At 53.4% G+C, this 115343-nt stretch carries 96 protein-coding genes, 23 pseudogenes and 1 riboswitch (1 of these 120 running past the window's edge); of the genes and pseudogenes, 64 read left to right on the forward strand and 55 right to left on the reverse strand.

The features are described 5' to 3' along the window. From DO97_RS05155 to DO97_RS05175, 7 genes and pseudogenes are all read right to left on the reverse strand, one after another. Positions 1-473 (reverse strand): annotated as a pseudogene (locus tag DO97_RS05155) (IS5 family transposase); the annotation flags it as partial. A 63-nt stretch (positions 474-536) separates the two neighbouring features. Further along, complete coding sequence (locus DO97_RS24590) at positions 537-932, reverse strand: hypothetical protein (protein ID WP_052128421.1); 396 nt, start codon at positions 930-932, stop codon at positions 537-539. Further along, a complete protein-coding gene (locus tag DO97_RS05160; RefSeq protein ID WP_193365054.1) occupies positions 919-2538 on the reverse strand; it encodes an NACHT domain-containing protein in 1620 nt (539 codons plus the stop codon). Before DO97_RS05160 ends, DO97_RS24590 begins: the two co-directional genes overlap by 14 nt. 115 nt (positions 2539-2653) lie before the next feature. Then, positions 2654-2833, reverse strand: a complete 180-nt coding sequence (locus tag DO97_RS23730) for a hypothetical protein (RefSeq protein ID WP_156120451.1) — start codon at positions 2831-2833, stop codon at positions 2654-2656. A 399-nt stretch (positions 2834-3232) separates the two neighbouring features. Further along, entirely contained in the window at positions 3233-3841 is a 609-nt protein-coding gene (locus DO97_RS05165; protein WP_036531550.1) for a Uma2 family endonuclease, read from the reverse strand. 304 nt (positions 3842-4145) lie between these two features. Next, positions 4146-4709 (reverse strand): Uma2 family endonuclease, encoded by a 564-nt coding sequence (locus tag DO97_RS05170; RefSeq protein WP_036531551.1) that lies wholly within the window; start codon positions 4707-4709, stop codon positions 4146-4148. A gap of 46 nt (positions 4710-4755) precedes the next feature. Continuing rightward, positions 4756-5181, reverse strand: coding sequence for a DUF1824 family protein (locus DO97_RS05175; RefSeq protein ID WP_036531553.1), 426 nt, complete (start codon positions 5179-5181; stop codon positions 4756-4758). A 160-nt stretch (positions 5182-5341) separates the two neighbouring features. On the opposite strand from DO97_RS05175, the pseudogene DO97_RS30775 reads away from it, so the two are divergent. From DO97_RS30775 to DO97_RS24920, 3 genes and pseudogenes are all read left to right on the forward strand, one after another. Continuing rightward, positions 5342-6647: pseudogene (locus tag DO97_RS30775) on the forward strand (PAS domain-containing protein); the annotation flags it as partial. A gap of 153 nt (positions 6648-6800) precedes the next feature. Further along, a pseudogene (locus DO97_RS30780) lies at positions 6801-8021 on the forward strand (PAS domain S-box protein); the annotation flags it as partial. After that, positions 8002-10557 carry a bifunctional diguanylate cyclase/phosphodiesterase gene (locus DO97_RS24920; protein WP_204368490.1) on the forward strand — a complete coding sequence of 852 codons (2556 nt, stop codon included), beginning with the start codon at positions 8002-8004 and terminating at the stop codon, positions 10555-10557. The pseudogene DO97_RS30780 and the gene DO97_RS24920, both read left to right, overlap by 20 nt. Positions 10558-10578: 21 nt before the next feature. Here the strand turns inward: DO97_RS24920 and uvrC are convergent, their stop codons facing one another. After that, positions 10579-12528 carry an excinuclease ABC subunit UvrC gene (uvrC, locus tag DO97_RS05195; protein ID WP_204368491.1) on the reverse strand — a complete coding sequence of 650 codons (1950 nt, stop codon included), beginning with the start codon at positions 12526-12528 and terminating at the stop codon, positions 10579-10581. Positions 12529-12624: 96 nt separating this feature from the next. Here uvrC and lgt point away from each other — a divergent pair, with 96 nt between their 5' ends. Continuing rightward, positions 12625-13479 carry a prolipoprotein diacylglyceryl transferase gene (gene lgt / locus DO97_RS05200; RefSeq protein WP_036531558.1) on the forward strand — a complete coding sequence of 285 codons (855 nt, stop codon included), beginning with the start codon at positions 12625-12627 and terminating at the stop codon, positions 13477-13479. A gap of 62 nt (positions 13480-13541) precedes the next feature. After that, complete coding sequence (cobM, locus tag DO97_RS05205) at positions 13542-14312, forward strand: precorrin-4 C(11)-methyltransferase (RefSeq protein WP_036531560.1); 771 nt, start codon at positions 13542-13544, stop codon at positions 14310-14312. Positions 14313-14434: 122 nt separating this feature from the next. Here cobM and DO97_RS05210 read toward each other — a convergent pair whose 3' ends face one another. Beyond that, positions 14435-14938: a pentapeptide repeat-containing protein gene (locus DO97_RS05210; RefSeq protein WP_036531562.1), complete on the reverse strand. Its 504-nt coding sequence runs from the start codon at positions 14936-14938 to the stop codon at positions 14435-14437. A gap of 347 nt (positions 14939-15285) precedes the next feature. Here DO97_RS05210 and DO97_RS05215 point away from each other — a divergent pair, with 347 nt between their 5' ends. From DO97_RS05215 to DO97_RS27385, 9 genes and pseudogenes are all read left to right on the forward strand, one after another. Further along, positions 15286-15582 (forward strand): hypothetical protein, encoded by a 297-nt coding sequence (locus tag DO97_RS05215; RefSeq protein ID WP_156120452.1) that lies wholly within the window; start codon positions 15286-15288, stop codon positions 15580-15582. 126 nt (positions 15583-15708) lie between these two features. Further along, positions 15709-16812, forward strand: coding sequence for an AI-2E family transporter (locus DO97_RS05220; RefSeq protein WP_036531565.1), 1104 nt, complete (start codon positions 15709-15711; stop codon positions 16810-16812). Between the two features lie 46 nt (positions 16813-16858). After that, positions 16859-17932: an RIP metalloprotease RseP gene (gene rseP / locus DO97_RS05225; RefSeq protein ID WP_036531566.1), complete on the forward strand. Its 1074-nt coding sequence runs from the start codon at positions 16859-16861 to the stop codon at positions 17930-17932. Beyond that, positions 17929-18651, forward strand: coding sequence for an endonuclease III (nth, locus tag DO97_RS05230; RefSeq protein ID WP_036531568.1), 723 nt, complete (start codon positions 17929-17931; stop codon positions 18649-18651). The genes rseP and nth overlap by 4 nt, the downstream gene beginning before the upstream one ends. A 16-nt stretch (positions 18652-18667) precedes the next feature. After that, entirely contained in the window at positions 18668-19132 is a 465-nt protein-coding gene (locus DO97_RS05235; protein WP_036531570.1) for an SH3 domain-containing protein, read from the forward strand. A 14-nt stretch (positions 19133-19146) separates the two neighbouring features. Then, positions 19147-19563, forward strand: coding sequence for a hypothetical protein (locus DO97_RS05240; RefSeq protein WP_162182947.1), 417 nt, complete (start codon positions 19147-19149; stop codon positions 19561-19563). A 56-nt stretch (positions 19564-19619) separates the two neighbouring features. Further along, positions 19620-20358, forward strand: a pseudogene (locus DO97_RS30065) (amino acid ABC transporter ATP-binding protein). A 72-nt stretch (positions 20359-20430) separates the two neighbouring features. Next, a complete protein-coding gene (locus DO97_RS30070; protein ID WP_420805856.1) occupies positions 20431-20799 on the forward strand; it encodes a hypothetical protein in 369 nt (122 codons plus the stop codon). After that, positions 20729-21853 carry a cyclic nucleotide-binding domain-containing protein gene (locus DO97_RS27385; RefSeq protein WP_275574943.1) on the forward strand — a complete coding sequence of 375 codons (1125 nt, stop codon included), beginning with the start codon at positions 20729-20731 and terminating at the stop codon, positions 21851-21853. Before DO97_RS30070 ends, DO97_RS27385 begins: the two co-directional genes overlap by 71 nt. Here DO97_RS27385 and DO97_RS05255 read toward each other — a convergent pair. From DO97_RS05255 to DO97_RS05270, 4 genes and pseudogenes are all read right to left on the reverse strand, one after another. After that, positions 21850-22788, reverse strand: a complete 939-nt coding sequence (locus DO97_RS05255; protein ID WP_036531573.1) for a LysR family transcriptional regulator — start codon at positions 22786-22788, stop codon at positions 21850-21852. The genes DO97_RS27385 and DO97_RS05255 overlap by 4 nt on opposite strands. Before the next feature lie 106 nt (positions 22789-22894). Further along, complete coding sequence (locus DO97_RS05260) at positions 22895-24019, reverse strand: CO2 hydration protein (RefSeq protein WP_338038322.1); 1125 nt, start codon at positions 24017-24019, stop codon at positions 22895-22897. A 5-nt stretch (positions 24020-24024) separates the two neighbouring features. Then, positions 24025-25551 (reverse strand): annotated as a pseudogene (locus DO97_RS05265) (NADH-quinone oxidoreductase subunit M). Between the two features lie 15 nt (positions 25552-25566). After that, a pseudogene (locus tag DO97_RS05270) lies at positions 25567-27406 on the reverse strand (NAD(P)H-quinone oxidoreductase subunit F). 688 nt (positions 27407-28094) lie between these two features. Here DO97_RS05270 and DO97_RS05275 point away from each other — a divergent pair. From DO97_RS05275 to DO97_RS30075, 6 genes and pseudogenes are all read left to right on the forward strand, one after another. Then, a complete protein-coding gene (locus DO97_RS05275) occupies positions 28095-28406 on the forward strand; it encodes a carbon dioxide-concentrating mechanism protein CcmK (RefSeq protein WP_036531576.1) in 312 nt (103 codons plus the stop codon). Between the two features lie 97 nt (positions 28407-28503). Further along, positions 28504-28847: pseudogene (locus DO97_RS05280) on the forward strand (carbon dioxide-concentrating mechanism protein CcmK). Between the two features lie 6 nt (positions 28848-28853). Continuing rightward, positions 28854-29156, forward strand: a complete 303-nt coding sequence (locus DO97_RS05285; protein WP_036531578.1) for a beta-carboxysome shell vertex protein CcmL — start codon at positions 28854-28856, stop codon at positions 29154-29156. A gap of 78 nt (positions 29157-29234) precedes the next feature. After that, positions 29235-30896, forward strand: coding sequence for a beta-carboxysome scaffolding protein CcmM (locus tag DO97_RS05290; protein ID WP_036531579.1), 1662 nt, complete (start codon positions 29235-29237; stop codon positions 30894-30896). A gap of 19 nt (positions 30897-30915) precedes the next feature. Further along, complete coding sequence (locus DO97_RS05295) at positions 30916-31596, forward strand: beta-carboxysome scaffolding protein CcmN (RefSeq protein ID WP_239651481.1); 681 nt, start codon at positions 30916-30918, stop codon at positions 31594-31596. A gap of 150 nt (positions 31597-31746) precedes the next feature. Further along, positions 31747-32493, forward strand: a complete 747-nt coding sequence (locus tag DO97_RS30075) for a beta-carboxysome assembly protein CcmO (RefSeq protein ID WP_036531581.1) — start codon at positions 31747-31749, stop codon at positions 32491-32493. A gap of 24 nt (positions 32494-32517) precedes the next feature. On the opposite strand, the gene DO97_RS05305 is transcribed toward DO97_RS30075, so the two are convergent. Continuing rightward, on the reverse strand, positions 32518-33312 hold the full coding sequence (locus tag DO97_RS05305) for an LmeA family phospholipid-binding protein (protein ID WP_036531582.1): 795 nt from the start codon (positions 33310-33312) through the stop codon (positions 32518-32520). Between the two features lie 194 nt (positions 33313-33506). On the opposite strand from DO97_RS05305, the gene DO97_RS05310 reads away from it, so the two are divergent. After that, positions 33507-34697: a glycosyltransferase gene (locus DO97_RS05310; protein ID WP_036531672.1), complete on the forward strand. Its 1191-nt coding sequence runs from the start codon at positions 33507-33509 to the stop codon at positions 34695-34697. A gap of 63 nt (positions 34698-34760) precedes the next feature. Beyond that, positions 34761-35901, forward strand: a pseudogene (gene cbiD / locus DO97_RS05315) (cobalt-precorrin-5B (C(1))-methyltransferase CbiD). A gap of 26 nt (positions 35902-35927) precedes the next feature. Here the strand turns inward: cbiD and DO97_RS05320 are convergent. Continuing rightward, positions 35928-36602, reverse strand: a complete 675-nt coding sequence (locus tag DO97_RS05320; protein WP_036531584.1) for a GvpL/GvpF family gas vesicle protein — start codon at positions 36600-36602, stop codon at positions 35928-35930. A gap of 421 nt (positions 36603-37023) precedes the next feature. Here DO97_RS05320 and DO97_RS05325 point away from each other — a divergent pair, with 421 nt between their 5' ends. Then, positions 37024-38058 carry an Rpn family recombination-promoting nuclease/putative transposase gene (locus DO97_RS05325; protein ID WP_156120454.1) on the forward strand — a complete coding sequence of 345 codons (1035 nt, stop codon included), beginning with the start codon at positions 37024-37026 and terminating at the stop codon, positions 38056-38058. 226 nt (positions 38059-38284) lie between these two features. On the opposite strand, the pseudogene rpe reads toward DO97_RS05325, so the two are convergent. Then, positions 38285-38993 (reverse strand): annotated as a pseudogene (gene rpe / locus DO97_RS05330) (ribulose-phosphate 3-epimerase). 121 nt (positions 38994-39114) lie between these two features. Here rpe and DO97_RS25950 point away from each other — a divergent pair. Continuing rightward, positions 39115-40086, forward strand: a complete 972-nt coding sequence (locus DO97_RS25950) for a S8 family serine peptidase (RefSeq protein ID WP_239651483.1) — start codon at positions 39115-39117, stop codon at positions 40084-40086. Further along, positions 40067-40738: a hypothetical protein gene (locus DO97_RS25955; RefSeq protein WP_239651484.1), complete on the forward strand. Its 672-nt coding sequence runs from the start codon at positions 40067-40069 to the stop codon at positions 40736-40738. Before DO97_RS25950 ends, DO97_RS25955 begins: the two co-directional genes overlap by 20 nt. 38 nt (positions 40739-40776) lie before the next feature. Here DO97_RS25955 and DO97_RS22965 read toward each other — a convergent pair whose 3' ends face one another. Genes DO97_RS22965 through DO97_RS05350 form a run of 3 tightly spaced genes read right to left on the reverse strand, consistent with a single transcriptional unit; the run spans position 40777 to position 43992 of the window. Beyond that, on the reverse strand, positions 40777-40971 hold the full coding sequence (locus DO97_RS22965; protein WP_036531585.1) for an FAD-dependent oxidoreductase: 195 nt from the start codon (positions 40969-40971) through the stop codon (positions 40777-40779). Then, positions 40943-42052 (reverse strand): flavin monoamine oxidase family protein, encoded by a 1110-nt coding sequence (locus DO97_RS05345; RefSeq protein WP_036531587.1) that lies wholly within the window; start codon positions 42050-42052, stop codon positions 40943-40945. Before DO97_RS05345 ends, DO97_RS22965 begins: the two co-directional genes overlap by 29 nt. 14 nt (positions 42053-42066) lie before the next feature. After that, positions 42067-43992, reverse strand: a complete 1926-nt coding sequence (locus tag DO97_RS05350; protein WP_036531589.1) for a primary-amine oxidase — start codon at positions 43990-43992, stop codon at positions 42067-42069. Positions 43993-44175: 183 nt separating this feature from the next. Here DO97_RS05350 and DO97_RS05355 point away from each other — a divergent pair, with 183 nt between their 5' ends. The 3 genes from DO97_RS05355 (at position 44176) to DO97_RS05365 (ending at position 47296) form a co-directional block, all read left to right on the forward strand. Next, a complete protein-coding gene (locus DO97_RS05355) occupies positions 44176-44748 on the forward strand; it encodes a GNAT family N-acetyltransferase (RefSeq protein WP_036531675.1) in 573 nt (190 codons plus the stop codon). A 94-nt stretch (positions 44749-44842) separates the two neighbouring features. Further along, positions 44843-45796 (forward strand): asparaginase, encoded by a 954-nt coding sequence (locus DO97_RS05360; protein WP_036531590.1) that lies wholly within the window; start codon positions 44843-44845, stop codon positions 45794-45796. A gap of 189 nt (positions 45797-45985) precedes the next feature. Further along, complete coding sequence (locus DO97_RS05365) at positions 45986-47296, forward strand: DEAD/DEAH box helicase (protein WP_052128427.1); 1311 nt, start codon at positions 45986-45988, stop codon at positions 47294-47296. Between the two features lie 24 nt (positions 47297-47320). On the opposite strand, the gene gcvT is transcribed toward DO97_RS05365, so the two are convergent. From gcvT to DO97_RS05380, 5 genes are all read right to left on the reverse strand, one after another. Then, positions 47321-48436, reverse strand: coding sequence for a glycine cleavage system aminomethyltransferase GcvT (gene gcvT, locus DO97_RS05370; RefSeq protein ID WP_036531591.1), 1116 nt, complete (start codon positions 48434-48436; stop codon positions 47321-47323). Between the two features lie 87 nt (positions 48437-48523). After that, a complete protein-coding gene (locus tag DO97_RS28660) occupies positions 48524-48742 on the reverse strand; it encodes a hypothetical protein (protein ID WP_338038327.1) in 219 nt (72 codons plus the stop codon). Continuing rightward, positions 48732-49232, reverse strand: coding sequence for an AIR synthase-related protein (locus DO97_RS28665; RefSeq protein WP_338038328.1), 501 nt, complete (start codon positions 49230-49232; stop codon positions 48732-48734). Before DO97_RS28665 ends, DO97_RS28660 begins: the two co-directional genes overlap by 11 nt. Before the next feature lie 7 nt (positions 49233-49239). After that, positions 49240-50901 carry a phosphoribosylformylglycinamidine synthase subunit PurL gene (purL, locus tag DO97_RS05375; RefSeq protein ID WP_338038329.1) on the reverse strand — a complete coding sequence of 554 codons (1662 nt, stop codon included), beginning with the start codon at positions 50899-50901 and terminating at the stop codon, positions 49240-49242. 246 nt (positions 50902-51147) lie between these two features. Then, a complete protein-coding gene (locus tag DO97_RS05380; protein WP_036531592.1) occupies positions 51148-51594 on the reverse strand; it encodes a VOC family protein in 447 nt (148 codons plus the stop codon). A gap of 40 nt (positions 51595-51634) precedes the next feature. Here DO97_RS05380 and DO97_RS05385 point away from each other — a divergent pair, with 40 nt between their 5' ends. Continuing rightward, positions 51635-52417 (forward strand): TIGR00297 family protein, encoded by a 783-nt coding sequence (locus DO97_RS05385; RefSeq protein ID WP_156120455.1) that lies wholly within the window; start codon positions 51635-51637, stop codon positions 52415-52417. A 32-nt stretch (positions 52418-52449) separates the two neighbouring features. On the opposite strand, the gene DO97_RS05390 is transcribed toward DO97_RS05385, so the two are convergent. The 4 genes from DO97_RS05390 to DO97_RS05405 form a co-directional block, all read right to left on the reverse strand. Then, positions 52450-52644, reverse strand: coding sequence for a hypothetical protein (locus tag DO97_RS05390; protein ID WP_036531682.1), 195 nt, complete (start codon positions 52642-52644; stop codon positions 52450-52452). 8 nt (positions 52645-52652) lie between these two features. Continuing rightward, positions 52653-53225, reverse strand: coding sequence for a peptide deformylase (gene def / locus DO97_RS05395; RefSeq protein ID WP_036531595.1), 573 nt, complete (start codon positions 53223-53225; stop codon positions 52653-52655). A 185-nt stretch (positions 53226-53410) separates the two neighbouring features. Next, entirely contained in the window at positions 53411-53617 is a 207-nt protein-coding gene (locus tag DO97_RS30080) for an STAS-like domain-containing protein (RefSeq protein ID WP_081980634.1), read from the reverse strand. Between the two features lie 53 nt (positions 53618-53670). Continuing rightward, a complete protein-coding gene (locus DO97_RS05405) occupies positions 53671-54240 on the reverse strand; it encodes a MarR family winged helix-turn-helix transcriptional regulator (RefSeq protein ID WP_239651485.1) in 570 nt (189 codons plus the stop codon). Between the two features lie 136 nt (positions 54241-54376). Between DO97_RS05405 and DO97_RS05410 the strand changes: the two genes are divergently transcribed. Both DO97_RS05410 and DO97_RS30785 read left to right on the forward strand, forming a co-directional pair. Beyond that, positions 54377-55699 (forward strand): efflux RND transporter periplasmic adaptor subunit, encoded by a 1323-nt coding sequence (locus tag DO97_RS05410; RefSeq protein WP_204368493.1) that lies wholly within the window; start codon positions 54377-54379, stop codon positions 55697-55699. 34 nt (positions 55700-55733) lie between these two features. Next, positions 55734-58893: pseudogene (locus DO97_RS30785) on the forward strand (efflux RND transporter permease subunit). Between the two features lie 13 nt (positions 58894-58906). Here DO97_RS30785 and DO97_RS05425 read toward each other — a convergent pair. After that, positions 58907-59281, reverse strand: a complete 375-nt coding sequence (locus DO97_RS05425) for a c-type cytochrome (RefSeq protein ID WP_036531598.1) — start codon at positions 59279-59281, stop codon at positions 58907-58909. 168 nt (positions 59282-59449) lie between these two features. Here DO97_RS05425 and petG point away from each other — a divergent pair, with 168 nt between their 5' ends. Further along, on the forward strand, positions 59450-59563 hold the full coding sequence (gene petG, locus DO97_RS05430) for a cytochrome b6-f complex subunit V (protein ID WP_036531692.1): 114 nt from the start codon (positions 59450-59452) through the stop codon (positions 59561-59563). A gap of 28 nt (positions 59564-59591) precedes the next feature. Here petG and rsmD read toward each other — a convergent pair whose 3' ends face one another. Further along, the gene (gene rsmD / locus DO97_RS05435) at positions 59592-60146 is read right to left on the reverse strand and encodes a 16S rRNA (guanine(966)-N(2))-methyltransferase RsmD (RefSeq protein ID WP_036531600.1); all 555 of its coding nucleotides are present in this window, start codon (positions 60144-60146) and stop codon (positions 59592-59594) included. A gap of 15 nt (positions 60147-60161) precedes the next feature. Continuing rightward, on the reverse strand, positions 60162-60809 hold the full coding sequence (gene hisH, locus DO97_RS05440) for an imidazole glycerol phosphate synthase subunit HisH (RefSeq protein ID WP_036531601.1): 648 nt from the start codon (positions 60807-60809) through the stop codon (positions 60162-60164). Positions 60810-60973: 164 nt separating this feature from the next. Here hisH and DO97_RS05445 point away from each other — a divergent pair, with 164 nt between their 5' ends. The 8 genes and pseudogenes from DO97_RS05445 to DO97_RS05480 all read left to right on the forward strand — a co-directional run bounded on the left by DO97_RS05445 (position 60974) and on the right by DO97_RS05480 (position 69373). Continuing rightward, positions 60974-61504, forward strand: coding sequence for a pyroglutamyl-peptidase I family protein (locus DO97_RS05445; protein ID WP_036531603.1), 531 nt, complete (start codon positions 60974-60976; stop codon positions 61502-61504). Between the two features lie 292 nt (positions 61505-61796). After that, positions 61797-63207, forward strand: a pseudogene (locus DO97_RS30790) (DUF3370 domain-containing protein). 7 nt (positions 63208-63214) lie between these two features. Next, positions 63215-64570 carry a DUF3370 domain-containing protein gene (locus tag DO97_RS05455; RefSeq protein WP_036531693.1) on the forward strand — a complete coding sequence of 452 codons (1356 nt, stop codon included), beginning with the start codon at positions 63215-63217 and terminating at the stop codon, positions 64568-64570. Positions 64571-64779: 209 nt separating this feature from the next. After that, positions 64780-65103 (forward strand): DUF1825 family protein, encoded by a 324-nt coding sequence (locus DO97_RS05460; RefSeq protein ID WP_036531604.1) that lies wholly within the window; start codon positions 64780-64782, stop codon positions 65101-65103. A 471-nt stretch (positions 65104-65574) separates the two neighbouring features. Continuing rightward, positions 65575-66027, forward strand: coding sequence for a hypothetical protein (locus DO97_RS05465; RefSeq protein WP_036531606.1), 453 nt, complete (start codon positions 65575-65577; stop codon positions 66025-66027). 225 nt (positions 66028-66252) lie between these two features. Next, positions 66253-67174, forward strand: a pseudogene (gene argF, locus DO97_RS05470) (ornithine carbamoyltransferase). A gap of 96 nt (positions 67175-67270) precedes the next feature. Beyond that, a complete protein-coding gene (gene lexA, locus DO97_RS05475) occupies positions 67271-67885 on the forward strand; it encodes a transcriptional repressor LexA (RefSeq protein WP_036531608.1) in 615 nt (204 codons plus the stop codon). Between the two features lie 260 nt (positions 67886-68145). Further along, positions 68146-69373 (forward strand): annotated as a pseudogene (locus DO97_RS05480) (AmpG family muropeptide MFS transporter). Positions 69374-69452: 79 nt separating this feature from the next. On the opposite strand, the gene dapF reads toward DO97_RS05480, so the two are convergent. Continuing rightward, a complete protein-coding gene (gene dapF, locus DO97_RS05485) occupies positions 69453-70298 on the reverse strand; it encodes a diaminopimelate epimerase (RefSeq protein ID WP_036531609.1) in 846 nt (281 codons plus the stop codon). 189 nt (positions 70299-70487) lie between these two features. Here dapF and DO97_RS05490 point away from each other — a divergent pair, with 189 nt between their 5' ends. Then, positions 70488-70709 (forward strand): Hfq-related RNA-binding protein, encoded by a 222-nt coding sequence (locus DO97_RS05490; RefSeq protein ID WP_036531611.1) that lies wholly within the window; start codon positions 70488-70490, stop codon positions 70707-70709. Positions 70710-70735: 26 nt separating this feature from the next. Here the strand turns inward: DO97_RS05490 and DO97_RS05495 are convergent, their stop codons facing one another. From DO97_RS05495 to DO97_RS22000, 5 genes are all read right to left on the reverse strand, one after another. After that, the gene (locus tag DO97_RS05495; protein WP_036531613.1) at positions 70736-70969 is read right to left on the reverse strand and encodes a hypothetical protein; all 234 of its coding nucleotides are present in this window, start codon (positions 70967-70969) and stop codon (positions 70736-70738) included. A 214-nt stretch (positions 70970-71183) separates the two neighbouring features. Further along, positions 71184-74720, reverse strand: a complete 3537-nt coding sequence (locus DO97_RS05500) for an AAA-like domain-containing protein (RefSeq protein ID WP_052128430.1) — start codon at positions 74718-74720, stop codon at positions 71184-71186. Between the two features lie 9 nt (positions 74721-74729). Next, a complete protein-coding gene (locus tag DO97_RS25960; RefSeq protein WP_239651487.1) occupies positions 74730-75830 on the reverse strand; it encodes an AAA-like domain-containing protein in 1101 nt (366 codons plus the stop codon). After that, complete coding sequence (locus tag DO97_RS25965; protein WP_239651488.1) at positions 75764-76459, reverse strand: toll/interleukin-1 receptor domain-containing protein; 696 nt, start codon at positions 76457-76459, stop codon at positions 75764-75766. The genes DO97_RS25960 and DO97_RS25965 overlap by 67 nt, the downstream gene beginning before the upstream one ends. Beyond that, positions 76365-77378 carry a serine/threonine-protein kinase gene (locus DO97_RS22000; protein ID WP_072016368.1) on the reverse strand — a complete coding sequence of 338 codons (1014 nt, stop codon included), beginning with the start codon at positions 77376-77378 and terminating at the stop codon, positions 76365-76367. The genes DO97_RS25965 and DO97_RS22000 overlap by 95 nt, the downstream gene beginning before the upstream one ends. Before the next feature lie 327 nt (positions 77379-77705). Here DO97_RS22000 and yqeK point away from each other — a divergent pair, with 327 nt between their 5' ends. From yqeK to DO97_RS05525, 3 genes and pseudogenes are all read left to right on the forward strand, one after another. Next, the gene (gene yqeK / locus DO97_RS05515) at positions 77706-78299 is read left to right on the forward strand and encodes a bis(5'-nucleosyl)-tetraphosphatase (symmetrical) YqeK (RefSeq protein ID WP_239651489.1); all 594 of its coding nucleotides are present in this window, start codon (positions 77706-77708) and stop codon (positions 78297-78299) included. Further along, positions 78296-78721 (forward strand): ribosome silencing factor, encoded by a 426-nt coding sequence (gene rsfS, locus DO97_RS05520; protein ID WP_036531615.1) that lies wholly within the window; start codon positions 78296-78298, stop codon positions 78719-78721. The genes yqeK and rsfS overlap by 4 nt, the downstream gene beginning before the upstream one ends. A gap of 5 nt (positions 78722-78726) precedes the next feature. Beyond that, positions 78727-79168, forward strand: a pseudogene (locus DO97_RS05525) (CGLD27 family protein); the annotation flags it as partial. 2 nt (positions 79169-79170) lie between these two features. Here DO97_RS05525 and DO97_RS27415 read toward each other — a convergent pair. Next, positions 79171-79302: a hypothetical protein gene (locus DO97_RS27415; protein WP_275574948.1), complete on the reverse strand. Its 132-nt coding sequence runs from the start codon at positions 79300-79302 to the stop codon at positions 79171-79173. A 120-nt stretch (positions 79303-79422) separates the two neighbouring features. Here DO97_RS27415 and dnaK (DO97_RS05530) point away from each other — a divergent pair, with 120 nt between their 5' ends. The 10 genes and pseudogenes from dnaK (DO97_RS05530) (at position 79423) to DO97_RS30795 (ending at position 87977) form a co-directional block, all read left to right on the forward strand. Beyond that, complete coding sequence (gene dnaK, locus DO97_RS05530) at positions 79423-81495, forward strand: molecular chaperone DnaK (RefSeq protein ID WP_036531617.1); 2073 nt, start codon at positions 79423-79425, stop codon at positions 81493-81495. An 82-nt stretch (positions 81496-81577) separates the two neighbouring features. Then, a pseudogene (locus tag DO97_RS05535) lies at positions 81578-82595 on the forward strand (DnaJ C-terminal domain-containing protein). A gap of 79 nt (positions 82596-82674) precedes the next feature. Continuing rightward, entirely contained in the window at positions 82675-83220 is a 546-nt protein-coding gene (locus DO97_RS05540) for a DUF2808 domain-containing protein (RefSeq protein ID WP_036531619.1), read from the forward strand. A gap of 73 nt (positions 83221-83293) precedes the next feature. Further along, a complete protein-coding gene (rpmH, locus tag DO97_RS22005; protein WP_072016370.1) occupies positions 83294-83434 on the forward strand; it encodes a 50S ribosomal protein L34 in 141 nt (46 codons plus the stop codon). Positions 83435-83445: 11 nt separating this feature from the next. Next, positions 83446-83848, forward strand: a pseudogene (gene rnpA / locus DO97_RS05545) (ribonuclease P protein component). Continuing rightward, the gene (locus tag DO97_RS05550; protein WP_036531620.1) at positions 83820-84212 is read left to right on the forward strand and encodes a PH domain-containing protein; all 393 of its coding nucleotides are present in this window, start codon (positions 83820-83822) and stop codon (positions 84210-84212) included. Before rnpA ends, DO97_RS05550 begins: the two are co-directional and overlap by 29 nt. Positions 84213-84279: 67 nt before the next feature. Then, positions 84280-85416: a membrane protein insertase YidC gene (gene yidC, locus DO97_RS05555; RefSeq protein ID WP_036531622.1), complete on the forward strand. Its 1137-nt coding sequence runs from the start codon at positions 84280-84282 to the stop codon at positions 85414-85416. Between the two features lie 9 nt (positions 85417-85425). Next, positions 85426-85926, forward strand: coding sequence for a Jag family protein (locus tag DO97_RS05560; RefSeq protein ID WP_036531623.1), 501 nt, complete (start codon positions 85426-85428; stop codon positions 85924-85926). A 5-nt stretch (positions 85927-85931) separates the two neighbouring features. Then, positions 85932-86441, forward strand: a complete 510-nt coding sequence (locus tag DO97_RS05565) for a YceD family protein (RefSeq protein ID WP_036531625.1) — start codon at positions 85932-85934, stop codon at positions 86439-86441. 23 nt (positions 86442-86464) lie between these two features. After that, positions 86465-87977 (forward strand): annotated as a pseudogene (locus DO97_RS30795) (AAA family ATPase). 126 nt (positions 87978-88103) lie between these two features. Here the strand turns inward: DO97_RS30795 and DO97_RS05575 are convergent. Then, positions 88104-88514, reverse strand: a complete 411-nt coding sequence (locus tag DO97_RS05575; protein WP_193365057.1) for a 4a-hydroxytetrahydrobiopterin dehydratase — start codon at positions 88512-88514, stop codon at positions 88104-88106. 554 nt (positions 88515-89068) lie between these two features. Between DO97_RS05575 and msrP the strand changes: the two genes are divergently transcribed. Together msrP and DO97_RS05585 are read left to right on the forward strand one after the other, a co-directional pair. Beyond that, positions 89069-90028, forward strand: coding sequence for a protein-methionine-sulfoxide reductase catalytic subunit MsrP (gene msrP, locus DO97_RS05580; RefSeq protein WP_239651492.1), 960 nt, complete (start codon positions 89069-89071; stop codon positions 90026-90028). 108 nt (positions 90029-90136) lie between these two features. Next, a pseudogene (locus DO97_RS05585) lies at positions 90137-91271 on the forward strand (histidinol-phosphate transaminase). Positions 91272-91278: 7 nt separating this feature from the next. On the opposite strand, the gene DO97_RS05590 reads toward DO97_RS05585, so the two are convergent. The 8 genes and pseudogenes from DO97_RS05590 to DO97_RS23740 form a co-directional block, all read right to left on the reverse strand. Next, on the reverse strand, positions 91279-91854 hold the full coding sequence (locus tag DO97_RS05590; protein WP_193365058.1) for a hypothetical protein: 576 nt from the start codon (positions 91852-91854) through the stop codon (positions 91279-91281). A 288-nt stretch (positions 91855-92142) separates the two neighbouring features. After that, the gene (locus DO97_RS05595) at positions 92143-92799 is read right to left on the reverse strand and encodes a GNAT family N-acetyltransferase (protein ID WP_052128431.1); all 657 of its coding nucleotides are present in this window, start codon (positions 92797-92799) and stop codon (positions 92143-92145) included. Beyond that, complete coding sequence (gene rsgA / locus DO97_RS05600) at positions 92799-93893, reverse strand: small ribosomal subunit biogenesis GTPase RsgA (RefSeq protein ID WP_052128432.1); 1095 nt, start codon at positions 93891-93893, stop codon at positions 92799-92801. The genes DO97_RS05595 and rsgA overlap by 1 nt, the downstream gene beginning before the upstream one ends. A 6-nt stretch (positions 93894-93899) precedes the next feature. Further along, a pseudogene (locus tag DO97_RS30800) lies at positions 93900-94166 on the reverse strand (sulfurtransferase TusA family protein). Next, positions 94163-95294 (reverse strand): annotated as a pseudogene (gene dnaJ, locus DO97_RS05610) (molecular chaperone DnaJ). Before dnaJ ends, DO97_RS30800 begins: the two co-directional pseudogenes overlap by 4 nt. 122 nt (positions 95295-95416) lie before the next feature. Further along, positions 95417-97342 carry a molecular chaperone DnaK gene (dnaK, locus tag DO97_RS05615; RefSeq protein WP_036531628.1) on the reverse strand — a complete coding sequence of 642 codons (1926 nt, stop codon included), beginning with the start codon at positions 97340-97342 and terminating at the stop codon, positions 95417-95419. Between the two features lie 294 nt (positions 97343-97636). Beyond that, on the reverse strand, positions 97637-98347 hold the full coding sequence (grpE, locus tag DO97_RS05620; protein ID WP_036531630.1) for a nucleotide exchange factor GrpE: 711 nt from the start codon (positions 98345-98347) through the stop codon (positions 97637-97639). Between the two features lie 306 nt (positions 98348-98653). After that, positions 98654-98797, reverse strand: a complete 144-nt coding sequence (locus DO97_RS23740; RefSeq protein WP_156120456.1) for a hypothetical protein — start codon at positions 98795-98797, stop codon at positions 98654-98656. Positions 98798-99052: 255 nt separating this feature from the next. Between DO97_RS23740 and DO97_RS05625 the strand changes: the two genes are divergently transcribed. From DO97_RS05625 to DO97_RS05640, 4 genes are all read left to right on the forward strand, one after another. Continuing rightward, positions 99053-101092, forward strand: coding sequence for a GspE/PulE family protein (locus DO97_RS05625; protein WP_036531631.1), 2040 nt, complete (start codon positions 99053-99055; stop codon positions 101090-101092). Positions 101093-101154: 62 nt separating this feature from the next. Beyond that, entirely contained in the window at positions 101155-102276 is a 1122-nt protein-coding gene (locus DO97_RS05630) for a type IV pilus twitching motility protein PilT (protein WP_036531633.1), read from the forward strand. A gap of 122 nt (positions 102277-102398) precedes the next feature. Beyond that, positions 102399-103628: a type II secretion system F family protein gene (locus DO97_RS05635; RefSeq protein ID WP_036531635.1), complete on the forward strand. Its 1230-nt coding sequence runs from the start codon at positions 102399-102401 to the stop codon at positions 103626-103628. 20 nt (positions 103629-103648) lie between these two features. After that, positions 103649-104242 carry a hypothetical protein gene (locus DO97_RS05640; RefSeq protein WP_036531637.1) on the forward strand — a complete coding sequence of 198 codons (594 nt, stop codon included), beginning with the start codon at positions 103649-103651 and terminating at the stop codon, positions 104240-104242. 21 nt (positions 104243-104263) lie between these two features. On the opposite strand, the pseudogene bioU reads toward DO97_RS05640, so the two are convergent. Continuing rightward, a pseudogene (gene bioU / locus DO97_RS30805) lies at positions 104264-105311 on the reverse strand ((S)-8-amino-7-oxononanoate synthase BioU). A 374-nt stretch (positions 105312-105685) separates the two neighbouring features. Between bioU and DO97_RS05650 the strand changes: the two are divergent. The 3 genes and pseudogenes from DO97_RS05650 to DO97_RS05660 all read left to right on the forward strand — a co-directional run. Then, positions 105686-105895 (forward strand): DUF2997 domain-containing protein, encoded by a 210-nt coding sequence (locus DO97_RS05650; protein ID WP_036531638.1) that lies wholly within the window; start codon positions 105686-105688, stop codon positions 105893-105895. A gap of 47 nt (positions 105896-105942) precedes the next feature. Further along, positions 105943-106330, forward strand: a pseudogene (locus DO97_RS30810) (DUF1257 domain-containing protein). Then, a pseudogene (locus DO97_RS05660) lies at positions 106330-106783 on the forward strand (ferredoxin); the annotation flags it as partial. The pseudogenes DO97_RS30810 and DO97_RS05660, both read left to right, overlap by 1 nt. Positions 106784-106859: 76 nt before the next feature. Here DO97_RS05660 and aroA read toward each other — a convergent pair. Beyond that, complete coding sequence (aroA, locus tag DO97_RS05665) at positions 106860-108203, reverse strand: 3-phosphoshikimate 1-carboxyvinyltransferase (RefSeq protein WP_036531645.1); 1344 nt, start codon at positions 108201-108203, stop codon at positions 106860-106862. A gap of 131 nt (positions 108204-108334) precedes the next feature. On the opposite strand from aroA, the gene DO97_RS05670 reads away from it, so the two are divergent. Next, entirely contained in the window at positions 108335-108817 is a 483-nt protein-coding gene (locus DO97_RS05670) for a hypothetical protein (RefSeq protein ID WP_036531647.1), read from the forward strand. A gap of 29 nt (positions 108818-108846) precedes the next feature. Here DO97_RS05670 and DO97_RS24325 read toward each other — a convergent pair whose 3' ends face one another. The 6 genes from DO97_RS24325 to DO97_RS05700 all read right to left on the reverse strand — a co-directional run. Then, positions 108847-109659 (reverse strand): glycosyltransferase, encoded by an 813-nt coding sequence (locus tag DO97_RS24325; protein WP_162182948.1) that lies wholly within the window; start codon positions 109657-109659, stop codon positions 108847-108849. A gap of 813 nt (positions 109660-110472) precedes the next feature. Beyond that, positions 110473-111774 carry an O-antigen ligase family protein gene (locus tag DO97_RS05680; protein ID WP_036531651.1) on the reverse strand — a complete coding sequence of 434 codons (1302 nt, stop codon included), beginning with the start codon at positions 111772-111774 and terminating at the stop codon, positions 110473-110475. Between the two features lie 101 nt (positions 111775-111875). Then, complete coding sequence (locus DO97_RS05685; protein ID WP_204368494.1) at positions 111876-112421, reverse strand: class I SAM-dependent methyltransferase; 546 nt, start codon at positions 112419-112421, stop codon at positions 111876-111878. Positions 112422-112770: 349 nt separating this feature from the next. Continuing rightward, a complete protein-coding gene (locus tag DO97_RS05690; RefSeq protein WP_156120459.1) occupies positions 112771-113358 on the reverse strand; it encodes a universal stress protein in 588 nt (195 codons plus the stop codon). A gap of 232 nt (positions 113359-113590) precedes the next feature. Beyond that, positions 113591-113728, reverse strand: a riboswitch (cyclic di-AMP (ydaO/yuaA leader). A gap of 119 nt (positions 113729-113847) precedes the next feature. After that, positions 113848-114702, reverse strand: a complete 855-nt coding sequence (locus tag DO97_RS05695; protein WP_036531653.1) for an aldose epimerase family protein — start codon at positions 114700-114702, stop codon at positions 113848-113850. Beyond that, positions 114695-115343, reverse strand: partial view of an AAA family ATPase gene (locus DO97_RS05700; RefSeq protein WP_081980637.1) — the 3' portion only. 407 nt of this gene lie beyond the right edge of the window; only the last 649 of its 1056 coding nucleotides appear in the window; its start codon lies beyond the right edge, outside the window — the gene reads right to left on this strand; its stop codon occupies positions 114695-114697. The genes DO97_RS05695 and DO97_RS05700 overlap by 8 nt, the downstream gene beginning before the upstream one ends.

The raw sequence follows: 115343 nt of genomic DNA on the forward strand, positions 1-115343 counted from the left end.
CCCCCTCTCGTTCGGGTACACTCGCGGCAGTCACCAAGACCCGCAACAGCAATCCCAGGGTATCGACCGTCATAAACCGTTTTCGACCTTTAATTTGTTTGCCCGCATCGTAGCCCACCGATTGGCTCACTCCAGCGGCACTTTTGACACTTTGACTGTCGATAATCGCTTCCGACGGGCTGCGATGACGCTCCTGTTCAATTCGGGTACACTCTCGCAATCGGTCGTGCATCCGCACCCAGGTTCCATCTTTGCGCCACTGACGAAAGTAGGTGTATACGGTTTGCCATGCCGGAAAATCCCCTGGCAACCCTCGCCATCGCACTCCCTCCACCAAAACATAGAAAACTGGCGTTCAGAACATCCCACATATCGACGCTACGAGGACGACCACCGAATTTCGGCTCGGGTATCAAGTCGTTGAGTAGTTCAAATTGGGCTTGAGACAAATTACTGGGGTAAGCTTTACTCATGACGCTCTCTCAGTGCTGTGTACGACATATTCGCAGCTTACACTGAGTGAGCTTTTTTACTCACTAAACGACTTTTAAAACACCCTCTAAGCGTATCTCATCTAAAACAAACTTAAACAGATACTCATCCATTGCCGAAGCACCACAAACCAATGCCCAACGATGCAACGCACGGCGTTCATCCCAGTCTTCATAGGAGTCTTTGTAGCGGTTTTCTAATCTGCGGTGAATATATTGCACTTCCTGCACAATCCGTCGGGCGGTCAAGTATTCCCCAAAGCTCTTGTGGGTAAACTCAAAGGTCTTGTCGCCGGAATGATCGTGTCCACTCTGGCGGAAATAGAAGGCAGTCATCAGGCGGGTAATGCTTGCTTTTGAGTCTGGCTGATAGCCCTCTTGGAAGCGGTTCAGCAGATTTTTGAGATTGCTATTTTCACAATGACGCTCAATCTCCCCCACCGTTGTTGTTCGTCCATTTCCATGCCAAGCGGCGAGGGCAATCTCCTCTAGAATGCGGAAAAAAATCCTCTTCCTTAATGCCCTGAATGGCAGTGTGTTGATGTTCTGCCCAACCTCGCTCATAGATGGCTGTGATCAGGTCAGCATAGACTGCATTCAGATTAGTTTCTTCAGAAAACTTGAGTTTGCCTCGTCTGAGACTGAGGGCAACCAGGTAATTCAGCAGGGGTTGCGCAGTAATCTCAATCAAGTTTCCCTGGTCTAGCTCAGCCGGTAAGCCAGTATAGCCACTGCCACTGGCTGCACCATAGTTTTGCCACCAAAGCTGCCGCTGGTCTTGCTCCAGCAGCTTTTTCGCATCCACGTAATGCTTCCGGTCATATTCAGACACAAAGTAGGGTAGGACATGCAAAATCTGTCCATCCTTACGAAAGTCGGTTTCATTTGCCTGCACCACCAGTTCTCGTCCGCTGATTAACACTTGCAAGCACCTTTCCCGTTGGTTAAGCCGCTCTACTTTACGCTGCACCTCACGCACGAAGTCCTGTGCGGTCTTCTCGGCAATTTTTCCTTGCATCGCCAACTCATCCAAGCCATCGAAGATGATCAACAGGCGGGATTCCCCCTGTTCGACCGCCAGCGGGTTGTGCGGTAATATCCTGTCCATCTGCACAAATTTGCCCACCGCATCAATCAGGTCATCTGAGGGTTCAAAGTGATGCAGCGGAATAAACAGAACGGGAATCGTGCCTTTTGCGGCCAGCTTCGCGGCAAACATTTTGGCAAAGGATGATTTGCCACTACCAGGACCGCCGCTAATCAAGCGAATTGCATCTGTTCGTACTGCTTTGCTGAGCCAGGTTTCTAACTCTTTCTCTAGCTCGACGACCACTCGCTCAGATTGCTTATTGCCTGCAATTCTCCCTTCTAGCTCCTCAGCCTTCTGCCCCTCAAGCTTGCGGTTGTAGTAAGCCCGTAGCGGTACATACACCCGCTTCAGGCTAAAGGCTTCCAAAAACATGGGTTCTTCCACCTGCTTTTGCAGCCAGGTGGCATACCGCAGCCATGCCTGAACACGCTCATTTGCCTGCGTAAAGGGCGTATCCAGCCTTTCTTTCAGTGCCCCATAGTCTTTGGCGTGACTGCCCCACTCCTCATGTAGTGCCCCTGCAAAGTAGATGGGCAGTCGGTCACTAATGGCTTGGGCATCCGCTTCGCTCAATTGACACTGCTTGAGCCATTCCATAAAGGCAGGTTTTACCACCTCAACAATGGCATCTTTGTCAGGATGCTCAAAAAACTTTTTATTGATCGTTAAACTGCTGGTTTCTAGAGCCTGATTAATTTGGGTTTGCAAGGCTTTAACATCAAATTTCTCTGGCTCCAACTCAGTTTTCTCATCAATCAGGGTCTTCATTGCCAGCAGCAGAGCGCGATAAACCAGCAACCAGGCGATTTCCCCCGCATTTGCGGCTAAATTCAGAGTCTTCAGAACTTCAGCCACATTTCCTGGCAGACTATCCAACTTGCCAAAACCCAGGTCTACTAAGCCTTTACCCAATGCATTCGAGAAATCTTTGAAATTGACCTTAATAGATTTCTTCAAAATTGAAGTCGGCTTGCTGATTGAGAGTCCAGATTCACCATTCATAGGTTTTTCGGGTTGGCAATTGCTGAAAAAATTTCTGAATGATTAATTTAAGCAGAACATTCAGCAACCGTCAGTAAAGACAGCCAATGAATTCAGAACGAGCGATCTCTTTATCTATCCTTGCCAAGCTGCGGCTGAAGCCATCATTCAGCAAGGCATTGAGAATGGTGAGATTGATCCAACGCTTGATCCAGAACTGATGATCGACATACTTTGAGGAGCCATCTATCTTCGGCCTTTGGTTGGACACTTACCGCTTGAACAGCAGTTTGCAGAGGAGCTGCCTCAATGGGCGCTCATCGTTCTCAAGATTACAGATTCAAAACCTTTCCTACCCTGGAGACTGAACCCTAACAGGGCTACACATCCTCTGACTCACCACCCTGGCGGTGGAGTTTCCCCTCAAGAGTCTCCCTTGCAATCAACCCCTCGAGGTTTTGCAATCCGCCATTCAAACCAGGCTGGAGGAGCTGTAGCGGTGGGATGTGCCGAGTCAGTAAAATTCTGTTCCATAGCGATGCCATCGAGATTTCGGGTTGTCCAGCACCGGGAGTTAGCGACCATCATGAGGGCTGCAAACTTTAACCTACCGCAGCTCAGATAACTTCCAGGATGCCTACAACCGCTCTGCAACCTGACATCGACAGGGTTAGGAACCGGGTGGCAGGAGGTCGGTGAGGGACAGGGCGAGGCTGGGAAATGCCAGGGGCGCAGCCTGATTCGGTTCGGTGAGAATCAGATGGCTGGTGTAGCCCCTCGGAGTTGGGTTACGGAAGATGTGAAGTTGGCGGTTTTTCAGATCCAACACCCAATAATCATCAATGCCTGACTGGGCATAGAGTTTATCCTTAATTTCACAGTCCTGTTTCAGCGTCGAGTCGGCCACCTCCACCACAAGGTAGATATCACTGGAGCGGGGATGACGATCGACGTAATCTAAGACAGTTCCCCTGACGATGGTTAGATCCGGTTCTGGCTCTGAAAAATCATCCAGTTGCATCGGATCTTGAGTACTCACAAACACAGGCTGTGCCGCTAGCAGTTGATCCAATCCCTTCGCAAGCAAGCGGAGAGCCGTTACGTGAAGAGTCCCTTTGGCAGCCATCAGAGTAATTTGTCCAGCCAGTAATTCTGTCCGTTCCAGGGGGGTGAGAATGCCCAACTCGCTCATTCTGTGGTAGTCCTGCACAGTCCAGCGCTTGAGATCGGTTGGCTCTAGGGTGACGGTAGGGCCGTAAAGGCTGTTTGAGTGCGTCATGATGGGGAAGGGCAGTTGATATGTCCCAGAAATTTTGACCGATTCGGCCAGGAGTCCCTACCATGACGGCCACGATTTCCATTAACGAGATGGAACTTTCCCCCGGCAGCACGGTGAGCATTCACAATCTGTCCTGGCAGGATTTTGAATCCATCTTGACGGGATTGGGGGAAAAGCGCAACACCCGGATCGCATACTATCGAGGCACTTTAGAGATTTTGAGATTTTGGCCTCGAAATAAGTGGCGCAGCATCCAAGCCAACAATGTGACGATCAGAGTCGGGGTTTGTCCAGCTAAGCAAGGTCAGAGAAAGATCGCAGCCATAGGGGTGCTGAATCCCGGTAGCAGCGGTGATGTCAGGGTATCCCCTGCAAGAAGCGTGGCAACCAGTTGCAGTTGGGCGTTGGTACGGCGATAAATTTCCAGGGTTTTCAGTTGCCAATTGGCAATCCAATATTCCTGAACCCCTTGCAGGGAATAGAGCTTGAGCTTAACTTCCCGATCGCGCTGTTCGTTGAGTTCACCGGGCGAGAGCACTTCGACCATTAACTCCGGGGCGACGGTGAGGTGTCCGGCTTGATCAATGCCATGGGCGAGGCGTTCCTGACTGATCCAAACCACATCGGGAATCACGGCATCGGTGGGGGTAAAAATGACACCGGGTGTTTGGAAGGGTTTACCGAATTGAGTTTGTCTAGACCAACGTCCAAGCTCAAAATAGAGATTCCCGCCTGCATCTTGATGGCGGATGTGGGGGGCACGGGTCACAAACAGCACTCCATCCATGATTTCATAGCGTTTCCAACCGCCATCGTCGGGCATGGCATCGAGATCTCGGGTTGTCCAGCGCAGGGAGTTGGCGACCATAGGAGTTACGGTTGATCTTGGTTTTCACCTGAGTGGGTCATGAGGCTCAAGCTTCCCAGGAGTCGCAAAATAAATCCAAGGGAAAGTGCCCGTAGGTTGCCCCCGATCGCTGCGGATCATGGCTCTGGCACGTAACGAGTACCCCACGATAGGAGCCGGTATAGGTATCCGAATAGAAGGACTGACGTTGGGTATTAAATTTCAGATAGACACCCCCAGTGGTTGCGGGGAGACTCTCTAGTTGAGTCTCTGCCCCAAACGCCAAACCAAACCCCTGAAGATAGGATTGCAATGCCTGGAATGCCTCCGTCATCGTATCCGCACAAATTCCCAAAGTTTGGTAGTCAAACTCACCGATAACCGCGAGGAGTGCCTGCCGCACTTGAATTTTCTCCTGTGAAGAATTAATTGGAGTATTCTGATTACAGCTATAGGCTGCGAGGATTTCCAGGGTTTTTTTGCAGGGTGGGATCGGTCACAGGTTTGGATCGTAAAGATGGGGTAAAGACGGAGGAGTTTTTGTGTAATTGACTGCTGAAAAGCTATCATTGCCTCCCCTATGGTTTGGCATTGATGAGATTTGTGGCAAGCTTTGGGTTCTAGCTTAACAGACACAGGTACAGGTGCCCTTGATGAGCGGAGATGGTCAAAGTCAATATCCCCCGACGTTAGGGCAGGATTGGGAGGAAGTGCTCCTTCAACAGCGACCCCGGAGCTTAAAGACCTTGATCGATGCCTTACCGGGAATTGTGTTTTTCTGCGACAGCGACGCTGAGTGGTCAATGAAGTACCTGAGTCGCGGATGTCTGGCTTTAACGGGCTATACCAGTGAAGAATTGGTGGGGCCAGAGCGTCTGGTTTCCTACAACGCCATTACCCATGCCGATGACTTACCGAAGGTTTTAGCCACCATTAGTCGGGCGATCGCCTTGCAACAATCCTACGTAATTGAGTATCGCATTTGCACCAAGTCTGGGCAGCAGAAATGGCTCTGGGAAAAAGGCCATGTGGTCATGGACGAGGCGGGGCAATTTGTAGGCCTGGAAGGATTTATTACGGATATTAGCGACTTAAAATCAACGGAAGCAAAGTTACTGCAAACAACTTCGGAGTTGCAGGCCATTTTTCAAGCCCTGCCCGATTTGTACTTTCGCCTGGATGGCAACGGCACCATTCTGGACTACCATGCGGGCCGCCCTGAGGATTTGTATCTTTCACCCAGGGAATTTCTCGGTCAACGGATGCACTCGCTCTTACCGGGGGAAGTCTGTCAACAATTTGAGCAAGCCATTGAGTCCGTAGTGAACACCAACTCCCTCGTCACCATTGAGTATGAACTCCTGATCGCAGGGTGCCCTCAAGCCTTTGAAGCTCGCCTCTCTCCCCTGTTAGCCCAGGAAATCATTGTCATTATCCGCAATATCACCGATCGCAAGCAGGCAGAAGCTCACATTCGCCGCGCCAATGCGCTGTTGCAAGCCCAAAAGGATGGGGTAGCCGCTGCCGAAAGTCGTCTGCGGAAGCTCAATGTTGCCCTTGTGAAATTGGCTCGCCGTAAAATCTCCACCCCCAGCGACTTGAACCGGGTTTTGCGAGAAATCACAGAGGCTGCGACCCGCACCCTGGAAGTGGAACGAGCGAGTATTTGGCGCTTTACCGGCGATCGCTCCCGAATTCAATGCCTGGATTTATTTGAGCGCTCGGTGGGTCGCCACAGCAGCGGTACCGAACTTACCGTAGTTGAAGCGCCAGCCTACCTGCAAGCCCTGGAAGACCACCGCACCCTCGCCGCCCACCAAGCCCATACCGACCCTAGAACTGAGGAATTATCGGCCTCCTACCTCACCCCCCTGAACATTCACGCCATTTTAGATGCAGCCATTCATGTGGGGGGGTCAGGTGTTTGGGGTGCTGTGTTGTGAGCAGATCGAGGAACCGCGCCGCTGGACGCTGGAGGAACAAAACTTTGCCGGTTCCCTGGCCGATCTCGTCGCCATTGCCGTGGAAGCATCGGAGCGACAGCGGGCAGAAGCCGCACTCCAGCTCACGGACTTTTCCTTTGAGTACAGTGCCCTAGCCACGGTCTGGATTAGCTCCGATGCCTGCTTGCTGCGGGTGAACACGGCGGCCTGTCAACTCCTGGGCTACTCCCGTGAGGAGTTGCAATCGATGCGCGTTTACAATCTGGATCCGAACTTTCCGGCAGAGGCATGGCTCCACCACTGGCAAGAACTGAAGCAGGCTCGGAATATGACCGTTATTTCTCGCCTGCAAGCCAAGGATGGGCGGTTGATTCCGGTGGAGTTGACCCTGAATTACATCGAGTTTGATGGCAAAGAATACAACTTTTCCTTTGCCCGTGACATCAGCGATCGCCTCAGGGTCGAGGAATCCCTGCGGCAAGCGGAAGCAAAGTATCGCAGCATTTTTGAAAACGCCGTTGAAGGCATTTTCCAGACGACCCCCGAGGGTCGCTACCTGAGTGCAAATCCTGCCTTAGCCCGGATCTATGGCTATCGTTCCCCCGAGGAACTGATCGAGACGCTCACCAATATTGAGCAGCAGCTCTACGTTGATCCCCAGCGTCGTCAAGACTTCCAGCACCAGATGCAAACCCAGGGCATTGTCTCAGAATTTGAGTCAGCGATCTACCGTCAAGATGGCTCCATCATTTGGATTGCAGAACACGCCCGTGCCGTATATGACCCCGATGGCGACCTGCGTTACTACGAAGGCATGGTAGAAGACATCACCGACCGGAAGCGCGCTAGCGATGCCCTGCGAAACATTGCGGAGGGCGTATCGGCGGCCATTGGCAATGCCTTTTTTCAGTCCCTGGTGCAACGGTTGTGTGAAGTCCTCCAGGTAGACTACGCCTTTATTGGCGAACTCACAGACCCAGAGACGATTGCGACGATCGCTGTCTATGGACTGGGACGGGTTCAGAGCAATTTTGCATATTGCCTGGTCGATACCCCCTGTGAAATCGTCACTTCCCATAAAATCTGTTGCCATCCCCAAGGGGTACAGCAACAGTATCCTGCTGATCAAATGCTCCAAGAGATGGGCATTGAGAGTTATCTGGGGATTTCGCTGTGGAACTCCGCAGGGAAACCCCTGGGATTGTTATCGATCATGGGCTGTTCGCCGCTGCAGAATGTGCAACTGGCAGAGTCGATGCTCAAAATCTTCGCTATTCGTGCTGCGGCGGAACTCGAGCGGCAGTCCTCCGAACAAGCCTTGGTGCTCAGTGAAGCCAAGTTCCGCCAGATTTACGAAAATGACCCCGGTCATGATGCACTCCATCAATGAATCTGGGGAGATTTGTGATGTCAACTGCAAGTGGTTGCAGGAGACGGGCTATAGCCGTGAGGAAGTGATGGGGCAGTCCTTCGACTTTTTGATGACTCCAGAGTCCGCAGCCCATGCACACCAAACCGTGGTCCCAGAATTCTGGCAGCAGGGCTATGCCCATAACATTCCCTATCAGTACCTGAAGAAAGACGGGACAGTGATGGATGTGTTGCTCAATTGTGTCGCTACGACGGATCCAACGGGGCATCCGATTAGCCTCTCGGTGGTGCAGGATGTCACCCAACGCAAACTCGCTGAAGCAGCACTGCGGCAGGCGGAGGAAAAGTATCGCAGTATTGTTGAGAATGCGGTTGAAGGGATTTTCCAATCCACATTGGAAGGCTACTATCTCACCGCCAACTCAATGTTGGCACGGATCTACGGCTACCAGTCTCCGGATGATTTAGTCAACAACCTCACCGATATTCAGCATCAGCTCTATGTTGATCCGGAGCGCCGGGAGGACTTCAGGCAATTGATGCAGCAGCAGGGATACGTTCAGAGCTTTGAATCCCAGGTGTTTCGTAAAGATGGCAGTATGATCTGGATCTCCGAGAGTGCGCGGGCGATTCGGGACGAGACGGGGGAAATCATCGGCTACGAGGGCACCGTTGAAGACATCACCGCCCGTAAGTCTGCGGAGGTACGGCTCTATCGGCGGGATGTGCTGTTGCAAGGGGTTGCAGAAGCCACCAACCACCTGTTAACGGAACCCAACTATGACGTGGCGATCGCCAAAATGCTGGCAGCGCTGGGTTTGGCGACGGGGGTGGATCGGGTCTATATCTACGAGCATCATCCCCACCCAACCACGGGGGATATAGCCATGAGTATGCGCTTTGAATGGACCCGCGAGGGCATTGTCCCCACCATTCAAAAGCCCTACTGGCAAAACCAATCCTATGAAAACTTTGGCATGGGTCGGTGGTATGAGACCTTTACAGTTGGGAAGTCGATTAAAGGGATCATCCAAGAGTTCCCAGCCAGTGAACGGGAAATTCTCCAACAGGATAATATCCAGTCCATCATCATGGTGCCGATCCATATTGACGGCCAGTGCTGGGGATACATTGGCTTTGATGATTGCCAAGCCGAACGGTGCTGGTCTCGCAGTGAAGAATCGATCCTCCAGGCAATGGCCGCGAGTATTGGGGGGGCGCTGAAGCGCCAGCAAGCCGAAGCCACCATCCGCTATCAAGCGTTTCATGATCTGCTGACCAACCTGCCCAATCGCACCTTGTTTAACGATCATTTGCTCCTAGCTTTGGCCTCAGCCCGTCGTCACCGGACTCCACTGGCGGTGATGTTTCTGGATGTGGATCGGTTCAAAACCATTAATGACACCCTGGGTCATGCAGCGGGCGATCGGCTACTGCAACGGATTACGGAACGTCTCTTGAGCTGTCTCCGCGGCGGAGACACCATCGCCCGCTGGGGCGGGGATGAATTTACCCTGTTGCTGCCCCAGATAACGTCGATTCAGGATGTCGCCAACATCGCCCAACGAGCGTTGGAGGCTTTGAAGCGACCTTTTCACATCAATATGCAGGAGCTACATGTCACGTCGAGTATTGGCATTGCCCTGTTCCCCCAGGATGGGGAGGATGTGGAAACCCTGTTGCGGAATGCAGACGCGGCCCTCTATCGCGCCAAAGATCAGGGGCGTAACAACTACCAGTTTTATCTGCCCACCATGAACTCCACTGCTTCGGCGTTACTGGTGATGGAAAATGATTTGCATCGGGCGCTGGAACGGCGTGAATTTGTCCTTTACTATCAACCGCAGGTTAACATTCATACCTGGAAGATCACAGGCATGGAGGCCTTACTCCGCTGGCAGCATCCGGAACGAGGTCTGGTTTCTCCCCAAGAATTTATCTCCCTGGCGGAAGAAACTGGCCTGATTGTCCCCATTGGTGAATGGGTTCTACGCACCGCCTGTGCTCAAAATCAAGCTTGGCAGGCGGCGGGACTCCCCCCGATGCGCGTTTCTGTCAACCTCTCAGCTCGACAGTTTCAACAGCCGAATTTGGTAACAACGGTGGCTCGGATTTTGCAAGAAACCGAGCTGGCTCCAAAATTTCTGGAGTTAGAAATCACAGAAACCACGGTGATGCAGAACATCGACTTCACCAGTGGCATGCTCCATGATCTGCAACAGATGGGGATTTCTCTGTCCATGGATGACTTTGGCACTGGCTATTCTTCCCTGGGCTATTTGAAGCAGTTTCCCCTGCAAACCTTGAAAATCGATCGCTCCTTTGTACGAGATCTGAAGACCAGCCCCAAGGATGCAGCCATTGTCACGGCGTTGGTGACCCTGGGTCAGGGTTTAAACTTAAACGTGGTGGCTGAGGGGGTGGAAACCTTAGAACAACTGGAAAAGCTGCGATCGCTCCAGTGTGGAGAAATTCAAGGCTTTCTTTTCAGTCCTCCCCTCCCCGTACCTGAGGCCGCCGCCTTGATTCAGAACTATAGCCCTTGCCAGGACTGACGCCATTAAACCATTCAACAGTCAAACCTCCCCCGGTTGAGACTCGGGATGGAAGTAGGCATAGATCTCCTGGGCAATGTGGGGGCCAATGCCGGGAACGGTTGCCAGTTGTTCCGGGGTGGCTTCACGGATGTAGTCTAGGGATCGGAAGACGGCGAGCAGTTGCTTTTGGCGATGGTGTCCCAGTCCAGGAATTTCATCCAGGCGAGATCGACGCAGGCGATCGCTGCGTTGCTGACGGTGAAAGCTGACGGCAAAGCGGTGAGCCTCATCCCGCAGACGGCGTAGCAGTTGCACACCGGGTTGTTCGGGGTCAGTCGCTAAGGGGGCAGATTCCCCCGGTAGAAAAATTTCTTCCCGTTGTTTTGCCAGACTGACGACCCGCAGGTGATCAAGGAGATCCAGCTCCCGCAGGACGGCAACCACCGCTGAAAGTTGACCTTTGCCGCCATCAATCATGATCAGATCGGGCCAATCAGAGTCCCTCCCCAGAACCTTGGGTTTGCCACCACTGGTCGGTTCGAGTGCCCCTAGCTGCCGATCGATCGGGGTGCTGCCCAAGGGGGAATATTTGCGAAACCGTCGCCCCATCACCTCTGCCAAGCTGGCAAAGTCATCGGAGTGGCCCAGGGTGACTGTCGGATTTTTAATTTTGTAATGTCGATAGTGCTGCTTGGCGGGGAGACCCTTGATGAATACCACTTGGGAGGCGACGGCATCCGACCCCTGAATATGGGAGATGTCATAGCCTTCAATGCGATGGGGCAGTTCGGGGAGATCCAGTAATTCTGCCAGATCCTGCATTGCCTGGGTATTGCGATCTGCCACTCGCTGCATCCGTGCCAGTTCATACCCAGCGTTGCGCTCTACCATGTCTATCAGCTCGGCTTTGGTTTGCCGTTGAGGGGTCAAAATGGTGACTTTGCGGCCTTTGCGATCGCTGAGGAAGGTGGCTAGCATCTCGGCTTCGGGCAGGTCATGCTGCACCAGGATTTCCGTGGGAATTTCCACGGCATCAACCTGTTGATAGTGTTCTTCCAGTACCCGCTGCAAAATCGCGCCCGGTTCCGCCACCGCCGTTTCGGCAATAAAGCCCAAGCGTCCCACCAGTCGCCCGGCTCGAATCTGGAAGAGTTGCACACAGGCATTTTGGTCATCGGCCACTAGGGCGATCGCATCCCGTGACACCGTATCATCGGGCAAGGCCACCTTTTGCTCCGCCCCCAGACTTTTGAGACCGTGAATTTGATCCCGGAGTCGAGCAGCCTGCTCAAAATTTAAGCCAGTAGCAGCCTGCTGCATTTGTACCGTGAGGGATTCCACCAGCTCCTCAGTCCGTCCCTGAAACACCATCGCCACCTTTTGCACGGTTTTGCGGTAATCCTCCGGGGTAATTAACTGCTGACACACCCCCGGACACCGACCAATATCGTAGTTAAGGCAGGGGCGATCCTTAAACAGGGGCTGGGGACGTTGCCGCAGGGGAAAGAGCCGCTTAGAGAGGTAGAGGGTACTCCGAAGTAAATGGCTGTCAACGTAGGGGCCGTAATAGCGGTCTTTGATATTGCCTAGATAGCGTTTGCGGGTAATAAAGATCCGGGGATAGGTCTCTGACCAGGTGATGCAGACGTAGGGATATTTCTTATCATCTTTGAGCAGCACATTGAAGTGGGGTTGGTGTTGCTTGATCAGATTGGCTTCCAGGGCCAGGGCTTCGGCTTCGCTATCGGTGACAATAAACTCAATCTCCACAATCTGCCGCACCATCAGGTCAATGCGGGGACTGTGATTGTGGCGATCGCGGAAATAGGAACGTACCCGTGACCGCAGTCGCTTGGATTTGCCGATATAGAGAATCTGATCCTCGCGATCGCGCATGTAGTAAATGCCGGGTTCCATGGGAATCTCTTGGAGCCGACTTTCCAGGCGATCAGGGTCTTGAAACAGGGGGGGAAGTTTTGCAGACACCATCACTCAAAACCAGCAGCACACTATGATTTAGTCTAGGATGGGTTGCTGGCACTGTGCTGCCCACGACCTTTGTTGCCCAAACCAAGGGGGTTCTCGATGCAGACTGTTCACTTACTGCTGACCTTCACCTCACCGGGACCTATCCTCTTTGAATGGGGGCCGCTGGTGATTCGTTGGTATGGGCTGCTAATTGCGATCGCCGTCTTGGTGGGGATTAATCTCTCCCAGTTTTTGGCCCAGCGGCGGCAGGTGAACCCGGAAATCATGGCAGATCTGGCAATTTGGTTGGTGATCGCCGCCATTCCCTGTGCCCGTCTTTACTATGTTGCCTTTCAATGGCAGGAATATGCCGCCGATCCCAGCAAAATCATTGCCATCTGGCAGGGAGGCATTGCCATCCATGGCGCGATCCTGGGGGGGATGGCAGCGGCGCTGCTATTTGCCCGTTTGCGGCGGGTACCCTTCTGGCAGTTGGCCGATCTCGTGGCACCCGCTCTGATTCTGGGGCAAACCATTGGGCGCTGGGGCAATTTCTTTAATTCCGAAGCCTTTGGTCGTCCCACTGACCTGCCCTGGAAGTTATATATTCCACCCACGCACCGTCCCCTGGGTTACACCAATTTTGAGTACTTTCACCCCACCTTTCTCTACGAGTCTCTGTGGGATCTGTCAGTCTTTGCCCTGTTGTTGAGCCTCTTCTTTTGGAGCTTGCACCGTCAACCCCCGTTGAAGGTAGGGACGCTGTTTCTGGTGTATCTGGTGAGCTATAGCCTGGGTCGCCTGTGGATTGAAGGGTTGCGAATGGACAGTCTGATGTTGGGGCCGCTCAGAATTGCCCAATTGGTGAGTCTGGGGGCGATCGCCCTAGGAGTGATCGGCTTGCTCTGGCTGTATCGACTGGATCGGGCTTTACCAGATGTTGTTACCAGTGAGCAGGCTTCCCCTAGCTAAAGCACCCTCTTCAGCCAGCGCCAGGATTGCCCCTCTAACCCCTTCACGGAATTTTCTCACCTATGACCCTTCAACCCGCCGTCTATCTTGTGGGGGCTGGCCCTGGCGATCCCGATCTGCTGACAGTCAAAGCGCAGAAGATATTAGCTCAGGCAGATGTGATCCTGGTAGCTGATTCACTGGTGCCGCGCCAGATTTTGCAAGGGGTTCGGTCGGAGGCCGAAATTATTCCTACAGCCAACAAAACCTTGGAAGAGATTCTGCCCTTCATGGTTGAGCGGGTGCAGAGTGGCAAGTCTGTTGTCCGGCTGCAATCCGGAGATCCCAGCCTTTACAGTGCTATTCATGAGCAGATGCAGGCATTACAATCAGCGGCAATTCCCTTTGAGGTGGTTCCCGGCATTAGTGCTTATCAGGCAGCCGCCGCCACATTACAGGTGGAACTGACCGTTCCGGGACTGGTACAAACTATTATCTTGACCCGCATCAGTGGGCGGACTGAAGTACCAGATCGAGAGGCATTGGCATCCCTAGCGGCTCATCAAGCCAGTTTATGTCTGTACTTGAGTGCCCGCCATGTGCAGAGCGCCCAAACCCAATTACTCCAGCACTACCCAGCAGATACCCCCGTTGCCCTCTGTTATCGATTAGGCTGGCCGGACGAGAAAATTTGGCTGGTTCCCCTAGGGGAAATGGCTGTGACCACAGAGCGCGAAAATCTGATTCGGACGACCCTCTACGTCATCAGTCCAGCACTCAAGGCAGCACCCGCCCGCTCTCGACTTTACCATCCCGAGCATTCCCACTTGTTTCGTCGTGAATCTAGTGGGTAACAGCTGCTCCTGAGTCTGGGTTCGGGAGAGCAAGCATGGTGAGTTCCCAATCACAACAAAGATGGCAATCAAGATCTTGTCCATCTGTCAATCACTCTGAGCCAGGTTACGATCTGGCAGAATTATGGACAGCCCAAAGACTCACGGGTAGCAACGCCTGTGACAGAGTTAACCCCACTGGCCGATTGGCATAACAGTACCACTTGCTGCCGATCTAGCACCGCATTACTAAAGTCTGCTCCGGTTACCTGAGCGCCCCGAAAGTTAGATTTAAGCAGCATCGCATCCGTCAAAATGGCATCGGTGAAATCTATGCCCGACAGGTTACTGAGGTAGGCAATGCCATTACTGAAGTTGACCCCATGCCAGTTGGCCTTGGTGAGCATTGCCCCGTTGAACACTGCACCTCGCAGATCGGCACCGCTGAAGTTAGCCCCCGCTAGCTCGGCAGCACCAAATTCTACTTGCAACAAGCTTTGGCCGGAATAATCCTTGGCGATCGCAGCTGCATCATCATAGGCGCGAATCGCGGCGGAGCTAGCCGCCTGCACCGGCAGTGGCAACCCCATCAGCACCACGAGCAAGGCTATTACCCATCCCCAAAGAGGCCAACAACGTAGACGCATAAATAATTCCCAGACATTTATTGCTAAACCCCCCATCTCTTTAAGTTAATCATGTTGGGTGAGAAAAGGAGAGCAGTATCAAACTCCCTCTGCCGATCTAGGAGAGCAATTTAGGGTGAGGGCTACACCGGTGCGATCGCGGCAGTGCTGAAAGATGAGGCTGTAGCAGCGGGACTAGATTGTGACGGCTGGGGTGTCCCAGTATTTTCTGTTTCGGGGGGATCTTTACCGGAATAGGCTGCAATTAAGATGAACAGCAGGCACATCGTCTACGGCCTACCTCCAAAAATTTCCAAGTGTGATATTTTTATACTGTAAGCTAGCAGTTCGTGTAGCAAAAAAGAGTCGTGGAAGTCACGGACTCGACTGAAATCCTCAAGCGCTTGGATGCTCTTTCCGCCAATATAAACGGGGTAAGAGAAGAAATCCATGAGATGCGGCTAGAGTCACGGGTGTTCCAAGCCCAAACCACCGAACGCTTGGAAGCCATCAACCAGCGGCTTGATTCTATGGAAAAGCGCCAAGACGCTACAGATCAACGGATCATCACCCAGGAAAACCGTGTCTGGGGGCTGATCGTAGCCGCTACTGTTGCAGTGTTTGGGCTGCTCTCCAAACTCGCCTTCTTCCCGACGAAGTTCTAACAGCCTTCCTCGCTCGACTCCACGACACCTGCCCATCGCTTCTCGGCGGTGGGTTTCTTCAACCATTTGTGCTGTAGGATTTTCCCAGAGACTCCTCCCAGTTACTGTCCCCTCAGCTTTCCTAAGATGCGCCGTTCAGCAAACCTTCAACGACTGCTGCTGCTGGGCTTGACCTGCCCGGTGATTGGGCTGAATGTGTGGATTTTGTCCCAGGTCTATCGCTACTTTGAGGGCTTGTTTTCCCTGCTGGCGGTGGCGGCGATTCTGTCCTTTTTGCTCAACTACCCGGTACGTTGGCTAGAGCGCACTAAGTTTTCCCGCACTCAAGCCGTGTCGGTGGTGCTGCTGGTTGCCCTGACGCTCCTAGTGGTACTGGGGGTGACGTTAGTCCCCACGGTGATTGAGCAAAGTGTGCAGTTGTTTCGGAAAATTCCCGACTGGCTTACCGAAGCCCAACAAAATATTCAACACCTAGACTTTTGGGCTCGCCAGCGACGACTGCCCATCAACCTCCAGGATCTAGCCAATCAGGTCAATCGTCGCATTGAAGACCAGGTGCAAGCCCTCGTCTCTCAGGTTTTGGGGCTGGCCCTGGGAACAGTTTCGGGGCTGGTCAACTTTTTATTGGTGATTGTCCTGGCGTTTTACATGCTGCTGTATGGCGATCGCCTGTGGCAGGGAGTGATCAAGCTCTTGCCCCGGCGCTTTGGCACTTCATTGAGTGCCTCTCTGCAACTGAATTTTCATAACTTTCTGATCAGTCAGTTGCTGCTGGGGCTGTTTATGTTTGTCGCCCTCACCCCGATCTTTTGGCTGATGGGGGTGTCCTTTGCCCTGTTATTTGCCCTGATTATCGGGGTAGCGAATTTGATCCCCCTCATCGGTGCGGCGCTGGGCATTGGCCTGGTGATTTTACTGGTGATGTTTCAAAATCTCTGGCTGTCCCTACAAGTGGCGATCGCGGCGGTGGTGGTTCAGCAAATTAAAGATAACCTCCTGGGACCTCGCTTGATGGGGGATATCATTGGTCTCAACCCCATCTGGATCTTTGTGGCGCTGCTGGCCGGGGGGCAAATTGCTGGATTGCTGGGGGTCTTTGTCGCTGTCCCCATTGCTGGCACCATTAAGCTCACCTTTGATGAACTCCGTCATCCCTACCGTCGCCCCTCCTTAAAGGCCGCTCATCCCGTCGATGCAGCAACCCCTGGCGACTCGGACCCTTTGGGTTGACCGATATAATCGTTAAACTGTTAAACGATACTTATTTCAACAACTTATGTCAGTTTTGGCGGCGATCGCTGTTTTGGCACTTCTGATCGTGGTTCATGAACTAGGGCACTTTCTAGCCGCCCGATTTCAAGGAATCCATGTGAATCGGTTTTCCATTGGCTTTGGGCCAATCCTGTGGAAATATCAAGGGCCAGAGACAGAGTATGCCTTACGGGGCTTCCCCTTAGGCGGCTATGTCGGATTCCCAGATGATGATCCCGACAGCGAGATCCCGCCAGATGATCCCAACCTCCTCCGCAACCGTCCGTTACTGGATCGGGCGATCGTGATCAGCGCTGGGGTGATCGCCAATCTGATCTTTGCTTACTTTCTACTGGTGGTGCAGGTCGGCATCCTTGGGGTTCCCGCCGCCAGTCAACCGGGGGTGTTGATCCCGCAAGTCATCGCCAATGTTAACAGTCCGGCGGTCAAGGCAGGTCTGCAACCGGGAGATGTGATTTTACAAGCCAATGGGGAGACGTTTGGTACCTCTCTGGATACCATCAGTGACCTGAAGCAGTTAATTAAAACCAGTCCCGGCAAGCCGATTCAACTCACCCTCCAACGGGGGACTGAGGAAATGGCTCTGACGGTTACCCCGACCACGGGAGCCAAAGGCGAAGGCTTGATCGGGGTGCAACTCAAAAGTAATGGCACCCTGGTCAGACAGCACCCCTCCAACTCCCTTGTGGTGCTGGGCGTAGCTGCCAGTGAGTTTCAGCGGATTGTGGTGATGACGGTGCAGGGTTTTGGTCAGTTGATCAGCAACTTTCAGGAAACCGCCAGTCAGGTGGCGGGGCCAGTGAAAATTGTCGAAATTGGCTCCACCCTAGCCCGTTCAGATATCACGAGTCTGTTCCAATTTGCGGCTCTGATCAGCATTAACCTGGCGATCCTCAATATCTTGCCCTTACCGGCACTGGATGGGGGACAACTGGTGTTTCTGGTGATTGAAGGGTTGCGAGGCAAGCCCCTCCCCACCCAGATTCAGGATGGGATCATGCAAACGGGTCTGATGTTACTCATGGGGCTGGGGGTATTTCTGATCATTCGTGATACGGCAGAGCTACTGCAACAGTGAGTATTACCCGGAAATTATCCGCCAAACAACAGCGCGCCAGGGAAATTCTGACGCGGTTAAAGCGGCTTTATCCCGATGCCACCTGTACCCTCACCTACGAAACCCCGGTGCAATTGCTGGTGGCCACGATGCTCTCCGCCCAATGCACCGACGAGCGGGTCAATTTGGTGACGCCGGAGCTGTTTCGGCGCTTTCCCGATGCCACTGCCCTAGCGACGGCTGATCTGGAGGAACTGGAAACCCTGGTGCGCTCCACAGGTTTTTACCGTAACAAGGCCAAGCATATTCAGGCTGCCTGCCAGTTGCTTGTGCGGGAGTTCGGGGGGGAAGTCCCCCGGCTGATGGAGGATTTGCTGCGGCTGCCGGGGGTGGCGCGGAAGACTGCAAATGTGGTGCTGGCCCACGGATTTGGTTTGAACATGGGGGTCACGGTTGATACCCATGTAAAACGGCTGAGTCATCGCTTGGGATTAACCCAGCAGCCTGATCCGATTCATATTGAGCGCGATTTAATGCGCCTGATCCCCCAGCCCGACTGGGAAAATTGGTCAATACGCCTGATCTATCACGGTCGCGCCGTCTGCAATGCTCGCCATCCCCAGTGCGATCGCTGTGCCCTCGCCGATCTGTGTGCTGCGGTTGATCTGACTAAAGTCAGCCGAGAAACCTTAGCGCTGGTTGCCCAAAGTCATCTGCCGCCCCAGGCATTTTCTCTCTAAACCGTTTGGTGGATGTATGTGGTCTGGTTTCCTGAAGCTGATTCTGGGTATGGCACTGGCTCTAGTGCTACTGATTGCCGGTGGGAGTGCCATCTCTTGGTTACTAATGAGTCGGCTGATTGGTTCGCCGCCCAAGCCTGAGTTTGAAAATGATCATCCCTTGTCCAAGAATCAGCCAACCCCGGTCGTCCTGGTTTCCCCGACTCCAGTGAAGCCGACTCAGGCGACCGTGACCCCCACGCCCAGTCCGCAACCGGGAGCTTTTAGCGCCCGCATTTCTTGGCCCCAAGGGGTGACGGTGCGAGATCGTCCCGCAACCGATGGCAGCCGTGTTACTGGGGTTGACTTCAATGCCCAGGTGACCGTCCTGGAGAATAGCGCCGATGGCATCTGGCAACGCATCCGCCTCGAAAATGGTCGTGAAGGGTGGATCAAAGCGGGCAACTTAGAGCCCCTGGCAACGAATCGTCCCCAACGATAGGTATGGGTATGGCAATGCAAGTAGCAATCTGGCTAGTCCTGGCTGGGGTGGGTAGCACCCTCGTCATCCTCGGAGGGTTTATGACCCTGGGGAGTTTGTTATTGTGGTTGAATCCTGCTGCTGCCCGCCGCCCCCAGGATCCATCGGCTCTCCAGCCCTCGACGGCAAAGGTGATTCAGCTCCTAGCGGTTGCCCTTAGCCTCACCCTATTGGGGCTGACATTGCTCCTGCTGCGATCCTTTCCCAACGCAAGGTACCCCGATGCAGGACTTCTGCACCCCCCGGAAGAATCAATGCAAGGCCATGCAGAAGCATTGCAGCGTCATACAGAAACAGTTCCAGTCCATGCAAAAGCAGTGCGGCAGGATCTTGGCAATCTTCTAGCCCTAGGAGATCCCCTGGGACAGGCGGTTGGGGGCAAGATTTGCTAGGATGACGGTCGCTAAGGTGCGCGGAATCATCGCCGTTTTTCTCACAGGTACCGTTGATGTCAGCAGCCCCCCTGATTGTTGCCCAAGGTGTTCACAAGTGGTACGGAAAGTTCCACGCGCTGCGGGGTGTTGACCTGACGGTGCATCGTCAGGAGGTCGTTGTTCTCATGGGGCCTTCTGGCTCGGGGAAATCCACCTTAATTCGCACCCTGAATGCCCTGGAAGACTATCAGCAAGGACGCATTGAAATTGACGGCATGGAGCTTTCCCATGATCTGCACAATATTGAGGCGATTCGTCGGGAGGTGGGCATGGTGTTTCAGCAGTTCAATTTGTTTCCGCATCTAACGGTGCTGCAAAATCTCACCCTAGCTCCCCGATGGGTGCGGCGTTGGTCGGCAGCCAGGGCGGAGGCCGTTGCCCTGCAACTCCTAGAGCGGGTGGGAATTCTGGAGCAGGCTCACAAATATCCGGCGCAGTTGTCCGGAGGACAACAACAGCGAGTGGCGATCGCCCGATCATTAGCCATGCAACCCCAGATCATGCTGTTTGATGAACCCACCTCTGCCCTCGACCCCGAAATGGTGCGGGAGGTGTTGGATGTGATGAAAACCCTAGCAACCTCCGGGATGACCATGGTGGTTGTCACCCATGAAGTGGGATTTGCCAGGGAAGTTGCCCACCGGATTCTCTTGATGGATGGGGGCGTGGTGATTGAGGAAGCCCCCCCCCACGGAATTTTTCCAACGCCCCCAAGAAGACCGCACCCGTCGCTTTCTCTCTCAAATTCTCTAGGGTATGACCTTCATGGAGTGGATTGCCCTGATCGCCCAGCAGATCTTGATCGCCCTAGCTGGGCTGTTCACAATGCCCCTGTTTCGCCTCAATGCTCAGGCGATTTCCCTGGCTTCGGTTTCCCTCTTGTTTCTGCAACTGCTGTTGGTCTGGATCGTGGTGCGGGCGGTGCGGGAGTGGCTAAAGCGAGGATTATTATCGCGGTTGGGCATAGATCGGGGAACACGGGACGCGATCGCCCGGGTGTTCAGCTACCTCTTGATTGCCCTGGGGTTTGTGATTGTGCTGCAAACCGCTGGCATAGATCTGAGTTCCCTCACCGTCCTAGCTGGGGTGTTTGGCATTGCCTTTGGCTTGGGGTTACAAAATCTTGCCAGTAACTTTATTCGGGGGGGTGGCACTCTTGGTGGAGCGTCCCATCAAGGTGGGGGATTTCATTGAAGTCAATAACTTGCTAGGAACTGTCGAAAAGATTTCCATCCGCGCCACAGTGATTCGCACCACCGATGATGTGTCGGTGATTGTGCCCAACTTTCGGTTGATCGAAAGCAACATTATCAACTGGAGCTATGGGGACACCACCACCCGGATTCATCTCCCCGTGGGGGTTGCCTATGGGACTGATCCGGTGTTGGTGACCGAGGTGCTGTTGTCGGTGGCGCGGATGCATCCGGATGTGTTGGCCTATCCACCGCCAAAGGTCTGGTTGAGGCATTTTGGAGACAGTGCCTTACAGTTTGAACTCCTGGTCTGGATCAGTCATCCTCCCGATGTGGAGCCGATCAAAAGTGCCTTGAATTTCTGCATTAATCAGGAGTTTCACAACCACCATATTGAGATTCCTGTGCCCCAACAGGATTTAAGAGTGCGAAATCTGGAGGGGATCGAGGCGCTGTTGCGATCCCAGCAGTTGAACCCTGGGGACAAGGGGGGGAATCCCAGCCCCACCCATCTGGGGATATCGCCCCCAACCCCAGAGATGTTCTCAGCACCGATGTCCACCGATCAAACCCTGCGATCGCTACTGCGTCAGGTCACCTACTTTGAAAATTGTGCGGATTTGGATTTACGGATCTTGATTGAACATGGCTATCGGCAATTATTTCCTGCCAATCAAGTGATCTGCCATGAAAATGACCTTGGCCGCTCTTTCTACCTGATTCTCTCGGGAGCGGTGGAAATCTATTCCCAACGCCTCGATAAGTACATTGCCACCCTGCGAGTCGGGGAGTTCTTTGGGGAAATGTCGCTGCTGCTGGGCATTCCCCGCTCTGCCACCTGTCGAGCCGTGGAAGACACGGTGCTCTTTGTCGTCAATCACAACGACTTGCAGAAACTCTTGGTCAATCAAAAACAACTCGCCGATGAAATTGCTACCAAGCTATCCGAACGGCAACAGGCCTTGCGAGAATTGGGATTGCTGGAAACGGGGAATCTGGAAGAGCCGCCGTTTATTCGCATCCGAAAACATCTGCAAACCCTCTTCGGCATCTAGGCAGCAGGCTTCTGGATCAATTTCAGAACCGTCTGTTCCGCGATCGCCTTGCCCTCATCCAACAGGTAGGTAAAGAAGGTACGGGCGACCACGGATAATTGTTTCCCCGCGGGATGAATCACATACCAATGACGCTGAATCGGAAATCCTTCGACATCCAGAATGGTGATTTCGCTGCTGGCCCCCTCTAACGCTAGGGTGTGGAGGGACAGCACCGAGATCCCCAAGTTACCGGCGATCGCCTGTTTAATCGCCTCATTACTCCCCAGTTCTAGGCGGACTTTGATCGCGATCGCTTGGTCATCGAACAGTTTCTGGATCGCCCGTCGGGTGCCTGAGCCAGGTTCCCGCATAATAAATGGCTCCTCGGCCAGACGGGGGAGGGGAATGTGGGACTCCTTCGCCAAGGGATGATTGCTTGCCGCCATCACCACCAGGGGATTTTCCAGAAACGGACGACAACTGATATCCTGATTTTCTGGAGGTTGACTGAGAATATAAAGGTCGTCCTGATTGGCCGTCAACCGATCCAATAGTTGATCATGGTTGGTGACGGTCAGGGAGACATCAATTCCTGGATAGCGCTGGCAAAAAGGCCCAAGCAGGCGAGGAATTACATACTTAGCAGTGGTGACCACGGTCAGACGCAGATTACCCTGTTTCAACCCCTTCATGTCGGCGATCGTCATCTCAAATTGAGAGATTTGCTCAAATAGCTGCTGACAGGTGGTAGAAAGCTCTCGACCCGCCTCTGTGAGATAAAGCCGTCGCCCGACTTGCTCAAACAGGGGTAACCCTACGGTCTTGGTCAATTGCTTAATCTGCATCGAAACCGTTGGCTGTGTCAAGAACAGCTCTTCTGCTGCACGGGTGAAGCTACTGTGACGGGCAGCGGCTTCAAAGACTTTGAGTTGATGTAGGGTTGCCTGCCTCACGGGTGATCACTCCCAGAACCGATTGTTTATAGACTTGATACTATCAAGAATTAGTTATTCATTGCAATTAGTCTATGAATTTTCCATCCAGAATCAACGGGTCGGACTACCCCTGCTGTACCGCCAGTAACTGGGAGGTCAGGAAGCGATCCATCCAAGCTTCGAAGTAGGTTCGGTTAGCCTGCTGTTCCGTGGGTTGCTGGGTATTCAGGGGGTAGGGCATTAAGCCCAAAATGGTTGCGGTGGTGACACAGAACATGGATTTCTGAAAACTTATACAAATTTTCACCCGCAGATCGTCCTCACCGCGAGGTTGCTGCAAATACAGGTCATGTAAATAATCGGGCAGATAGTGGCGCATATCCTGCATCAACAGGGTAGGCGGAATTCCGGCACCACCGATGGGAAGGGGGTCCGCATACAATGCTCCGTAAGCAAAGCGACTCTGATCGGGGGAAATTTGATTGGCTTGGGCATTGTAGGAAACGGTGCCAAAGAATGGGGTGCCGCGAAAGAAGATGCTCTCAACATAGGGAACCCCAACATCCATCAAGAAGGTCAGATCGGCTGCAGCGGGGATAATCTCATAGGGTTGTTCCCTCACCCTCACGGTGTAGGTGATCGGTTGGCTAGCAGCGGCAACCAGTCCATCCAGAATATGCTGGACGATCTGGGGAATGGATTGAATTTCGCCGCCATCATAGCGATCGGAGAGGGTGAGAAACAGTGGGCTCATCACCTGCCAAAATTGTCCGAGGGCACTGTAATAAACCAGCTGCCGCACCTGTTCCAGTAAAAAATTAGGGAAGAGTTGATGGAGGCTACGGATCGGCCAATTGTGCCGAATCTTAGCGGCGATCGCCCGCCGTGCTGCCTGCTCAAATTCGGGGGTATTTAGATAGGCATCAAGACGGCCACCGCCATGCCAGAGCATGACCTTCATGGCATACTCAGCATACTCAAAGTTAATCCGGTCATGGCACCAGTGACGCCACAACCGCCCCAGGGAGACCTGGCCATTGAAATACTTAAAGAAGGGAAACAGCACCAGGAACTGGTGATCAGCAATATAGATCAGGTTGCGGTAGTAGGCGTCTAGGACAACCCCATAGCTTTTGAGAATGCCCACGACTTCGGTGACATTTTCAGGCGTATCGGGGAGGAGAGCCTGTCCGGCTTGCAACCGCTCCACAAACGCAGCCAGGGGATGGGTTGATTTTTTGAGGAACATGGAGCTCATGGCCGAGTTTCAGTAGAATCAGGGTGGGCAGCCAGGGAGAGGCTGGACACCAGAGCGGTGGGGACACGATCAAGAAACCAAGCTGCGATGGAAGTCTCACTCCAGCGGACGACCCAAGCTGGCTGCATCCCCAACAGCACAATCAGCACCCCTAAAATCAATGCCGGGAAGCGATCTCGCCATTCCACCTTGGGCAAGTTGGCAAAAGCAGCCGTGAGGCGACCAAAAAACGGTGCGGTTCACCAACAACAGAAAGTACACCGCCGTCAGTCCCGTCCCAATCATCGACAGCAGGGTTTGGGTAGGGAAGGCAGCAAAACTGCCTCGAAAGATCAAAAATTCGGCGACAAACCCGCAGAGACCGGGAATTCCAGCGCTCGCCATCACCCCCACAATCATCAGACTGCCAATCACAGGCAAGCCTCGCTCCGGGTTCAGGAGTCCCCGCAGCACATCTAAGTCGCGACTCCCAGTTTTTTTAATACACCACACCCACCAGCAGAAACCAGCTGGGCAGAGATCAGGCCGTGGCTGACCATTTGCATCATCGCCCCTAAAATACTCAGGGGCGCAGCGGCAGCCAGTGCCAACAGTACATAGCCCATGTGACCGATGGAACTATAGGCAACCATCTTCTTCATGTCCGTCTGGGCGATCGCCGTCAGCGACCCATACAGCACACTCGCCACCGCCCACCCGGCCAACCAGGGGGAGAACAGTGTCCAAGCCTCGGGGAACAGTCCCCACCCAAACCGTAACAGACCATAGGTGCCTAACTTCAGCAACACCCCTGCCAGGAGCACCGAGATGGGTGTTGAGGCTTCCACATGGGCATCGGGCAGCCAGGTGTGGAAGGGGATCAGGGGGATCTTAATTCCGAAACCTATCAGCAAAGCAGCCAGCAGCCAGCATTGGGTCCCCAGGGGCAGGGACTGGTTTTGCAAGAGTGCGTAAGCAAAGCTATCGGTTCCACTCACCCACACTAACCCTAGGAAAGCTGCCAAGATTAGCATTCCCGAAACCGAAGTGTAGATCAAGAACTTGGTGGCGGCGTAACCCCGGCGCGCCCCCCCCGAAATGGCAATTAGCAGGTACAGGGGAATCAGTTCTAGCTCGTAGAACAGGAAAAACAACAGCAAATTTTGCGCCAGGAAGGCTCCCGCCACTCCAGTTGACAGCAATAGGATCAGGGCATAGTAAAAGCGGGGGCGCGGCAAACTGCGATCGCCACTGTAGATCGCCACCCAGGTGAGTAAACTATTCAAGGCCACTAGGGGAAAGGACAGCCCATCGATCCCAATTTGATAATCTAATCCCAGGGAGTCCAGCCAGGGAATTTGTTCCAGGAATTGCAGCCCCCCCTGAGTGAAATCAAACTGATACCCAATTACCCCCGTCCAGAGGGCAACAGCCCCGGTGACCATCAAGGCAATCCATCGGGATGTTTGGGGATTTAGGGGCGTGGGCCAACAACAAATCAGCAGCACCCCGAGAAGGGGTATCCAAATTAAAGCACTGAGCATCATCCTGTCTCCTGCCTACCACATGAACCAGGTAATCCAGACCCCCAACAGGCCGATACCCACCAACATTGTTATTAAGTAAAATTGGGACTGACCGGAAACACTGTATTTCAGCATTTCACCACTGAAGATCGAAGCCAGACCCACCAAGTTAACCAGACCATCCACGACATAGCGATCCACCCAGGCGATCGCTTGGGAAAACAGATTCACCACCCATACAACCGTAAGGCGATAGAGGCGATCGACATAAAAGTCATAGGCTAGTAAGTCCTGGAGAAACCGTAAGGGCACCTGCATCGGTCTTACCCAGGCCCGGTTGAGATAGACGACCCCCCCGAAGACACCGCCAATTAACCCCGAGGCGACTAAGAGCAGGACGGTACTCCAGTGCAGATATTCCCAGTCCGGCAGCAGGGATAACTGTTGCATCAACCACGGGGCTAACAAGTTGACAATGGTCAAAGCCACCATTGGCACCGCCATCGGCCATGCCACCTCAGGGGTACGACGGGTTTTTTCCTGGGGTTGACCGAGAAAGACCAAACGAAACACCCGGGTCAAATTTAAGGCCGTTAACCCGTTGACGATCAGGATCACCCCCCCCAGCCAGGGCTGATGGGTCCAAAATAGGTCGTCAATTCCCAGGCGAAGTGCCCAAAAACTCCCCAAGGGTAAGACTCCCACTAAACCAGCACTGCCCACGACAAAGGCACTGGTGGTGGCCGGCATCCGTGACCACAGTCCCCCCATCTCGGTCAGGTTCTGGGTGTTCGTGGTTGAAATGACAGACCCCAAACTCATGAACAGCAATGCCTTGGCGATCGCATGGGTAAACAGCAACAACAGGGCAAATCCCGTTGACTGCATGCCCACGGCAATAAAGACCAGCCCCAGATAGGCGCTGGTGGAATGGGCTAAAGCCCGTTTGATATCAATTTGGGCGATCGCAACCAAGGAAGCTCCAATGGCGGTCATGGTTCCCAAAACTACCAAGGTTGTCAGTGCGACGGGTGAGAGCGCCACGACGGGCTGTAACTTAATCAGCACATAGGCACCGCACCCAACCACCACGGAGTTCCGTAAAATTGAAGCCGGATTCGGCCCCTCCATCGCCTCATCCAACCAAAGGTGAAGGGGAAATTGAGCACACTTTCCCGTCGGCCCAGCAATCAACGCCAGTCCCAACAAGGTGCTGACCGACGGCGCGAGGTCAGCGGTCTCAACCCAGTCATAGATATCCGTAAAATTTAAGCTCCCCACCAGGGTTGCCAGGGTCACCACCCCCATCAGCAGTAAGACATCCCCAATCCGCTTGGTGAGAAATGCATCCCGTGCGGCGGTAATCACCAGGGGCTGGGCATACCAAAACCCAACCAACAAGTAGGTTGATAGGGTGAGAATTTCCAGGAGTGCGTAGCTAAGAAATAGGGAATCACTGAGGGCCAAGCCACTCATCGCTCCTTCAAAAAATCCCATCAAGGCAAAAAAACGAGCCAACGCCCAGTCCTTTTCCATATAACCCAGGGCATACAACTGTGCCAGTAAGCTGAGCCCGGTGATCAACTCCATGGCACCAACACTGACGGAAGAGATATCCAGGGTTAAGGACAAATCCAGGTCAAACGTCGTCAACCAATGTATAACCAGGGTTTGCGCCTCTTGGTTCCATGTCTCCCGAAAGACAATTGAGCCATGAATAAAGGCCAAAACCGTCATCAATAAATTTAAATATGCAGCAGGACGCGGCCCTGTCTGCCGGATTAAACCCAAAGACCAAGGTAGGGTCAACACCGCACCTAGCAAACCATAAAAACGGTATCCACCAACAGACTTGGAGGAGAAACTGCGACATGAAAACAACCTTGAGACTAAAGAACCAACAACGCAGCTACTAGCCCCTCACACAATCCCAGCGTGGGAGTCCCTAATAACAAAAGAGCATTGCTGATCAAATCCTGCTATCTGAATTAGTTTAACGTTTTAGTACCCCAAAACTTCTATAGAACTGCCAAGACAATTCTATGGAAGGTTTAATTCCGACCTGGTTCAGTGAACCCTGATAAACACCCAAGCAGCAAATCTACCCAACCAGCAAATCTATAAATTTATCCAAACTCTTTTATCTTCTTCTATCACTTTAATTACATAAATTCATAAATATCGATCAATACTAAGGATACCCTGGAGAGCCGAATTAGATCCAACCAGGCTGAAGCTAAAGGCACAGGCAAGACTAGGTAAGGGTTTCCCCGATAATTCCCGCCAGATAGTCATCACCGTGACTAGGCAATTCGACTCTCCCTAGGGGGAAGACAACCTGGCAATAAACAATTTTTGACATTCGTAAATCCTTTTTGTATTAAATAATCTAATGTCCGAGATTTGATATTATCATTTTATGTTATATTGTCAAAAGCAAGACATATCTCTATTCTTGGTATAGAAAAGCTGAAGTTCTCATTCAGATTCAAGTTTGATACCAGTTAGAGTTTCTTCTGAGAACTTTCAAGATTGGACTTACGCTCACTAGGAGAGAAACAATGCCAATTGCAGTTGGGATGATCGAGACGAAGGGGTTCCCCGCGGTGGTGGAAGCAGCAGATGCAATGGTGAAAGCTGCCCGCGTCACCCTAGTTGGCTACGAAAAAATTGGCAGTGGCCGTGTCACGGTGATTGTGCGGGGAGATGTCTCTGAAGTTCAGGCTTCGGTTTCTGCTGGCATTGAGTCCGCCAAACGAGTCAATGGCGGAGAAGTGCTATCCACCCACATTATTGCTCGTCCCCATGAGAACCTAGAGTACGTGCTGCCGATCCGCTACACCGAGGCAGTGGAACAGTTTCGCAACTATTAGGGCTCCTTCGGGCTCAGTGTAACTCCGGTTCGTGTGAGGTTAGTTCAATCCTGACGCTCACAGAGATGTTCTTTTAGATTTCAACGAGGTAAAACCTATGGCAATTGCAGTTGGGATGGTAGAGACGCTGGGCTTTCCCGCGGTGGTGGAAGCAGCAGATGCAATGGTAAAAGCTGCCCGCGTCACCCTGGTTGGTTATGAGAAGATTGGCAGTGGCCGCGTCACGGTGATTGTGCGGGGGGTATGTCTCTGAAGTCCAGGTCTTCGGTTTCTGCTGGCATTGAGTCAGTGAAGCGAGTCAATGGTGGGCAGGTGCTATCCCACCACATTATTGCTCGTCCCCATGAGAACCTGGAGTACGTGCTGCCGATCCGCTACACCGAGGCAGTGGAGCCATTCCGTGAAAGTGTGAACGCCATTCGCCCCATTGGCAGACCCTAATTTCTGATGCGTATTGCGAAGGTTCGCGGCACCGTGGTCAGTACCCAGAAAGAACCCAGCATGCGGGGTGTCAAGCTTCTCCTCTTGCAATTTGTGGATGAAGAGGGACACCTTCTCCCGGAATACGAGGTGGCAGCCGATGGAGTCGGGGCAGGGGTGGATGAATGGGTTCTGGTGAGTTGTGGGAGTGCCGCTCGTCAAGTTCCGGGCAGCGAAACCCGTCCGGTCGATGCTGCGGTGATTGCCATCATTGATACAGTGACGCTGGACAATCTCCGTATCTACAGCAAAAAAGATCAGGATCGATAAGTTGCCCCTGGCTGGGGTCTGAAGTTTGCCTTGCAGCTGATCACTCCGTTGCTGTTTCCGTTAGGAGAATTTTCACGTATGGTAGTCCGTGGCCTTGCTGCCCCACCCACTCCTTGGTCGAAGAATTTGGCTCAGCCTAAGATCCATGAATCGGCCTTTGTCCATTCTTTCTCAAACATTATTGGGGATGTGAGAATTGGTGCCAATGTGCTGGTTGCCCCTGGTACTTCCATCCGTGCTGATGAGGGAACCCCCTTCTACGTAGGGGAGGGGACAAATGTCCAGGATGGAGTTGTGATTCATGGTCTGGAGCAGGGGCGGGTCGTCGGGGATGATCAGAGCCACTATTCTGTCTGGATTGGCAGTGATACCTCGATCGCCCATATGGCACTGATTCATGGTCCAGCCTATGTGGGGGACAACTGTTTTATCGGTTTCCGATCGACGGTTTTCAATGCGCGGGTTGGCAACGGCTGTATTGTGATGATGCACTGTCTGATCCAGGACGTGGAAGTCCCTCCCGGCAAGTATGTGCCCTCCGGCGCTGTGATTACAACGCAGCAGCAGGCAGACCGTCTCCCCAATGTCCAGGAGAGTGATATTCAGTTTGCCCATCATGTGGTGGGAGTGAACGAAGCTCTGCGCTCCGGCTATCGCTGTGCAGAGGACGTGGCCTGTATTGCACCTCTACGAAATGAACAGATGAAGTACCAAGAAGTGACCCGATTTAATCCGACTGCCAGCAATGGTCAGGTTCCCAGCAGTCGTCTGAGTTCTGAAGTTGTTGAGCAAATTCAACGGCTTCTGTCTAGTGGCCATCGTATTGGCATTGAATCTGCCGATGAGCGCCATTTCCGGACAAGTTCCTGGCAGAGTGGTCCCGCCTTACAGACTCAGCGGCTGGCCGAGGCGATCGCAGCCTTAGAGTCATCCCTGACCGAACACAGTGGTCAGTATGTGCGACTGATTGGGGTTGACCCTAAAACCCGGCGGCGCGTCCTGGAATTGATTGTGCAACGTCCCACAGACAAGCCGACGCCCTCTGGCCCAGGTTCCCCTGGTGGCGGCTCCAGCGTCGCCCGTGTCAACCAATTCCCCTTTGCGGCTGGAGCTAGCAGTAGCTCCCTCGTTCCAGATCTGGTCACCCAAGTGAGACAGCTCATGGGGCAGGGCTATCGGGTTGGCTTGGAATATGCCGATGAACGACGCTTCCGCACCAGCTCCTGGAACAGTGTTGCGATGACTGCGGTGCGAGAATCGGAAGTCCTCGCAGCCATTGATAGCGTCTTAGCAGAAAATAGCGGTGCCTATGTACGTCTGATTGGCATTGATGCCAAAGCGAAGCAGCGGGTGCTGGAGTTAATTATTCAGCGGCCCAACGGCAAGGTTCCCCAATTGTCTGCCAGCTCTCGTACTTCTATCAGCCCGATGGGACAACCCAGTCGCCCAAGTGGGTCAAGCTCCTATGGTACCAGTGGCAAACTCACTGCCGAGGTGGTGGAGCAGGTGCGCCTATTGCTGCAACGGGGGCATCGGATTGGAACGGAACATGCCGATGAGCGGCGTTTCCGTACCTGTTCTTGGAAAAGCTGTGCTCCGATCCAAACAACCCGCGAGTCTGAGGCGATCGCAGCCTTAGAAACCTGTCTTGCGGAGCATAGCGGCGAGTACGTGCGCCTGATTGGGATTGATGCCAAAGCCAAGCAGCGCGTTTTGGAGATGATGATCCAACGGCCTTGAACCGATGGATGGGTGGGTCATGACAACACTTGTCCACCCCTCAACGTTCTTGGATCAAGAGGTTTTCAATCCCATGTATCTGCCGCCCCTGCAACCCCCCCGTACCTCCCACGTTCACATTAGCGGCAATGTATTCATTGATGAGAGTGCAACCCTGGCTCCAGGGGTGCTATTGCGAGCAGATACTGGCAGTCGCATCTTAATTGCTGCAGGTGTCTGCATTGGCATGGGCACCATCCTCCACGCCCACCAAGGGAATTTGGAAATTGCCGAGGGGGCAATTTTGGGGGCAGGTGTATTAATTTTGGGACGAGGTCAGATTGGAGCCAATGCCTGTATTGGCTCAGCAACCACGATTCTCAACAGTTCCATTCCCCCAGGATTGGTGATAACTCCGGGTTCGCTGATTGGGGATCAAAGCCGACCCTCGGCTGCAGGTAACCCGCCCCCGACCCTCCCTGAAACCGAGGGAGTGCCCGTCGGGATGTCACCCGCTACCCCCCAGTCAGAGCAAGAGTCAGGGGCGGAAATTCCTCCCGACCCGTGGGCAGAAACCCCAGCACCACCAATGGCAACAGAGAATACCTCCGTGAATATCTATGGCCAGGTGCAACTGAGTCAGCTTCTAGGCACCCTGATGCCCTACCGTCAAGCAGTGCAGCGACTCTCCCAAGAGGGAACCGCCCCCGACATCCCCTAGTGCCAGGGGCAGGTATGTTCTAATGGTGATTATTCAGGTGTCCCATTGAGACCCAGCATGGAAGTTCCTCAAAGAAATATCAATCAGGGCAGAAGTAGAGGCTCAGTCGCGCCCGATCTACTGCCTCATTCCCCCAGGGACTACCAGGACATGGCACTTGGTTTAGTGGCAACCCAGAGCTTTCCGGCGATTGTGGGTACCGCTGATATGATGCTGAAATCCTCTGCCGTCACCTTAGTAGGGTATGAAAAAATTGGGGGCGGCCATTGTACCGCAGTGGTGCGAGGACGAATTGCCGATGTCCGTTTGGCAGTGGAGTGCGGGGCGGACACTGCCGAGAAATTTGGACAGTTGATCGCGAAGTTGGTGATTGCCCGGCCCCTGCCAAATCTAGATGCAGTTTTGCCCATCGGCAGCCGTCTAGCACAGTTGACGGCTGAGCGCGGTTATAGTCGCATGAGTAACCTGGCTGTGGGCTTGCTCGAGACCCGGGGGTTTCCCGCCATGGTGGGGGCTTCTGATGCGATGCTGAAGGCAGCAGATGTCAAGCTAGTAGGCTATGAAACCATTGGCGATGGACTCTGCACTACGATCATTCGCGGAACCGTCTCAAATGTTGCGGTGGCAGTTGAGGCCGGCATGCATGAAGCCGAGCGAATTGGAGAACTCCACGCGGTCATGGTCATCCCTCGACCCCTGGATGATTTAGAACAAACCTTACCCATTGCAAACTACTTCTTGGAGCAACCGATTCAGTTACCCGTGGCCCTTCGAGAGAAAGAACAAGAGCCGGTACGTTTGCCGCAGTTAGAACAAGTCTCCGAGCCATTGGTTTATGTTGAGGAGCTTCCCCTTAGTCAGCGGGTACCCAACCAGGCTCCCAGGCCGCTGCCTTAGGGGAAGCTGGGGCTATCTCCGTCCTTAGCCACTGCCGGGGAAGTGCTCAATTTGAGCATAACCGCTGAAGAGAAGTTTCTTGCCCTGGGTTTCTAGGCGATTGAGCCGCAGGGTAACCCCATCTAAGTCAAATCGATCCAGATCCACCATGTTATCCAGGACTTGAGCAAAGGCCATCGTCAAGGTTTGGGAGAGGCTTTGTAAAGGCTCTGGAACGGGGGCTGGGTCAAACCGTGGATTCTGAAACACAATCCGGCGGCGGCGCTCAATGCCGAGGCTGACAATCAAGCTGATAGGGACATCGGCAGTGTTCGGGAGATTGGTCTTGGCAAAAATTCGAGCCTGATTGTCGGGCAGGAGCTCTAGGTGTACCTCTCGGAAGGTTACAGGTTCGCCCCCCGATAGGTCGGTCAGTTCTGGTAGTGTCAGGTTTTGGAGCCGCTTTTTCACAAGTTCGGCATCAAACGCCTGGTTAATCGCTGCTTCACTCAAGGTAACCTGGGCAACAGCCTGGGTGGGGTGCTTCAGGCGAATGGTGCCGCTCAAGACCGAACGAAAGTCGATTGCCACTGCATCGGTCTCAAAGGTCATTTCTTCTACTTGGAAGTCCTTGCGAATGACTAGACCCCGACCCTGCATCTTGAAGCTATCAATACTCCCTTGCAAAATTTTGCTGGAGGGGAAACAACGAACGACGACATCCACTGCATCGCAGCGAGTAAACAGGTGACGAATGGATTGACTGGCAACCGCATTGAGTACCTGCTCGCCGAAGTCTGTCCCAGGGGGCGTTGTTAAACCAGTTAGGGCACCAAACATGTCACTTTGCAAATGGAACTCATGCCCTATTTGTAACAAAATATTAAGGAACTGGCAATTGCTGACGGTTTAGCCAGGTGCAGAGCGGCGATCGCGGGTCTTTGGTATGATGGACATCCGAGGGGCAAACCCCGCTGTTCCATGGGGTCAAAAGAACTTCAAGTGTGGTTGTTCAAGCAGTCTGTGAGCCTGAGATGACCCTAAGCCTCTGCATGATTGTCAAGGATGAAGCCCAGAACCTGCCCCATTGTCTGGCGAGTGTGCGGGCAGTGGTGGATGAGATGGTGGTACTGGACACCGGTTCTAGGGATGGGACACCGGAGATTGCCCAAGCACAGGGTGCCAGGGTTTATGACTTTGCGTGGGGTGATGATTTTGCTGCCGCCCGCAATGCGGCACTGAAGTATGTCCAGGGTGATTGGGTGTTGGTGCTGGATGCGGATGAAGTCCTGTTACCCGAAATCATTCCTGCCCTCAAAAAAGTGATTCAGCATCCCCACTATTTGTTGGTGAATTTACTGCGTCAAGAGGTGGGGGCGGGGCAGTCTCCCTACTCACTGGTTCCCCGATTGTTTCGCCATCATCCAGCGGTGCATTTTTCCCGCCCCTATCACGAAAGTGTAGAAGAAAGCATTGCCCAAATGCGGCAGCGGGAACCCCAGTGGCAACTGCGCTATTTGCCTCAGGTGTCAATTCTGCATTCTGGGTATCAACCGACGGCGATCGCCGCTCGGAATAAGTTGAACCGTGGGCGCTCGATCATGGAAGCCTATTTAGCAACCCATCCGGGGGATGCCTACCTCTGTAGCAAGCTCGGGGCACTCTACGTCCAGAGTGGTGCCTTAAAGCGGGGGATCACCCTCTTGAAGCAGGGATTGGAGGCAGCTCCCACGGAGGCAGCTACGATCTACGAATTGCACTACCACTTGGGAATTGCCTACACCCAGTACCCGCATCCAGAGCAAGCCACCGCTCACTATCAGGCAGCTCTCCAGCAGGGTATTCCCGCCCATCTGAAGCTGGGAGCCTACAATAACTGGGGGAGCCTGTTGAAGGATCAGGGCGATCTAACAGCTGCTCAAACCGCATTTGAAGCCGCCCTGGAGATTGACCCTGGGTTTGCCATCGGCCACAACAATCTGGGGCTGACCCTGAAGGCTCTGGGAAATCTACCCGCGGCGATCGCCCACTATCAGGAAGCCATTCGCCTCAAGCCCGACTATGCCGAGGCTCACCAAAATCTAGCCGTGATTCTGTTGAAGTTAGGCCAGGTTGCAGACAGCTTGGCTGCGTTTCGTCAGGCGATCGCATTACATCAACAACAGGGGTCGCCAGAGGCCGAACGGTTACGCCAGGGGATCACATCCATGGGGCTACCCTTGTAACCAGTTGGGACTTGGGCTGGGCAACCGTTCCACTTGGGATGGATTAAAGGGGAGGAATCGACTGTGTCAGCTTCTAGTGAATTATCCCCAGCGGGTGCGGGTTACACCCTGCCAGTTTTTGCCTGTGCCGCCGCGATCGCAGCTTTAAAGTATTTACTCCAGCCCCAGTCCCTGCGTGAGGTGACCGTTAACCTGGTGGAACCAGCCGTAAGCGTTGAGATTCCCATTGAGCAGGTTGCTGGCTTACCCGATGGCTCGGTGCTGGCCATCACCCGCAGTGAACCCGGAGCCAACCTCGATCTCACCCGCCACACCCCCCGTGTGGGCCTTGGTGCAGTGGCAAGCTGAGGAGACGGGAGACCTGCTGCAAATCCGGGGGGGAGAGGGAATCGGAACCGTGGAGACAGAGGGGGGGAGAGCCGCCATTTATGCCTATGCCCAAAGACTGCTGCGAGAGAATTTGAGCGGCATCCTGCCACCCGATCGCGGGATCACCGTCACCCTGATTCTGCCAGAGGGGCGATCGCTGGCGATGCGGACAGCCAATGCCGCCTTCGGCGTTGTCGAGGGGCTTTCACTGCTGGGCACCACGGGCATTTCCCAACCCCTGAGTGCGCCCGCGCAATTGGCTGACTTTCGGTCTGAACTCCAGCAAAAAGCAGGCCAATATAAAACGCTGGTCTTCTGCGTCGGTGAGAATGGTTTAGATCTCGCGCTCCAGCTGGGGATAGAGGCCGATCTCCGCCTCAAAACTGCCAACTGGCTGGGGCCATTGTTGGTGGAAGCCGGGTTGCAAAAAGTGGAGGCGATCTTGCTCTTTGGCTACCATGGCAAATTATTGAAACTTGCTGGTAACATCTTTCATACCCATCACCATGTGGCCGATGCCCGTCTCGAAATCCTTACCGCTCACTGTGCCAACCTGGGATTGCCCCCCAGGGAACTCCAGACGATTTTTGCCAGCGCGACCGCGGAAGATGCTCTCAACCATTTACGGGAACTGGATGTCCACACCAATCGTTCCTGGGTAAGCCGGGTCTATGGGGCGATCGCAGATCGCATTGATCAACGGTCTCAAGCCTATATCTACACCCACAGTGAACAGTCCGTCGCCATCGGTTGCCTACTGTTCGATCGTCGCCGTCAGGTGATTGTCACCAGTGAAAGGGGATCGGTGCTGCTCCGGCAGATGACCAGATCCTAGTTGTCAACAAGGATACACCGTGCCAATCATACAAAATGATAGGGCGGCAGGGCTTCACTCCGTTGTAACTGCCAATGGGGACTCAGGGTTTGCCACACCTGGAGCTGCTGATCTAGGGTTGGCTCCAGGGCGAGATCGATCAGAAGATAGAATCGCTCCCCCTGATCCTGAACTTCCCCGGCTCTTAGATCGGGGTAAAATTGGGCGATCGCAGCGATCACGGCTTGCCGCTCCTCGATCTGTTGCTGCTGTTGGGCCAGTTGGGTTTGGTAGCGCTGTTTTTTAGCTAGAAAATACTCTCGCCCCTGCCCCACCTCAGGAGCACTGGGTGGGGCAGGGGCGAAGGGCTGCGGGATCAACTTCAAGATGTATTCTGCTTTCCCAGCAACGCTGGCGAGTTTCTCCAGGTAATCCTGCCGATGGGAGTCCAGATAGCTCAACAGCGCCTCACAGGAACCAAAACGAGTTCCAAATCGCAGCGGTAGTAGCGGAATTTGCGCAAACAATTCCCGTAGGACGCGATCGTGGGAGACGACCGCCTGGATCAATTGCTGATCTTCCTCGGGCAAGCCATCGGGGAATAGCGCTGGTTCTACCACCGCCGCGATCTCTCCCTGACTGATCAACGCCACCGGGTTAGCAAAGCCTGCGGGGAACCTGAGGGGCGTTGTTGGGGTGTGGCAAAAAGCGTAGGTATACATCCAACCTATCCTCGGACGCTGTCAATTTTTAGTTGATGAACCAAGCGGCTTAGAGGGGGTAATTTTATGAGGATTTTCTACCCCTCAAAAAATTCTTGACAGACTACTAAAGCCTTGATTGGCACCCCATTAACGACAGGGGACTACCACTGCTGCCACTTCTCAGCTTGTAGGTTAACATGCACCGCTAGCTAAGTGCATCGTTAATGCCGTCAACGGGTAAACCACGCCACTTTCTGGGATGGCTAATGTCACCAGAGTGCCCCAACATTTTAGAGGATGTTTTAAAACGTCTTCCTGGGTGTATCCAACCACTCTGACCACCTAGAGACCGCTACGACAGAATCAGGGTTTATGGATTTTAGATTGCACCACTGAGTCGTATTTGAGGCTCGACCTGACCCTTTTAAAACATCCTCTGATGGTTCCCGGTGCAGAGAGCGATCGGGCTTCAGGGGTGTTCCTTGCTAGATATACAATTGAGCCATCTTCAGCCATCTCCCGATTGAAAACCGATTCTCTGTTTTATCGCTTATTCTCCACGGCTCCTCATTTGCTGTTTGAATTGCTGGGAGATTCTCCGGCGGTTCCCTATCAGTTCCAATCCGTGGAAGTTAAGCAAACCGCCTTCCGCCTGGATGGGATTTTTTTGCCCCCGGCTGCTGATCCAGATTTGCCAATCTATTTTGTAGAAGTCCAGTTTCAGCTTGATCCAGATCTTTATCGGCGTTTGTTTGCGGAAATTTTTCTATTTCTGGCTCAAAATCCCAGGATTCGTCATTGGAAAGCAGTGGTAATTTTGGCACGGCGATCCATTGAACCGAAGCAGAAGCTGGCCTATGTCTCACTATTAGAGAGCGATCAAGTGGAGCGCATCTACTTAAATCAACTCCCCCCAGACTCGGGATTACCCGGCATTAATTTAGTGAGGTTAGTGGTGGCGTCTCGCAGGCAGGCGGCGAAGCAAGCCCGTAAACTCCTGACGCAGGTTGAGCAAGGTGAGCCGTGGCTGCCGCAGGGAGTACTATTGGAGTTAATTGAGACGATAATGGTCTACAAGTTTTCTGAGTCTAGCCGGGAGGAAATCGCCAAGATGCTGGGGTTAGCAGAATCCATTACCCAAACCAGGGTTTATCAGGAAGGTAAGTTAGAAGGAAGAGCTGAAGGCAAGCTAGAAGGCAAGCTAGAAGGAAGAGCTGAGGGCAAGCTAGAAGGCAAGCTAGAAGGAAGAGCTGAGGGCAAGCTAGAAGGCAAGCTAGAAGGAAGAGCTGAGGGCAAGCTAGAAGGGGAGCGATCGCTGATTGTTCGTCTACTCACTCGCCGCATGGGCACCCTATCCCCTGGGGTACTGACTCAACTCCAAGGGTTATCCCTAGAGCAAGTGGAGGCGTTAGGCGAGGCTTTGTTAGATTTTGCCACCCCCGCCGATCTAGATAACTGGTTGAAATCTCTTTAAGGGCTGGGGAAAACGGCTCTGGGAGCGATCGCGTTATTTTCTCGGAGCATCGAGCTTTTTTCCCCAAGGGGGAAGCTATTTTGTAAAACGTTTTACAATTTTTCTCGGCGATCCGAGTTCCTTACTCGACTGCTTGGGTTATGAGGTCAAATGTTCCAGCCTTGATGCTTGGGGCTTGGGATTTGACCTGCGTTTTTTGCGATCGCCGGATGAATTGAGGATGAATTTAAACTGATGTCAGTTCAGGGACGGGACGCTTACTGTGGCGAATTTCAGTAATGGCGGTGGCGTAATCCTTGGCTTTGAACACCGCTGAACCCGCAACAATGGCATTGGCTCCTGCTTCTAGCACCTGCCAGGTGTTATTGCCCTTCAAGCCCCCATCGACTTCAATCCAGGGATCCAACCCCCGCTCTTGGCACATCAGCCGCAGCTTTTGGATCTTGGGCACGACACCAGGAATGAAACTCTGGCCGCCGAAACCAGGGTTGACACTCATAATCAGCACGAGATCACAGAGATCTAGGACGTACTCAATTAATTCCAGCGGTGTGGAAGGATTGAGCACCACTCCTGCCTTTTTTCCCTAATTCCCGAATTTGACCGAGGGTACGGTGTAAGTGCGGGGACGCATTATGCTCTGCATGCACCGAGATCAGGTCGGCACCAGCCTTCGCAAAGTCCTCGACGTACTTTTCCGGTTCTACAATCATCAAATGGACATCGAGGGGCTTGGCGGTCACCGGACGAATGGCTTCGACAATCAGCGGGCCAATGGTGATATTCGGAACGAAGCGACCATCCATCACATCGACGTGAATCCAGTCAGCACCTGCCGCATCCACTGCCCGAATCTCGTCTCCCAGACGACTAAAATCTGCTGATAGGATGGATGGAGCAATAACAATCGGCTTTGGGGACTGTGCTTGAGGCATGGTAAGCATTCTCTCCTATAGTCGGCTTTTGGTTGTCAACGTAACAAAATTCTGGTGGGTACTTTGACCCTAAGGGCACAATATTTTTAGATTTACTTAAGATTGTATCGGAGAAGATCCCGTGGCAGGCTCACAGATCCTAAAAAAACTGGCCGGGTTGGGGGGCTTGATGGGGCTGGCTGGACTCCCCGCCCTGGCACTGACCGTCACGGATGCCATTTCCCCAAACGGCATTGATGCCCTGCGGCTCCACCAGGCTCCCTATAACCTGCTAGGGCGTAAGATTGCCATTGGTCAAGTGGAGGTGGGGCGACCCGGACAGTTTGGGGTCGATAAGGCGGTTTCACGCTACCGAGCGATCGCCATCACCCAGGTATTTTTTCGCAATCATCCTGCCAAAACGAATACCAACGTTGATTCCCACGCCCAGAGTGTAGCTGGGATCATGATTAGTAAGGACAAGGCGCTACCGGGAATTGCCCCCGCTGCCCGTTTGTATGCTTCCGCAGCGGGAACCACACGGCGAGACGGGCAACCGGAGGACTGTCTTTCGGCCCAGAAAATCGCCGCGCAAAATGGGGGGGATGTGCGAGCCATTAACTTTAGCTTTGGCGAGTCCTTGCAGCATGACCCCCGCCCGATCTCCGTGCTGGATGGTAATGCCTTACTGACTCAATGTGTGGATTGGTCCGCTCGAGTCCATGATGTCCTCTATGTTGTGGCTGGCAATCAGGGGAAAGGTGGTATTCCCATTCCCACCGATAACTTTAATGGCATGAATGTCGCCTACACGATGCGGCTTCAGGGCATTTATACCAAGGTTGATTTTGCCAATATTAGTGATCCGGCCGCAGGATTCGTCCGCCGAATTGTGGGACAAGAAACCAATCTGGGTCGCCGGGGATCGGTAAGTCTGGTGGCTCCAGGGAGTCAGGTCTCTCTTTTGGCCTTTGATGGTCGGATCATCCGGGGCAGTGGCACTAGCTTTGCTGCCCCCATGGTGACCGCAACGGTGGCGCTCCTCCAGGAATGGGGCGATCGCCAGCTGCGCCAGCACCACCCTCACTCGGGGGATGGACGCCCGACGTCATGAGGTGATGAAGGCTGTGTTAATGAATGGCGCTGAAAAGCTCAAAGATGCAGGCAATGGTCTTACCTTGGGCATGAGTCGCACCATCCTCACCAAGGACAATCGCTCTTGGCTTCAGTCCCCAGCCTTCCAGGATCGCACCATTCCCCTCGACAATCAGATGGGGACGGGGCAACTGAACGCCTTTCGGGCTTATCAGCAGTTCAGTCCGGGGCAGTGGGGACCAATGGCTCCGGTTCCGGCGATCGCCTGGGATTACCGCACCGTTGCCCTAGAATCAGGGGGAACCGCTTACCAGGATTATGTGCTGGAGCGACCTCTAGCCCAGGGGAGTTATCTGTCAGCTACCCTGGCCTGGGATCGGCTTGTGGAGTTGCAGGATCAAAACCATGACGGGGAATATAACCAGGGAGAAAGTTTCCGCGATCGCGGCCTCAATAACCTCGATCTCTATCTGATGCAGGCGACTGAGAACGACTCCTCCAAAAACCTCTGGTCTTCCGAAAGCTCGGTCGATAGTGTGGAGCATCTTTTCTATCAGATTCCCCAGACAGGACGCTATAAAATTCGGGTGCAGTTTCGCCAGCCAGCTGCCGCTGAGGTTCAGGCCGTGCAGTCCTATGCCTTAGCCTGGTGGGCGGTGCCTGCCCGCTAGTCCTTACTAGCCATGCTTGAGTTCTGAATCAAATATCTTTAACGTTGCAAGATCTCCTGAGCTGCTCGAATCCCACTCTCGATCGCCCCATGCACCGTGGCAGGATTACTCGCCGTCACCGTGGCTTCTCCGGCAAAAAACAGGACGGACTGGATGGGTGTGGCTAAAATTTGTCGGGCTCCGTAGGCCCCCGTGGGGACATAACTATAACCCCCCCCGCGTCCAAGGGTCATCAATCCAGGAAATCCGTCGCCCCTTGACCAGATCTTGACGCGGGCGATCGCTGCCAAACAGCCGACAGAGATCTGCCACAGCCAGCTGCAAAGCTTCGGCTTCTGAGACTGCATTTAAGGCTAGGGCGCGAGCTCCCCCCACAAACGCCGTTAAGACCGGGTGGGCATCGGGGCGCTGGTAACTGGGAGACCACCACACTGGCACCGTCCCCAACCCCATATACAGACTCACCTCCGGCTCCCAGAAACATTCTCGAAATGCCAGTTGTAATTTCACCGCTGGCCCCATTCGCAGGGCTTGAATCGCCTGTTGTTTTGCGGTTGGTAAGGCTGGGGTAAAGTCAATAGTCTGTTGTTGCAGCAGAGCCAGGGGAACCGTAATCACCACTTGATCGGCAGTGTAAAGCACGGGCTGACCCTGGGCGATCGCCCGAATTTCTAGGGGGGTGACATCCCAGCGTACCGATTGCACAGCGGTCTGCTGATGAATGGTTAATCCCTGGGCGAGGTGATGCAGAACGTGGTCATAGCCGTCCCGGAGGCGAAAATTCCCTGTGCCGGCATGGTGAACCCGCATTTCGTGAGCCCAGTCGGCAACCCCCAAGTGCTCCGGAGCCGCCAGATAGAGGTTCGCCAAAAGGTGTGCCCCGATCCGTTGGGCTTGGGGGGTGAGTCCCAATTGGGACAACCAGGTTTGCAGGGAGCGATCGGCAGCCAGGGGATCAATCGTTGCCAGTTCCTGATCTTCAAGACCGAAGACGCGGGGTAGATCGGGCCAGGTGATCACATCTTCATAGCGATAGAGGGTGCCGTCCTGCTCATAGGCGTAGCTGCTGAACTTGGGCACTGGAATCGTCTCGGCCCCCAGTTCCCTCACCCATTGCCAGGTCAGGGCGCGATCGCCGTGGATGAATTCAGCACCATTCTCGATCGGAAAATTACTGAAGCTGCGATCGGTCCACACCCGCCCCCCTAGGCGATTCCGGGCTTCTAGAAGGGTGACAGCCTGCCCCGCTGCCTCAAGGGTGGAACCCGCTGCCAGTCCCGCTGCCCCCGCCCCAATAATCAGCGTTTGTCCCATCTCGATCAACCGCCCTAATGACAGGATGACTGCTGAGAAGCCGGAACATCCAGGGCTGGATTGGCCGCAAAGAAACCCACGGGCTTGAGCATGAACCCAATATAGGCAACAGGCATCACCGGCCAATCTTCAGGACGGGGAATGTGATGGTGCCCGAAGTTGTACCACACGACTAAATCAGTATTGTCAAGGCTGCGATCAGCCTCAGTCCAAGCCGGGAGTCCGGCACCGCCGGGATGTTGATTCGGGTAATCCCCCGCTGGATAGTTTTCCTGGGGATGGTAGGGGGTGACCCACAAATGCCGGGTCATAAATCCAGCCCGTTTGAGAATCCAAGCCTGGGGATCGGCAAAGGGGAGAATATTCTCACCGGGTTGTAATTTGTAACTCACAGGTTTTCCCAAACGATTCAGCACCGTAGGATTGACTATTTTCCAGTACCGTCCCGCCAGGGGATCAATGCACCGTTGGGCTTGGGACTCCGTTGCCAGCAGCGTCTCCTTGGCAATAAATGCATTGCCATAGGGGTTGTCTGGCCCCAGGGGCACAGCCTCGGTATTCACCTCGACGACGGAATTGTTTTCACCATCAATGGTCATATCCAGCCGCATACAGAAAAAATGCTGGTGAAAGAGGGCGTTTAACTCCGGAGCCACCAAAGTTCCGTACTGGGGGGTATCGTCAAGGGCAGCACAGAGGAGAATTCCCGTTAGTTTCACCTCATATTGGATCGTGCCATCCTGATAGAAGTACCAAAAAAAGCCGTACTCATAGTTGTCAATACTGGTAATAAACGACAATACCAAGCGCCGCGATCGCCGCACTTCTGTCCGATCAATTCGCCAGTCCTGATGTTTCCAGAGAATGCCATAGTCCTCCTCATGGAGACAGATGGCATTCTCAATCACCACGGGTTCTCCGCGACTGGTGTGCACCACCGCATCAAAATAGTGAATCTCCCCCAGGCAGTCACAACCCAGTTTGAGGGAATTGGTCAAAGAACCAAGGCCAATTTCACCAACATCAAAGGCATTTTTACGAAAGTGTTGTGGCCGAGGATCGCCGTAGGGCACTACCATCTCCGCCATGGAAGCTCGATATAAAATCGGGCGTAACTGCCCCTGATCTTCATAGCCCAGGGTATACAGAACTAACCCTTCTCGGGGATTGAAGCCCAAGCGAAATTGCCACTTCTGCCAGCAAACCTGATGCCCTACCACCGTAAAGCTAGGCCCCTCTGGCTGCACAATCTGGAGAGACTTGAGATCCTCCCGATAGGTGGGCACAAATTCCGGTGCGTAGTTACCCGCCGTGGGGGGCACGGGCACCTTTCCCCGATCTTCAATCTGTACCACCTGCATTTGATTTAAATCTACAATCGCAACTAAGCCATCGATCGGGTGGGCATAGGCATTATCCGTGGGACTGGTTCTCAACCAACACAGCGATCTCGCCAGTCGCACCCCTGCTTCCTCCGCAAACCCAAAATTCCCTGGTAACCACGGGTCTACCATCACCAGATCGAGATTGGCAATGCCGCGTTTGTGTAGAGCAGCCTGGAACTCCGGGTTGGCCTTAATCACCGCTTCGCACTCAACGACCTCATCCGGCATGATCCGAGGCTGTACCCCCGGAATCAACGTCCACGATAGGAGCCGCTGCTGCGTCAATGAGGCGATCGCCTCGTAGGTAGCTCCCATCTGGTTATCCAAAACCACCACAAAGGCTTGCCGCTCCATCGGATCACCCAGTTGGAAGTCCCGAACCACTGATTTGGGAGGTTCGTGTAAGGTGACGATGGGAAACCGCACCTGCGACCCCAAACCTGGTTGCTGCCGGATCAACGCCACAGCGGCGACAATTTCTGCTGCCGTTAAAGGATCTAGAGGGTGCAGGATCGGGGCATCCGGAGTTGATGCAGCAGCACAATTGATGGTCATAAGGAGTTGCCAGTAAGCTGCTCTCCAGGGAAGGGATCGGGGGAGAGCCGAAGCCTAGTCTATCAGGGACATCCTGCCAGCGGCATTGCCAATTGAATCCACTAGAATTGAGAGTACTGTCTGAAGACTGGGTATTCCCGTTTCAACCTAGCGCTGGCAGCTTCACCATTGACCCTCAATTTTATGACTCTCTCCCCTGAGCAGGACACCCCCGTTCCTAGCACTACCCCGATCTCAATTCGGGAAATGACCATTGACGATATTGCACCGGTCTATCACCTGGGAGAGAGCCTGTTCACCAGCGACCTATACCCCTATCTCTACCGAACCTGGGATGAATGGGAAGTCATTGGTTTGTATAACACTGACCCAGAGTACTGTCTGGTGGCAGAAGCCGATGGTCATCAAATTGCGGGGTTTATTCTGGGCACTGTGATTAGCAAAGCCCCCTGGGTCTATGGCTACATCATTTGGCTCGGGGTCGCAACCAATTTCCAGCGGCGGGGGGTGGCGGATAAGCTCGTGGATAAAATTGTGGAGCGGATGATTGAAGAAGGAGCACGGTTTTTGTTGGTGGACACCGATCCGGCCAATATTCCCGCAGTCAAGTTCTTTGCCCGGAAAGGGTTTGGCAATCCCCGCAAGCATATTTTTCTCTCGATGAACCTCGGTAAACATGAGTACTATGGGAGGCTGATTGCCTATGAACGGGACAAGGCGGAACGAGTTCGGAGCCGTGCCCGCCATCGCCCCTAGATTCAGACCTATAAATTCAGGGTAGTAAGTCCCACCACAACCTGACTCCGGGAAGGCTTGCCATGGGGGACGCGAGTATGTCACAGTCATACCCATGACAAGGGGAAAACGCACACACGCAGCAGCACTGGAAGTCAGACTGCTTCGCGAAGGAATTGTAGAGTCAACCCACCAGGTTCAGGCAGTTGTCTGTGACGACCGAGGGCGGGTCTTATCTGTTGCAGGCAACGCTGAGACAGCGGTGTTTGCCCGATCTACCCTCAAACCATTCCAAGCCCTTGCGGTCACCACCACGGGCACCTTAGAGCGCTTTGGTCTCACCGATCGCGACCTGGCAATTATTTGTAGTTCCCATCAGGGCACCTTGGAGCAGGTGCGCCAGGTGTTTAATGTTTTATGGCGCTGTGACATTGATCCTGCGGCGCTCCAATGCCCCATACCTGAGGGGAAACAGAGTTCCCTGCAATATAACTGTTCGGGGAAACATGCTGGGATGCTGGCGGTGTGTCAGCAATGTAATTGGCCCCTGGATACGTATCTACAACGGCATCACCCGGTACAACGTCTTATTCTTACCAAGGTTGCTGAAGTCCTGCGGATGCCCGGTGAAGAATTTATCGGTGCCCACGATGACTGTGGTGCTCCTACCTATTTGTTGCAACTGGGCCAGGTGGGTACCCTCTATGCCCACTTGGCCTCTGGTAGTAACTTGGATATGGAACGTATCCTCCGAGCCATGACCCATCACCCCCTCATGGTCGCTGGGGAACAAGAGTTTGATACCGCACTGATGCGGTTAACCCAGGGAGAATTGGTGAGTAAGGCCGGAGCCGAAGGGATGCAGTGCATTGGTCGCATGGGGGAGGGCATGGGTCTGGCGATTAAGGTCATGGATGGTTCCAAGCGGGCAAAGTATGCCGCCGCAATTCATCTGTTGAAGCAGATGGGATGGATCAGTCCCGCGATCGCCGAAACCCTCTCTGAGAGCTATGCCACCCTCAGTGAATTTAAACGTCTGGATGTCAGTGGGGAGCTATCGATCTTTTAGCTAGAGCAATATCCAGATGCTTTGTCACTATTTCTGTTAGGATAAACATCCGCCAATACATTCCGGTCTGTCATTGGCAGGTTGGAATTTGCTTATTAGAGCCATTCAACTGCATCACACATTTACTGCTCTTAGACTGGTTCCAGCATTTCATTTGGGATAGGGGCACCGCTAGGAGCAATTGCATCTATGACTTTTTCTACTCTCGGTCTGACGACCGATCTACTTCGTGCTGTTGCTGAGCAAGGCTACAGTCAACCAACCCCCATTCAGCTACAGGCAATTCCGGCAATCTTGCAAGGGAAAGACGTTCTCGCCAGTGCCCAAACCGGAACGGGTAAGACGGCTGGTTTTACACTACCGCTGTTGCAGCGCCTCAGTACCCCCTACTTCAACCGAGGGCATCGCACGCCTCGGGCGCTGATTCTCACCCCCACTCGTGAATTGGCAGCCCAGGTCAACGACAGTGTTCAAACCTATGGCAAACATCTGCCCCTGCGATCAGCTGTCATCTATGGTGGTGTTGGCATCGTCCCACAAATCCAAACCCTGCGGCGGGGAATTGATATTCTAGTTGCTACACCGGGTCGGCTCCTCGACCATTTAGGGCAAAAAACCCTCGACCTCTCCCAGGTAGAGATTCTGGTGCTGGACGAATGCGATCGCATGTTGGATATGGGCTTTATCCACGACATTCGCAAAATTTTGGCGGTGCTGCCCCACTCCCGGCAGACGCTGATGTTTTCTGCCACCTTCTCTAAAGCCATCCAGCAGCTTGCGAATACGCTGCTCAAGTCTCCGACCCTGATCGAAGTCGCACCTCGCAACACCGCTGCAGAGCAGGTTACCCAGATTGTCCACCCAGTTGATCGCGATCGCAAGCGAGAGCTACTTTCCTACATGATTGGTTTCCACAACTGGCCACAGGTACTGGTCTTTACTCGCACCAAACACGGTGCCAATCGTCTGGCTGAGCAGTTGACAAAAGATGGATTAAAAACCACTGCGATTCATGGCAACAAAACCCAGGCTGCCCGTATCCGTGCCCTCAATGACTTTAAGCAGGGAAAGGTTCGGATCTTGGTTGCCACTGATGTCGCCTCTCGTGGTTTAGATATTGATCAACTCCCCTATGTGGTCAACTTTGATCTGCCCGATGTTCCTGAAGACTATGTGCATCGCATTGGCCGCACAGGTCGCGCTGGCAACGAAGGACAAGCAGTATCCCTGGTTTGCCCCGATGAATATCCACTCTTGAAAGGCATTGAGCAATTGCTCAATCGGAGCATTCCCAAAGATGTGATTGCCGGATACGAACCCACCACTTCAGTTGGCCCTGAAGTAGATCCGTCGAATCGTAAACGGTCTCGTCAACGTCGCAGCCATGAAGGCAAGCCCCAAACCCAATCCCAGCCCGCCCGCAGTAAAAATCACTCGGCAGGAACACGGGATGGCGCTTCCCGTGTCGAAGGGGTTCGTAAACGTCTTCGTACAGCTTAAAACTTCGTCAGCCGTGGCGATCGCCTAGGGCCGACGATAAAAGGGACGCTTCACCACTGTTGCTGGATATGGTTTACCACGAATGGCAATCTCTAAGACGCGACCTGGTTGCGCTAGGGTCGATGGCACGTAAGCCAGGGCGATCGGGTAGCCTAAGGTTGGCGATAAGGTGCCACTGGTAACGGTTCCCACCACTGTACCTGCTGCCAAAACCGGATAGTCGTGACGGGCAATGTTTCGACCCTGCATCTGCAACCCCACCAGTTGCCGTTGCACCCCTCCTTGCTTTTGCTGCTCCAAGATCGAACGCCCGATAAAGTCTCCTTTAGTGCTCAGATGCACTAGCCAACCCAGTCCAGCTTCCAGCGGGGTTGTGGTGCCATTAATATCTTGCCCATACAGCGCCATGGCTGCTTCTAGACGTAGCGTATCTCTTGCCCCCAAGCCACAGGGGGTAACGCCCGCAGCCAGGAGAGCTTGCCATAACTGGGCAGCTATCTGGGGGTCTACCATGACTTCAAAGCCATCTTCCCCCGTGTAGCCCGTCCGGGCTAGAAAACCACGCTGACCGAGAATCGTGCCCGTCACATGGGCAAAAGCGGGCAAATGGGTGAGATCTTCTTTCACCAGGGTTTGCAATAGGGTGGTCGCCTGGGGGCCCTGAACCGCAATCAAGGCTGTGTGGACAGAGACATCCTCAAGTACCACCTGGGACTGATCGAGATGAGCCATAAACCAGGCGTGATCCTTGGCCGTTGTGGCCGCATTCACAATCAACAGACATTGTTGTTCTCCCAGGTGATTCTCACCCTGGTAGTAAACAATCAGATCATCCATGATCCCTGCCTGGGGATTGAGCAATACGGTATATTGTGCCTGCCCCGGCAACAATCGACTTAAATCAGAGGGAACCAGCCCTTGTAGCTGCCCGATCAGGTTGCCGCCGCGCAAGTGGAACTTACCCATGTGGGAAATATCGAACATTCCGGCCTGCTGTCGCACGGCCTGATGTTCCTGAAGCACCCCCGCAAACTGCACTGGCATCTCCCAACCAGCAAATTCAGTCATTCTGGCACCCTGAGCTTGAATTTGCTCAAAGAGTGGGGTGCGTTGGAGCAATGGGGGATTGGGTGCAGTCATGAATCGTGGGAAACAGGAGGTTGACTAGAACAATAACACTATCATCCCCTAAGCTGTGTCTAGCTCAAGGCCGTCCTAGGATGCTGGTTAAATTCCTGTTGAAACCGAGAGCCGATTCGCGATCGCATTTTCCCAGCGATCGCCCATGACCGCAAGACTGGCATTGATCAAACAGGTCTGATCGGAGCTGTAAATTTGTAACTGAGCAGCGGTACCTTCGCCACTCACCGTGCCTAAGACTTGCCAAAAATCACCCAGAGTCTGTTGGAGATAGGCTTCCCAGGTGGCGCTGTGTTCAGGAGCCACGGACACAATAATCCGTGCCCCCCCCCTCTCCAAATAACAGCTCATCCCAACGGATAGGGGCAGGCAGCGCCGTCAAGTGAATCCTTGCCCCTCGTTGACCACTGATGCAACATTCCGCGAGGGCGATCGCCACCCCCCCCTCAGCACTATCATGGGCCGAACCTACCCAGCCATTGCGAATTCCCTGACGGCAGGTAGCCTGTACCCGCAGCTCCAGATCAAAGTCAGTCTCCGGCGGTTGTCCTGAGATTGTTTGGTGGATGACGGCTAGGTACTCCGAGCCACCCAAGGTGACCAGGGGGAGGGTATCCCGATCGCAACTGCCATCCCTTCCCAGGGGAATCCCTAACAAATAGATGCGATCGCCCTCAGCCTGCCAAGCCTGACCACAGATAGATCCCAAATCAGGAATCAGACCCACCATGCCAATCACCGGGGTGGGATAAATGGGCTGAGGTTGTCCCTGGGCATCCACCGTTTCGTTGTACAAAGAAACATTACCCCCCCGTCACTGGCGTCTTCAATGCCTGACAAGCTTCGGCAATTCCTTGGCAGGCGCGCGCCAATTGCCAGTAACCCACGGGCTTCTCCGGACTACCAAAGTTCAAATTGTCCGTGACAGCTAGGGGTTCTGCGCCAACACAACTGAGGTTGCGGGCGGCCTCGGCCACAGCGGCCTTAGCCCCTGTATAGGGATGGAGATAGACATAGCGAGGATTACAGTCCACCGTTGCGGCGACCCCCGTGGGTGGGTGGGGAGCGCTGTCTTCCACAGGGCGCAAACGCACAATTGCCGCATCAGCACCCCCCGGCAACATCACGGTATTATTCTGCACTTGATGGTCATATTGGCGATAGACCCACTGTTTAGAAGCAATGGTGGGGCTATCTAATAACGTCAGCAACACCGCTGTCCAGGTCTGAAACCCTTCTCGGGCGGTAGTAATACCTGTAACACTATCCTCAGGCAACTGGGCGGGTGACCAAGTCCAGGCTTGCTGAGCATATTCTGGCGGCTCTGCTAAGAGTGCTCGTCGATAGAGCGGCGTATCATCTGCAAGGGCTGAAGCGGGGATTTCTGCGGCCACCTGTCCCTGAAATAAAATCCGCACCATGGGTTCGGCAATCACTGTCCCCGCTACCACGGCGTGCAAACCCCAGCGGTGGAAGATCTGGATCAATTCCGCTTCTCGGCCTGCTTGCGCTACAAACAGCATCCGCTCCTGGGATTCTGACAGCAGATATTCGTAGGGCACCATCCCCGACTCCCGGACTGGAATCCGATCGAGATCGAGTTCTATGCCCACGCCCCCCTTGGCGGCCATTTCTGATGTGGAACAGGTTAAGCCTGCTGCTCCCATGTCTTGAGCAGCGATCACAGCTCCGGTCTTAAAAGCTTCCAGGCAGGCTTCAATCAGGGACTTTTCTAAGAATGGATCGCCCACCTGCACCGCTGGGCGATCGGCGTTGGACTGGTCACTTAATTCAGCACTGGCAAAACTGGCTCCCCCCATGCCATCCCGTCCCGTAGTCGAACCCACATAGAGCACGGGATTGCCAATCCCTTGGGCTCCTGATTTGACAATTTCTGAGGTTTCCATCAAGCCCAGTGCCATCACATTCACCAGGGGGTTCCCCGTATAGGCTGAATCAAAGTAGACTTCACCGCCTACGGTAGGAACCCCAACACAATTGCCGTAATGGCTAATGCCCGCTATAACCCCGGTGAAGAGTCTGCGGGTTCGGGCATCTTCGAGGGCTCCAAAACGCAGGGAATTGAGGAGGGCAATCGGTCGGGCTCCCATGGTGAAAATATCCCGGAGGATGCCCCCGACCCCGGTCGCTGCACCCTGAAACGGTTCAACCGCTGAGGGATGGTTGTGGGACTCAATCTTAAAGGCCAGATGCAGGTGATTTCCTAGATCCACAACCCCAGCATTCTCCCCAGGGCCGACTAAAATTCGGGGCCCCTGGGTGGGAAATTGCTTCAGTAGCGGTCGGGAGTTTTTATAGCAACAGTGCTCTGACCACATCACACCAAACATGCCTAATTCTGCCCGGTTGGGATGACGACCCAAGCGACGAACAATTTCGTCGTACTCAGCCAAGGTCAGTTTTTGGGCAGCAATTTCCTGGGGAGAAAAAGGAACAGTGAGCATAGGGTGGGACAGTTGCCAGTGAAGTGCGATGGATGGCCAAGATGTTGTCAGCAAGCTGAATCAACTTAACCAATCAAACTCGGTTCTCTATCGAAGAGTGTATCATTGCCTTCTACCCAGGCATCTCGGTGGCTGCTGGCTGAGATCAAAGCCCAGTCATTGCCTAAGACAATTAGCTCCATCAGCCTCAAAGTATGATGGAGCTAGCCCCCAACTTTGGGGAGGGAATGTATTGGCACCTAATGGTTATGGGGAACTCAAACCTGGGCGATCGCCGATTTGGGTATGCTCTTGTAGACCAAAAATTGCCTCAGGGTGGCGGTAAAACTTGAATTCCAGCAGATTATGGAATGGGTCTACCAGAAAAAAGGTGTGATGTTCCAGGGGTAACTCGGGGAACCGCTGCCGGGGGGGCTGATAAAACGGAAGTTGATGCTGTTGGGCACGGGCCAGCAGGGCATCCCAGTCGTTGCGTTGGGTAAAGACAAGGCCGAAGTGGCGGGGGTAGATGCCCTGCTGGGGGATAATGGGTTCCGGGGTCACATGGGCGACCAGTTGGTGACCGTAGAGATTCAAAATCAGCGCCTGGGCAGACTCTCGACCCGTTTCACAGCCCAGACCCTGGGCATAAAATTCTTTGGTCTGGGGAATATTGCCCACGGGAAAGGCAAGATGGAAAAGAAACTGGTTCATAGTACAGCTGATAAGTAGGGCTGTAGGAGGATTGGCGTTGGTGTCTCTCTCAATTTATCTCCTGAACCCCTGGATCGGCGCGATCGCCCTCAATACGCTCTTCCTCGGGCTGATTGGCTGGAGTCCCAAGAAACTGCTCACACCTACGGGAATCATCCACGCCTGGATTTTGGGGGTCTTGATCTGGGGTAGCTTGGGCTGGCGGGGTTATCTGGTGGTGGGCTGCTATTTTCTCGTCGGATCGGGGGTGACCCGGATTGGACTGGCGGCCAAGGAAGCAGCCGGCATTGCCGAAAAGCGATCGGGGGCACGGGGGCCAGAAAATGTCTGGGGATCAGCTCTGGTAGCGGCCTTGTGTGCCTTGGGGATTTTGCTACTACCCTGGTTATCCCTGGACGCTAAAACCATTGCGCCCCTCTTGCTCTTGGCCTACATCGCCAGTTTCAGCACTAAACTGGCGGATACCTGCGCCAGTGAGGTTGGCAAAGCTTACGGTCAACGGACATTTCTGATTACAACGTTGCAACCAGTTCCCAGAGGAACAGAAGGGGCAGTGAGTCTGGAAGGCACCCTCGCAGGTCTGGTCGCAGCACTGGCGATCGCCCTCCTGGGCTGGGCAGTAGGAATGATTACCCTACCGGACATTGGTATTTGCGTTCTTGCTGCCTTCATTGCCACCAATATCGAAAGTGTGATTGGGGCAACGCTGCAAACTCAACTTCACTGGCTCACCAATGAGATGGTGAATGTCCTCAATACAGCCATCGGGGCGATCGTGGCTGTAGGCATAGCCTGGGTGGGGCATCAGTGGGGACTGTTTTAACCGGAAAAGAATAGAAGCCGATGAGGCCAGATCTACTGGTTCGCTCTGGCATCTCGGACAGCGGCCACAAACAGGAAAATTCCCAGGGGAATAGTCGCCGTCAGAATCCCTCCGGTGATCAGTCCCCCCAGTTCCGGGTGTCCTGAGGTTAACTCAAAGATGGAACCAACGGCTGCGATCGCGCTGATACAGGAGCCAGCGAGGAATATACCACTTTTGAGGGTCATCATGGGATTTAAACTCCCACCGCGATGGGTTGGACTGCTTGGGGCGCGAAGCCCTGCTTCGTCAATTCTTGGTTGAGCATCAAGGTGTTTTCAACGCGATCGACAAACATGACACCATGGAGGTGATCCATTTCATGCTGAATGGCGCGGGCGAGAAAATCCTTGGCTTGTAAGGTTCGGGGTCGTCCCTGTTCATCCTTATAACTGACCTCAATGGCCAGGGAACGACGGACTTCCAAGAAGACATTGGGAATACTGAGACAGCCTTCCATCCCTAATTCCAACTCAGGGCTAGCCTGCTTAATGATTGGGTTGATCAACACGAGGGGTGGGTTGGCGGGTTCTTCCGGATCACAGTCCACCACAATTAATTGCTTGTGCATCCCAACCTGGGGAGCTGCCAGTCCCACGCCATCGGCACTGTACATGGTTTGCAGCATCTCGCGCACCAGTTGGCGGAGTTGATCGTCAATCTTGGTCACGCGCTTGGTAGACTGGCGCAGAACCCGATCGCCCAGATAGTGAATTTCCAGAGGGGGCTGCTTCAACTTCTTTTTTTCGACAAGAACCTCAGACGGCATGGATCTAAAACTCTCAGGATGGGGTACTAACTCGGAACAATTCCGCTTTATTTTACCTTAACAAATTCTGTAGGGTGATCAAACAGCGAGAGACCTAGCAGGCTAAATTGTTATCGGGTCATGTATTCTCAGTGGCTGACACTAAAGCCTGGGGAGGAGTATGGGAGAAACTTTGCAAAAGGGAATTATCGATTTTCCTCTAGAGAATCAAAAAGACTTTGTGCCCTACTAATCATCTGTGCTACATCTTTATTAGTATTTAGGCTGATAATTTCCATCTCTGGGTGTTGTCTCCTGAACACGCGAAAAACTTCATCTGCGAACGCTTGTCCAATCGCTTCTTCACCTGAGAAATCAAAGACCACTACTTTGAATTTATCAACTCTAGCCAGTAATTATCATGGCTTAGCAGCCTACCTCTCACCTGATTGTGAATCAGTCCAAATTAGGTGACCAAAGGATTTTGATCTCCCATCTCTCCAGCACTCTGATCACGCTCCAGTTTTTTAGCCATCTCAAAAGTAGCCGCTTCAAAGACTTTTCTTAGAATCATCAACCCTGACAATAGATTAACCAGTTGTTCGTCGGTTAAATGGTGCATCAATTCAGCAATCTGATCCCGTGTGTGTTCATGACTTTGGTGGAGGTGAGTGGCTCCGGCTGTGGTCAAGGTTAGTTCAACTTGCCGCCGTTTCTGGGGATGCTCTATCCGGTGAATCAAGCCCCGTTGCACTAAGCGCTCGGTCATGGCCGATGCCGTCGCGCGGGTAACGCCCAGATGTTCAGCTAGGTCAGATAGCGATGCTTTGGGATGGATACTGAGAAACGCCAGCACCCGAAACTGAGGCACAGTGAGCAATGAGGCACTCTGCCTCCGCATTTCGGTGCGAATAAATTGCATGACCGGAGGCATGGCTGCCATCAACTCCGTGGCACACAGCTGGGCGGGAATGTTCGGGGTCGAGGGTTCCGAAGTCATGCGATCGCACCGCTCCTGCAAGCAAGTCTCGGCCAAGAGGAAGGGTTTGTGTCAACCCCAACAGAGATTCAATAAAATGTATGTCAGACTAATAGTTAGCTTAACTAACTAAACTGTAACACATTCCTGGATTTGAATCTGGACATGGATCAACAGCCTTTTTTCCCCATGGTTGGATAGCAGCCGACGCTGGTTACTCCTCCTGGGACTGATCTGTCTGTCTGCCTGTGCTGCCCTCGATTCGCCCCCAGGGAAGGCGGGCAAAGGCAGCCCTAACCGTCCGGTTCCGGTGGTGGTGGCCACTGTTGTCCAGCGAACTGTCCCGATTTCGTTTCAGACCACTGGGACAGTGCAGGCCTATGCCACCGTATCGGTGAAGTCCCAAGTTGCCGGACATTTAACGGCGGTGTACTTCCAAGAGGGGCAGGAAGTCCAGAAGGGAGAACTGTTATTTACCATTGACCCCCGCTCTCTCCAGGCTGCCCTCGATCAAGCCTTGGCAAACCGGGCAAGGGCGATCGCCCAGGTGGGTCAGGCCCAGGCCGAACTTGCCCAGGCAGAGGCTCAGGTGAATCAGGCTAGAGCCACGGTGACCAAAGATCTCGCCCAGGCCAGAAATGCTGAAGTCCAGGCTCAACGCTACACCAGCCTGTTGAATCAAGGAGCTGTTAGCCGTGAGCAGGTCGATCAGTTTCGCACCAGTTCTGAGACCCAGAATGCGATTGTGATTGCGGATCAGAGCAGTGTCAGAAATGCGATCGCAGCGGTGGCATCTGCCAAAGCCAATGTCCAAAGTGCTGAAGCCGAGGTGAAGGCAGCGACTGCGGCGGTTGATAGTGCCAAAGTCCAACTTTCTTATAGCGCAATTCGATCGCCGATTGAAGGACAGACCGGCAATTTGAAGGTGAACCAGGGCAACCTCGTCAAAGACAACGACAGTGAGCCTTTGGTGGTTATTAGTCAGGTTCGACCTATCTATGTTGCCTTCCCGATTCCCCAACGGCTGTTACCCGATCTCAAGACCTATCAATCCCAGGGCAAGCTTGCCGTTGAGGTACTACCGGTTAATGACCCCGGACAACCGATGCGGGGCCAATTGGTCTTTGTTGACAGTGGGGTTGATCCCACAACGGGCACCCTACAACTCAAAGCCAGCTTTCCCAATCTGACTGGACGGCTGACCCCCGGTCAATTTGTCAATGTGGTTCTAAGATTAACCGAGGAACCCAATGCCCTGGTGGTGCCCTCCCAAGCCATCCAGACCGGGCAACAGGGCACCTTTGTTTACATCGTCAACCCGGACAAAACCGTTGATCTCCGATCGGTGACTACGGGTGGCACCGTGAAGAACCAAATCGTGATCAAACAAGGTCTGCAAGCCGGAGAGCGGGTGGTGATCGACGGACAATTCAACCTGGTTCCCGGTGCAACGGTGCGTGAGAAACCAGCCCCAGGGTCTGGGAAACCCGAGCCCGGAAAGCCCCGCGATCTCTGACCCATTGCCGCTCCTCCCTCCTCCTGGTGTCCCTATGAACCTTTCTCCCATCTTTATCCGTCGCCCCGTCATGACCACCCTGGTGATGCTAGGGATGTTGATCTGGGGACTGGCAAGTTACCCCCTATTGCCCGTCAGCGACCTGCCGAATGTGGATTTCCCAACGATTCAGGTGACGGCAAACTTACCCGGAGCCAGCCCCGAGACCATGGCGGCCTCGGTGGCGACTCCCCTGGAACAGCAGTTTTCCAGTATTGCTGGTATCAGTTCCATGAACTCCACCAGTGCCCTCGGCAGCTCCCAAATTACACTGCAATTTGATCTGAGTCGGGATATTGATGGGGCGGCCCAGGATGTGCAATCGGCGATCGCTAAAGCCTCCCGTCAACTGCCTGCGACCCTGCCCAATCCCCCAGCTTACCGGAAGGTGAACCCCGCAGATCTACCGATTCTCTATATTGCCCTCAGCTCAAAGATTCTGCCCCTCTCAACAGTGGATAAATACGCCGAAACCCAGCTGGCACAACGACTTTCCATGATTAATGGCGTTGCCCAGGTGAATGTTTTCGGCTCCCAAAAGTATGCAGTGCGGGTGCAGATCGATCCCCAATCCTTGAGTGCCAAAGGAATTGGCATTGATGAAGTAGCCGATGCGATCGCCAAAGGTAACTCCAATCTGCCCACCGGCACCCTCTACGGCCACCAACAAAATTTCACGATTGCCACCAATGGTCAATTAAATAATGCAGCGGACTATCGCTCCCTCACCGTGGCCTATCGCAATGGTGCCCCCGTGCAACTGGGGGAATTGGGCCAGGTGATCGACAGCGTTGAGAATGATAAGGTTGCCACCTGGTATAACGGTACCCGCGCCATCGTCCTGGCTATCCAACGACAACCGGGAACCAATACGGTGGAGATTGTGCAGCAGATCAAAAAAATTCTGCCCAAGTTCCGCCAACAGATTCCAGCCGCTATCAACATGGAGATTCTGTTCGATCGCTCCCAACCGATCAAAGAATCCTTGGCCGATGTGCAGTTGACCCTGTTGCTGACGATTGCCTTGGTGGTGCTGGTGATCTTCCTGTTTTTACGGAACTTATCGGCAACCCTCATCCCCAGTTTGGCCGTGCCCCTTTCCTTAGTCGCCACCTTTGGGATGATGCTGCTGTTGGGATTCTCCCTCGATAATCTCTCCCTGATGGCCCTGACCCTGTCGGTGGGTTTTGTGGTCGATGATGCCGTGGTGATGCTGGAAAACATTGTCCGGCACCTGGAAATGGGTGAAGACCCGATGCAAGCGGCCTTCAACGGCTCGAAGGAAATTGGGTTTACGATTCTGTCCATGACCCTCTCCCTGGTGGCGGTCTTTATTCCGGTGCTGTTCATGGGCGGGATTTTAGGACGCTTGTTCCGGGAGTTTGCAGTCACCATCAGCATTGCCATCCTGGTGTCTGGTCTAATTTCCCTCAGCCTCACCCCCATGCTCTGTTCCCGCTTTCTGCGTCCGTCAAGCGCCAAAGCCCAGGGTTCCCATGGCAACGGTGCCATTGCCCCCCCGGGTTCTCAAAGCTATGTTTCCAAGGTCTCCAAGGCGGCAGCGGTTTTTTTTTCAGGGTCTGCATCAGACCTATGCCTGGAGTTTGCGGCGATCGCTGAAATACCATCGCCTGACCATGATGATCTCTGGTGCCATTCTGATGGCGACGATCGTATTGTTTGGAATCATTCCCAAGGGGTTTATCCCCAGCACCGATATTGGCCAAATTACGGCCAATACCCAGGCCGCCCAGGATATTTCCTTCCCAGAAATGGTGCGCCATCAGCAGCAGGTTGTCGCCATTATCCGCCGTGACCCCAACGTCGAAGGAGTCAATTCCACCGTTGGGGCGGGGGGGCCTAATGCCTCGGCCAATGCTGGCCGGATTTTTATTCGCCTCAAACCTCGCCACGATCGCCCCCTCAGTGCCGATGCCGTTGTGCAGGAATTACGCCCCCAGCTGGCACGGGTTCCCGGTATTAAAGTCTTCTTGCAAAATCCCCCCGCCATTAACATTGGGGGACAACAGACAAAAGCCCAATATCAACTCACCCTGCAAAGCCCTAACTTGCAGGACTTGTACGAGTACGCCCCGCAGTTGGAAGAGCGATTGCGCCAGTTCCCCACCCTACAGGATGTCAATAGTGATTTACAGATCAACAATCCCCAAGTCCAAGTTGAAATTAACCGTCAACAAGCCTCGGCATTAGGACTCACTGCCAACCAAATTGAATCCGCCCTCAGTAATGCCTATGGCACCCGCCAGGTTTCAACCATCTATGCCACCGACAGCCAGTATCAGGTGATCCTCAGTGTTGCCCCCCAGTTTCAGCAAGATGCCAACGCCCTCGACTTACTCTCCATCCGCACCCCCACAGGGCAACTGGTTCCCCTAAATGCGGTGGCGACCCTCACCCGTGACGCTGGCCCCCTGACGGTCAACCACCTGGGACAACTGTCCTCCGTGACCCTTTCCTTTAACCTCAAGCCAGGGGTTGCCCTAGGGAGCGTCACCCAGGAGATTGAACAAACGGCTCGTCAAGTATTACCTGATAGCGTGAGTGTCAGCTTCCAAGGATCGGCCCAGGCCTTTCAGGCATCTCTGAGTGGCTTGGGTTGGTTACTGCTGGCAGCGATTCTGGTAATTTACATTGTCCTGGGAATTCTTTACGAGAGTTTTATTCACCCCCTGACCATCCTGTCCAGTTTGCCTTCAGCGGGGTTTGGGGCCTTGCTGACCCTCCTAGTGTTTCAAGTAGACTTAAACATTTATGCCTTCGTCGGCATCATTCTGCTGATTGGGCTGGTGAAAAAGAACGGCATCATGATGGTTGATTTCGCCATTGCAGCCCGCCACCAGGGTAAAAGTGCCCACGATGCCATCTATGAAGCCTGCCTGGTGCGGTTTCGTCCGATCATGATGACCACTATGGCAGCGCTGATGGGAACCTTACCCATCGCTCTGGGATTTGGGGCCGGGGCGGATGCCCGCCGTCCCCTAGGGCTGGTGGTTGTCGGGGGGTTACTTTTCTCCCAGTTTCTCACCTTGTACCTGACCCCGGTTTTCTATACCTATATGGAATCCTGGCGTAGCCGCTGGCAGCCGTTGAGATCGCCCCTGGCAGTCCAACCACTGGAATCAGAAGTTCGTTGACGGAGCAGCAGGATTACAAGCTCTCCAAATACTTCAATAGATCAGCCATTTCCTGAGAACTCGGCTGAAACTGAGGCATGGGGGGAGTTTTACCACTGGTCACCTGATAGATCAAGGCCACCCGGGACTTGCGATCGGAGACATGGCGAAGGCTCGGCCCCACGTGACCATCAGCCTGTAAGCCATGACAGCCACTACAGTTCATTTGAAAAATAGCATGACCCTGAGCAGGATTACCGGGTAATTCCAGCACACTCTTGACGTAGGGATCAGAAATCCGCACCTGGTGGATGCCGAACAGGATAATGATCGTTGCCATCACCGCAGCTAGCAGCAGCCATGCCACCTTGTGGATCAGAATTTCAGGTTTAGCCAGCTGGTTATCCAAGCAATGCCTACTAAGGAATTCAGGGGTTTTCGCCGTCCATGTCTAATTTAACAACATATCTTAAGAAAACTAGACAGGAGAGGTCGTTTTTCGTCACGTTAGACCGTTAGGATAAGATCCAGATGCATGAAACTGTGCACTTGTTTGAGAGTTATCGGGAGATTGAACGTGGTAGAGCCACTACTGACAGGAATTGTGATGGGGCTGATCCCCGTGACGCTGCTGGGGCTATTTGTTGCAGCTTATCTGCAATACCGTCGGGGTAATCAGTTAGGCCTTTAACCCTAAAGGGTCTGGGATCGGGGAGCTTCTAGCCTCCCCTGTCCTGGGGTCGATAGAAGGTCAAGGCTGTGTTACCGTAACGTTTCTGTCGATACACTATTAGGGGTTCACTAGACACGAGGGTCCAACCCCTAGGTGCATGCTCCACCGCCAATTCACCAGTGTCGGCCAAGAGGTTACAGGTCGCGATCGCTGTGATCACGGGCTGGTAAAGCTCACTGGCATAGGGGGGGTCAAAGTAGATGCGGTCAAATTGCTGACCCCTGAGTTGCTGAATGTGTGAGCGCACATCTCCCCGCAGGACACGAAATTGCTGTTCTGGAGCCGCTATTTGTTGCCAATTGTGTTGAATCACCCCACAGGCTCGGCTCGATTGTTCAATCCCAACCACCAGGGCGGCACCCCGAGCCAAGGCTTCTGCCCCCATGGCTCCACTGCCGGCACAGAGATCTAACCAACGACATCCCGGAATAGTACCCTGCCAAATATTAAACAGCGCCTCTCTCACCCGAGCAAGGGTCGGACGAGTTGCCAGTCCCGGCAAGGTTTTGAGTAAGCGATTGCCGTCAACTCTCAGACTCATAGTTCAACTAGAGGTTTAACGGGTCAGAGCCAGAGAGGGTTGGCTAGCAACCTGTTGGACAAAGTTGGCTAAGATGCTCAACCCAGTGGTAGAAGACTTCTCAGGATGGAATTGGACAGCCATCAGCTGCTCACGGGCGATCGCCGCCGTCACGGTTTGTTGACCGTGGGTCACCATCGCGGCTCGCACCTGGGGATCCACCGGATCGACATAGTAGGAATGGACAAAATACACCCAGGGCTCAGGGGGCAACTGCTGCCAGAGCGGGGAATCAGGTTGGATAATCTGTAACTGATTCCAGCCCATATGGGGAATCGTCAGACCCGGTTCTGGCTGAAACTGGCGCACGGTGCCTGCAATCACCCCGAGGCCAGCTTCCTCCCCTTCCTCACTGCCATCAAACAAAATCTGTAGTCCCAGGCAAATTCCGAGGAAGGGCTGATCACGAGCGATCGCGGCTCGGAGCGGCTCCACGAGTCCCCGCGATCGCAACTGCTGCATGGCTGGATCAAATGCCCCCACCCCTGGTAAAACAATGGCATCTGCCTGCTCCAAATCTGCTGCCGAATGGGTGATGTAAGGAGTTGCACCTGCTTTTTCCAGACCTTTACAAACAGAGTGCAGGTTTCCCATGTCATAATCAATCACTGCAATGACTGCCATGCTGCTGCTCCGATTAGCTGTTTGGAAATCACTCTCTTATTGTAGTTTGATCGACAGTGGGGTTCTAAAGACCACCTGAAAGCCACCTCTCCACATCTGAGGATGCCGATCACAGACGTGCTGTTTGATCCACCGATATGCTTTGCAGAGATCCTGGGAGACCGATGGTCAAACCTGCGTTGCTGACATCCTTTACGACCTGGAAGTCCCATCAACTTTCCAATTCCTCCGATGACCTATTGGCCGCAGTCCAGAGGCAATTCGCAGCAGCAACGGCTCTGCATTTTTTGAGACAATTGCCGATAGATTATCAGCAAGCACCCACCCAAGTCATCTCCCGGATTCAGGAATTACAGCCTGCTTGGGTCATTTGCTGCGGCATGGCTGAGTCGCGATGGAAGCTGAGTGTTGAAACCACGGCCACGAAGGGCCAGCACCAACTCCAGACTACCGTCAATGTCCAACAATTGGTTCAAGATTTACCCATGACCGAAATCAGTCATGATGCTGGTGAATTTGTTTGCAATCGGCTGTACTACGAAATCTTAGCTGCCCTCAGCAGACAGAATCTGAGTGGCCAGTGTATATTTGTTCACATTCCAACCTTAACCCGAGACAACACGGGTGAGGTTTTGGCTGATTTCCGGTTGATACTTCAGAGATTAGGAGTACCAGTACCTCGTTACGTCCTGTGATGGTTATTTTTCTATGATGTTGTTCTTTCCGATCCTCTCCGCTGCCCAAATTCCATCTTCTCCGGCGTTACGACCGGCTCTACCGACGCTGGAACAAGTGCTACCCCCTGTCCAACCGATACCATCCATTCCAGCCACACCGACAACCCCACCACAGTCCATTACACCTCTTCGTCCCTTACTACCCCGTTCCCAAGAAGTTGCACCGATCCAGCCATCGCCTGTGACGCAGCAGATAGTGCCTTTGAGACCCTTACTCCCGAGGTCGCAGCCAACCCAGCCCCTGCGCCCCCTGTTTCCCCTCGGGCAACAAGTCACCACGGGTTCACGGCTCTTACCAACCTTAGACGTACCACTGGCCGACGAAGTTCCCATTCCAGACGTGTTACCTCCGCAAGAAGTTCTCCAGGCGCAGGATGTCCGTCCCCTCCCCGGTCAACTGGATGCTGTGCCTGTTTTTAACAGCAACAGCCCAGAACTCGTCCAAACCCAAGGCATTTTGCTGTCCACCTTTCCCCCCGAGGGGAAAGAGTCTCCCAGAGCCCACCTCAACTTCGCCTTTGATGGCCGCTTTGATATTTTTGCTCACCACCTTGCCCGTGCCAGAATCGCGAGCCAAACCCGGACATTATTCTTGGGGGTATTAATCAGTAACCCCAGTAATCGCCCCGTTGCCATTGATGTTTTGCAGGGAGCCAGCTACCTAACACGCCCAGATGCCCAATTTGTTGATTTGCCCTCCTACGTCGAAGACCCACTGGGTCGGGTGTTTGCAGGGCCAGGAAGTCGGACGATGAATGACATTCTGCGGGGACGCAGACAGGTCAATGTCCCCTCGCGGTTGGTGATTCCACCGGGGGTAAGACTACCTGTTACTCAACTTGCCCATTCCGGTTGGCAATGTGGTGCCCTCTTCCAATGGTCGCTCCACCCTGATGCGACTTGCCAGTGATGGGCCTGTCTATGTTGCCAGTATGGCGATGTTTGCCCCCACTGCTCCGGGGGGGCGGGAACGGATGCCAACTCTAGAAGAGTGGGAAACACTGTTGCAGAAAGGCGATCTGGCAGGCCCTAGAGATCTGCCCCCGACTCCGATGGCGAGTTATGCCAGTGCCAGTCGGGTAATTTATGGGCGGGTAGCGGGGGTTGCCCAAGGCTCTCGCTGGCAGGCAAATCTCACAGATAGTTCCATCACGGCCAATCTCACCATTCCCCCAAAGGGACAGGCCTTTTCCTATGTCTTGAGTACATTGCCCCAGGGTACCTTGGGGACTGGTCAGGTGCAGAGTGCGCCAATGCTGGTTCGCTACCCAGACACCGCCTATATGGCGAATGGCAACTATGGCATTGAGTATAGCCTCAACCTCCCCCTACACAATCCTTCACAGCAGCCAGCCACCGTGGTTTTGTCGATTCAAACGCCCCTGAAGGAAGAACTCTCCAAAGACAAGCTGCGTTTTTTCCAGCCACCGGAGGAGCGGATCTTTTTCCGAGGCCCGGTGCGCGTTAGCTACAACGACGATCAGGGAACCTCCCAGGTGCGTTACATTCATGTGGTACAACGCCGGGGACAGCAGGGAGAGCCACTGGTGAAGCTGATACTCAAGCCCGGTGAGCGGCGGGATCTGCAATTAGATTTACTCTATCCCCCCGATGCAACGCCGCCCCAAGTGCTGACGGTGAGAACCCTTGAAGGGTTTTGAGTTAACCATGCTGTTTTTAGTACCCCTGCTCGCCCAGTCCAGGCCTGCCCCTCCACCTCAGGAAATTCTCCAACCCCAGGAAGTCAGACCCTTACCGGGGCATCTCGATACGGTGCCTGTGTTTAATAGTAATAGCCCAGAGTTGGTGTCGAGTGAGGGAATTTTGCTCTCGACGTTCCCACCGGGAGGGAAACGGGTGCCTGCGGCCCATCTGAATTTTCAGTTTCGGGGGCGGTTTGATGTGTTTGCCCATCACATTGCCAAAGCACCCAATCCCCAAGATCTGCGATCGCTCTATTTGGGGGTGATCCTGTACAACCCCAGCTCACAGCCTGTCACCGTCTCGGTGTTGCAAGCGGCCAGTTATCTCACCCAACCCGATGCCCCCTTTATACCGCTGCCGTCTTGGGTCGAGAATCCACTGGGAAGTGTGTTTTCAGGGCCGGGCAGTCGGGTGAGCGATCAGGTTCTGCGGGGGCAGCATCAACCCGACTGGCCAGCGCTGCTGACGATTCCCCCCCAGGAGAGTCAACTATTGATGAACCTGCCGATCCTGCTGCGGGGGTTAACCCCACCCTTGAATGGACGGTCAACTCTGGTGCGGCTGCGGAGTAGTGGGCCGGTCTATGCAGCCAGTCTGGCTCTATTTGGTCGCCAAAATCCCGATGGCAGTGAACGCCCTCCAACCCTAGTTGAATGGCAAAATCTCTTGGAAACGGGAAACCTCGTCAGTCCCCGCGATCGCACCCCAAACCCCCCCGATCAACCCAGCGGCTCCATTGTCTACGGGCGGGTCGCTGGGGTAGCCCAAGGCTCTCGTTGGCAAGCCCAGATCACGGATCGCCCCAGTGTGCCCTATCTGACGATTCCAGCACCGGGGCAGGCCTTTTCCTATGGCCTTAGCACCCTCAAGGGCGGAGCCTTAGGCACCGGTCAGATTCAGAGCGCCCCGATGTTAGCTCGCTATCCAGATACCGCTTACCGAGCGAATGGTAACTATGGAATTGAGTACAACTTGACGTTGCCCTTACGGAACCGTACTCAGTCACCGCAGACGGTCACATTGACCATGCAGACGCCGCTGAAACAAGACCAATTACAAGGAGGACTGCGTTTTCTAGAGCCGCTGCCTCCCCAGATTTTCTTCCGAGGAACCGTCCGCATTCGCTTTACCAACAACCAAGGGTTACCCCAAACTCGCTATGTTCACTTGGTGCAACAGCGGGGTCAAAAGGGCGAAGCGCTAGCAACGGTGTTCTTGCCACCCCAGAGCGATCGCCTCGTCCAGGTTGACTGGCTCTATCCTCCCGATGCAACACCGCCCCAAGTGCTGACCATTGAAACCTTCAGCAGCGGCAACTGAGAACGGGGCGACCGGCATCTGAGCGGACAACCTGCCTGGAATCAACCGAAAGTAGGCTGCTGCCTCATATCTGAGGGGAAACCATCAGCGGCCCATTCCCTACCCCTGATCCCTTAACTTGCGTTAATATTGGAGTCAGCTATCAATACACCCCGACAGAAAAACTTCCTGTCTAATGACCATTTCATTGAGTTTCATCCGCAATAACAATGAGTTTTTTCGACTCTGAGATTGTTCAACAAGAAGCCAAGCAACTGTTTGAAGATTATCAGTCCTTGATGCAGTTAGGTGGTAGCTATGGCAAGTTTGATCGTGAAGGGAAAAAGCTCTTCATTGAACAAATGGAAGCGATGATGGATCGCTACCGCATCTTTATGAAGCGATTTGAATTAGCAGATGACTTCATGGCGCAGATGACCGTACAGCAGCTCCGAACTCAACTGGGTCAATTTGGGATTACCCCGCAGCAGATGTTTGACCAGATGAACCTGACCTTGGAACGGATGAAATCTGAAATTGAACACAGTACTTGATCTGCCGCTGGAAATGGGGCCGTTCTAGTCACAGTAACCTTTGATCACATCTAGAACAGTGTAGTGATCGAGGTCTGTGTTGGGAGGAACAATCTGGGACTGAAGTGCCATCGACAGTTCCCTGCTTGCAGCGGTTTTTCTTGGGTCAAGATATACACCCTAGATGGTTTGTTGTCACGGGGGAAATTCTGAGGCATCTCGATGGTTAGTCTTGTTTGGGCATGATATGGCCTACGAACGAGATTGTGGTATTGAAATGGCTTATTTAGTAATTATTTATTCTTGGTGTCTGGAAAAAGAATTTGATCACGTGTATTAATTAAGCTTAGGCTTTTTCAGCAATCTAGAACCCGGGAGATCGCTCCTATATCCTCCACCAAAAACTCAACCAAATATTCTCGACTTATTGGAAACCTATTGCCAAGACAACCCGTCTGAAAGAGAGTAGTTTGGAAAATAGGATTTATTCCCATGATGAATCGAATTGCTCCGATTGTTGGCATTGTCATGGTTACAACTGTTGCCAATCCGGTGATGGCTCAACCACTCTTTGCGATTCGTAATCTTTTCCGCGTTGGAGATAATCAAGTTTATCGGCTGCTGGATAGCCTTGAATACCGGACAAATATTTTTCAGAAGAGTCTGGATACAGAGCTTGATCACAGTCGCCTTAATGGCAGCAACCGTGAAGACAACATCAATGCATTTGTTAAAGATTTTGAACGTTCAACCGATCGATTGGCTAGACGGTTCCGAAATGGGCAGGCGATCGCTACTGACGTTCAAGAGGTCTTTGATCAAGCGGTGAAAATTGATCGCCTGATGGATCGGGGTCGTTTCGGTCGTGCGGAGCGGGACTGGAATAATGTACGGAACGATCTGAGAGAACTGGCACGGATTACCTACGGAGCAAGGTATTACTAAAATGAGGGTTCAGTCGTGAGGCGGTCGATGGTCATGAGGAACAGCCGCTGCTTTGGAGCTAGACGACGCTCCGAGCACCACTGCCTGACCAATCTCTAGCGGTACAATGCTGTGGAGATCGCCCTGAATGCAAGGCTCTCCAGATTTTGTTCTGACTTGGTATAGATCCGCAAGGCTGGAAGGGGGTAAGATGATACCTCTTGCAAGGTTGAGTACTTCAGAAGCATGAAATCCTTGAGTGGGCGAGACCTGTTGAGTTTGGCAGACTTAACTGCCACAGAGTTGGTGTCAGTCCTGGAACTGGCAGCTCAAATGAAGGCTGGAACAATCCAAGTCCCCTGTCCCAAGGTACTGGGCTTACTCTTCTCGAAGGCCTCGACCCGGACTCGCGTTAGCTTCTCGGTAGCGATTTATCAACTGGGTGGGCAGGTGTTAGATCTCAACCCCAGCGTGATTCAGGTGAGTCGGGGCGAGCCCCTGGCCGATACGGCACGGGTTCTGGCTCGCTATCTAGACATTGTGGCCATTCGCACCTTTGATCAACAGGATCTAGAAACCTTTGCCCAGTATGCTGAGATTCCAGTGATCAACGCCCTCAGTGATCTGGAGCATCCCTGTCAAATTCTGGCAGACCTGTTAACGGTGCAGGAATGCTTTGGCTCCTTAGCCGGTAAAACTTTAACCTATCTAGGGGATGGCAATAATGTCGCCCATTCCTTGATGTTGGGCTGTGCTCTGGCAGGGATGAATATTCGTGTTGCTACCCCCCCCSAGCCATCAACCTCTCCCCAGCATTGTCGAGCAGGCTCGCACCCTGGCTGGGGGACGCACAGAGGTGATAGTGACGGATGATCCTAAAGCAGCAGTGGCGGGGACTGAGGTGCTCTATACCGATGTCTGGGCTAGTATGGGGCAGGAAGACCTCGCCGACTCCCGCATCCCCGTCTTTCAGCCTTATCAGGTGAATCAGCAATTACTCTCCCTCGCCGCTCCCGAAGCGATTGTGCTCCACTGTCTTCCGGCGCATCGGGGAGAAGAGATCACCGAAGCAGTATTGGAAGGTTCCCAATCTAAGGTTTGGGATCAAGCCGAGAATCGCTTACATGCCCAAAAAGCATTGTTGGCTAGCCTACTGGGCGCCGCTTGAAGTCAGAACATTCTAGAAAATTCCAGAGGGACTAGACAGAAGCAGAAACTTGGTGATACAAGTGTTCCATGTGAAGCCATTTATTGCTCCTCGTCTATGGAACCCCTCACCCATGCTCAAAAAGAACTGTATGACTGGCTGGTTGAGTATATCCGTCAACATCAGTACTCTCCTTCGATTCGCCAAATGATGCAGGCGATGAACCTCCGGTCGCCTGCTCCTGTGCAGAGTCGCTTGGAGCATTTGCGTAAAAAGGGTTACATCAACTGGACAGAGGGGCGTGCCCGTACGATTCGGATTATTCATCCGGCCAACCTGGGAGTGCCAATTTTAGGCGCGATCGCCACGGATGGATCGGTAGAGACCTTTACCGAAGCAGTCGTCCCATTGGATCTAACCTCGCTGTTTCGACAACCCGACTATTTTGCCCTTAAGGTGACGGAGGCCAGCTTGGGAGCGCTCCTGATCGCTGTCGGAGATATTCTGATCCTGCAACCCGTTGCTGATCTCAAAACACTGGCGGATGGCACGATGGTCGTTGCCAAGGTTGAGGAACAGAGAACCATGTTGAAGTTTTTCTACCGTAAAAGTAGTCGTATACTCCTGAAATCGGTCAATGGCATCGACGCTGCCCTGGAACTCCCGGTGAGCCAGGTGCAAGTCCAGGGAGCGCTGGTGGGTGTCTGGCGAGGTTACGGCCGAGAAGGTTGAGGCATCCTAGCTGCTCGGTACGGGGGATCTGTTGCCCGCTCCCTCAGGGTGGAGCATATGGGTTGGCGCGGCTGGTTCCCACCCTGTCTTGCCATGCTCGTTCGACCATCTTGTAGATCAATTCCCCAATGAACTCAGATACAGCTCATTGGTTAGAAGTCAAAATGTCCTGCATGTGAGTGAGAATCGCTATAGCCATCGGGAGAGCGTCTAGCGTGAAGGTTACCCAGTCATTTCTCCAGGTTTTCCAGCGCCGCAAAATGGCGGCGCTACTGCTGTTAGGGTTTTCCTCTGGATTGCCATTGTTCCTCACGAGCCGCACCTTACAGGCATGGATGACGACGGAACAGGTGAGTTTGACCGCCGTCGGTGCCTTTAGCCTGGTTAGTGTTCCCTACTCCCTAAAATTCCTTTGGTCGCCGTTCCTCGATCGCTTCACGCTGCCATTATTGGGACGACGCAGGGGTTGGCTGGTGGTGACCCAGGTAGGATTACTCTTGGCGATCGCCGCCATGGCCCTGCAAAAACCAACCCAAGCGCTGCAATGGTTAGCAATCAATGCACTCCTGATTGCCTTCCTCAGCGCCACCCAGGATATTGCCGCTGATGCCTATCGCACGGATGTTTTAGAGGAACGGGAAATGGGGGCGGGAGCCGCTGTATTTGTTTTGGGCTATCGCGTGGCCTTGTTGGTCACCGGAGCCTTGGCACTGATCTTGGCCGATCATCTTTCCTGGCCTGTGGTCTACCTGCTGTTGTCAGGGCTGATGGGGATTGGGTTACTGGCGGCTATTTGGGCTCCCGAGCCACGCTTGATTGATCAACCGCCCCAATCTCTTTCCGATGCGATTCGCCTCCCCTTGATTGAATTTTTCCACCGCCAAGGTCAGTTCCGGGGAGGGTTCATCCTGTTGTTCATTGTGCTATTCAAGCTTGGTGATGCCCTTGTCAACAATATGGCAACCCCCTTCCTGCTGGCTACTGGATTCACCCAGACTGATATTGGGACGATTCAAGGGGGGATGGGTCTACTGGCAACCATTGTGGGAGTTCTGGTGGGGGGTGCCATCCTGAGTAAAATTGGCATTCATCGCGCCCTTTGGATCTTCGGTGGTGTCCAGGCCTGTAGTAACCTGAGCTACTTTGCCCTGGCTCAAGTGGGGCAAAATTATCCCCTGATGGTGAGTGCCATTAATGTAGAAAATTTTAGTGGAGGATTGGGAACCGCAGCCTTTGTGGCCTTCCTGATGAGCCTGTGTAACCAACGCTTTTCTGCGACTCAGTTTGCGCTGCTGTCTAGCCTCATGGCGGTGAGTCGGGATATTCTGGTGGCTCCGGCAGGTCGCCTCGTCGAAATCACAGGCTGGCCGCTGGTTTTTTCTGATTTCAGTCCTGGCGGCGATGCCTGGGTTATTGCTGTTACCTCTATTTGCCCCGTGGCATTCCCAGCCCCCGAGGCCAGAACCTCTGATGGACGAGGATGGGTAATTCCGACTGACCCAACAATACACCCATAAACCCCGAGAGCAGGAATAAGGCGGAGGTTTTGGAACCCTGGGGTTCGCTGCTAACGCTCCCCTGTAAACACGAGTTGAGCCGGGCCCGTCATGTAAACATGTTGGTCAGCCAGTGACCACTCAATTTCCAAGGAACCACCGGGGAGTTCCACCGTTGCACGGCGATCGCAACGACCCGTTAAGACAGCAGCTACGACCGCCGCGCAGGCTCCAGTTCCACAGGCGAGGGTTACCCCAGCCCCCCGCTCCCAGACTCGCATCTTCAGTAAGTCCAACCCCACGACTTGAATGAACTCCATATTGGTTCGCTGGGGAAAGACAGGGTGGTGCTCAAACTCAGGACCCAAAATTTCCAGGGGAATCGCAGCCACATCGTCTACAAAGACAATGCAGTGAGGGTTGCCCATACTGACACAGGTGACCTGCCAGATCTGATCGGCAACCTGCAACGGCTGATCGGTTACCTTTTGATCCGCAGCGACGAGGGTGGTGGGAATTTCTGCCGCCAGCAATCGCGGTGTCCCCATGTCAACGGTGACTTGCCCCTGGGGATGGATTTGGGGGATGATCACCCCCGCCAGGGTTTGAATTCGATAGCTAAGTACTTGGACATTCCCTTGCTTCCCCTCTAGGGTGGAAAGAAACTGAGCCAAACAGCGAATGCCATTACCGCACATTTCAGGCTCAGATCCATCTGAGTTAAAGATGCGCATGGTGTAGTCGCTGTCAATCTGGCCGGGGAGGGCAAAAATCACCCCGTCTGCCCCAATGCCAAAGTGGCGATCGCACCACTCAATGGCTTGGGCAGGAGTCAAGCTAGGCTCCGGGCTGTGGCGATTATCAATCAGGATAAAGTCATTGCCTAAGCCATGATATTTCGCAAAGGGAATTGCCATTGCACCGCTACCCAACAACAGTTATGGATTGTAACAAAATTGCTCAGACAACGACATTAACCCACCCAGAAATGCCCATGGAAAGGCTATCTGTCCTGGGCGGGGGGAGAATCCAGTCCCCGATCAATTCCGGGCTAGGCACAGTTAAAGTAGGCTAAATCTAGAACCTGTCACTTGAGGGAAGCATCTATGTCTTTATCAGTCGAGGCGGAAGCAGGCTTACCCAGCATTCGCCAAATTCTCAAACTAATTCGAGAGAGCAAAGAAGTAGAAGTGAAGCTGATGACCAATGATCAGCTCCATGGCAAGATGCTCTGGCAAGATGCCAATTGTATTTGCTTAGAGAATAGTAACGATCATCAGCAAACGCTGATCTGGCGACAGGCGATCGCCTATGTCAAACCACACTGAGGCGGCCAGTTCCCATCCTGTGCAAATTAGACGTAGCACTTAACCTGATGCCAGTTCTGATGGGCATCCAGGCAATAGTAGCAACCGTCAAACCAGGTGCAGTAAGTATAGTCAAGTTCTACATCCCGACTCTTCGCAGGCTCATCAGAGCCCAGAAACTCGACAACTTCGTGCTTGCGATCCGGAGTCCCCTGGACAGACATCTTGAACAAGACTTTTTGGACAGACTCAGGAATATATTGACAATACTGAACCGACATTGACAGTCACTCCTTCTAAGGTCATGGGGTCGGGCACTGCGTTCAAGACCCGTGGGGGTAGTGCATTCCTCAGAACCTCGGAGGGTATACAAAACCCCAATGTTGGACATTGAGTTGCAGTCTTCCAGACAAACAACACCCTACTTTTACCATTTAAAAAAACTGATGGCACCCATAACCTTAACCCTACTTAATGCTGACTCAAATCCATCAGCTATGCTGGATACTTGCTGGCAACTGTTCTACTTTCAGGGCAGATAGCACGGGGGGGGTCTGCCGCTGGATGGGCCACAAAGTAACCCTGCAACCATTGACAGCTCCGTGTCAAAAGTTGATCCAATCCTCCCCCCCGCCACAGCCGGATAGTATCGTCCTGTCCCACACTCACAAGAGATTGTCCATCGGGGCTAAAACTCAGGCTGTAAACTGCCCCCTGATGTCCGTCCAGTTGAGCCACAGGTTGACCTGTGAGGGTCCAGACACGAACGGTGCCATCTTGACCTGCCGTTGCCAGCCGTTGCCCATCGGGACTAAAACTCACAGTTAAAATACCACTGGGGTGACTTCTAAACTTTGCAATTTCCTGACCCCGTAGCGTCCACAGATGTACTGTGCCATCCTTGCCAGCCGTGGCTAACTGCTGCCCATCAGGACTAAAGCTGACGCTCGCCAGCCACCCCTGGCCTGCATTGAAGCTCGCTAGGGATTGACCCTGTAAATTCCACAGATGAACGCGACTATCTTTGCCGACGGAGGCTAGTTTTTGCCCATCGGGGCTAAAGCTAACGCTCCAGGCTGGCCCTTGGTGGCCTCGAAAGGTTGTGAGTAGCTGTCCCTTAAGATCCCAGAGTTTGGCACTACCATCTTTGCCGACGGAGGCTAGTTTTTGCCCATCGGGGCTGAAACTAATGCTGTAGATACTGTCCTGATGTCCCTGAATGCGGCGCTGCTCCTGCCCCTGCAGATTCCAGAATCGCATCGTCCCATCCTGCCCTGCCGTCGCTAGCTGCTGCCCATCGGGGCGAAAGGCTACGCTGTTGACACCGCCGCTGTGACCGAGTAACTTTGCCAGTTCCTGCCCCTGCAGATTCCAGAGCCGAGCCACGCCATCTTTGCCACCGGTCAGTAACTGTTGGCCGTTGGGACTGAAGGAGACACTCCATGTCCCCAGATGCTTCCCTTGCCACTGCTGACCGAGAGGTCTGGAAAAGTCCCACAGCCGAATCGTGCCATCCAGGCCTGTCGTGACCAGATGTTGGCTGTTGGGACTGAAGCTGACACTGCCAATCAGACCTTCGTGTCCCCGCAGGACGGCCAGTTGTTGCCCAGTTAAATCCCAGAGACGCACGGTGCTGTCTTCGCCGACGGTGACGAGGCGTTGTCCATTAGGGCTGAAACTGACACTGTAAAGAGGGGTCTGACTGCCGCGCCACTGATTGAGTTGTTGGCCCTGCAAGTTCCAAATTTGCACAATGCCGTCCTCACTTACTGTGACAAGTTGTTGCCCATTGGGGCTAAAACTGACACTATTCAGACCTCGGATTTGGTTGAGATGCCCATGCCACTGTCGGAAGAGTTGCCCCGATAGGCTCCAGAGTTTGACGGTGCCGTTGCTGCCAGCGGTTGCCAATTGTTGCCCATGGGGACTGAAGCTGACACTGTTCACCGATCCTTGCTGTGTCTGAAATTGCTGGCGTCTTCTGCCTGAGAGATCCCAAAGGCTAACCGTGCCGTCTGTGGCTGCCGTTACCAGAGATTGTCCATTGGGGCTGAAACGGAGACTGTTGATCGGACTTGCAGCCGGATTTTCCGCTGTAAGTTGGCGGCCAGATCGATCCCAGACTCGTAGGTTGCCCTTCTCATTAGTAGTGGCCAAGTGTTGACCATCGGGACTGAGGGCCAGTCGGCTAATCCCGTCCGTGGAGGCTAAAAACTTGAACAGTAGTTGGCCTGTGAGTGTCCAAACCCGCACCGTCCCATCTCCCCCTCCAGTGATTAAGGTTTGGCCGTCGGGACTAAAGCTACTGCTAGAGATGCTCCCCTGCTCTCCCTCCCACTGGTTGCGCTCGTGGATGTTATCCAGAATCGTTTGTAAAACCAGAAGCGGCTTTGTGGTGGGATAGGTCTCTAAGCGTTGGTAGGGCTTGAGCAGGGATTTCAAGACTTGTGCCGATTGGATAGCGCTGAGGAGGGCTTCGATTTCACTGGCTTGAAATTGTTGGAGATTGAGCACCCCAGCCTGCTCCAGCTCTAGACTGACCCGGGACGTTTGCAAGTCTTTCGTGGTCCGAACCACAATAGCGATCGCCACCACGGTCACAGCCGAAACCAAGCCAAGACCGACAAAAGCTCCCCGCAAAATCCCCATGGCTTTGAACTGAGCCTGGGTCAAGATTTCATTGGCTTCTTCCGCTGTCTGCTTGGCTCGCCGCTCCGCCGCAAGGGTCAGTTGCACCTCACGATTTTCTAAATCCTGACTGGCATTGAGAAATTGGTAGTCTTGATCACTGAGACTCTTGTTGGTCGCCCAACTCAGGGCATCTCGCAGTGCCTGCCCTCGCAGTAATCGGGACTCATCAGCACCATTGGTTACCAACCAACTCTGAAACGCTTCGGCGTAAGGGCGCAGGCTCGCAAGTTCCCGCTCCACCCATTCCAGGGTAAAGAGAGCCGCATAGATGCGATTGTGAACTCGAATCACACCTTGATCTAAGACCACCAGTCCAGACAGCCGCAATTCCATCTGTTCGGTGCTGTCGTTGGTCGGCATATCTCCCTGACGTAGCAGGTGTTGATAGAGTCCCAGCAACCGTCCGGTACGCTGTTGATCCTTGAGCAGACGGTTACGAATGGTTTTTAGGTGCTCGGGTTCATCCTGGGCTTCCCAGTTGTCTAAAACTTGGGTTTGGATCAATCCTGCTACAGCGGCGGATTCTTCCCCTAGCGGAATCCAATGCCAGGTGTAGAGAATCAATTTGCACAATTTTTGGGTGAGAAAGGGCTGACCACCTGTCCAGTCAAGAATCGATTGCAGCACGATCTTGGGCTGAGCAGCTTTGCTCACAAGTCCATCGGCGAGGGGCTGGACTTCACCGATCTGAAACCCCTGAAGTTGGATGGCTCGCCCAATGTTGAAGGGGGTACGGTGCTTATCTTGAATCAGACTGGAAGGGGTAGCAACGCCAAACAGAGCAAAGGTGAGACGGCGATCGCCCTTTTGGTCTGCCCGGTCGTTATAAATGGAGCGAATCCAGGCGAAAAAATCATCAATGGGGAAGTTCAAACTCAGAACACTGTCAATTTCATCAATAAAAATGACCATATTTTGGGTCATCTGCTTGAGTAAAACACTGTCCACAAAATCGCTTAAGCGCTGGACAGGGCTTAGCAGATGCCGATCTCGCCACCAGGAACGCAGGTCAAAGCGATCGCCCAAGGCAAAGGTATTTACCAAGGCTCCCAGAAGGCTGGCATACCACTGATCGGGGGAAATATTTTGGCTGCCAATTTTAGTGATGTCGATGGCGGCACAGGCAATCCCGGCAGCTTGGAGACGTTGCATTGTGTGGACTCGCAGACTCGATTTCCCCATCTGGCGGGAGTTGAGCACATAGCAGAATTCCCCGGCCTGCAAAGCCTCATAGAGATCTTGATCCGCCTGTCGCACAACATAGGTAGCAGCATCAATGGGCAGACTGCCACCGACCTGGTACTGATCCACCATGGGAGACGGCAACGGCGATCGCGTCATCCTGATCTCCTAAGACCCAGGGGGCTGACCAGTGGTCTGGGGCAGCTGGGGTGCGAGACTAGCCCCTGTGAACCGGAAGTACTGACGATAGAGATCACAGCGCAGCTTCACTTGATTCCCTTCGATCCGGACGAGACCAAGGCTATGTAACTTAAACAGAGCCGTCGCTTCTAATTGCACAGGAGCAGTTGCTGCCACCAGGGTACGGAAAGCTGCTGCCAACTCTGGATGCTGTTGCAAATTCCACAGGTGACCATACAAATGATCCCGAAACAGACTCACCTCGGTGGGAGCCTCCGCTAAGAGCTGTGCCAAAGTTACGTCCTGATGGGCAATGTGGTAGAGCGCTAGGCGGATCAGATAGGGATGACCACCCACCATCGCCGTGAGTTGTTCCACCTCCCCCTCGTGCCAGTCCAAGCCATGGAGCTGCGCCAGGGTGGCAACTTGTTCATTGCTAAACTCGGGTAACTCCACGGGCAACCCGACATTAAAGGGCGACTGATTGGTGTTCAATGGAATGTAAACCTCGGTGGAGTGGACAACCACCAACCGTAACTGCTTCCAAATATCCCGATTCTTGGCTTCTTCATGCCAAGCCCGCAGCAGACCAAAAAAATCACTGGCAATTTCAGGGTAGGCAAAGACACGATCGACTTCATCCAGCCCCAGGGTTAACGGCCCCGCGATCGCAGGCAACAGGTACTCTTCAAAATAAACCGTGCAATTGTACTTACTCCCAAAAATACCATCCCAATATTCATCCAGTCGATTGGGCAACTGTAAGCGTCTACACAGACTGGCACACAACCAGCGTAAAAATTTGTCCAGATCGCCAAAGACTCTGGCATCTGCCAGTTGCAAGCTGAGGGGCACACTGCGACAGCCCTGTTGGGCAGCTTGATGGAGAATGCGAGCCATGAGAGAGGTCTTGCCCATCTGGCGAGGAGCCTTAATACGGATGAGGGAGCCGGGCTGGACAATGGTTTCATAACAGCGGGCTTCAATGGGGGGACGCTCGATATAAAAGGCGGAGGCTAAGCTCATCTGCCCTTCCGGAAGTTCAGGCTCTGCCACTGGCAGGGGAGGCGCATCCGTCTTCGGGCGCACGGGGGGGGAACGGTCGGCAAGGTTCCGGTGGTCGTTGGTTCCTCTGGAGGGACGCTACTCCGGCGGTTCTCCATGAGCAAATCCAGCACTTCCTGCACCAGCGCCGCTGTGTCAGCGGGGGTGCGCCAGAATCGCTGCTGTACCCGATGCAGGTATCCCCGTAATTCATAGTTGAGGGGTACACTGAGGGGGAAATTGAGACGAATCGGCAAAATCATCGGCCCCCGATCGTCACGTTCTGCCTGGAGTCCCTTGACGGTGCGGACTTCCTCCAGCACCATTTCACTATTGGCCGACTGGGGTGACAGGAGTAGCAGAAAATAGTCACACTCCCGCAGGGCTGCATTGACGCGCTGTGCCCAGCCTGCCCCCAATTGCATACTCTGCCCAGAGATAAAAACGACATAGCCTGCGGCGGTGAAGGCATCGCCAAACTCCTGGGCTAAGCTCAACTCTGGCTCTAACTGCCGATGGCTAATAAAAATCTTGGCGGGGCGGTTGTCTGGGGCTAGATGACTCAGCACCAGAGGATGGTCAGGGGTGGGCAGCAGGGTCGGGGAGGTAGAAACAGGGTGAACGTGGGAAGGGAGCGTTGGCTCTGGCAGCTGTGGAGCCTCTGAGGATGGCAAGGCGGGAGCCGTCGGGGGGGKACTTGGGCATCAGCTCCCCGAGGGGAGTCCGCAACAGCTTACCAAACCGCCGCAATATACCAGGGGATTGGGTCAGTTGTTGTAGCGCCTGCAGCACCTCCGTAGCGGTCTGATAGCGCTCTTGAAAGTGATAGCGCACCATCTTGCTGAGAAGGGTCGTTAGGGCATCACTGGCGATCGCCTGTTTTTGCCAGTCAATTTCACCCTGACCATCTTGCCGGAACTGAGTTGGGTTCAGACCTGTCAGAGCTTGAACGCCGATCATGCCGAGGGCATAAATATCACTGTTGGGGCGGGGGCGTCCTTGGGATTGTTCAGCAGGCATATAGCCCGGAGTGCCGATCGCGATCGTACCCACCGTTGGCTGGCCGATGACGTGTCCCTGGGCATCTACTGACACCCGCACTTGTTTCACAGCGCCAAAATCAATTAAGACCAAGCGACCATCTAACTGTCGCCGAATCAGGTTATCAGGCTTAATATCCCGATGAATGACTCCCTGCTGATGGACAAATTCCAGAATTTCTAAAACTTCTTGCAACAGATGTACAACCGGAGCCTCTGCCCAGCAGTGGCCCGCTGGCAGTTCTGCCCGCAGCAGCCGACCTTCAATAAATTCCTGGACAAGGTAGAACTCCTGCTCCTCCTCAAAATAGGCCAGGAGTCGGGGAATCTGATCGTGACTACCCAACTTTTCCAGGGTTGCAGCTTCTTTCTTGAACAGACTGCGGGCGATCGGTAAAAAGTCGGGTTCGTGAATGGCGGGTTTCAGGTGTTTGACCACACACTTGGGGGTGTCGGGTCGATGGGTATCTTCCGCCAGGTAGGTCTGGCCGAAACTGCCCGCACCCAAAACGCGCAGAACCCGGTAGCGGCCGCCGAGTAATTGGCCTAACATGATCGCACTCCCCTGATTGCTGCATGATCAAACATGAAGGTCGCGAGATTCTCCAGTATGCCTTGGGATGGGTGAGGGCTGCTGCCACCCCCTGAATTATCCTCATCCCAGAGGCATCTGCCATGAACCGGGTGGGCGATTTTCTCACTGACCCAGCAGATTTGCCCCCAACTCACCCAATGTAAAATTGAGCTAAGATGGGAGGCGATCGCCCTCAACCTGCCGCTGTCAACTGTTCTGGCTCCCTGCCCCTATGTCTAAGTCCCTGACCCCACCCCCTGTCACGCGGCCTCTCCCCCCATCTGGGATGCGTCGTTTCGGCAAGGAGTGCTGGACTGGCTGGCCGCTAATGTCCCTGCGTCCCGACTCAATCATATTCTGCGTGTGGAAGCGATGGCGGTGGAACTGGCAGTCCAGCACGGGTTAAATGTAGATCAAGCAGCCCAATCAGGACTGATGCACGACTTGGCAAAATACTTTAAACCAGAGCGGCTCTTAAAAATGGCTCGCTCAGCTGACATAGAATTAGACCCGATCCTGGTAGATAACCCGCATTTGCTCCATGCTGACATCAGCGCCATTGTGGCCCAAAACGAGTTTGGGGTGGTTGATGAGGCCGTTTTACAGGCCATTCGCCACCATACCCTGGGGCAACCCGAGATGCCACCGCTCAGTTGTGTGGTCTATCTCGCCGATAGTCTAGAACCAGGGCGGGGGGATAACCCTGCGTTGCAGTCGTTACGTCAGATCAGTCGAGAGAATCTTTATCAGGGGGTCTGGTTAACGGCAGAAGCATCCATGGAACTCCTCTTTGGCAGGCGCTGCTTGATTCATCCTCGGACCATTGCCACCCGTAACTGGGCAATGCAGGTGACTGGCAAAACTCCGACTGTTGCAGTCAAAGCAGAAAACCAGCGATGATAGAGGATCTAAGTGCCGCAATTCGCCCTAATTTGGTGAGTATTTCGAATCCAGTCCGCAGTGATGACAGCCAAGGCTTGGCAGTGGCGATCGCCCAAGCGGCGGACGATCGTAAGGGCGGCAACATTCTAATCTTGCAGGTTATCGGCATTAGTTATCTAGCAGATTACTTTGTCCTGGTGACTGGATTTTCTCGGGCGCAGGTGCGGGCAATTGCCGCCGCCATCCAAGACAGGGCGCAGCAACAATGGCAGCGTTCCCCTCGGCGAACGGAAGGGCAGGCCGATGGCACCTGGATTCTCCAAGACTATGGAGATGTAATTGTCCATATCTTTCTGCCGCAGCAACGAGAATTTTATAATCTGGAAGCCTTTTGGGGACATGCAGAGCGAATTCCGTTTGCACCCACCCCTGGGAGCTAACAGCCATGGAATCACCAGTTGCCGTCTGTCCGGTGCCTCTGGAGCAACAACCGATCCAGGAGTACCAATGCCTGCGAGACTCTTGTTTTTTTCGCTGGGCGACCCTAGAGCTAACACCCTACTCCACCCGCATCCTGTGCCTCTGGAGCTGGAGCTGGTTGCTGACTGGACCCATCTCGGCAGGGAGTTTCTCCCCCAGGAAGCATTTGGCGCAATTTCTCCTCCTTGGGGCAGCGGGTTCCACCCTGTTGCTGATATTGGTGCTCCTGCGGTTATACCTAGGATGGCTTTATATCCGCAGTCGCCTGCTGAATCCCCTGGTCTTTTATGAAGAGTCCGGCTGGTACGATGGACAGCTCTGGTCTAAGCCCGCTGATGTGCTGGTGCGCGATCGCCTGATTGTCAGCTATGAGGTTCAGCCGAGTTTTACAGCGGCTCCATCGCACGTTTTATGACCTTAGCAGGGGCAGTCCTGGGTGGGCTGGGACTTTGGTACGGGCTGTAGCAGCCGCTGGAACCACCAGCATGATGGGGACAGCACTTGCCTTCACCACTTCAGGAGCAAGATAGAATAAATTCATCAAAAATCATCACAACCCTTAACAAGGGATGTGGGTAGATTGGGTTAACCGACAGAGCGACAACCGTTGTAAGCTCATTGGATGCTGAATTGATTGGATGGTGAGACGCCAGGAGTACGCATGGGTAAGGTGGTTGGCATTGACCTGGGGACGACCAACTCAGTTATTGCCGTCCTGGAGGGCGGAAAGCCAGTTGTCATTGCAAACTCAGAAGGGATGCGGACAACTCCCTCTGTCGTTGGCTTTAGTAAGGAGGAGGAGCGGTTGGTGGGGCAAATGGCCCGTCGGCAGGCTGTTCTGAATCCTCAAAATACTTTTTATGGTGTTAAGCGCTTTATTGGCCGTAGCTACGCCGAACTCTCACCGGACTCGAAACGGGTTGCCTATTCGGTGCGTCGCAATGAGGCAGGGAATGTCAAAGTCAAGTGTCCCCGGCTGAATCAGGAGTTTGCCCCGGAAGAACTCTCGGCAATGGTGCTACGGAAATTGGCGGATGAAGCCAGCCGCTACCTGGGACAGCCTGTGACCGGAGCGGTGATTACGGTTCCGGCTTACTTCAACGACTCCCAGCGGCAGGCAACCCGGGATGCCGGACGAATTGCCGGACTGGAGGTGAAGCGGATTCTCAATGAGCCAACGGCGGCAGCCCTAGCCTATGGACTCGATCGCAAAGATAATCAGACCATTCTGGTTTTTGACTTGGGCGGTGGCACCTTTGATGTCTCGATTTTAGAAGTTGGAGATGGGGTGTTTGAGGTCAAGGCCACCAGTGGCGATACCCAGTTAGGGGGCAACGATTTTGACCAAAAGATTGTGGATTTTTTGGCGACGGCGTTTCTAGAAACCGAGGGGGTGGATCTGCGCCGCGATCGCCAGGCTTTGCAGCGACTGATGGAAGCGGCCGAAAAGGCCAAAATCGAACTCTCAGGGGTGACGGTCACTGACATTAATTTGCCGTTTATTACCGCCACCGAGGATGGGCCTAAGCACCTGGAAACCCGGTTAACTCGCTCTCAATTTGAGGGCTTATGCAGTGATCTGATCAGTCGGCTGCGATCACCAGTCAAACGCGCCCTCTCCGATGCCAGTCTCAGTCCCAGTCAGATCGATGAAGTGGTCTTGGTGGGTGGCTCGACTCGCATTCCCATCGTGCAACAGCTGGTGCGGGGCTTGATTGACAAAGAACCCAATCAGAACGTGAATCCCGATGAAGTCGTGGCCGTGGGAGCCGCTATCCAGGCGGGTATCTTGGCTGGAGAGGTCAAGGATGTGCTGCTCCTCGATGTCACCCCCCTGTCCTTGGGGCTGGAAACCATTGGTGGGGTCATGAAGAAGCTGATACCCCGCAACACCACCATCCCCGTTCGCCGCTCCGATATCTTTTCCACAGCGGCAGATAATCAAACCCTAGTGGAAGTTCATGTTTTGCAGGGAGAACGGGAGATGGCGACGGATAATAAATCCCTGGGGCGGTTTAAGCTCACTGGGATTCCCCTCGCTCCCAGAGGTGTCCCCCAGGTTCAGGTTTCCTTTGACATTGATGCCAACGGCATCCTCCAAGTGACGGCTCTGGATCGCACCACCGGTCGAGAACAGAGCCTCACCATTCAGGGTGCCTCAACCCTCGGGGAAGGAGAAGTGCGGCAGATGATCCAGAATGCCGAAAAATTTGCCGAGATCGATCGACTGCAACGGGAGCGGATTGAGAAGCGCAACCGTGCCGATGCCCTGACCCATCAAGCGGAACGACAGTTGCGGGAAGCCACCCTGGATTTTGGTATGCAGTTTACCAGCAGCTATCGACGGCGGATTGAACCCCTGGTAGAGGATCTGCGGGATAGTATTACCCGGGATGATGATGCCGCTATGGATCGGGTACAGTCCTATCTTCAGGATGCCCTTTATGACCTGAGTCGGGAAGTTTCGCTCCGCTACAGTGAAGAAGAGGAGGACGATGACCTGTTCGGTTCCATCCGCCGGACGTTTTCCGGTGAGAAGCGCCGCACCTCCGAGGAAAGCTTCCCCAGCTATTCTGGAGACAACAGTCGCCGCGATGCCCGGAGAGCAGTCCCTGACTATCGCCCCAGCCCTAGTTCCAGTCTATCCCCGCGATCGCCTGGTTATGGTGTCAGTAAGAGTCGCCCCAGCAAACCGAAAGAAAGTTGGGATGAGGAGGATGACGACTGGTTCTAGGGGTTCGGATCGGTCTCACCATCGGATGTTCCAGGTTTGGCCAACCCAGGGGAGTTGCCGTTTATTGATTTAATCTACTTATATGCAGGACTTTCGGAACTATTACGAGATTCTGGGAGTTTCCAGAGATGCCACCGTTGAGGAAATTAAAAAGGCTTATCGACGGCTGGCTCGCCAGTTTCATCCCGACTTGAACCCAGGGGATCAAACCGCTGAGGAAAAGTTTAAGACCGTCGGCGAAGCCTATGAAGTCCTTTCAGATTTGGGCAAACGGGCGCAGTACGACCAATTCAGTCGTTATTGGAAACAGAAGGGGTTTCAAAGTGGCACGGCTCCTCGCAACGCCACTGCCTGGGGCGATGGTCAAGGACCACTCTCCGAGCATCGCGGCAGTGAGCGGGTGAAGGCGGAAGAGGTTGATTTCAGCCAGTTTCCTGACTTTAATACCTTTGTCGATCAACTCCTGAATCGCCGGGAAGGCAGTAGCCCTACCCCCCCGTTCCACCGATCGGGACTCCTATCGCCCCGGTACCACCAAAACCGCCTATACCGTGGCCCGCCCCACCCGTCGGGATGCGGAAGCCCGTCTGTCCTTACCCCTAGAAAAAGCCTACCAGGGAGGTCGAGAGCGAATTCGCTTAGAGGATGGGCGATCGCTGGAGGTGAATATGCCCCCTGGCATGGTGTCTGGTCAACGGATTCGCCTCAAGGGACAGGGGGTGAATGGGGGGGATTTATACTTAAAAATTGATGTTGCCCCCCACTCATTTTTCAAACTAGAAACCTGGGATATTCAATGTCAACTCCCGATTACCCCCAGTGAAGCAGTGTTAGGAGCTCAAGTTGAGGTACCCACCTTGGACGGGCTCGTGAAAATGACCATTCCCCCTGGTATTCGCTCTGGGCAACGGCTACGGTTGGCAAATAAAGGCTATCCCAATGAGGGCGAGGGTCAGAGATCGCCCTCCGAGCATCGCGGCGATCAAATTGTGGAATTGCAAATTGTCACCCCCCGGGAATTAGATCCCCAAGAGCGAGAACTTTACGAAAAACTCCGTCGCCTGGAAACCTTTAACCCACGTCTGGGGCTGCTGGGATAGGCATTACTGCTGGTTCAATGTCTGTCCAACGCTCCCATCGCTCCTTACCGCCCTATCCTGAATCACCATGAAACGTTTGATGAAGTCCCTCTTCTCCGTCTTGGCACTCTCTGGTTGTCTGCTCACTGGATTTACGGTCGCCTCCTTAGCGGAGGGACTCCCCGGTGTCACCCTCTTCGGGAATGTCCAACCGGAAAACCAATTGCCCTTCCGCCTGGACTTTGGTGGCGTCCCCAGTGTTTGGGATCGCTATCGTCTACGCATCCCCTCCAAAAAGGTCAAGCTGGCGATCGCCCAGATTGCCATTTCCTATCCCGACTACTACCAGGGAGAATTTGATCCCAAGGCTGTGGCTGTCGCCTTGACCTCTAATAGCAGTTCCTTTGGAGGCCCCAAAATTCTTAAACGCTTGCCAATCCAAGAAGTCAATTGGGATAAGGAAAATCGCATGTTGCTGATCTATCTCAAAGAACCAATTCCAGCCAGTAGCAATGTTGAAATTATTCTTTCTAATGTCCTGAATCCTTCTCCAGGAGGCATCTTTAACTTCAATTGCCAGATCCAAACCCCCGGAGACCTGCCCCTGCTCCGTTACATTGGCACCTGGATTTTGAACATTGGTTAGGATCTCAGTGATAAGATAGACAATCGTGGCATTTTAAGCCAATTCCTACTGATTTGGATGAGACGTCCTCCCTATGACCCAGCGCACTCTCGGCGGTACTAGCCGCAAACGTAAACGCACCTCTGGATTTCGTGCTCGGATGCGAACCAAGAATGGGCAGCGAGTTTTGAAAGCCCGTAGACGCAAAGGACGGCTGCGTCTAACAGTGGCTTAGCGTGGGACAACATGTCCCTGCCTCAAGCCCATCGACTGAGGCGGCGACAGGACTTCAGCGCCGTCTACCAAAACGGTCAGCGGTGGTCAGCCTCCCATCTTACCCTGCGAGCCTTACGCCAGACCGATAGCCATGCTGCCTCCGCCATTGGTGCTGCTAAGTTACCCACCCGGTTTGGCATCTCGGTCAGTCTCAAAGTCAGCAAGCTAGCCGTGGTCCGAAACCGGATTAAACGCTGGATTCGAGCTGTGCTTCGCCAGCTACTGCCAAAAACTCTCCCCCGGATGGCAACTGGTCATCGTGGTGCGACCCGAAGCAAAGGAGTGCGAATACCATGATTTTTTGCAAGAATTAGAGCAGTTATTGGTAACAGCTGAGGTGATCGATGGGCATTCGAGAAGATGTGTATTTTGAAGGCGGCCCTCACATTGGTGATTTAATTCTCAATGTACTGCTGGGATTTACCGTGATTTGTTTGCCATTAACGGTGGGAGCTGTTGTCCGTGCTCTGTGGTTGCGATATCGCATTACCAGCCGTCGCATCTCGGTGACCGGGGGGTGGATGGGTCGTGAGCGAACCGATATCATTTATTCAGAAATTAGCAAAATCGTCAAAGTACCGCGCGGTTTGGGTCTCTGGGGGGACATGGTGATCACCCTCAAGGATGGGAGTCGCTTAGAAATGAGAGCGGTTCCCAAGTTTCGAGATGTGTTTGAGTACATCAACACCAAATTGTCGCTCAAAGCTCAGAAAGCCAGTGGCTCTCTGGGATCCTAGTGCTGCGGACAGCAGTGATTCGATTAAAGTAGATTCAGCAAACGGCGCATAGGTTGACTTAGGACGCATGGACTTTGGTGTCGGTTTTCTCTCCAACAACGTAATGCTGCCAATCCTAGACTTTTTCTACGGGATTGTGCCCAGCTATGGTTTGGCAATTGTCGCGTTGACCCTGGTGATTCGGTTTGCCCTCTATCCTTTGAGTGCTGGTTCGATTCGCAGTATGCGGCGCATGAAAGTGGCTCAACCCGTGATGCAAAAGCGGGTGAAAGCCATTCAAGAACAGTACAAGAGTGATCCGGCAAGACAGCAAGAGGAAATGAGCAAGCTCTACAAAGAGTTTGGCAATCCCTTGGCAGGCTGTTTACCGCTTTTAGTGCAGATGCCCGTGCTCTTTGCCCTGTTCGCAACCCTGCGGGGGTCACCCTTTTCGGATATCAACTACAGTGTGAATCTGCAAATCCTTCCCCAGGAGCAGATCACCCAAGTCCAACCGCAGGCATTTACGACCGCTCCGCAAAATATCTATCTCTCCGATGGTGTCCATGCACCGGTGGTGGCGCTGTTACCGGGGGGCAATCGCCTCACAGTGGGGGAAACCACCAAGGTGGAATTTCAATCGGTGGAGGGTAAGTCCTTAAGTACCCTGCTGACGGAGTATCCAGAGACCCAGTTGCACCCCCACTGGCAGGTGACCAAGGGTCAGGAACTGCTCCAGGTGAATGAAGATGGCAGTTTAAAAGCGCTCCAGCCTGGGGAGGTCACCCTCCAAGGCACGATTCCTGGTTTAGCAGCGGATAAGGGGTTCCTATTTATTGAAGCCCTGGGTCGGGTGGGTGCCTATGAACCAGACGGGACTATTCACTGGGATGTACTGGCCATGGTGTTATTCTTTGGGGTGAGCCTGTACGTCAACCAAATCCTGGCAGGTCAGGGGCCCAGTGGTAATCCCCAGCAAGACACCGTCAATAAGATTACGCCGATTATTTTTTCGGGGATGTTTTTGTTTTTCCCCTTACCGGCTGGGGTGTTGATGTATATGGTGATCGCCAACATCTTCCAAACCCTTCAGACCTTCATTCTTTCCCGAGAGCCATTGCCCGAAAATCTACAAAAGATTGTGGATGAAGAAAGCCGCAAGCAAGAAAAAGCAGAGGCTGAACCTATACCCTTTGAGCCCAAACGCGCTAAGAAAAAGGCCTAAGAACAACGGATGGATGGAGAGTACGCCCAACGCGGTCAAAACTGGCTAGTGGAGTTACTGCGCCTCAGCGGTTTCTCCACCACCGTAGAGTCTGGAGAGTCAGTTACGTCTCTGGAAGCGGATAGTTGCTGGCTGACCATTGATCACAACCAACTCACTCCTGTCCAGATAGAGCGGTTGGTGGGGCCACAAGGGAGCACGATTGACGCGATCCAATATCTCGCCAATACGATTTTGAATTTGGGTAAACCGCCAACGGAGCAGCAGGCTTACACCATTGAGTTAGGAGGTTATCGCCTCCAGCGACACACGGAACTGCGCGCGATCGCAGAAACTGCTGCTGCCCAAGTGCGGGCCACGGGGGAAGACTTCGTCATTCCCTCCCTATCAGCGGCGGAACGTCGCTTGATCCACACTTACCTGAAGGACTTTGCAGACCTGCAAACCTACAGTCAGGGGCAGGAACCCCAGCGCTACCTAACCGTCCGCCGCCCACTCCCGGAGGCCTAAGCTCGATGGATGCGATCTTCATTCCCCAGTTGACCAAAGCGCCTGAGCGCACTGCATTGATGCAATTCCAAACCTGCTTCCCAGAACTGGAGACCTTAACCCCTGTCCAAGGGGAATTGCGGGTGACCCATCAGGTTAGCTATCTAGAAGTGGCAGTCCAGGCAACGGCGATCGTCACCCTCACCTGCGATCGCTGTCTCCAGCGCTATAACCATCGCCTCAGCCTGAAGACCTCAGAGCTGATCTGGCTGGAAGAGCCCCCGAATCCTGCCGAACTGCCCCTAGAGCGAGAAGTCGCTTCGGAAGATTTGGTGGAGAGCCTCTCACCCCAGGGCTGGTTCCATCCCATGGAGTGGCTATATCAGCAACTGTGTCTTGCCTTGCCCCTCCGCCAGTTGTGTGATCGCCAATGTCCGGGAATTCAACTCGCTGACTCCAACGCCGAGGCAGCGGTAGCCCCAGTTGACCGCCGTTGGGCCTCTCTGGAAGCACTGAAACGGCAGTTATCCAGTTAGATGCGGCACCGGAGGGAAAGCCGATGAGCTTTCGTGAACAACTGGATCTACTATTACGAGCGCGTTATCCGCTGCTGTACATTCCCACCCAAGAGGAAGAGCGGGTGGAGGCTGCGATCGCGGAGGCTGCGAGACGGCAGGGAAATCGAGCTGTTTATACCTGGGACTTTGTTGAAGGCTTTCAGGGGAATCCTAATGATCAAGGCTGTGGTCGGCGCAACCCTCTACAAGCATTGGAATTTGGGGAAAAACTTCCCCCGGATGCCCCCGCCATCTTGATTCTGCGAGACTTTCACCGCTTTCTTGAGGATGTGGCGGTGGCGCGTAAATTACGGAACCTAGGGCGGGCGTTCAAATCCCAACCCAAAAATCTGATTTTGCTGGCTCCCCACCTTGCCATTCCCGATGACCTCACCGAGGTCTTGACCGTTGTTGAGTTCCCCCTGCCCCAAACCACGGAGATTCGGCAGGAATTGGAACGGTTACTCGCTGGCATGGGGCAACGACTCGACGGCCGGGTGCTGGATGAGCTGGTGCGTTCCTGTCAGGGGCTGTCAATGGAACGGATTCGACGAGTCTTGGCACGGGCGATCGCCCTCCATGGGGAACTGCGGGCGGATGATGTGGATCTGGTGCTGGAAGAAAAACGCCAGACGATCCGCCAGACCCAAATTCTTGACTTTTATCCTACTCGGGCAGAGATCACCGATATTGGCGGGTTAGATAACCTCAAGGAATGGCTGCTGCGCCGGGGGGGGGTCATTTTCTGAACGGGCACGGCAGTATGGCTTGCCCCATCCCCGAGGATTATTGCTGGTGGGGATTCAGGGGACGGGTAAATCCCTGACGGCCAAGGCGATCGCCCATCACTGGCATTTGCCCTTACTGCGCTTGGATGTGGGACGGTTATTTGCAGGACTAGTGGGGGAGTCAGAATCCCGTACCCGGCAAATGATTCAATTGGCGGAGGCGCTAGCCCCCTGTGTGCTCTGGATTGATGAGATTGATAAAGCCTTTTCGGGCTTTGAGGGTCGAGGGGATAGTGGCACCACTGGTCGGGTGTTTGGCACCTTTGTTACCTGGATGGCGGAAAAAACTTCCCCCGTGTTCGTGGTTGCTACGGCAAATAATATTCAAGCCTTGCCGCCAGAAATGCTGCGGAAGGGACGGTTCGATGAAATTTTCTTTGTTGGCTTACCCAGCCAAGAAGAGCGACGAGAGATCTTCTCGGTGCATCTGGCGCGTCTACGTCCCCATAATGTCCAAACCTACGATCTGGAGCGATTGGCCTACGAGACTCCTGATTTTTCCGGGGCTGAAATTGAACAGACCCTGATCGAGGCGATGCACCTAGGCTTCAGCCACAGCCGTGACTTCACCACTGATGATATTTTGGCAGCAGCCAGCCAGATGGTACCCCTGGCTCGCACCGCCCAGGAACAAATCCAACAGTTGCAAGCCTGGGCCGCTGCGGGGAAGGCACGACTGGCCTCCCGCTCCCTTAGTCTGAATACCCGTCTTCCCCGTTCCCACTAAAGCTTGATATCTCAAAATCTGCACCAGCCCAAACAGATGCAACATCGCGGGATGGAGAAACACTGCAATTTGATATCGTCTAGATCCCGACTGCCAACCCAAATCAATGCCCAGAAACATCATGGACTAGCGGGCGAGTTGATTGGCTCGTTGCGCCAGCTCCAGATCCTTCTGGGTAATGCCCCCGGCATCATGGGTGGTCAGATCAATAGTCACCCGGTTGTAAACATTGAACCACTCCGGGTGGTGTCCCATGGCTTCAGCCACTAAGGCCAGACTGGACATAAAGCCAAAGGCTTCTATAAAAGACGGGAATTGAAACTGGCGGTGGAGTTTGCCGTTCTCAAGGCTCCAACCGTTGAGATCACGCAGCGCAGCATTGACTTCATCGGCAGACAATCGGGTGGGTGCACTCATGGGAGACCTCTGAACAAGGGTGGACTGAACTGGGGCAATGGCAGTCATCGCGGCAACAGGTTGGTGAGTCTGGATCACTATCGTGGAGAGCACCAGAAGCACAACAACTGCAAAGGTCATCAGCCAGACCGCTCCTCGGTCACCAGATCGGCCTTGAGCGATAGCCCAAAGATGGCGAAAGAGTTGAAGAGGGTGCATGGCGGGGAACTCCCTGGAAGTGAAGGCTTGAACTCCCTAAGACTCTAGTACTCTGTCAACCTCTAGTGGGTAGATCAAGATTTTATGGGGGTTATTTTTTGAGAGTTTTCACCCCCTTAAAAAATTCTTGACAGACCACTAGGCTGCTGACAGGAAATGCTTACTTCGTAGCATAGAGGTTTCCTCAAGCGATCGCGGCACCGAGATGGGTTTAGGAGGGCTGGCAGGGTACTCAGAGTGGCAACCCATCCTGCTCTGGCGCATATATTAACCATACCAAAAGCCACCCTAGAACGGCGAGGCTTGTATCCCATTTTTTCGGTCAGGCAGCTTAGAATATTCTCAAACTGTCATAGGACAAGTTTGGGAGGCTGCCTGACACATCATCGCCCAAAGCTTTGTGGCTATGGCTTTCACAGCCGTGGTCAATCAGTGGTCAGGCTCTCTGGAGTTGTATCCTATGGTTTTTTTTACGTGTGCGTCCCCCCTGGCAGTTATCAACCTCTCAAGTGACACCAGAAGCGGTATTTTGGGGTCGTCGTCGCTTGTTACAGGGGTTAATGGGTGCTAGCATGGTGCCCCTGAGTGCTTGTCACCAATCTCCCACCGCCATCAAAACCGCACCCAATCCCCAGCCCTTACCCCTCTCAGCCCCCCGCAACCCGGCGTTTACCTCCGTAGATCCGAGCCGCCCCATTACCAATGAAATCCTAGCCGCTCACTACAACAATTTCTATGAATTTGGTCGCACCAAATCGATCTGGCAGGCAGCCCAGGCACTCCCCTCTGACCCATGGCAAGTAGAGGTGAGCGGTCTGGTGAAGCATCCCCGTACCTACGACCTGGATGACCTCTACAAAGCCTTTCCCCTAGAGGAACGAATTTATCGCTTTCGCTGCGTGGAAGCTTGGGCCATGGTAGTGCCCTGGATTGGGTTTCCGATGAGATCGCTGTTGACTGCGGTGGAACCCCTGCCAACGGCGAAGTTTGTTCGCTTTACCTCTTTTTATGACCCCAAAATCACCCTGGGTCCGAGTTGGCTGTTTGGAGAGGTCCCCTGGCCCTATCGCGAAGGATTAACCATCGCTGAGATGGCCAACGAGCTGGCCTTCTTTGCCGTGGGGATTTATGGCCATCGGCTGCCGAAACAGCATGGAGCACCTCTGCGCATGGTTACTCCCTGGAAGTATGGCTTTAAGGGAGCCAAGTCCCTTGTCAAAATTGAATTTGTTGACCGTCAGCCCGCCACCTTCTGGAATACCCTCGTCCCAGAGGAATATGGCTTTGAGGCCAATGTGAACCCGAGTCAGCCCCATCCTCGCTGGTCTCAAGCCACTGAGCGGTTGATTGGCCCCGGTGAGAAGTTTACCTGGGAGCAACGCCCGACCCTCCCCTACAACGGTTATGGCGAGTATGTTGCATCTCTGTACAGGTGAAGTATCGATAATGCCTAGCAAGGGTCAGGGAAACTAAGAATTTTCCAGCCTTCCAGGGGAGGAGAAAGTCTAAACTAGGGAGATGGATCGCTGCCCCTGTTAAGCCCTATGCTGCCATTTCTCCGCTCAGACCTCACCCACTTTTCAGCCTATACTCCCCATCCAGGGGGTGACGGAGGTCATCCAGGGGCGATCATGATCTATGATCGGTTGGATACCAACGAGAGTCCCTATAATTTCCCCGCCGCACTTCAGCAGCAACTCGCCGACATCTACCAGCAGCAATTGGAGAATCATCGCTATCCCGATGGCGGGCATCGTGCTCTCAAGCAGGCAATCGCCGAGTATGTGAATGAATCTGCTGCCATCCCGGACATTACATCAGCCCATATTTCCGTGGGTAATGGCTCCGATGAACTGATTCGTTCCCTGTTGATTGCCACCTGTCTCGGAGGGGAGGGTTCGATTCTTGTAGCTGATCCGACCTTTTCCATGTACGCCATACTGGCGCAAACCTTGGGCATCCCCGTGATTACGGTGGGGCGCTCCCCAGACAACTTTGAACTAGATCTGGCCTCAGCCAATGCTGCCCTTCAAGATGATCCGATGCTGCGAGTGGTGTTTGTCGTCCACCCTAACTCTCCCACTGGCAATGCCCTGACCGCTGCTGAATGGGCCTGGTTGCGATCGCTGCCGCGTCATATTTTAGTCGTGATTGACGAGGCTTACTTTGAATTCAGCCAACTCACCGGGGTGCGGGAACTCTTGCAACACCCCAACTGGGTGATTCTCCGCACCTTTTCTAAGGCATTTCGGCTGGCGGCTCACCGCGTCGGCTACGCGATCGCCGATTCAGAACTGGTGACGGTGCTAGAAAAAGTCCGCCTGCCCTACAACCTCCCCAGGTTTTTCCCAAGCGGCAGCCCTGTTAGCCCTCACCCACCGCCAGGAATTCCTGGCCACAATTCCCGAAACCCTGAGGGAACGATCTCAGCTCATTCACCGCTTGAGCCAGCATCCTACCCTCCAGGTCTGGCCCAGTGCAGCCAATTTTGTCTATCTGCAACTCCACCAGGGACAACCTTCTCTGGCTTGGCTGTGTCAGCAACTCAAAGCCGAGGGTACCTTGGTGCGTCATACTGGCGGTGGCTTGCGGATTACCATTGGCAGTCCCGTAGAAAATCGCCGCACCTGCGATCGCCTGAGTAAAATTCTGGAGCCTATGCCCTCCCCTGCCGCATGACAGACCCCTAGCTGGCAATTCTCAGCCCATCGCGACTGTGCAGAGACTCCGCTCCCCGTCGCAGTGCCGTGATCGTGTCTGGAAATACCCCCACCAGTAGGGCAACCGCAGCATCAGGCAGTTGGGTAATAGTATCGGCATCGAAATAATTTTCTAACTGATTCAAAATCATGTGAGCTCGCTGGAGCGGTGCTGGATCGCCGGTAAACTGTTGAGTCAAGCGAATCCATTGCCGTCGAATTAGGTAGGCTTTTTGGCGCTCATCATAGGACTCTGGAGACACCAATGACAAATCGCCCACGGGGATGATCCACTGACAATCTAGATCGAAGATCCCACCCACGACTGCTCCCGGCCCTGCGAACTCTGCGTAATAGGGCTTACCAAGAATTAAACCATTGCGACGACGACTACTGACGGTCAAGAGATGACCGTTCTGAAGATGTTCCAGGATCTGATCCGCTTGCGGGAACTTTGCAATGTCCTGATTCAGGATGTCAGTTTTCACTACCCAACCCCAACTGACGGAGAGATCAGCTTCACAAACAGCCGCTCGATAACGCTGACGATGTTGGCTATTCATTTCAGTGTAGTTCTCAATTTTGACCCATGGCACGGCATTCATGACATTGCCCTCCATAGGAAGTGATTCCACAATTGGCGATTATATGCTGACAAATTGATGGGAGAAAAATTGCCATAGCATCAACATAGCAACTGCGCCAAGGTGGGTTCAACCGTGATTTACTGGTCATATTCTAGAATGCCCCTCCTGGATAAAACGGAGATTCAGGGCCTCTTTGTTTAAAATTTCAATGAAGTCTTGATGAAGAGCCTCCCCAGTAGCGGGTTAATCCGACTGTATTGTCTGCTAACAGGATGGCAGTTCCAGAACACCAGGGAATGTCGCTGCGCCGTTCAGGGGTTTGTGTAATAACAAGCGTCGAGGTTGCCGCCACAACCGGACACCCCAGTAACCATCCACCTGCTGCAATTGGTAGCCCATTTGCTCGTACAGTCTGCGAGCTGGATAGTTATTCTCCAAAACATGGAGGTAGAGATCTTGAAATTCCCAAGCCAGGACAATGCCTTCACAGGCCAGCAACAGCTGTTTGGCAATTCCCCGCCCCCGGAAAGCAGCATCCACTGCCAAATTCGATAGATAGGGAACGGCAGGGCGAATCTGCCAAGGAGGGGCAAGGGAGCGCACTCCCAACTCAACGGTGCCCATCAGAGGCATGGGGAGAGTCGAAGAGGATGGGTCTAAATCCAGGGCAATCAAACAGATGTCATAGGGGGAAGCATGGCGCAGGCGATGGCGCAGGTCTTCATAGATGCCAGCCCGCAGCAGTGCATAGAACCAGGACAGGGAACGGAGCGTTGGATGAAAACTATCCGTGAGGATGGTAGCTAACCCCTGGAGATGCTGAGGTTGGGCCGCAGAGATTTGTAAGGGAGGCTGGATTGACGTTAAAACCCTTGCTGGTAGGAGTCCAGGAGATGTAGAGAGCGGGAACTGGGGCGACATCACGACCCATCCCGAAACAGGTCTTGCAGGGATTGCTGTTGTTGCCGCCGGGAGATCTGGCGGTATTTTTTCGGAGCTAATTTCGGCTCATATCGAGATTGTCCGGCATGCTTGCTCTTCAGTTTGACATTGGATTCAATCTTTGCCTCATGCTGCAACAGCGGTTGTTGTAACGCCGCTAGGAAGTAAAGATAGTGCTGATAGCGCTCCCAATCTCCCCGAACTGCACAATTGGGTTCATCCCGATGGAAGCAATTGTTAAACTGACAGGCAGAAAGACGTTGCTGGATTTCCGGAAAATGGGTGCCCAGATCCGTTGGCGTACAGGTCAAATCTGGCTGATTAAAGCCCGGTGTATCTGCAACTAAGCCGCCTCCAGGCATTTCTAGGAGCTGCACATGGCGGGTGGTGTGCCGTCCTCGACTCAATTTGCCGGAGATTTGTCCAACCCGTAATTGGGCGTTCGGAATCAACCGATTGATCAGACTCGATTTGCCCACACCCGATGGCCCACAGACAACGGTAATCCGCTGACTGAGAGCAGTCTGAAGTTGATTTAATCCCTCGCCCGTACAGGTACTGAGCAACAGAGACGGGTAGCCCCACCCTTCGAGGCGAGTTTGCCACTGTTGTTGCTGCTCTGGGGAGATCAAGTCACTTTTGCTGAGACAGAGACACACATCAATGCCCGTTGACTCTGCTTTCACCAAAAACCGACTTAACTGGTAAGGCTCCAGGGAGGGTTCTGCTAAGGCAAATACTAAGAGAATTTGATTGACATTGGCAATGGGAGGTCGATCCAGGGAGGTATGGCGCGGCAGCACCTCGGCGATCGCCCCCCGTCCCCCCGACCAATCGGGTTCTTCGATCCGGACTCGATCCCCCACCATCACATGTTGACCAATTTTTTTCAGCCGGGCACGCCGGGTACACAGCAGTTGGGCCGCTTCTCCAGCAGGAGCAATGTCATTGCTTCCAGCTCCTGATCCTGGCTCTAGCTGCACCTGATAGTAGTTGGCCTGAACCGAGACAACGCGTCCCAGTAGAGGCGGTTCATCATGCTTGGAGGAGTGGGCAGGGCTGTCCAAAACCATAGGTGGTTAGGTGGGTCTCCGCACCAAGAGGGCAAAAAAAGTCGGTGCGATCCTGAATCTGTTCCACCTGATAGCCCTCCATTCTCAAGCTGTCAGGAACCTGCTCAATCGGTTCTCCTGCATCAAGCCAGACTTCCAGTAACGTCCCTAAGGGAAGTTGTTCCAAGGTCAGTTTGGTGCGGACAAAGGTTAATCGGGCAGGGAGTTACCCCGCAGATCCAGAGCGGCAGTGGGCAGGTGGCCCGGGGTTGTGGTGGTGGGCGAATCCGTCATCCTCGAAAGAGTCCTCCGAGAAATCCTTCCAGTCCCCCTTTACCCGTGCGATCGCCCCGTATCTTTGCTAGGTTTTTCCAGGAGTTCTCGTTCTTCCGGTGTAATCCGTGTGGGAATTTCCACCAAGATGGTGAGCAGATGATCGCCCCGGCTCACCGGATTGCCTAATCGGGGCACTCCATGATCTTCCAAGGTCAGAATCGTGTTGGGTTGGGTACCGGGTGGAATGGTCATCTCTACGGGACCATCCACAGTGTTCACGGACAGACGACACCCCAAAATCGCTTGCAGGTAGCTGACCTCAATCTCTGATAAGACATTGGTGCCATCCCGCCGGAATTCTGGATCGTCATTCACAAACAGGTAGACATACAAGTCACCTGGCGGCCCCCCCCGTTGTCCTGCATCTCCCTCTCCAGAGATCCGCAGCCGGGTACCATTATCAACGCCCGCTGGAATCGTAATCTTGAGTTTTTTGGTTTCCTGCTTTTGTCCCCGACCCCCACAAACCTCACAACGATCTTCGATCACCTGACCGGAGCCGTTGCACATCGGGCAAACGGATACCTGGGTAAAACTGCCAAAGGGTGTACGGGTAGCTCGCCGCACCTGACCGGAGCCGCTACAGGTGGAGCAGACCCGTGGCTGGGTTCCTGGCTTTGCCCCCGACCCGCGACAGGTGCCGCAGTTCTCCATGTGGTTAATGCGAATTTCCTTTTCGCCCCCAAAGACAGCCTCCCGGAATTCCAACCTTAGATCTAGCCGCAGGTCATCCCCCCGCAGCGGGCCATCTCGCCGTCGGCCTTGACCAGAGGGGCCACCCGAAAAGCCACTGAAGAAGCTTTCAAAAATATCTGCGAAGCCCCCCAAGTCGCCAAAGTCCTGGTACCCAGCTGCCCCTGCACCCGAGGCAACGCCTGCTTCTCCAAAGCGGTCATAACGAGCCCGTAATTCTGGCTCCGATAGCACTTCATAGGCGCGATTGATTTCTTTAAACCGCTCCTCCGCACCGGCCTCTTTATTGACATCCGGATGATATTTTCGAGCTGACCGTCGGTAAGCTCGCTTGATTTCTTCTTTATCAGCGTCACGAGCAACGCCCAAAATTTCGTAGTAGTCACGAGCCATAGAGCAGAGATAGGTGACTGATAGGGTTAAGTTCAGAGAAGACGAGAATCGTGAGAGTGTTCAGCGATAGCCGGTAGGTTCAAGGATCTCCCGCAGAAGACTCACAACTTGGATATCTGGGTTCAATCAATGGCCTCATAGTCTGCCGTTACCGTGTCATCTTCTGAATAGATCTGGGTTGCGGTGTCACTTCCAGGCGGAGCATAGCCACTCCCCGCAAAGTTAGCACCCTCTGGGTCTCCGTGTTGGTACATGGCAGCTCCGATAGCAAAGAGAATCTGTTGCAGGGACTCCAACCGTTGCTTCATGTCTTCAATTGTTGTGGTATTGCTGGCGATCGCAGCCCTGAGCTCAACTACCGCCTGCGCTGCTTGGGCCTTAAATTCTTGGCTGAGCAAACTCCCATGATCCCGCAGGGTTGATTCATAGTTATAGAATAAACTGTCTGCTTGGTTTTTGAGTTCCACCATCTGCTTGCGCTTACGGTCGGCTTCAGCATAGAGCACGGCCTCCTGCTGCATCCGGTGGACTTCCATATCGCTGAGACCACCCCGATTGGTAATTTGAATACTCTGCTCCCGCGCTGTGCCTTTGTCCCGTGCCGAGACCTTTAAAATGCCATTGGCATCAATATCAAAGGACACCTCAATTTGAGGTACACCTCGGGGAGCTGGCGGAATACCGGTCAGCTCAAACTTACCCAAGCTCTTATTATCCCGTGCCATGGCTCGCTCCCCCTGCAAGACATGGATCTCCACGGAAGTTTGCCCATCAGTGGCCGTGGAAAACACCTGGGAGCGACTGGTGGGAATGGTGGTGTTACGCTCAATAATTTTCGTAAAGACCTCTCCCAAGGTCTCAATCCCCAGGGAGAGTGGCGTCACATCCAGCAGCAATAAGTCCTTAACTTCTCCCCCAATCACCCCACCCTGAATCGCAGCCCCAAGGGCGACGGCCTCATCGGGGTTGACGGAACGATCGGGGGCTTTACCGCCAAAGAACTTGCGAATCGCATCTTGGACGGCGGGAATTCGCGTTGACCCCCCCACTAGGACAATGCGCTCCACTTGATGATGGTTGAGGCCACAGTCTTTTAGGGCGAGCTCCATGGGGGCGATGGTTGCCTCTACGAGATGGGCTACCAGTTCTTCAAACTTGGCCCGTGCCAATTCCATTTCCAGGTGCTTAGGGCCTGTCTCATCGGCGGTAATAAACGGCAGGTTAATTGAGGTGGTGACAGTTGAAGACAATTCAATTTTGGCTTTCTCTGCCGCCTCTCGCAGTCGTTGGATGGCCATTTTATCAACGGATAGATCCACCCCCTCTTGTTCACGGAAGCGATCAACCATCCAGCGAACAACACAATTGTCAAAATCATCTCCCCCCAGATGGTTATTTCCAGAGGTGGATTTGACCTCAAAGACCCCGTCCCCTAGTTGGAGGATCGAGACATCAAAGGTGCCACCGCCCAGATCAAAAACCATCACCCGCTGTTCTTGATCCTGCTTATCCAAACCATAGGAGAGGGCAGCGGCGGTGGGCTCGTTAATAATCCGCAGTACTTCCAGTCCCGCGATCGTCCCGGCATCCTTGGTTGCCTGACGCTGGGCATCGCTGAAATAGGCGGGTACCGTGATCACCGCCTGGGTCACTGCTTCACCCAGATAGTTCTCTGCATCTAGCTTTAACTTTTGCAGAATCATGGCCGAGACTTCCTGGGGCGTATAAACATGCCCTCGGATTTGGACATCGACCGTACTGTCGCGCCCACGCACACAGGTATAGGGAACCCGCGCCCGCTCCTCGTCCGTCTCATCCCAGCGACGACCAATAAACCGCTTGATGCTGTAGACCGTATTTTCAGCATTGGTGACGGCCTGACGCTTAGCCAGTTGCCCCACGAGGCGATCGCCAGCCTTCCCAAATCCCACCATACTAGGAGTGGTTCGTCCCCCCTCAGAGTTGGTGATCACCACAGGCTGACCGCCCTCTAGAACAGCAACACAACTATTGGTTGTGCCTAGGTCAATGCCGATAACTTTACCCATAGGAGGCGGCGGCGAAGGTGTGCAAAATCTTGGGGTCAGGAGTCATTTTCAAGGAAGAGTATTCCGCACTTTTTCGGCATTTTTAGCAACCCAATCCTAAATCTTTACTGAAAGTTTATCAATGCACCCCAGATCAGGCTTCATCTGAACGAGCATCCTAGACTCTGAGTCATGCCTTCGAGGCTATCACAGGCTTCCGAGTCATCGCAACTTCAATATTCGTCAGTACTGTCAATAGTTGTACTGGCGATAGTAGCGGATTGTACTAACGGCAGTAGCGGAACCCCTAGGCGATTAGGATGCTTCAGTTTCTACCCCGCTATCTTCGGGTTCTGGAGGGGCAGCTACTTTCACCAGCGCATGGCGTAAAACGCGCTCTCCCAATACATAACCCCTGACCAACTCTTCCATCACTGTTCCTTCTGGGTGCAGGCTGGTCGGCTCACGCATAACGGCCTCATGAAGCACCGGGTCAAATTCCTTACCTTCAGCACGCATCGGTGAAACCCCCACGCGTTTCAGGCAGTCCACCAAAAGCTTATAGACGCTCTGGTAACTTTTATGAATGTTCGATTCAACGTCTGTCTGGGGCTTGAGCTGAGCCCGAGCGCGCTCAAAATTATCGACCACGGGCAGAAGTTCTCCAATGGTGGAGCATTTAATCTGTAACTCCAGGTCTTCTTTCTCCTTTTGAGTGCGCTTCCGGAAGTTCTCAAAATCAGCGGCAATCCTCATATACTGGCCGCTGCGCTCCTCAAGTTGTGTCTTGAGGGTTGCGATCGTTTGCTCTAGCTCGGCTAGGGGTGCCGGGGAGTCTAGGACTGCCGCCTCTAGTTCCTGAACCTCTCCATCTGTTTCCCCTGGGACTGGGCTGACATCGGATGCATCCTGCCCCTCTTGAACGGTTGCCGCAACTGAAACGAAATCCTGGGATAACTCGGTTAAATCTGGAGCCTCAGCACTGAGATTTTGCGCTTCTCCTGGCTGCTTTTCTTCATCGATCATGGTTGACTAAACCCATTCTTTAAGGTTGCAGAGGTCGCTGACTGGACAGCGGCTGTGATGATTGCTATAGATAACACCAAACTAGCCCACAGAGATAGCTTGGATACGTTTCATGGTGAAACTCATTCCCTAGGGTATCCTGTTGTCAGCTTTTTGCTGAACCGTGTAATTTTGATTCAGACATTACCTATTGTAACGTTTGGCAACCTCTGGGTTAGACAATTTCTTCCCGTAGATCCTGTGGATTCTACGGAGATAATGCGGGAAAATTATGTTTTTTTGTGGCTCTAGGGGATTTTGGCAAGGTTACCGGGTGTCGCGATCGCGGATTTCCAGGTGATTCAACTCAAAAAATAATTTTTCAGCGAGTAGCTGCCAACTAGAAACCTGACGACAATCAGATTCAAGGCTAATATCGGGGAAAGCAGATGTCTGAGCCAGCAGTCTCAAGCGTCACTGCTATGCTATCAACAACTGAATTAGGTTGATCCTGGGGTGGGATTGTAACCCTACCCGGATTAGATGGCTGGTGAGACATCAAAACTCTCAGACCGGCACTTAGCTGGACAAATTTTCATCTCTTCTCTTTTAGCTTTAGCTTAGGTCTCGTTGAAACCATCTGTACCAATTTCAACCTTAAAATTTCAGTCATCTGAACCCAACCCATCTGAGAAAACTCTAAGTGGAGATCCTCTGTAACCCGCTATGACTAACTCCTCGTCCCCGCGACGCGCCCTCATAGTCCAGAATAAATTCTCTCCCTTTGGCAACAAACTGATCCAAACGGGTTATACCAACAGTGAGCAGATGCAGCGAGCCTTGGTAGAGAGCCGGAAGACTGGTAAGGCTCTACCAGAGGTGCTGGAATCGATTACGGGTCAACAGTTATCACCCGACTTGTTGCGGCAATACAAAAAACAACAACTCTTTGAGCTGAAGATCCTGTTTGGGGTTGAATCTCTTGACCCAGAAATTAATCAGTATCCCACCAGCCAGATCAGTCAGTTGATTGACACTTTGATCCCCATTGACACCTGCCGTCGCTATCGTCTCGTCCCCCTCGCCAAGAGTGAAACCGATCCCCCTTCCCTGCTGGTGGCAATGGTGGATCCTGACAACCTGGAGGCTCAGGATGAACTCAGTAACCGAATTTTGCGTCCCAATGGGTTGACCTTGCAGCGGGTGGTGGTCACCCAGGAAGATTACCAACGGTTGATCGCGAAGTATCTAGATGAACATGCGGAACGGCAGCAAAAGATAGATCCAAAAACTGCTAATGCCTCAAAGCAGTTTAGAGAAGTCAATGCCGAGGATCTAGAGATTGGGGATTTTGGGCAGTTAGATCTCAATGATTCTGACGGTGAAGATGATGCCGAAGCCGACCTCAACGCAGCTCTGGGAGAGGCTTCTACTGCTCCGATCATCGCAACGGTGAACAAAATCTTAGCAAAGGCTCTCACCGATGGTGTGTCGGATATTCATATTGAACCCCAGGAAGAGTACCTCCGGGTTCGTTTTCGCCGGGATGGTGTCCTTCAGGAACCCTTTTCCCCCCTGCCCAAGAAAATTATCCCGGCTCTGATTTCCCGTTTTAAGATTATCTCTGACCTAGACATTGCTGAACGCCGTCTGCCCCAAGATGGTCGGATTCGGCGGGTGTTTCAGGGACGGAAGGTGGACTTTCGCGTCAGTACCCTACCCAGCCGCTTTGGCGAGAAGGTGGTGCTGCGGATTTTGGACAACTCCTCCACCCAATTGGGCCTAGACAAGCTGATTAGTGATCCCAATACCTTGGGAATTGTCCGAGACATGGCATCCCGTCCCTTTGGATTGATTCTAGTCACGGGCCCCACTGGTTCTGGTAAATCGACCACCCTCTATTCAATTTTGGCAGAGCGGAATGATCCGGGGGTGAATATCAGTACCGCAGAAGATCCCATTGAATACGGTCTGCCGGGGATTACCCAGGTGCAGGTTCTCCGTGACAAGGGGGTGGACTTCGCGGCCATTCTCCGAGCCTTTCTGCGGCAAGATCCGGACGTGATTCTGGTGGGGGAAACCCGAGACAAGGAAACCGCCAAGACAGCGATTGAAGCGGCATTGACGGGACATTTGGTGTTGACCACCCTCCACACCAACGATGCTGCGGGAGCCATCCCCCGTCTGGATGAAATGGGGGTGGAACCCTTCATGGTTTCTGGGGCGCTGTTGGGGGTCGTTGCCCAACGATTGATGCGACGGGTATGCAGTGAATGTCGCATTGCCTACACACCCAGTCGCGAAGAACTAGCTCGATTTGGACTTGCAGTCTCTCAACCATCTGAAATCACATTCTATAAAGCCAATACCCTGATCGGCGAAGACTTGCAAGCCGCAAAAACGAATGAAAAACTATGTCCCAAGTGTAATGGCGGGGGGTATAAGGGACGCTGCGGGGTCTATGAGGTCATGCGAGTCACCGAGCCACTGCAACTGCTAATTAACCAGGGTGCCCCCAGTGAACGGATTAAGGAAACCGCCGTCGAGGAAGGTATGGTCACCCTCTTAGCCTATAGCCTCAACTTGGTGCGACAGGGACTCACCACCTTTGAAGAGGTGGAGCGTGTGACCTTTACAGATACGGGCTTGGCAGCTGAACTGAAGGCTAAGCGCAAGAGTTCACTGGATTGCCGCATCTGTGGTGCCGAGGTGATGCAAGAATGGCTAGATTGTTTCTATTGCGGGACACCACGGTTTCAAGATTGAGGCGATCGCAGTTCCCCAACCCGAAATAAACGGACGACAACGAAAAAATTGGAGAAGGCTGTATGTCAGAGCTAATGATTGAAGATCTGATGGAGGAGGTGATTGAGCGGGGTGGGTCTGACCTCCATGTTTCCGCTGGGTTACCCCCCTACATCCGCATCAGTGGGCACCTCACCCCAACGGAGCATCCACCGCTCTCTGCGGAGCAGTGCCAGCGACTCATCTTTAGTATGCTGAATAATACTCAGCGGAAAAATCTGGAACAGAATTGGGAGTTAGACTGTTCCTACGGGATTCGGGGTTTAGCTCGCTTCCGGGTCAACGTTTATAAAGATCGAGGCACCTACGCGGCCTGTCTCCGGGCTCTTAGTTCCAAGATTCCCACCATGGAAACCCTGGGATTATCAGATGTGGTACGGGAGATGTCTGAAAAACCTAGAGGTTTGGTGCTGGTCACTGGTCCTACAGGTTCGGGGAAATCCACCACCCTGGCTTCCATGATCAATAACATCAACTTGACTCGCGCGGAACATATTCTCACTGTTGAGGATCCGATTGAATTTGTCTATGAACCGATCAAGAGCCTGATTCACCAACGGCAAGTTGGGGAAGACACCAAAAGTTTTGCCAACGCCTTGAGGGCGGCACTGCGGGAAGATCCGGATGTGATCTTAGTCGGGGAAATGCGAGATTTGGAAACGATTGCCCTGGCGATCTCAGCGGCGGAAACCGGTCACCTAGTCTTTGGCACCCTGCACACCAGTTCTGCCTCCCAAACCGTGGATCGGATGGTGGATGTCTTCCCCCCGGAACAGCAGCAACAGATCCGAGTCCAGCTTTCCAACTCCTTGGTAGCTGTCTTCAGCCAAACCCTGGTATCGAAGCGAAACGTGAAACCCGGTGAGTTTGGCCGGGTGATGGCTCAAGAGACCATGATCGTCACCCCTGCGATCGCCAACTTGATGCGGGAAGGGAAAACCTCCCAGATTTACTCGGCCATCCAGACGGGCGGTAAATTGGGAATGCAGACTCTAGAAAAAGTTTTATCAGATCTTTACAAGGCTGGCACGATCTCCTTTGAATCTGCCATTTCTAAGACTTCCAAGCCCGATGAACTCCAACGGTTAATTGGCGATGCCCGGATACCCGGAAAACAGACAGGTGCCTATGTCACCCGTACCTAGGACTCCGTCAAGTTTGAGTGGATGGTTAAAGAGTTTGAAAGGGGGGTGTTTTTGAGCGTTTGCAACCCATCAAAAAAATCTGGACAGCCCCTAGTGTTCACCCATTTGAAAGGATGTGAAAAATGCCCACCTACGTTGCCCGTGTCCGAGACAGTCGAGGGAACGCCCGCACCCAAAAAATTGCTGCGGACTCTTTAGGGGAAGCCCGGACAGCCCTCCGCAGTCAGGGCTTATTTGTCCAAGATCTGAAAGCTTCCCAGGGCTTTGATCTGAGCAAAATTGACATGAAGACGATCGAGGCCGCGTTTACAAAGGTGACGGTAAAAGACAAGGCGATTTTTTCCCGTCAGTTTGCAGCCATGGTAAATGCGGGAGTTGCGATGGTCAGAAGTTTGGGGGTGCTATCGGAACAGTGCTCTAACCCTAAGATGAAGAAGGCTCTCCAAGGGATTAGTACAGATGTCCAAGAGGGTAGTAACCTGTCTGAGGCGATGCGGAAGCATCCGACCTGCTTCGACAATCTTTACGTCAGTATGATTCAGGCTGGCGAGGTGGGGGGGGTGTTGGATGAAGTCTTGGCTCGGTTGGCTAAATTGCTGGAAGATGTGGCTCGGTTGCAGAATCAGATCAAGTCGGCTCTGACCTATCCAGTGGTGGTGACGCTGCTGGCGGTGGGCATTTTTGTTGCCATGACGGTATTTGTGTTACCTACCTTTGAAGGCATCTTTAAGCAACTCAAGGTGGAGTTGCCAGAGTTTACCCAGTTTATGATGGCCATTAGTCGCTTCTTGCGCACTCCCCAGTATGTTGCCATTATCATTTTGCTCATGGGGGCGATCGCCTTTGGTTTCCAAACCTACTACCGCACCCGTGTGGGCCGGGAAACCATTGACCGCTTTTCCTTACAAATGCCACTCTTTGGCGAACTGATTCAAAAAACAGCAACCGCTCGTTTCTGCCGTACCTTTGGGGCATTGACCCGTTCTGGAGTTCCGATTCTCACGGCTCTGGAAATTGTGCGAGATACTGCGGGCAACCAGGTGATTGCCAATGCTGTAGACGAAGCCCGCAAGGAAATTCAGACCGGCGGCATGATCAGTATTGCTCTCCAGAAAGAAAAGGTGTTCCCTAATATGGCAATTCAAATGATCAGCATTGGGGAAGAAACCGGGGAGATTGACAAGATGCTGATGAAGGTAGCCGATTTTTATGAAAACGAAGTTGAAGAAACCGTAAAAGCCATGACCAGCATTATTGAACCGATCATGATTGTGGTCTTAGGGGGCATGGTGGGCTCAATTTTGCTGTCCATGTATCTGCCCATGTTTAAAGTCTTTGAAAAATTGGGCTAGGGATGAGGTGAACCCAATTCATGGCTGTACAACAGGCACACTATGAGACACTCCTGGCCGAGTATAGTAATTCACTGGCAGCGATCGCCCTGCTGAAACAATACCGCCCTTACTTAGAAATGATCCCGAGTATGCGGCGATCTGATGAGAGTGTGATCACTATTCCATTGCCGACAATTCGACTCCGGCAGCCCACCCAGACGGCGAACCAAGGCGGTGACTCCCCATCAGCTGCGGTTATCCAGGTAACCTCTCTGCCCTGCGATATCGCAATCTTGATGTGTGATCCGGAATGGAAGATTAAAACCGGGGTGGAGATTTTTGTGTTTATCCATCGCCCCCAGGAGGACTTTTCCGACTTCCTGGGACGGTGGCGACGCACCCAGGTGTTATTGAGTCATACCTACGAGTGGATGATGCCTCGGCGTTACCGGCACATCATCAGCGATGGGGCTAACGACATCCATCCACTATTTGTCGTCTTCCCTGAAACCGTGGAACGGATTCGACGAGGGCTGAAAGGTGCTTGTCTGCCCTTTGTCACCCAATCCCTGCAGCTTCAAGAATCTGAGCAAGCAGAATCCCGATCCTCTGAGGAATTGGGGGTGGATTGATTCGAGATTCTGCAACTGGGTTTAGCCTACGAATTGGGGCATGACTTCGGCGGAGGTAAACAGACCGTAAAGCCCTCGCTCATGAAGTTGCACCCCCGTCTTGAGGTAGCCAAAGGCAGGCCCACAGACATTGGCTGCCATACTGGTTTCATCTCCAAGGGTGAAGGTATGGGTAGAGATCCGACCTTCAAATGTGCGTCCGGTGACCTGGACATTGGTACTCAGGGGTTTCTGGGGATTCCGGGTATCGACGACCCCGCCAACGCTGACGCGATCGCGGGGACAAACCCCGGCCAACTCTAGCAAAATATCATCCGCGTGTTCCATGCCCTCAAGGGTCAATAGGCCATTGGTTTGATCCAGGAGGGCTGTGACTTCAGCATCACTCATCTGACTAGCTTGCTCCACTGTATAGCCAGGAAGGTGGGCAATATCTTCCCGAATCGTAGCCTGGTAGGCCTCCCAGTTGGCAATTCCGACCCCAAAGGTAATCTTGACTCGATGAATCTCAGCATAGCTCTGGGCAGCTAGGGCGGCGGCGGCGGTCAGCAAGCCGGGTGTTGCCCCACAACCGGTGAGATAGGTAATTCCAGCTGCTTGCAAATCAGACTGGAGGGATAGCAACTGCTCGACCGCACTCGTGCGTTTAATGGCATCGACCAGAACCCCTCGCCAGCCCGCCTGAATGAATTGTTGTGCCACGGAAACCATAAAGGTGTTGGGGAGATTGGGGAGGGCGAGAAAGTAGCCGACCACCCCCTGAGCCTGGGTAATCAACTCTGTGATACTTTGGCGGCTGAGCAACCCCCCCCGGTTCCAGATAGCCCAGGGTTCCCTGGGCTTGATAGGTGGTGATACACGTATCGGCATCCAACCCAGTTGCTGAAAAGGCGTACCCCTGTTGATCAGCGGCGGCTACCCACCGCATTTGTTGCTTGGTTGCTAGCACCCGAGCGGCGGCTTTTCCCAGACCGCCAAACCCTAAAACACCCACTGGAATTGGTGACTTGGCCAACGGAGTCGCGGCAGTGCGGTGATTGACTTGACTGGTGACTTGGTTTGTAGGCATAACCCTGCTCAATCGCAATACAGAATTTAATTATCAGGGAGGAGAGGTTCAACAGCTCCGGCTTGCCTCAGAAAATCATGAGCGGATCAAATTTTATCGCTATTGATCCGGCTTGACGGCAATTGCAAGTTGCGCGAAACTGTCAAGTAATAATCTAGCAGCTCACAAATTTCCATATTTATGTAACGTTTTGAGTTGTAATACCATAATTTTCGTAAGAATTGTGAGACATTAATCCACATCCAAATGAATATTTGAGCAAGCTCCCTAAGCGCCACCCCCAGAGTCCGTCGTTGTCAGATCTTGCGGGCTAAATATTGGCAGTAGCCACAATCATCTCTTTAACCATTTTTCATAGGCAAGCCTGGAAGCAAATGGAAACCCTAGAATTTGTAATTTACCCGGACGGGCGCGTACAGGAGAAGGTAACGGGTATCGCTGGCACTACCTGTGCAGACGTAACGGCGGCGCTGGAAGCACAGCTTGGGCAAGTTCTGAGAGTGGAGCCAACGTCTGAATATTATGCCCAGAGTGTCGCCGATGCCAATGCCGTGCAAACCCAGGTAACTTTCAGCGAGTGGTAGCTCTGGAAAGCCATTGATTTATCCCATCTCATTGATTGAAAAATACCATGTCACACTTTAGCCAAATTAAAACTCAAATTCGCGATCTCACTTCTTTACAAGCAGCGCTTTCCGACTTGGGAGTTGATTGGAAGCCGGGTCCCCAAGAAGTTCGGGGATATCGGGGACAAACCCAAGCAGCTGAAATTGCAATTGAGCAACGTAATGGCTATGATGTTGGCTTTTGCTGGAACGGTCACGGAATATGCCTTGGTTGCCGATCTCCAGTTCTGGCAACAGCCCTGGACCGTAGAGCGGTTCTTGAGTCAAGTCACTCAGCGCTACGCCTACCACACTGTGGTGAATACCACCACAGACCAAGGCTTTCAAATTACAGAGCAGCAAAAGGCTGAGGATGGTTCCATCCGCTTGGTGCTCCAGCGCTGGAGTGCCTGATGACGCACATCCCTTTAGTGTCTGACTCAACCAGCGTTCACCCTGTATCAAGGGCTGAAGTGCTGCGGACGGGGCTAGAACCCGAATTCGGGGGGGTGCTTCCGGAGCATCACAGACAGATCGGGGCTGGAACCCGAATTGGGAGGGTCACTCCGGCAAAAAGGGGTCTATGTGGATGAGATTACCTGTATTGGGTGTAAGCATTGCGCCCACGTTGCTCGTAACACCTTCTACATTGAGCCCGATTACGGCCGTTCCCGCGCTATCCGCCAAGATGGTGATGGGGAAGCATTGATTCAAGAAGCTATTGATACCTGTCCCGTGGACTGTATTCACTGGGTGACCTATGCCCAGCTCCAGCGGTTGGAGCAAGAGCGTCAGCACCAAGCGATCCCCGGTGCGGGGCTACCGATTGATGCCGCGGCCATCGCCCAAAAACGGTACCGGCAAAAAATCACCCCAATAAAGTCCTTGATCCCGTCATTAAAGGTTGACAGCTACCACCCATGGATCGAGCCGCTGCTGAGGATCAGGGACAAATCCGTTGTAAGGTGGCCGTGAAATCTGGGTAGGAAATGGCCGCTGCTTCAGCCCCCTGGATAATTGTGGTGCCTCTGGCATTGAGAGCCGCGATCGCCAAGCTCATGGCAACTCGATGATCCCGATCGCTGTCTACCTCAGTGCCGACTAAGGGAGTGCCACCCACAATTTCCAGTCCGTCAGGCAGTTCGGTCACCTGAGCCCCCAGGCGACTAAGTTGGGTTGCCATCACCGCAATGCGATCGCTTTCCTTCACCCGCAGTTCCGTAGCATCACGAATCACCGTTGTTCCTTGGGCAAAGACAGCGGCGACGGCCAGAATCGGAATTTCATCAATCAACCGCGGGATAATAGCGCCACTAATTTCACAACTTTGGAGGGGACTATGGCGGACTCGCAGGTCAGCGACGGGTTCCCCAGCTACTTCTCGCGGGTTTTCGAGTTGGATCTGGGCACCCATTTCCGCTAAAACATCAAGGATGCCCGTGCGGGTCGGATTCACCCCCACATTTTCAATCACTAGGTTTGAGCCAGGAACGATTGCCCCCGCCACTAACCAGAAAGCCGCCGAACTGATATCTCCAGGGACAATCACCGTCTGACCCTGCAACGCGGCTGGCCCAGTAACCGTGACGCTATGGGTTTCGGGATCAACCGTGAGATCGGCACCAAAGGCTCGTAGCATCCGTTCACTGTGATCCCGAGAGAGCGCAGGTTCTGTAATGGTGGTCTTTCCTTCTGTCATCAACCCTGCCAGTAAAATACAGGATTTGACTTGAGCTGAAGCAATGGGTGAGTAGTAATGGATGGGCTGAAGGGTCTGTCCTTGGATGGCGAGGGGGGCAAATCCCCCCATCCGGAACCAGAGATCGGCTCCCATCTGCTGCAAGGGTCGGATGACTCGTAACATCGGACGCGATCGCAGGGATGCATCTCCTGTCACCGTGAAAAATCGCCCCGAGTGGCTGGCCAACAGTCCCAGCATCAGCCGCAGGGTGGTTCCAGAGTTACCTGCAGATAGCATATCCGTCGGTTCTTGCAGATTTCCCAGGCCAATGCCCTTCACCGTTACCTCTTTGGCATTCAACGCTGAAATCTCCGCCCCTAAGGCGCGAAAACAGGCCGCTGTACTCCGGGGATCTTCGCCCAATAACAAGCCCTGGATCACCGTTGTGCCATTGGCGATCGCTCCTAGCATCAAGGCTCGATGGGAAATGGATTTATCACCGGGAACTCGAATCCGCCCCTGTAGAGCGATCCCAGCTTCGGGGGGACGGATGGTCAGTGTCTGGAAAGATTCAGCAGTCTGCAATACAACGGTGGCAGCAGGCATTGGGATAAACTGAATAGAAGTTGCCAAAGGCGATCCTACCCTTTTCTGCCCTGTATTGGCGTTAATCCGCAGTTGGTAGCAAGCCAACTTATAATTTGTGACTAGGCAGCCCCATTTCCTTCATGGTCTCTATGTTGACCCGTCATCCTAAGCCTGTCTCCCTTTCTCTGATGGCAACGGATCTTCCCGTTTGGTCTGTGCTGGAAACCTCAGCTACCCTTTATCAGCAGGCACCGGAACAGTTTCATTTGCTCTTAACAGAACCAGTTGTCCAGTGTCCAGCCACCCCTGAACCACCCTCTATCCTTCAGGCAGCGGCTACTCCACGACTGCTGTGGTTGGAAATTTCCCCCTATCGTTTGATTATGACCATGCAGGGAAATGGCGGTTTCAGCTATCGCCACTGGTGGGAGCAGGGGGTCTATGGCATCAGCCGTTATTGGCTTCAGGACAGCGCACCGACCGTTGCCGATCATTTACGATTGCGAAACTTTACCCGCAGTCTCTCCTTGACCGGGCGGTCTTTACCCGAACGTCTGCGCCTAGAGTATGAACTCTGGACTGCTAATTTGCAGTTGGGTCAGTATGTGCTGCATCTAGAAATTCAGCATTAATATCAGTAGCATCTGCGAGGTGAAATGCCTCATTGAGGGGTGGAGCGTCCTAAGACCTTCTTGACTTGGAACCAGGCATCCCGGAGCTTCCAAAACTTGCTGGTTTCCATGGCGTGAATTTCCTCGCGGGCAGTTTCTACTTGAGCCTGAGTGTGCCTCAGATGGGCTAAGGCATAGTGATACTGAGAATCAGCATGGTTGAGCCGTGCCTGGGTATCCTGCAATTGGGCTTGGATCTCTTGCAGCTGGGCTTGGGTTTGTTGCCACTGAGTTTGGGTTTGTTGCAATTGGGCTTGAGTTTGTTGCCAGTGAGTCCAATTATCCAGGGCTTGAGCCTGCGATCGCTGAACTTCTGCTTGGAAGTATCGTAATAGAGACCATCGATCCGACTCAGGTTGGACAATAGACGGAGTCGTGGCTCGGAGAGCCAGCAATTGGAAGTAGTCCTGAACCATCGCCGCCACAGAACGATGGGGGGTTTGCTCTAGGTGGTGAGTGACTTGCGCCAAAAGTTGCGGTTGTTGGGAGAGAGTGCGCAGCTTGGCTACCACAGCGGTGGGATCTGGGCTGACCCGAAATCCATTGATCCCCTCGTGAATTCGGTCGGTGAAACTGCCAAGATTGGTTGTTAGGGTGGGAATCCGGAGGATTGCCAGTTCGCTGAGGGTATAGGAAAAAGTCTCCGGGACAATGGATAAAATGAGGCCTAGATCGGGAGCGATCGCCCGCACCCACAGGGTAAGATCCGCATGGGCATAATCGGTCGCCACCAAGTGAATTCCAGGGATGTCGGCAAACTGCTGACCAGCCTCTCCGGCACCCAACAAAAAAACTCTCGGCAAACTCCAAGATCTCAGGATAGGCTGCCTTAAATAGATCTAGCCCCTTAGCGAGAGCAAGTCGTCCTGGGATTAAAATCTTGAATTTTTCGCTAGGGAAACAGTTAACCTCCGTCACTGGTGTTTGCCCGGTGAGGGCAGCACCGTGGGGAATCACCACAAAATCAGCTTGCTCTAAAGCTGGTTCCAGCCCTATCAGGTGCCGTTTTACCGATGCGGAGGGGGTCACCAAGGGGATGCGCCGCTGCAAAACCCGTTCCAGAAATTGTTGGCGAATCGGCATCCAGCCCAAGGCTGACACATCGCGAAAGGCAATGTTATTAGTATTTTCGCGGAAGCAAGCCTGAAGATGACTGAGGTGACAATCGGTACAAACCTGATTGAAATAAATATTGATCGCCGCACAGAAGGGGTAGTAGTCATGGCACACCACCAGGGTCGGCAGATCTAGATTCAGAATTTCCAGGGAATGCCCGATCAGGGAGGAAATCACAATCGCAGTGACTGAATACCGCCGCAGAATTTCTTCGATGACGTAGGTATATTCTGCATGGGTCACCACCGTGCCAAAAATTGGCACGCTCAGTTCCCACGTACACAGAGGCTGGCCAGTGGGCACCCCCTCATAGAGAGCCAATTGGGGGCTGGGAACTTTGGGTTTGCCGAGGGACTTTAAAACAAGGTGGGTATGGGTGGAATCATGACTGCCAAAGTCATTCAACCAGCGTTCAACGCCGCCCCCCCAGCCGTGGAGGACATGGAGGATCACAGGTTTTGACATCATCTGCATCTGCATCGGGGAGAAATTCTGTAACGCTAGCGTTGTGCGGATGGAGGGGGCTGAATGGCCAAAGAGTAAGGGATGGCCAGACCAATCCAGAATAGAAAGTTTAAGCGATAAGACATCAATAAGGCCAGATCTAGCCCCTGCATCAGTAAGAGCACTCCACTCACCGCTAGCAACCCCAGCCCGAGATGGGTAAGGCTGCGCTCGATTGAAGTTTCCCGCACCTGGGTAGGCTGGCAGAAGTAGCTTCCAGACTGGTAAAGTACATACCCCATAAACCCAACCATCAGGAACGTGAGGGGTAGCCCCACTTCTGCACCCAGCTGTAATAACAAATTGTGGGCATGGGCCATGTGCCACCCCACTCGGCGATAACATTCGCTAGAGAAGCGACCAATGCCAACGCCGATCAGGGGGTATTGTTCGATCAGCTGAGTGGCACAGGCATAGAAGGGGCGGCGTTCCTCAAAGGAGGACACCAGGGAACCGCTGAGGGAGAACAGTCTCGGGGGGAGGGCCAGGGCTAGCAAGGGACGGAGTGAACTCTGAGCTAAGAGAAACAGCCCCAGTCCCAAGGCAGACCCCAGAAGTAAGATCCGATTAATTTTCATCTGCCCCGCTATCCAGATGAACAGAAGTACCATCACCACAAAGCCCATCAACCCGTTTTGCGATCCAGACCAGAGTAACAGCCCCACGGAGCAGAACAGCCCCAGAACTACTAACCCGTTGTTCCAGGTCAGTGCGTACTTGGGCTGTGATGAACTGATCCATAAAGTCAGAGCCAGACCCGCACTAAAGATGCAGTAGCCTGCCAGAATATTGGGATTAAAAAAACCGGCGGAGGTACTCAGACCCGCTTCCACTGGGCCAATGTAGCCATCAATCAGGGCGGTGCTTTCCCCCAACCAGTGAAACCGACCGTACCAATGCCCATAGTTCTCACCAATAGCGAGCAGGAGTTGCTGTGGTGTGGTCAACATCACTGCGTAGCAAAAGCCTTTGATTTCAGACACCGTAAACGGACGCAGGCTGAGGCAAAAGAAAAACGGAAAAAATGGCAGATAGTCGCTCAAAGCGACCCCCCCCGGTTGAATGATCTCCGGTTGAACTTTTCGCAACCCCAAACCTATCATGATCACAGCGATCCAGAGCATTATCGCCCATTGCTCACGACCCCTGTGTTTCCAGGGAAATTTCCCAACGGTGATCAGGGCCGCGATCGCATAGCAGGTCATACAAACAACGGGACTAATTGATAGCACCAGTGTGCCAACCACAAGCCAATTCTGACGACTGAACAACTGTGTCGCCATCCAGGGTAACCACATCTAAAACGTTCCACTAGGTTTGATCAGGACGAAATTCCAACCTTGAGACTGGACACGAGGTTGGATCAGGGCATTGCAGTCAACGGAGGAAATGGAGGGGATCAACTAGTTTTCAGACATTGTTGGATGTCGCTGATCCTCCATAATCCTAGAGACTTATCTTTGAAAATGCCATTTTCTTCCGTGCAACCTTCGACCAGCATCCGTGCCGGTGCAGGTAAACCAAATGGCTCAATTTCAAGATTCAGAACTCTCCATTCTCCGGTGACGATATCATAATTATGATCCCGTTCCGGAAAGGTGGTGGTCAGGAGAAATTTGGAGTTGCTTTTACAAATATTCTTTAAGGCTCGATGGATGTCGGCGAACGAAAAGTGAACCAGGCAATCGCGACAGAATATTAGATCAACTTGAGGTAAATTATCTGTGAGCAAATCTGCCTGAATAAAGGTGATATTGTCTGTTTGTTTTTTCTGATTGATCTCAATTATTTGTTTAACAATATCTGCCCCAATATAGCGAATGCCCTCTAGCTGCAGCTTGCTCATCCAATAAAAATCACCACAGGGAATGTCGAGAATGGACGATATTCCCCAGTCCTGGAATAAAATTGGCATCTCTGCCAGAATCGTTTGGGTTTGATCCAATCCTGATCCGGTTCCCGAGAGGGAGTCTGCACCGCCCCAAGCATTGCGCCTGAAAATATCTGTGAAAATATCTTCTGTGGATTGATGCTGGTCACGGTAAGCTGTGGATGCCCTTCTGAGGGAGTGATAAATGGTGGAGGGTAAGAAGGGAACGATTTGAGCAAGAGATTTGAGCGGTTTTAACAATTAAATTTTGCCTCCTAACCTGCAAGGGCGCATCATCTGCTCTGAGGGCAATGTCAAGGTCATGACCCACGAAAATGATCCCGTCAGGGCAATTGAGAGCAATTGAGAGCAATTGAACTTACCGCTGGGGGCTAGGCATACCCCCCAGGGAACTGCCCCAACGCTAACAGCAAGTGGTTACAGACTGATTTTCTGCGGTTATAGACACGCCACTCGCACCCAGTACCTCGTCGCTGGGAATGCCGAGGACTGAACAGGGAAAGTTAGAGTCTAATGTTTGGACGAAAGGATGGGCAATGGAATCACAACCTAAGAAGAGGGCAGTGGCACCCGATGCAATCACTGCCGATCGCAATTCTTGAGCAACCGTTCCGACCCGCAGTTGGGCTTGAAACGAGCCCCCCCATTCTTCCGCCAGACAATGGGCTTGCCAGAGAAACTGGTCTGCTTGTTCCAAGTGTCGTAAGTGATCTGGATGGGGCGTCACCGATCCTTCCGGGATCACATAAACCACCTGCACCGTCACAGGCTTGCGGGTCACCAGCCGCGTTTGATGGGCAATCCACAGCGCTAAATCCAGCGCGGTTTGACTATTGGGGGACGCATTGTAACCCACGACTAAACTAATCGCAGCCGATGTGATCCAGGGAGCACCCCCAGGCATCGGTACCGACATCAGGATCATTTGTTTGGCTAGGCCACGACGCTCGAGGGCATCCTCTAAGCGCAGCAGCATGGATTTAATATTCATTACTTGGGCCTCTACTCATTTGAACCATGGGCAGGCAGGCTCACCCACTCTCCCACCCCAATAGGTTGGTGGAGTTTCCATACGACTTTTTCAGCCATGGTAGCTCCATCCATAGTTGATTAACTGTTGATACCGAATCTCCTCAGAGTCGAAGGCAGATACAGTAGACGCAACTGTATCTATATCAGCCAGGGACACCGATAGAAGCTGACGTAGAAAAACGTTGCCTCTTTCAGTCTCCTCCCAATGCCGACGGAGTTAGCTGACGGGCTAGGGCTGAGAGATGCCCTTCTCTGGATATCCTCGTAAGGACAAGAGATACGCCCCAAAACATTGGTTCCTCCGCTCCAGGTTTTACCTCACACCCAATTGCTTAAAACAGGTTTCCTGGATTAGGCTGACTTCACCTAAGGTATTTTCAGGAATTTAGCACTCCCGTGGGAATTAATCAAGATTAGGGTCGCTCCGGTTCCTCTGTGCCAGAGCAACCTAGGTAATCTCTAAGGCTACATCCACCTCTAGACTAACACCTGGCGGCAACTGAATCAGGCCATCTCCAGTATTCAAGGCGTTGCGAGGGGCACTCCAAGGCTCAAGGCAGTAAAAATCTTTGCCCTTCAACGTCCAAAAGACCAGGGTGGTGTAGTTGTCGTCGTAGGTGAGGGTCAACTTCCGCATCTGACTCCGATCAACCACGCTGGCAGTCTGGGCAGAAAGTTGGCGAAACCCCCAATCAATTTCCTCTAGGTCAAAGTCAAATTTTCCTGAGAAGGGTTGTCTAGTCTGGGTTGATTGTGCCTGATACTCCGTTGCTGGAATTTCAAATTGCAGTTGGGTCTTGTCAGGGGCGGCAAAATAAGGGTGTAACCCAGTTGAGAAGGGCATCGGATCAGGGCTGAGGTTGGTATAGCACTGCTGAATTAGCAACTGCTTGCCTTGGATCTGGTAGGTAAACAGGACTTCAAACTCAAAGGGGTAGACCGCCAGGGTTTGCGGGTTACTGGTGAGTTGTAGGGTCAGATGGGTCGATTGAGTGGCATCCAGAACGTCCCAGGGGAGATCGCGGGCAAAACCATGCTGCTTGAGGGTGTAGGTCTGTCCCTGATAGGTATAAGTATTGTTGGGAAGATTGCCACAGATGGGGAAAAGGATGGGAATGCCACCCCTTACGGAGAGGTCGGGTTGGGCAAAGCGGGCGTGATCAAGATACAGAATGTCTTGGCCACCAACTTGCCAGCGGGTAACGATGCCACCCCTTGCTGGTACGACCTCTAGACGTGCCTCAGCTGTCGGGTCTTCCAAAATATAAGTGGGATAGGGAGGTTGATGATCAATCTCAGCCACAGGTCGATCTCCTTGGAGTAGATTTGCGAGGGGGATGCTGGGCCTGTGCCCCAGCTTGGAGGAGGTGCTGCATCCCCAGCTTGGTATGGGGGGATTCTGCCGCTGCATAGAAAGCAGCGCTACGAGCGATCGCACGGATTTCTCCGCCACTGATCGGCCATTGTTCTGCCAGCACCCGCCAATCAATATTGGGGTCTAAGGGGGTGGGGGTGGGAATTGCCTGTTGCCATAACTGGAGTCGCGCCGCCAGATCTGGGATGGGAAATTCCAGTGTCTGGTAAACCTGCTGCCGCCACTGCCATTTAACCATCTGAATGTAACGGACGGACAAAAATGTCAGCCCCGATTGTAATTGCCGCTGACACCAGAAGTGCTGGAACTGAGCCGCTGACACTAGCGGTGTGCGTCCCAACCAGAACTGAGCGGACTTAATCAGTAGGAGTACGGGGGACTGGTGGAGAATTTCTTGGAGTAATTTCTCTTGGTCCGCTAGAGCCACCTGAGCCAGATCGACGATCGCGATCGGGAGCTGCAAGGTCTGGGCGATCGCCCGCACGGCTGTTGTTTTGCCGGTTCCTGCTGCACCACTGAGCACCACCATAACACCCTGGGGGACATCGCCTTGAAATCCCCAGACCCGA

Source organism: Neosynechococcus sphagnicola sy1 (genome assembly GCF_000775285.1).
Taxonomy (GTDB): Bacteria; Cyanobacteriota; Cyanobacteriia; order Neosynechococcales; family Neosynechococcaceae; genus Neosynechococcus; species Neosynechococcus sphagnicola.

What these genes read in the sequence shown, in the direction of transcription:
- DO97_RS05390 (WP_036531682.1), bottom strand. Translation starts at nt 52,644, where the DNA reads ATGACCCTCAAAAGTGGTATATTCCTCGCTGGCTCCTGTATCAGCGCG.
- dnaK (WP_036531628.1), bottom strand. Translation starts at nt 97,342, where the DNA reads ATGGGTAAAGTTATCGGCATTGACCTAGGCACAACCAATAGTTGTGTT.
- DO97_RS05355 (WP_036531675.1), top strand. Translation starts at nt 44,176, where the DNA reads ATGACTCTCTCCCCTGAGCAGGACACCCCCGTTCCTAGCACTACCCCG.
- DO97_RS05540 (WP_036531619.1), top strand. Translation starts at nt 82,675, where the DNA reads ATGAAGTCCCTCTTCTCCGTCTTGGCACTCTCTGGTTGTCTGCTCACT.
- purL (WP_338038329.1), bottom strand. Translation starts at nt 50,901, where the DNA reads ATGCTCACTGTTCCTTTTTCTCCCCAGGAAATTGCTGCCCAAAAACTG.
- DO97_RS05325 (WP_156120454.1), top strand. Translation starts at nt 37,024, where the DNA reads ATGGTTCCCGGTGCAGAGAGCGATCGGGCTTCAGGGGTGTTCCTTGCT.
- yidC (WP_036531622.1), top strand. Translation starts at nt 84,280, where the DNA reads ATGGACTTTGGTGTCGGTTTTCTCTCCAACAACGTAATGCTGCCAATC.
- dnaK (WP_036531617.1), top strand. Translation starts at nt 79,423, where the DNA reads ATGGGTAAGGTGGTTGGCATTGACCTGGGGACGACCAACTCAGTTATT.
- uvrC (WP_204368491.1), bottom strand. Translation starts at nt 12,528, where the DNA reads ATGGTGTCTGCAAAACTTCCCCCCCTGTTTCAAGACCCTGATCGCCTG.
- rsmD (WP_036531600.1), bottom strand. Translation starts at nt 60,146, where the DNA reads ATGAGTCTGAGAGTTGACGGCAATCGCTTACTCAAAACCTTGCCGGGA.
- DO97_RS05305 (WP_036531582.1), bottom strand. Translation starts at nt 33,312, where the DNA reads ATGTTTGGTGCCCTAACTGGTTTAACAACGCCCCCTGGGACAGACTTC.
- DO97_RS05465 (WP_036531606.1), top strand. Translation starts at nt 65,575, where the DNA reads ATGATGAATCGAATTGCTCCGATTGTTGGCATTGTCATGGTTACAACT.
- DO97_RS05345 (WP_036531587.1), bottom strand. Translation starts at nt 42,052, where the DNA reads ATGGGACAAACGCTGATTATTGGGGCGGGGGCAGCGGGACTGGCAGCG.
- DO97_RS05455 (WP_036531693.1), top strand. Translation starts at nt 63,215, where the DNA reads ATGCTGTTTTTAGTACCCCTGCTCGCCCAGTCCAGGCCTGCCCCTCCA.
- DO97_RS05625 (WP_036531631.1), top strand. Translation starts at nt 99,053, where the DNA reads ATGACTAACTCCTCGTCCCCGCGACGCGCCCTCATAGTCCAGAATAAA.
- DO97_RS05640 (WP_036531637.1), top strand. Translation starts at nt 103,649, where the DNA reads ATGGCTGTACAACAGGCACACTATGAGACACTCCTGGCCGAGTATAGT.
- DO97_RS25955 (WP_239651484.1), top strand. Translation starts at nt 40,067, where the DNA reads ATGGACGCCCGACGTCATGAGGTGATGAAGGCTGTGTTAATGAATGGC.
- DO97_RS05635 (WP_036531635.1), top strand. Translation starts at nt 102,399, where the DNA reads ATGCCCACCTACGTTGCCCGTGTCCGAGACAGTCGAGGGAACGCCCGC.
- rsgA (WP_052128432.1), bottom strand. Translation starts at nt 93,893, where the DNA reads ATGGTTTTGGACAGCCCTGCCCACTCCTCCAAGCATGATGAACCGCCT.
- DO97_RS30075 (WP_036531581.1), top strand. Translation starts at nt 31,747, where the DNA reads ATGGCACTTGGTTTAGTGGCAACCCAGAGCTTTCCGGCGATTGTGGGT.
- DO97_RS05240 (WP_162182947.1), top strand. Translation starts at nt 19,147, where the DNA reads ATGCAAGTAGCAATCTGGCTAGTCCTGGCTGGGGTGGGTAGCACCCTC.
- def (WP_036531595.1), bottom strand. Translation starts at nt 53,225, where the DNA reads ATGCCGTCTGAGGTTCTTGTCGAAAAAAAGAAGTTGAAGCAGCCCCCT.
- lexA (WP_036531608.1), top strand. Translation starts at nt 67,271, where the DNA reads ATGGAACCCCTCACCCATGCTCAAAAAGAACTGTATGACTGGCTGGTT.
- DO97_RS05650 (WP_036531638.1), top strand. Translation starts at nt 105,686, where the DNA reads ATGGAAACCCTAGAATTTGTAATTTACCCGGACGGGCGCGTACAGGAG.
- rsfS (WP_036531615.1), top strand. Translation starts at nt 78,296, where the DNA reads ATGATAGAGGATCTAAGTGCCGCAATTCGCCCTAATTTGGTGAGTATT.
- hisH (WP_036531601.1), bottom strand. Translation starts at nt 60,809, where the DNA reads ATGGCAGTCATTGCAGTGATTGATTATGACATGGGAAACCTGCACTCT.
- DO97_RS05295 (WP_239651481.1), top strand. Translation starts at nt 30,916, where the DNA reads ATGACAACACTTGTCCACCCCTCAACGTTCTTGGATCAAGAGGTTTTC.
- DO97_RS05275 (WP_036531576.1), top strand. Translation starts at nt 28,095, where the DNA reads ATGCCAATTGCAGTTGGGATGATCGAGACGAAGGGGTTCCCCGCGGTG.
- DO97_RS05290 (WP_036531579.1), top strand. Translation starts at nt 29,235, where the DNA reads ATGGTAGTCCGTGGCCTTGCTGCCCCACCCACTCCTTGGTCGAAGAAT.
- DO97_RS05210 (WP_036531562.1), bottom strand. Translation starts at nt 14,938, where the DNA reads ATGCGTCTACGTTGTTGGCCTCTTTGGGGATGGGTAATAGCCTTGCTC.
- DO97_RS05445 (WP_036531603.1), top strand. Translation starts at nt 60,974, where the DNA reads ATGGTCAAACCTGCGTTGCTGACATCCTTTACGACCTGGAAGTCCCAT.
- DO97_RS05680 (WP_036531651.1), bottom strand. Translation starts at nt 111,774, where the DNA reads ATGTGGTTACCCTGGATGGCGACACAGTTGTTCAGTCGTCAGAATTGG.
- aroA (WP_036531645.1), bottom strand. Translation starts at nt 108,203, where the DNA reads ATGCCTGCTGCCACCGTTGTATTGCAGACTGCTGAATCTTTCCAGACA.
- DO97_RS05500 (WP_052128430.1), bottom strand. Translation starts at nt 74,720, where the DNA reads ATGACGCGATCGCCGTTGCCGTCTCCCATGGTGGATCAGTACCAGGTC.
- DO97_RS05565 (WP_036531625.1), top strand. Translation starts at nt 85,932, where the DNA reads ATGGATGCGATCTTCATTCCCCAGTTGACCAAAGCGCCTGAGCGCACT.
- DO97_RS27415 (WP_275574948.1), bottom strand. Translation starts at nt 79,302, where the DNA reads ATGAATTTATTCTATCTTGCTCCTGAAGTGGTGAAGGCAAGTGCTGTC.
- gcvT (WP_036531591.1), bottom strand. Translation starts at nt 48,436, where the DNA reads ATGACTGCACCCAATCCCCCATTGCTCCAACGCACCCCACTCTTTGAG.
- DO97_RS05235 (WP_036531570.1), top strand. Translation starts at nt 18,668, where the DNA reads ATGTGGTCTGGTTTCCTGAAGCTGATTCTGGGTATGGCACTGGCTCTA.
- DO97_RS05630 (WP_036531633.1), top strand. Translation starts at nt 101,155, where the DNA reads ATGTCAGAGCTAATGATTGAAGATCTGATGGAGGAGGTGATTGAGCGG.
- cobM (WP_036531560.1), top strand. Translation starts at nt 13,542, where the DNA reads ATGACCCTTCAACCCGCCGTCTATCTTGTGGGGGCTGGCCCTGGCGAT.
- DO97_RS24920 (WP_204368490.1), top strand. Translation starts at nt 8,002, where the DNA reads ATGATGCACTCCATCAATGAATCTGGGGAGATTTGTGATGTCAACTGC.
- DO97_RS22965 (WP_036531585.1), bottom strand. Translation starts at nt 40,971, where the DNA reads ATGACCCTTGGACGCGGGGGGGGTTATAGTTATGTCCCCACGGGGGCC.
- DO97_RS05590 (WP_193365058.1), bottom strand. Translation starts at nt 91,854, where the DNA reads ATGAATAGCCAACATCGTCAGCGTTATCGAGCGGCTGTTTGTGAAGCT.
- DO97_RS05170 (WP_036531551.1), bottom strand. Translation starts at nt 4,709, where the DNA reads ATGGTCGCCAACTCCCTGCGCTGGACAACCCGAGATCTCGATGCCATG.
- rseP (WP_036531566.1), top strand. Translation starts at nt 16,859, where the DNA reads ATGTCAGTTTTGGCGGCGATCGCTGTTTTGGCACTTCTGATCGTGGTT.
- DO97_RS05495 (WP_036531613.1), bottom strand. Translation starts at nt 70,969, where the DNA reads ATGTCGGTTCAGTATTGTCAATATATTCCTGAGTCTGTCCAAAAAGTC.
- DO97_RS05575 (WP_193365057.1), bottom strand. Translation starts at nt 88,514, where the DNA reads ATGACCTTTGCAGTTGTTGTGCTTCTGGTGCTCTCCACGATAGTGATC.
- DO97_RS05260 (WP_338038322.1), bottom strand. Translation starts at nt 24,019, where the DNA reads ATGTTCCTCAAAAAATCAACCCATCCCCTGGCTGCGTTTGTGGAGCGG.
- dapF (WP_036531609.1), bottom strand. Translation starts at nt 70,298, where the DNA reads ATGGCAATTCCCTTTGCGAAATATCATGGCTTAGGCAATGACTTTATC.
- grpE (WP_036531630.1), bottom strand. Translation starts at nt 98,347, where the DNA reads ATGATCGATGAAGAAAAGCAGCCAGGAGAAGCGCAAAATCTCAGTGCT.
- DO97_RS05220 (WP_036531565.1), top strand. Translation starts at nt 15,709, where the DNA reads ATGCGCCGTTCAGCAAACCTTCAACGACTGCTGCTGCTGGGCTTGACC.
- DO97_RS05490 (WP_036531611.1), top strand. Translation starts at nt 70,488, where the DNA reads ATGTCTTTATCAGTCGAGGCGGAAGCAGGCTTACCCAGCATTCGCCAA.
- DO97_RS05460 (WP_036531604.1), top strand. Translation starts at nt 64,780, where the DNA reads ATGAGTTTTTTCGACTCTGAGATTGTTCAACAAGAAGCCAAGCAACTG.
- DO97_RS05360 (WP_036531590.1), top strand. Translation starts at nt 44,843, where the DNA reads ATGACAAGGGGAAAACGCACACACGCAGCAGCACTGGAAGTCAGACTG.
- DO97_RS05690 (WP_156120459.1), bottom strand. Translation starts at nt 113,358, where the DNA reads ATGAATATTAAATCCATGCTGCTGCGCTTAGAGGATGCCCTCGAGCGT.
- DO97_RS05560 (WP_036531623.1), top strand. Translation starts at nt 85,426, where the DNA reads ATGGATGGAGAGTACGCCCAACGCGGTCAAAACTGGCTAGTGGAGTTA.
- DO97_RS05350 (WP_036531589.1), bottom strand. Translation starts at nt 43,992, where the DNA reads ATGACCATCAATTGTGCTGCTGCATCAACTCCGGATGCCCCGATCCTG.
- DO97_RS05380 (WP_036531592.1), bottom strand. Translation starts at nt 51,594, where the DNA reads ATGAACCAGTTTCTTTTCCATCTTGCCTTTCCCGTGGGCAATATTCCC.
- lgt (WP_036531558.1), top strand. Translation starts at nt 12,625, where the DNA reads ATGCAGACTGTTCACTTACTGCTGACCTTCACCTCACCGGGACCTATC.
- DO97_RS05165 (WP_036531550.1), bottom strand. Translation starts at nt 3,841, where the DNA reads ATGACGCACTCAAACAGCCTTTACGGCCCTACCGTCACCCTAGAGCCA.
- DO97_RS05310 (WP_036531672.1), top strand. Translation starts at nt 33,507, where the DNA reads ATGACCCTAAGCCTCTGCATGATTGTCAAGGATGAAGCCCAGAACCTG.
- DO97_RS30070 (WP_420805856.1), top strand. Translation starts at nt 20,431, where the DNA reads ATGCCCCTGTTTCGCCTCAATGCTCAGGCGATTTCCCTGGCTTCGGTT.
- DO97_RS05595 (WP_052128431.1), bottom strand. Translation starts at nt 92,799, where the DNA reads ATGTCGCCCCAGTTCCCGCTCTCTACATCTCCTGGACTCCTACCAGCA.
- DO97_RS05365 (WP_052128427.1), top strand. Translation starts at nt 45,986, where the DNA reads ATGACTTTTTCTACTCTCGGTCTGACGACCGATCTACTTCGTGCTGTT.
- rpmH (WP_072016370.1), top strand. Translation starts at nt 83,294, where the DNA reads ATGACCCAGCGCACTCTCGGCGGTACTAGCCGCAAACGTAAACGCACC.
- DO97_RS05670 (WP_036531647.1), top strand. Translation starts at nt 108,335, where the DNA reads ATGTTGACCCGTCATCCTAAGCCTGTCTCCCTTTCTCTGATGGCAACG.
- DO97_RS05285 (WP_036531578.1), top strand. Translation starts at nt 28,854, where the DNA reads ATGCGTATTGCGAAGGTTCGCGGCACCGTGGTCAGTACCCAGAAAGAA.
- DO97_RS05320 (WP_036531584.1), bottom strand. Translation starts at nt 36,602, where the DNA reads ATGTATACCTACGCTTTTTGCCACACCCCAACAACGCCCCTCAGGTTC.
- DO97_RS05550 (WP_036531620.1), top strand. Translation starts at nt 83,820, where the DNA reads ATGGGCATTCGAGAAGATGTGTATTTTGAAGGCGGCCCTCACATTGGT.